The sequence below is a fragment of the Lentzea sp. NPDC036949 genome (genome assembly GCF_055608075.1).
This window is the reverse complement of record NZ_JBVJRA010000005.1, coordinates 504,385-590,144: the sequence shown is the minus strand read 5'-3', so window position 1 is coordinate 590,144 and position 85,760 is coordinate 504,385. Positions and strand designations below refer to the sequence as shown.

Genomic DNA, 85,760 nt, shown 5'->3' with positions numbered 1-85,760 from the left:
GCGATCCTGGCACCGGAGGCTGTGAACCTGTCTGCGACCTCGTCCGGCGTGGTGGTCGGACCCGCGTCGGGGGTGGCGAAACCGCCGGCGTTGAAGAGGTTGGCGGCGAAGATGGCCCTGGCGGTGTGGGCGGCGATCGGGCCGAGGGTGGCGAGGAAGACCACGGGGCGTTCGGGCTGAGCGTCGGCGAGGTCGCGCAGCTCCTCGAAGGCCTGTGCATAACGCACCCGCGGCAACTCACCGTCCGGCAGCGGCGCCGGTTCGCGGACCACGGGCTTCTCGGCCAGGTTCGGGAACTCGCTGACGCCCGTGATCGGGTCGCACCGGTTCGCGAGCCGAGCTGACCGCGCCTCCCACGTGGCGGCGATCCGCGACGCGACCAGTTCCCCCGCCTCACCGATACCGCCGGCGCGTTCGAGCTCCTGGAACCACGTCCACGCCGCCACGGCAAGCGACTCGGTCAGCTGCTCCACGTACCAGGACCCCGCCGCCGGGTCGATCACCGCGCCGAGGTGCGACTCCTCCAGCAGCAGGTTCTGCGTGTTGCGCGCGATCCGGCGCGCGAACTCGTCCGGCAGCCCGATCGCCGCGTCGAACGGCTGCACCGTCACCGCATCGGCACCGCCCAGACCGGCGGCCAGGGTGGCGACGGTGGTGCGCAGCATGTTCACCCACGGATCGCGGCGCGTCATCATCGCCGACGACGTCACCGCGTGCTGCACCTGCGGCACGTCCACGCCCGACACCTCGGCCACCCGCGCCCACAACCGGCGCGCCGCACGCAGCTTCGCGATCGTCGCGAACTGGTCCGCCGTGGCCGCGAAGCGGAACTCCAGCTGCGCGAACGCCGACTCGACCGACAGACCACCGGAAACCAGAGCACGCAGGTACGACACGGCCAAGGCCAGCGACGCACCCAGCTCCTCCGAGTCCGACCCGCCCGCGTCGTGGAACGGCAACGCGTCCACCACGACCGTCCGCAGGCCGGGGAACGTGCGGGAAACCCGCGTGATCAAGTCGAGTGCGTCGCCGGTCGGCCTGAGCGCGAGGTTTCCGCGGACGGACTCCGGAGCGATCCGGCCCCACAGCCGCAGCATGGCGACGGCCACCTCCGGCGAGCCGTCCAGCACGATCGGCGCCAGGTCCAGGTGGACGTCCGCCAGCACGGTCTCGAGGGAATCGGCCGGTACGGACAGCCACAACGACGTGACGCCGCCCTCGAGGTCGTTCAGCACGGCGATCGGGTCCGGCACGGAGTGCCGCTGGCGGATGTCCCAGCCCTGCTTCACCGGTGCCAGGCAGGGAAAGCTCGCCGGTGCGTCGGTGTAGAGAGGCTGAACGTCGATGCCGTCGGGCGTGCGGGTGATCAGTGAGTCGAAGTCCGCTCCCGACTTGCGGAGCACGGCGTCGACCAGATCGCGCCACTGTCCGTACGACGCTGCTGGGAACTCTGCTGCCAGCTCCATCATGTGTCGAGTCTTTCCACGACTACGGGCTTCGACAACCCCTATCCCACAACGCTTAGGGGGTGCCGGGGCCGGTCAGCGCGAGCGGCGTGCGGTGCAGGAGAACCGAGTCCCCACGGCTTTTGCCGAGATCACGTCCGTATGTCCATTGTGGACTCAATGAACGCACGTTCGCCGCGATGCACAAAGCCGCCGCGCCACACCTGCAGGTGAGCGGCGGCGGGGTGGTCACCGCCTCCGGTGCGGGCAGGAGCGCGGGAACCGTGCAACCGGCCGTTCGAGTGGCTGGGGCAACCACTCGAACAGCGCTCGGCCGCCAGACTTCAGACGCTCGCGGTGTTCAGGACGATCGTGCGCGCCGGACACAGGTCCGCCGCCTGGTGGACCGAGTCGTGCAGGTCCTCGGCGGGGTGGTCCTGGAGCACGACGACCAGACCGTTGTCGTCCTGGTCGAACACCTCGGGGCTGACCATGGCGCACTGACCCGCGCCCACGCAGCGGGCACTGTCGGTGGTGACGTGCATCAGGGTGCTCCTCTTGCCGTTCCTCACCAGGTGACGGGAAGTTCGTAGACGCCGTAGACCATCGCGTCGTCCTTGTAGCGCAGCTGGTCGGCGGGTACGGCCAGTTTCAGCCCGGGGATCCGCTGGAGCAGCGTTCCGTAGACGACCTCGAGCTCGACGCGGGCGAGGTTGGCGCCGATGCACTGGTGGATGCCGAAACCGAAGGCCAGGTGGCTGCGGGCCTCCTTGCGGTGGAGGTCGATCACGCCGGGGTCGGGGAACACCGACGCGTCGTGGTTCGCCGCGCCGTTCAGGGCGAGGACGCCGTCGCCGGCCGGGATGGTCACGCCGCCGACCTCGATGTCCTCCAGCGCGACCCTGGCGGTGCCGGAGTCGGAGATCGAGAACGTGCGCAGCAGCTCCTCGATCGCGCCGGGCAGCAGGGACGGGTCGGCGCGCAGCTCCTCGGACAGCCCGGGGTGCTCCAGCAGCGCCAGCACGCCCAGGGAGATCATGTTCGCCGTCGTCTCGTGCCCGCCGACGAGCATCAGCCGGGCCATCGTGACCACGTCGAGGTGGTCGGCGACCTGCTCCACCCGGTTCTTCTCCAGGAACCGGCTGATCAGGTCGTCGCCGGGCTCCTTCTCCTTGGCGGTGACCAGCCCGTCGAGGTAGGCGTCCAGCGCCTGCACGGCCGCGCCGTACTCGGCCGGGCTCAGTTCGTGGTTCATCATGGCCGCCGACCACTCCTCGAACTGCGCGTGGTCGGCGTAGGGCACGCCGAGCAGTTCGCAGATCACCAGTGACGGCACCGGCAGCGCGAGTGCCGTGACCAGGTCCGCGGGACCGCCTGCCGCGAGCATCGCGTCGATCCGCTCGTCCACGATCTGCTGGATGCGCGGGCGCATCTCGCGGACGCGCCGGGCGGTGAACTCGGGGATGAGCATCCGTCGCTGCGCGGTGTGGTCCGGCGGGTCCATCGACAGCATCATCAGCCGCACCTGTGCCAGCAGCTCCGGTGGGATGTGGAACTGGTGCGGGTAGCCGGGCAGCTTGAGGTTCGAGCTGACGCGCGGGTCGCCGAGGACCTGCTTGACGTCGGCGTGCCGGGTGACCAACCACGCGGGTCGTCCGGTGACCTTCACCGTCGCCCGTGAGACGGGTTCACGTTCCCGCAGCTCCGAGTAGGCAGCCGGCTCCTTGAACGGGCATTCGCGGCGCATCGGGAACTGCGGCAGCTCTGGCTCTGCGCCGACGGTGCCGGGGGACTGGAGCGATTCGGTCATGACTGCCTCTCGGAAGGCGTGGGCGGTCTCAGCAGTGGACGGGCAGCTCGTAGACGCCGTAGACGATGGCGTCGTCCTTGAAGCGCAGTTCTTCCAGCGGTGCGGCGAGGCGCAACCCCGGCACGCGGCGCAGCAGCGTCGAGTACACGATCTCCAGCTCCATGCGGGCGAGGTTCTGCCCGACGCACTGGTGCACCCCGTAGCCGAAGGCGACGTGGCTGCGCGCTTCGCGCCGCACGTCCAGCCTGTCGGGGTCCTCGAAGACGTTCACGTCGCGGTTCGCGGCGTGGTTGAGCGGCAGGATGCCCTCACCGGCGCGGATGGTGACCCCGCCGAGCTCGATGTCCTCCATCGCCACGCGCGCGGTACCCGCGTCGGAGATGGAGAAGTACCGCAGCAGCTCTTCCACCGCGGTCGTCATCAGCTCCGGCTCGGCGCGCAGTGCGGCGAGCTGGTCGGGGTGCTCCAGCAGGGCGAGCACGCCGAGGGCGATCATGTTGGCCGTCGTCTCGTGCCCGGTGATCAGCATGACCTTGGCCATGCTGGAGAGCTCGGAGTGCGTGACCGACGGGGTCTCCCGGTTGAACGCGATCAGCCGGCTGATCATGTCGTCGCCCGGCTCCGACTCCTTGAGCGTGACCAGCTCGTCGACGTAGCGGTCCAGCTCGTAGTGCGCGCGGCCGCGTTCCTCCTCGCTCAGCTCGTGGCTCATGATCGCCCACGCCCAGGCCTCGAAGCGACCGTGGTCGGCGTAGGGCACGCCGAGCAGTTCGCAGATCACCAGCGAGGGCACCGGCAGCGCGAGCACGGACACCAGGTCCACCGGGCCGTCGCCCGCCTTGGCCAGCAGCTCGTCCACCCGCTCGTCGACGATCTCCTGCACGCGGGTGCGCAGCTGGCGCATCCTGCGCACGCTGAACTCCGGCGTGAGCATGCGCCGCTGCACGGAGTGCTCCGGCGGGTCCAGCGACAGGAAGGTGTGCGGGACCTGCTGGAGGATCTCGTCGGGCACCGGGACCTGGAGCGGGTAGCCGGGCAGCTTGAGGTTCGAGCTCACCCTCGAGTCCGACAGCAGCTTCTTGTACAGGTCGTGGCGGGTCACCAGCCAGGTGTGCTTGCCGTTGACCTTCAGCTTCGCCTTGGAGACGGGCTCGGTCTCGCGCAGTCGCGCGTACTCGGCGGGCGGGCTGAACGGACAGGCCCTGCGCATCGGGAAGTCCGGGAGATCGGAGTCGCCGACCGGTGCGGAGGGGGAGTCGGGGGTAGCCATGGGCAGTCCTCGTCGCTGGGGTAGACGGACGGGATGGCAGCGGTGCACGCCACTGTCCGCAACCTAGGGAGAGGGGGAGAGCGCTCCCACCCCTAATCGCCCCTAGAAACCGCTGTCCGTAGTGAGACGCTTTCGGTTGTGCCGTGCGGGCTTTCCGTTGTGAGCGTTCTCATTTCTGAAGCGAACCACACAGGGGACGCACCTCACGGAGCACCGGAACCCGGCCCCGCCGCGTAGGGGCTTTTAGGGGTCGGGGTCGGCGATAGCTTTCGGCTGGAAGTTCGGTCCCCAACGGTCAGCGCGCCATTTTGCCGGTGCCGCTGCCGTTCCAGCGAGTGCTGCCCGAGGAGGTGGTCTTCGTGCCGTTCGGAACCCGTGTCCCCTTGGCCAGCACCAAGGGAACGGTGGCCTTCCGCGACTACCGGACCTGGTACCGCGTGACCGGTGAGCTCGGCGGCGACCGGCCGGCCGTGGTCGCGGTCCACGGTGGACCGGGCAGCACGCACGACTACCTGCTGCCGCTGGCGCGGCTCGCGGACGACGGCTGGCCGGTGGTGCACTACGACCAGCTCGGCAACGGCGGGTCGACGCACCTGCCCGACGCCGATCCGGCGTTCTGGACGGTCGAGCTCTTCCTGGAGGAGCTGGACAACCTGCTGACCGGACTCGGGATCGCCGACAACTACGTCCTCTTCGGACAGTCGTGGGGCGGTCCGCTGTGCGCGAAGCACGCCGCGGCCGGCCCGGCAGGGCTGCGCGGGCTGGTGGTGGCCAACGCGCCGGCCTCGTACCCGATCTGGTTGCAGGAGATGGCGCGCCTGCGCGCCGACCTGCCGAGGGAGACCCAGGAAGCGTTGCTCCGCCACGAGGCGGCCGGCACCTACGACGACCGGGAGTACCTCGCCGCGATGCGGGTCTTCTACGACCGGCACGTCTGCCGCGCCCGGCCGTGGCCGCGCGACTTCGTCTCCTCGTACATGGAGATCTACAACGACCCCACCGTCTACTACGCGATGAACGGGCCGAACGAGTTCCACGTGATCGGCTCGCTCAAGGACTTCTCGGTCATCGACGACCTCCCCGCGATCGACACCCCGACGCTGCTGCTCAGCGGCCGCTACGACGAGGCGACGCCGACCGTGATGCGGCCCTACGAGGAGCACGTCAAGGGCGCGCGCTGGGAGATCTTCGAGAACTCCGCGCACCTTCCGCACCTCGAAGAGCCCGAGCTCTTCCACGAGGTGCTCGTCGACTTCCTCAAGGGGCTCTGAACGGTGGGCGCGCCCAGTGGCGGCGGTGGGTTCACCACGGCGATGGTCTTCCCCGGCATGGGACCGGTGCCGTTCCGCGACATCGGCCGGTTCATGGTGGCCAACCCGTTCGCGCGGGAACTGGTCGCCGTGGCCGACGACGTGCTCGGCTACTCGCTGGTGGACTCGCTGCGCGAGGACCCCGGCGACTACACCGAGGCCGCGCAGGTGGCGTTCTTCGTGAACTGCCTCGCCTGCGCGCGGTGGGCAGAGGCGGACCTCGGCGTGACACCGGACGTGGTGACGGGACCCAGCTTCGGCGAGAAGGCGGTGCTCGCCTACACCGGCGTGCTCGAACTGCCTGACGCGGTGCGGCTCACCGCCGACATCGCCCGGTGCCTCGACGAGTACTTCGCCGAGGAGCACACCGATGTCGTCACGCTGTCCTTCGTCCGCGCCCCCATGGCGAAGATCGAGCCGATCTTCGCCGAGCTCACCGAACGCGGCGAGTGGCACGAGATCTCCTGCTACGTCGACGACGGGTTCTTCATGGTGTCGATCGCGGAGAGCGAGGTCGAGTGGCTGGCGGCACGGGTGCGCGGGATCGGCGGGATGCCGCTGTACACGATGCGGCCGCCGATGCACGCCTCACTCTTCCGCGGGCTGCGCGACAAGGCCGAGCGCGAGGTCGTCTCGCGCTACCGGTTCGCCGACCCCTCGCTGCCCGTCGTGGCCGACCAGGACGGCTCGCTGCTGCACACCGGTGAGCAGCTGCGCACGATGCTGCTCGACGGGTTCGACCACCCGATGAACTGGCCGAGCGTGACGGACGCGCTGCGCGACTCCGGCGTGCGGCGGCTGTGCGTCGCCGGGCCGGACAGCCTGTTCGGCCGCGTTCCGTGCGCGGCGGAGCGGTTCGACGTCGTCGCCGCCCAGCCGCGGCTCGCGATGACACCCCGGCGCCGCGTGCTCGCGGCCTGAGCCAGACAGATGGAGGAAACCATGTGGAACGATGACTTCGAGGACCTGGTCCGCGGCTTTCTGCCGTTCCTTCCCGACACCGAGGACCTGGCACCGGAGGCCGACCTCAAGGAGCTCGGCCTCGACTCGCTGAACGCGGTGCACCTGCTCAGCGTTCTGGAGAACGCCTACCGCGTCCGCTTCGACGACAGCGCGCTGAGCATGGAGACCTTCCGCACGGCGGGCATGCTGTGGTCGACCGTGGAGCGCACACTCGACCACGCGGCGCGCTGAGCCATGACGGCGAACCTGGTCCAGATCACCGACAGCACCCTGGCGGGACGGTTCTCCCGCGGCCTCGCCCTGTCACCGGAGCGGCCGGCCGTGCGCGCGGACGGGGGCGTGACGACCTTCCGCGAGCTGCACGAGCGGGCACTGCTGCTCGCCGGCTCCGCACTCGCCGGCCTCGCCGAGGACACCCGGACGCTCGGGGTGCTGGTGGGCAAGGGAACCTCGGCCTACGCGACCCTGCTCGCGGGGTTCTACAGTGGACTGACCGTGGTGCCGCTGCAGCCCGCGTTCCCCGCGGCGCGCACCCGGCAGATGATCGAGGCGGCCGGTGTGCAGGCACTTCTCGCCGACGACGACTCCCTGCCCGCGCTGCGCGCGCTGGCGGACGAGGGGGTCGAGCTGCCGACGTTGTTCGCGCCGGGCGGCCACCCGGCGCCGGGTCTGCGGATCGACCCCGGCAGCGCGTTGACGGCCCCGATGCCGACACGTCCGCACGACGTCGCGTACGTGCTGTTCACCTCGGGGTCCACGGGACGTCCCAAGGGCGTCCCGGTCACGCATGCCAACACGGCGCACTACTTCGCCTTGCAGGACAAGCGCTACGACTTCGGTCCCGAGGACGTCTTCTCGCAGACCTTCGACCTCAACTTCGACTGCGCGATGTTCGACCTGTTCTGCGCCTGGGGTGCGGGCGCGCCGGTGGTTCCGCTGCCGCCCCAAGCCTACGCGCGGCTCCCCGAGTTCTTGAGCGAGCACGGCATCACGGTGTGGTTCTCCACGCCGAGCGCGATCTCCCTGGTGCGCAAGACCGGCGGTCTCCAGGCGGGGTCCCTCAGCACCCTGCGGTGGAGCTTCTTCGCCGGTGAGGCGCTGCACGACGTCGACGCCGCCGACTGGGCGCAGGCCGCGTCCAGGTCCACCGTGGAGAACCTCTACGGGCCCACCGAGCTGACGATCACCGTCAGCGCCTACCGCTGGTGCGACGAGGAACGGCGGCACCACGTCGTGCCCATCGGCGAGCTCCACGAAGGTCACGACCTGGTGCTGCTGGACGACAACGGCAGGCCGAGCCGGACCGGGGAGGGCGAGCTGTGCGTCGCGGGCCCGCAGCTGACCGCGGGCTACCTCGACCCGGCCGACGACGTGAACCGCTTCCTGGTGCACGAGGGAAAGCGCTTCTACCGCACCGGCGACCGCGTGCGGCTCGCCACCGACGGCGCGGGGCTGCTGTACCTGGGCCGCAGGGACTCCCAGGTGCAGGTGCACGGCATCCGCGTCGAACTGGCCGAGGTGGACGCGGCGGTCCGGGACTGCGAAGGCGTCGACCAGGCCGTCACGGTGGCGCTGGAGATGGAGGGCACGGTCGAGCTGGCCGTGTTCCACACCGGGGAACCGCTCTCGCCCGCGCGGCTCGCGCGGCACCTGCGCGACCGGCTGCCCTCCGGCGTCGTGCCGCGGGCCTACTACCACATCGACGCGTTCCCGTTGAACAGCAACCGCAAGATCGACCGCTCGAAGCTCACCTCCGAGGCGAGCGGGGCCGCGGTCAGAGGCCGGCCCCGCCCTCGCGGCGGCCGGTGACCGGGAACCAGCACGAAAGGCCCGAGCCACAAGTGAACTCCACCCAGACCACCGGGGCCCGCACCGGCGCCCTGGTCCACGACCTGCTCGACGAAGCCCTCGCCGGCCACCCCGACTCCTTCGCGATCAGCGACTCCGCCGGCCGGTGGACCTACCGGGAGCTGGCCGGCCACAGCCACGCCGTCGACGCCTGGCTGGCCCTCTCCGGCATCGGCCGCGGCGACCGCGTGCTGGTCCAGCTGCCGAGCAACCGCGAACTGGCGGCCCTGCTGTACGGCACGTCGCGCTGCGGCGCGGTGCTGGTGCCGGTCAACACCGGGATGAAGGACTTCCACCTCCGCGCGGTGGTGCAGAACGCCGAACCGGCGCTCATCATCGTGCCCGACGAGGCGGTGGACCGCGTCGCCGCGTTCTCCGGCGGCGTGGCCGTGCGCGGCTTCTCCGGTGTGTGGGCCGAGATCGAGGACCTGTACCGGATGAAGGCGCGGGGCGCCGGCACCGACGTGCACCCCGACGACGTCGCCGTGCTCGTCTACACCTCGGGCTCGACCGCGGCGCCCAAGGCGGTGATCTGCCCGCACCGGCAGATGGTGTTCGTCACCGGGGCGATCAACGCCGAGCTCGGCTACCGGCCCGACGACGTGGTCTTCTGCCGGTTCCCCATCTCCTGGGACTACGGGCTCTACAAGGTGCTGCTCACCGCAGCCGGCCACAGCGAGCTGGTGCTCGCCGACGGCGAGTCGGACCTGCTGCTGCTGAGCCGGATCGTGGACACCGGCGCGACCGTCGTGCCGATCGTGCCCTCGCTGGCCACCATGATCAGCACGCTCGCGGAGCGCGGTGTCCCGGAGGGTGCGCGGGTGCGGATGTTCACCAACACCGGTGCCGCGCTGCCGAAGCCCACCGCCGACGCGTTGCGCGCGGCCTTCCCCGGCGCCGAGGTGATCATCCAGTTCGGACAGACCGAGTGCAAGCGGGTGTCCGTGCTGCCGCCGGAGCTCGCCGGCAGCAAGCCGGACTCGGTGGGCAGGCCACTGCCCGGCACCCGCGCCTTCGTCGTGGACGAGCACGGTGAGCCGTTGCCGCCGGGAGAGATCGGGGAGATCGTGGTCGAAGGACCGCACGTGATGCCGGGCTACTGGCGCGCCCCCGAGCAGACCGCGCGTTCCTTCCGCGTCGGGTCCGATGGCGGGCTTCGGTTGCACACCGGTGATTTCGGCCGTGTGGACGAGGACGGGTTCCTCTACTACGAGGGCCGCCGCGACGACATGTTCAAGCACAAGGGCGTGCGCATGAGCACGACCGAGCTGGAGGCCGCGGCCGCCGACGTGCCCGGTGTGCGCGCGGCAGCCGCGGTGCCGCCCGAGGACGGCCGTGCGCTCGCCGTGTTCGTGGAGGGCGACATCGAACCGCACGCACTGCTGCGGGAGCTCGCGCGCCGGCTCGAACCCGCGAAGGTGCCCTCGGTGGCGAGGATCGTCGAAGAACTGCCGCTGACCCAGCACGGCAAGTACGACAGGGCCCGCCTCACCAAGCTCCTGGAAGGAGTCGCACCGTGACCGGCTACCGGGAGATCGCGGACCGCTTCGGCACGCCTGCCTTCGTCTACGACCTCGACCGCGTCGTGGCGGCCAGGGACGACCTGCTCGCGGCGTTGCCCGAGCAGGTGGTGCTGTACTACGCGGCGAAGGCCAACCCCCACCCCGAGCTGCTGCGCGAGCTGCGTTCCGGCGAACGCGGCGTCCGCGCGGAGATCAGCTCGACCGGCGAGCTGGACGCGGTGCTGCGCGCCGGTTTCCGCGGTGACGAGGTCCTCTACACCGGCCCCGGCAAGACGGCGGGCGAACTCGCCACGGCGATCGCGCACGGCGTGCGGCTGTTCTCGGTCGAGTCGATCGGGGACCTGCGCCGCGTCGGCGCGGTGGCGCTGGAGGCGGGCACGACCGCGGACTGCCTCCTGCGCGTCAACAACGCCACGGGGGCCGCGGCGACGAGCATCCGGATGACCGGTGTGCCGTCGCAGTTCGGGTTCGACAGCGAGACGCTGGCCGACCTCGCCCCGGCTCTGCGCGAGGTGCCGGGGACGACCATCGCCGGGCTGCACTTCTTCCCGTTGAGCAACACCCAGGACGAGGACAGCCTCATCGCGGAGTTCCAGCACACCATCACCAGCGCCGCACGGCTGCAGGACGTTCTCGGTGTCCGGTTCCGCTTGGTCGACATCGGCGGTGGTTTCGCCGCGCCGTACGCCGTGCAGGGCCACCGCCCTGTCTACGAGTACCTGGGCAAGGCCATGTCGGAGGCGCTCGACGAGCACTTCCCCGGCTGGCGGGACGGCGCGCCGCGGATCGCCTGCGAGTCGGGCCGGTACCTCGTCGCGGACAGCGGCACGCTGCTGACCTCGGTCGTCAACGTCAAGCACAGCAGGGGACAGCGCTACCTGGTCCTCGACGCGGGGATCAACACCTTCGGCGGCATGTCCGGGCTCGGACGGATCATGCCGATCTCCGTCGAGCCGCACGAGGCCGTCGCCGAGGGCGCCGGCGCGCACCTCGCCGGTCCGCTGTGCACCCCCGGCGACCTGCTCGGCAGGGGGGTCCGGCTGCCCGACCTGGAGCCCGGTGAACTGCTGACCGTGCCCAACGCCGGGTCCTACGGCCCGACCGCGAGCCTGCTGATGTTCCTCGGCAGGCCCGCGCCCACCGAAGTCGTCGTCCGCGGTGCCGATGTCGTCTCCGCCTCCCGCATCGAGCACTCACGAGCATATGAACACGGAGAGGCACTCTGATGACCATTTCTTCGCCGCGGCGCGACAACCTCGATCTCCTTCCCGGCGACGCGGGCGACCAGCCCGTGCTCGTGGCGGGCGGTACGTCGGACTCGCACACCTGGAACCTCGTCTACCTGCAGCTGCTGATCGAGGAGCACGGCAGGCGGGTGGTCAACCTCGGCCCGTGCGTGCCGGAGGACCTGCTCGTCGAAGAGGCGGTGGCGGAGCAGCCCGCGCTCGTGGTCGTGAGCAGCGTCAACGGCCACGGCTTCCACGACGGCATCCGGATGGTCACACGACTGCGCGCGCGGCAGGAGCTCGCCGACGTCCCCGCGGTGATCGGGGGCAAGCTCGGCATCACCGGCAGCTCGTCCGCGGAACAGGTCGCCGAGCTGAAGGCGGCGGGCTACGACGCGGTGTTCGCCGACGGCGTGGACAGCGGGGGCATCGACGAGTTCAGCCGCCTGCTGTTCGAACTGCCCCAGCGGCTGCGGGTATGACCCGCGCGAGAACCGGTTTCGGCGCCTTCGTCCGCGAGGCGCACGAGCGCGGCAGGCTCGTCGTGCAACCGCGCATGGGGATGAGCGATCCCGAGCGGATGCGCGCGGGCCTGCGGGCCACCAGGAAGGCCGACGCGACCACGGTCGGCACCCTGACCATCGACAGCTACACGCGCGTCGGTGATCTGGAGTCGGCCCGCCTGGCCCTGCTCGAAGGGGCCGCGCTCAACGGCTACCCGATCGTGAGCCACGAGCGCCGTACCACCGAGGCGGTGCTCGACGGCGTGTGCGGACCGGACTTCCCGGTCCAGGTGCGGCACGGTTCGGCGGCACCGGAGGACATCATCCGCGCTCTGCTCGAGGTCGGGCTGGACGCTTCGGAGGGCGGGCCGATCTCCTACTGCCTGCCCTACGGGCGGGTGTCGCTGCGGGAGTCCGTGGCGCACTGGACGGCGGCGTCCGAGCTGATGGCGGCCGCGCGCGGGCCGGGCGTGGAACCGCACCTCGAGACGTTCGGCGGGTGCATGCTCGGGCAGCTGTGCCCGCCGAGCCTGCTCGTCGCGATCAGCGTGCTGGAAGCGGTGTTCTTCCGGCGGCTGGGCATACGCAGCATCTCGGTCAGCTATGCGCAGCAGACGAACGAGGCGCAGGACGCCGAAGCCGTCGCCGCGTTGCGCGCGCTGTGCTCGATGCTCCTGCCGGACGTCGACTGGCACGTCGTCATCTACGCCTACATGGGAGTGTTCCCGGAGACCGAGGACGGCGCGCGTGCGTTGCTCGGCGCGGCGGCAGGGCTGGCGTCGCGCACGGGGTCGGAGCGGATCATCGTCAAGACGGTCGCGGAGTCGCAACGCATCCCGTCGATCGAGGAGAACGTGGCCGCCCTGGAGCTGGCCTCCGACGTCGCCGCCCGCACGCCGTACGCGCCGGCCCCGCTGGAGGGCAACGCCGTCCACGCCGAAGCCCGCGCACTGGTGGAGGCCGTGCTGGCGTTGAACGACGACCTCGGCCAGGCGTTCCTGACGGCGTTCGCGACGGGCCTGCTCGACGTGCCGTACTGCCTGCACCCGGACAACGCGGGGGAGAGCAGGAGCTACATCGACACCGATGGCAGCCTGCGCTGGTCGCGGATCGGGCGGATGCCGTTGCGCGGTATCGCCGAGAGCCGCGCGGCGCGCGGACTCACGTCGTCGGAACTGCTGCGGTCGCTGTCCTTCGTGCGCCGCAGCTACGACGGCATGGCCGCCGCCGGTGTGTCTTAGGGGCTTTTAAGGGTGGGGTCCCTCCTCCTGCTCTCGTTACGTTCCAAGCAAGGACCAGAGATCGCGCCGGTCAGTCGGGAGATGCGCGGATGAACGGGCTCGTAGCCGAATCAGCACTGGCGACACGGCTGGCGCAGGCCGCGCCGGGCGGACGCCGCCGGGTGGTCACCGAGTTGGTGCGCGCCGCCGTGGCGGAGGCCATCGCGCAGGCGCGGCCGGACGCAGCGGCCGCCGGCGCCGCGCTCGACGCCGAGCAGTCCTTCGCGGCGCAGGGGCTCGACTCGCTGGCCGCCGTCCACCTGCACCACGTCCTCACCGAGCGCACCGGGATTCCCCTGCCGGTGAGCCTCGCCTACGACTGCCCGACGCTGCCGGAGCTGGTGGACCGGCTGCTGCGCGCGGCCGACGGAACCGACGACGCCGCGGACGTGCCCGCCGCACCCACCACCCCCGCCGCCGTCGACGACGAGCCGGTCGCGATCGTGGGCATCGGCTGCCGCTTCCCCGGCGGCATCGACGATCCGGCGGCGTTGTGGCAGCTGCTCGCCGAGGGCGGCACCGTGCTGTCCGACTTCCCCTCCGACCGCGGCTGGGACCTCGGCGCCCTGTTCGACGACGATCCCGAGACGCCGGGCAGCGCCTACGTGCGCAAGGGCGGGTTCCTCGGCACCGCGACCGACTTCGACGCCGAGTTCTTCGGCATCAGCCCGCGCGAGGCGCTGGGCATGGACCCGCAGCAGCGGCTCGTGCTCGAGACCACCTGGCACGCGCTCGAGAACGCCGGGATCGACCCCACCGCGTTGCGCGGCACGGCGACCGGTGTCTTCGTCGGTGCGGAGATGCTGGACTACGGCCCGCACCTGCACGAGGCACCCGACGGCATGGACGCGTACCTGTTGGCGGGCAACGCCTCCAGCGTCGTGTCCGGCCGGGTCGCGTACGTGCTCGGTGTGGAAGGTCCCGCGCTCACCGTGGACACGGCGTGCTCCGCGGGACTCGTCTCGCTGCACCTGGCGTGCCGCTCGTTGCGCGCGGGGGAAACGACGCTCGCGCTCGCCGGTGGTGTGGCCGTGCTCGGTGGACCGGGTGTCTTCACCGCGTTCAGCAGGCAGCGCGGCCTCGCACCGGACGGGGTCTGCAAACCCTTCGCCGCGGCCGCGGACGGCACCGGTTTCGCCGAAGGCGTGGGCGTCCTGGTCCTGGAGCGGCTGTCGGACGCGCGGAAGAACGGCCACCGGGTGCTCGCCGTGGTGCGCGGCTCCGCGGTGAACTCCGACGGCGCGTCCAACGGCCTCACCGCGCCCAACGGCACCGCGCAGCAGCGGGTCATCCGCAGTGCGCTCGCGTCAGCGGGACTCACGCCGGCGGACGTCGACGTCGTCGAGGCGCACGGCACCGGTACCCGGCTCGGCGACCCGATCGAGGCGACGGCGCTGCTGGCCACCTACGGACGCGACCGCGCGAGGCCCCTGCTGCTCGGGTCGGTGAAGTCCAACCTCGGGCACACCCAGGCCGCCGCCGGCGTTGCCGGGGTGATCAAGGCCGTGCTCGCGATGCAGCACGGCGAGGTTCCCGCGACGCTGCACGTCGACGAACCGACGCCGCACGTCGACTGGTCCTCCGGCCAGGTCGAGCTGACCGTCGAGTCCCGTCCGTGGCCGGAGACGGGCCGCCCGCGCCGCGCCGCCGTGTCGTCCTTCGGCGTCAGCGGCACCAACGCGCACGTCATCCTCGAACGCCCCGAGCAGGAACCGGACACCTCCGCGCCGAGCCCGGCCGGCGGGCGCCCGCTGGCGTTCCCGCTGTCCGCGCGCGGCGAGGACGCGCTCCGCGCGCGTGCCCGTGACCTGCTGCCCCTCGTCGACACCGTCGAACCGGTGGAGCTGGCACAGGCGCTCGGCACCACGCGTGCCGCGCTGCGCGACTCGGCGGTGCTCGTCGCGACCGGCCGGGACGAGCTGCGCGCTGCCCTGGAAGGACTCGCGAACGGTGCCACCGCGGTGCCGCAGCGGGTGCCGGGCGAGATCGCGTTCCTGTTCGCCGGGCAGGGCAGCCAGCGCGCGGGGATGGGCCGCGAGCTGGCGGCCGCCTATCCCGTCTTCGCGGACTCGCTCGCCGCGACCTGTGCCCACTTCGACCTCCAGCTGCCGCGCCGGCTCGACGAGCTGATGTTCGCCGAGCCGGGCAGTGCCGACGCCGCCCTGCTGGACACGACGGAGTACGCGCAGCCCGCGCTGTTCGCCGTCGAGGTCGCGCTGTACCGGCTGTTCGAGAGCTGGGGCCTCACGCCGGACCACCTCGCGGGCCACTCCGTCGGCGAGATCGCGGCCGCGCACGTCGCGGGCGTGCTGACGCTGCAGGACGCGACGATCCTCGTCGCCGCGCGCGGCCGGCTCATGCAGCGGCTGCCCGCCGGGGGCGCGATGCTCGCCGTTCGCGCGTCCGAGGCCGAAGTGACCCCTCTGCTGACCGCGGGAACCGGGATCGCCGCCGTCAACGGCCCCGAGTCGGTCGTGGTGTCGGGCGAGCTCGGCGACGTCGAGCGGATCGCCGCGGAGCTGTCGTCACGTGGTCGCGACACCCGGCGTCTGCGCGTGAGCCACGCCTTCCACTCGCCGCTCATGGAGCCGATGCTCGACGAGTTCCGCCGCGTCGTGCGCGTGCTCGACTTCCGCGAGCCGCGCCTGCCGATCGTGTCGACCGTGACCGGGCAGCCGGTGTCGGGCGAAATGTGCGATCCGGAGTACTGGGTCGACCACGTCCGCGCACAGGTGCGTTTCCACGACGCGCTGCGGCTGCTCGCCGACACGGGCGTGCGCACGTTCCTCGAGCTCGGACCGGGCGCCACGCTGTCGGCGATGGGGCCGGAGTGCGTGGACGCCGGCGGAGTGGCCTTCATCGCGGCGCTGCGCCGGGACCGGCCCGAAGCGCACGAGGCCATGTCGGGGCTCGCGGCCGTGCACTCGCGCGGCGTCCCCGTCGACTGGCGGCGGCACTTCGCCGGGTCCGGCGGCACTCCGGTCCAGTTGCCCCAGTACCCGTTCCAGCGGCGGCGCTTCTGGCTCGACCAGGGCACGTCCGCCGGCGCCGGCGCGCTCGGACAGCTGCCCGCCGATCACCCGCTGCTCGCCGCTGTCGCCGGCGTGGGCGCGGACGCCGCGGTGCTGACCGGACGGATCTCCACGCGCACCCAGCCGTGGCTCGCCGATCACGTCATCGGCGGCAGGGTGCTGTTCCCCGGCACGGCGTTCGTGGAGCTCGCTCTGCGCGCCGCCGACCACGTACCCGCCGGCCCGCCGCTGCAGCTGGAGGAACTGACCCTGAGCGCACCGCTCGTCCTCGGTGGCGACGAGGAGGTCTCCGTCCAGGTGGCGGTCGGCGTGGCGGACGAGGACGGTCGTCGCCCGGTCACCGTCCACAGCCGCGCCGACCAGGCGGGCCCGTGGACCGAGCACGCCGCGGGTGTCCTCGCCCCGGCCGACGCCGCCGATCCCGCGCCGTTCGGCGAGTGGCCGCCGCCGGGTGCCGACCCGGTGGACACGAACGACCTCTACGAGCGCCTGGCCGACGAGGGGTACGGCTACGGGCCGGCGTTCCGGGGTCTTCGCGCCGCGTGGCGGCAGGGCGGGACCGTGTACGCCGAGGTCGCGTTGCCGGAGGGGATCGCGGAGAGCGCGGGTGCGTTCGGCCTGCACCCCGCGTTGCTCGACGCGGCGTTGCACGCGGCGGACCTGGACGCGCCTCCGTCGGAGGTGAGCGTGCCGTTCGCCTGGACCGGCGTCACGCTGCACGCCACCGGCGCGACCGCCGTGCGCGTCGCGATCACGCGCGGCGAAGGAGGCGGCATCTCACTCCGGCTCGCCGACGTCACCGGTGCGCCGGTGGCCGACATCGGCGGACTGGTTTCCCGGCTCGTGCAGGACCAGGAGGTCCTGCACGCTGTGCGGTGGGTGCCACACCGTGCCCCGGCACCCACCGCAGTTCCACAGGGCACTGTCGTGCACCGCTTCGGCGGTGCCGCGAGCGCGGACGCGCGGGACGCCCGCGAGCACGCCGGCACGGCACTGCGCCTGGTGCGCACGTGGCTGGAAGACGACAGCACGACCGCACCGCTCGTCGTGGTGACGCCGCCCGCGAGCCCCGCGCACGCCGCGGTCCGCGGGCTCGTCCGCGCGGCGCAGGCCGAGAACCCCGGTCGTTTCGTGCTCGTCGAGCACGATGCCGAGCCTTCCGAGGCCGAACTGGCCCAGGCCCTCGCCAGCGGTGAGCCGGAGCTGTCGCTGACCGGCGGGCAGTTCCTCGTCCCGCGCCTGGTCTCCGCTCCGGTCTCGGTCCCGGCCACCGCAGCCGCCGCCGACGACTGGGGCACCGTGCTGGTGACCGGTGGCACCGGCGGGGTCGGGTCGCTCGTGGCGCGGCACCTGGTCGAGGCGCACGGCGTCCGCCGCCTGGTGCTGGCCGGCAGGCGCGGAGAGGTGCCCGGCTTCGTCGGGGACCTGGACGCCGAGGTGACCGTGGTGGCCTGCGACATCGGCGACCGCGACGCCGTCACGCGGTTGCTGGCGGAGCACCCCGCCGACTCGGTGGTGCACGCGGCGGGAGTCGTCCGCGATGGCCTGCTCGGCTCGCTCACCGACGAGATGGTCGACGAGGTCTTCCACGCCAAGGCCCACGGCGCCTGGCTGTTGCACGAGCTGACGCTCGACCGCCCGCTGAAGCGGTTCGTGCTGTTCTCCTCGCTCGCCGCGGTGCTCGACGCGCCGGGCCAGGCCAACTACGCCGCCGCCAACGCCTACCTGGACGCGCTCGCCGAGCACCGCGCGTCACTCGGCCTGCCCGCCACGGCGCTGTCCTGGAGCCTGTGGGCGACGGGCACCGGCATGGGTGCCGCACTCGACGCCGCCGCGCTGCGCCGCATCGCCGCCGCCGGGCTGCCAGGACTCCCGGCGGAACGGTCGCTGCGGCTGTTCGACCTCGCCGTCCGATCAGGACGGTCCACCGCGGTGCCGGTCGAGGTGGACGCGACCGCCGTGCGACGCCGTCCCGACGGCGTGCCGCACCTGTTGCGCGAGCTCGTGCGTCCCGCCGTGCGCCGTGCTGCCGCGAGCGGTGCGCGGACCACCGAGGAAGGCCGGTTCGCCACCGTTCCGGTCGCCGAGCGCGAACGCGTGGTGCTGGACCTCGTGCGCACCGAGGTGGCCGACGTGCTGCGCCACGACGGAGCCTCCGCCATCGACCCGGCGCGCGCGTTCACCGAGCTCGGGTTCGACTCCCTCGCCGCCGTCGAGCTGCGCAACCGGCTCAACGCGGTGACCGGGCTGCGGCTGACCGCCACCCTCGTGTTCGACCACCCGACGCCGCGCGCGCTCGCCAAGCACGTCGAGGAGGGCCTGTTCGGCAGCGCCGAGCCCGTGGCTCCCGTCGTCGTGCGCGACCCCGGCACCACCACCGATCCGATCGTCATCGTCGGCACGGCCTGCCGCTATCCCGGCGGTGTCACCTCGCCCGAGGACCTGTGGCGGCTGGTCGCCGACGGCGTCGACGCGGTCGGCGGGTTCCCCGCCGACCGCGGCTGGGACGCCGACGCGCTCTACGACCCCGAGCCGGGCACGCCCGGCCGCACGTACACGCGGGAAGGCGCGTTCCTCCACGACGCCGCGCGGTTCGACGCCGGCTTCTTCGGCATCAGCCCGCGGGAGGCCACCGCGATGGACCCGCAGCAGCGGTTGCTGCTGGAGGTGTCCTGGGAGGCGCTGGAACGGGCGTCGATCGACCCCGCCACCGTGCGCGGCAGCCGGACCGGCGTCTACGCGGGCGTGATGTACCACGACTACGGTGCCTGGCTCCCCGAGCTGCCGGAGGACCTCGCGGCCTACGCGGGCAACGGCAACCTGGGCAGTGTCGTCTCCGGCCGCGTCGCGTACGCGCTCGGTCTCGAGGGTCCCGCGGTCACCGTCGACACGGCGTGCTCCTCGTCCCTGGTCACGTTGCACCTCGCCGCTCAGGCGCTGCGGCAGGGCGAATGCGACCTCGCCCTCGCCGGCGGCGTCACGGTGATGTCCACACCGGACACGTTCATCGACTTCTCCCGCCAGCGCGGGCTCGCCGCCGACGGCCGCTGCAAGTCGTTCGCCGACGGCGCGGACGGCACGGGCTGGGGCGAGGGCGTCGGGGTGCTCGTCGTCGAACGGCTCTCCGACGCGCGGCGCAACGGGCACCGGGTGCTGGCCGTGGTGAGCGGTTCCGCGATCAACCAGGACGGCGCGTCGAACGGGCTGACGGCGCCGAACGGCCCGTCGCAGCAACGGGTCATCCGCGCGGCCCTCGCCGCGGCCGGCCTGGCACCGTCCGATGTGGACGCCGTGGAGGCGCACGGCACCGGCACGACCCTCGGTGACCCGATCGAGGCGCAGGCGTTGCTGGCGACCTACGGTCAGGACCGCGGTGAACCGCTGTGGCTCGGTTCGATCAAGTCGAACATCGGGCACACGCAGGCCGCGGCGGGTGTCGCGGGTGTCATCAAGATGGTCGAGGCCCTGCGGCACGGCGTCCTCCCGAAGACGTTGCACGTCGACGCGCCGTCCTCGAAGGTCGACTGGGAGGCGGGCTCCGTCGAGCTGCTCACCGAGGCCCGTCCGTGGGAACCCGGAGCCCGGCCGCGCCGTGCCGCCGTGTCGTCCTTCGGCATCAGCGGCACGAACGCCCACGTCATCATCGAGGAGCCCGGCGCGCAGGAGGCGGTGGCCGGAGGAGAAGCGCCCCCGGTCGTCGCCCTGCCGGTCTCGGCGCGGACGACCGCGGCGCTGCGCGACCAGGCACGCAACCTGGTCATCGCGGCGTCCGCCACCGCCCCCGCCGACCTCGGCTTCGCCCTCGCCACCACGCGCGCGGCGCACGACGAGCGCGCCGTCGTCCTCGCCGGCGCGGACTCCTCCGACGACGTCACGGCGGGCCTCGACGCGCTCGCCCTGGCCGCCGACGCGCCGGGGCTCGTCGTGACCGGTTCGGTCACCGACGGCACGCTGGCGTTCCTGTTCTCCGGTCAGGGTGCCCAGCGACCGGGCATGGGACGCGACTGGTACCGCACCCACCCCGTCTTCGCGGAGCACTTCGACCGCATCGCCGCGCAGTTCGCCGGTCACCTCGGCCACCCGCTCGCCGACGTGCTGTTCGGCGACGGCGAGGCGGCCGCGCTGCTCGACCAGACCGCCTACACGCAGGCCGCGCTGTTCACCACGCAGGTGGCCCTCTACCGGGTGCTCGAGTCGGCGGGGCTGCGTCCGGCGTGGCTCGCGGGGCACTCCATCGGCGAGTTCGCCGCCGCGCACGTGGCGGGTGTCTGGTCGCTGTCCGACGCGGTGACCGCGGTCGCCGCGCGGGGCGAGCTGATGCAGGCCCTGCCCGCCGGCGGGGCCATGATCGCCGTGCAGGCCACCGAGGAGGAGGTCACCCCGCTCCTCGGCGAGCGGTGCGGCATCGCCGCGGTCAACGGGCCCCGCGCGGTCGTGGTGTCCGGTGACGAGGACGCCGTGGAGGCGGTCGCCGCGCGGTTCGCCACGACCCGGCGGCTGCGGGTCTCGCACGCCTTCCACTCGCCGCGCATGGAACCGATGCTGGCCGGCTTCCGCGAGGTCATGGCCGGGCTCACCGCGCACGAGCCCGCGGTGCCGATCATGTCCACGCTCACCGGCGAGCCCGCGACCGCCGCCCAGCTCGGCTCGGCCGGCTACTGGGTGGACCACGTGCGCGGGACCGTGCGCTTCGCCGACGCCGTGCGCGCGCTCGCCGACCGCGGCGTCGACACGTTCCTGGAGCTCGGCGCCGCCCCCGTGCTGACCGCGATGGGACCCGACTGCCTCGTCGAGGCCCAGGGCGATGCCGAACCGGCCTTCGCGTGCACCGCGCGCAAGGACACCGGGGAGGTGCGCGCGCTGCTGACCTCGCTCGCCGAGGTGCACGTGCGGGGCTTCGACGTCGACTGGCGTCAGCTCTACGGCGACTTCACCGGCGCGCACGTGGACCTGCCGACCTACCCGTTCCAGCACCGGCACCACTGGCTGCCGCTGGCCGCGACCGGTGGCGACGTCACCGCGCACGGACTGTCCTCAGTGGACCACCCGCTGGTCAGCGCGGCCGTGGACCTGCCAGGTGACGGCGGCCTGCTGCTCACCGGACGCGTCTCGCTCGCCACGCACCCGCTGCTCGCCGAGCACGCCGTCCTCGGCACCGTGCTGGTACCCGGTGCCGCGCTGGTCGGCCTCGCCCTGCACGCCGGCCGCCTCACCGGCCGCCCCGCGCTCACCGAGCTGACCCTGCAGTCGCCGCTCGTCGTGCCGGGGGAGTCGGCCGTGCGGCTGCACGTCTCGGCCGCCGCCGACGGCACCGTCGAGATCCACTCGCGGCCCGACGACGCGACCGGCGAGTGGACCTGCCACGCCACGGGCGTTCTCGACGTGGTCGGGGACGCGTCCGGTCAGGCGCCGGTCGCCGAGTGGCCCGCGCCGGGCGCGACCGGGCTCGACGTCAGCGGCCTGTACGAGCGGATGCACGCCGAGGGCTACGACTACGGGCCCGTCTTCCGCGCCGTGCGCGCCGCGTGGCGGGCCGGCGAGGACACCGTGCTCGCGGAGCTGGAACTGCCCGCGGAGGCCAGGCACGACGCCGCCCGCTACGGCCTGCACCCGGCGTTGCTCGACGCGGCGCTGCACGTCACCGGTCTGCTCGACCCGCGAGACGAACCCGCCGATGCCGGCGCGGGCGTGGTCGAGCTGCCGTTCGCGTGGACCGGGGTCACCCAGCACGGCTCCGGCGCGCTCGCCGCCAGGGTGCGCGTGACTCGCGCAGGCACCGGCGGCGGCCTGCGGATCGAACTCTCCACAGAGGACGGAGCACCGCTGGCGACCGTGGCGTCGTACGTGACGCGGCCCGTCGCCGCCGACCGGCTGGGTGTCCCGGCCCGGGAGCTGTACGTCGTGGCCGGCGAGCCGGTGCCGAAGCCCGTCGTGCGGGCACACCGGAACTGGGCGGTGCTCGGTGACGACGACCTCGGACTCGGCGTCCCGGTCGCACCGGAGCCCGCCGCGCTGGGCACCGCCGACGCGGTCCTGTACGCCGCACCGGTGCCGGACGGCACCGCTGTGCCGGACGCCGTGCGGTCAGCCCTCGCCGGGACCCTGCGGGTCGTGCAGGCGTGGCTCGCCGACGAACGGCAGGCGGTGCTCGTCGTGCTGACCCGCGACGATCTCGCCGGCGCGGCGGTGCGCGGTCTCGTCCGTGCCGCGTACGCGGAGGAACCCGGACGCGTGGTGCTCGTGGACCTCGGAGACGCCCGGCCGGACCTCGCGTCCCTCGGCGCGGCACTCGACACCGGTGAGCCGGAGGTGCGCCTCAAGGACGGCGAAGTGCACGCACCGCGTCTCGTCCGCGCACCGGACGCGGTGGACCGCACGGCGCAGCGCCCGTGGGGCACCGTGCTCATCACCGGAGGGACGGGCGGGCTCGGCGCGCTCGTCGCGAAGCACCTCGCACGGCGCAACGACGTCGAAAGGCTCGTTCTCACGAGCAGGCGCGGGCCGGACGCGCCGGGTGCCGCCGACCTGCTCGGCGAGCTGAGCGCGCTGGGCGCCAAGGCCGAGGTCGTCGCCTGCGACGTCGCCGACCGCGCGGCCGTCGCCGCGTTGCTCGCGCTCACACCGGTCGACAGCGTCGTGCACACGGCCGGTGTGCTGGACGACGGCGTCATCACGGCGCTGACACCGTCGCGTGTGGACACCGTGCTGCGCCCGAAGGCCGAGGCCGCCTGGCACCTGCACGAGCTGACCCTCGGCCGCGAGCTGGCGCACTTCGTGCTGTTCTCGTCGGCCGCGGGCACCATCGACGCCTCCGGCCAGGGCAACTACGCGGCGGCCAACGCGTTCCTCGACGCGCTCGCCGCGCACCGGGCGGACCTCGGGCTCGCCGCGACGTCGATGGCGTGGGGCCTGTGGGCGGGCGGCGGCATGGGCGCGTCGCTGGACGAGGGCGAGCTCGCCCGGATCGAGCGTTCCGGCGTCGGCGTGCTCGAACCGGACGACGCGCTCGCCCTCTTCGACGCCGCCGTGACGACCGGCCTGCCCGCCGTGCTGCCGGTCCGGCTCGACCTCCGGGCGCTGCGGCGGCGAGGCGAGGAGGTGCCCGCGCCGCTGCGGACGCTCGCCGGCGTCGCCGTGGCACCCGCCCAGCACGCCCGCACCCTCGGCGACCGGCTCGCCGGGCTGCCGAAGGCCGACCACGAGCACGTCGTGCTCACCGCCGTCCGCACCGAGGTGGCCGGGGTGCTCGGCCACGCAGGGCCCGCCGACGTGGAACCACGGCGCGCGTTCACCGAGCTGGGGTTCGACTCGCTCGCCGCGGTGGAGCTGCGCAACCGGCTCAACGCCGTCAGCGGGCTGCGGCTGCCGTCCACGATGATCTTCGACTACGCGACGCCCGCCGCACTCGCCGGCTACCTCCTCGGCCGCCTGGCCCCGGAACCGCCGGCCGAACCGCAGGTGCCGCGGACAGCGGACGGCGAACCCGGCACCGACATCAAGTCCATGGACGTGGCCGACCTCGTGCGCGCCGCGTTGAACCGCAGCGGCACCTGAGCCGCCCGCCCGGCCACCCGGGGAAGCAGGGCCAAGCCGAGCGAGCAGGGGAGCGACACCGAGCATGGAAACATCCGTCGAACAGATCGTCGAAGCGCTGCGCCAGTCGTTGATCGAGAACGAGCGGCTGCGCGCGCAGAACGCCCAAGCGGCCAGGGAACCGGTCGCGATCGTCGGGATGAGCTGCCGGTATCCCGGTGGCGCCGACACCCCGGAGAAGCTCTGGGAGCTGGTCGCCGGAGGCACCGACGCGATCGGGGACTTCCCGGCCGACCGCGACTGGGACGTCGACAACATCTACGACCCCGATCCCGACGCACCGGGCAGGACCCACGTGCGCGAAGGCGGGTTCCTGCACGAGGCCGCGTGGTTCGACCCCGCCTTCTTCGGCATCAGCCCGCGGGAGGCGCTCGCCATGGACCCGCAGCAGCGGTTGCTGCTGGAGGTCTGCTGGGAGGCCCTGGAACGCGCGGGCATCGACCCCCACAGCCTGCGCGGCAGCCGGACCGGCATCTACGCGGGCGTGATGTACCACGACTACGGGACCTGGCTCACCGAGGTGCCCGAGGAGGTCGAGGGCTACCTCGGCAACGGCAACCTGGGCAGCGTCGCGTCCGGGCGGGTGTCGTACACGCTCGGGCTGGAAGGCCCCGCCGTCACGGTGGACACGGCGTGCTCGTCCTCGCTGGTCGCGCTGCACCTCGCGGTGCAGGCGCTCCGGTCAGGCGAGTGCTCGCTGGCGCTCGCGGGCGGGGTGACGGTGATGTCCACCCCGGACACGTTCATCGACTTCTCGAAGCAGCGCGGTCTCGCGCAGGACGGGCGCTGCAAGTCGTTCGCCGAGGGCGCGGACGGCACGGGCTGGGGCGAGGGCACCGGGATGGTGTTGCTCGAACGCCTCTCCGACGCGCGGCGCAACGGGCACCGGGTGCTGGCCGTGGTGAGCGGTTCCGCGATCAACCAGGACGGTGCGTCGAACGGGCTGACGGCGCCGAACGGCCCGTCGCAGCAACGCGTGATCCGGGCGGCGCTGGCCGACGCGGAACTCGAACCGTCCGATGTGGACGTCGTGGAGGCGCACGGCACCGGCACGCCGCTCGGTGACCCGATCGAGGCGCAGGCGTTGCTGGCGACCTACGGCCAGGGCCGCGGTGAACCGCTGTGGCTCGGTTCGATCAAGTCGAACATCGGGCACACCCAGGCCGCGGCGGGTGTCGCCGGGATCATCAAGATGGTCGAGGCCATGCGGCACGGCAGGCTGCCCCGGACCCTCCACGCCGGCGAGCCCACCTCGAAGGTCGACTGGGAGGAGGGCGCGGTCGAGCTGCTCCGCGAGGCGCGCGACTGGCCGGCGCGCGACGGGCGGCGCAGGGCCGCCGTGTCCTCGTTCGGCATCAGCGGCACCAATGCCCACGTCATCCTCGAGTCACCGCCGGCGGAAGAGCCCGTCGTGGAACCGGCCGAGCCGTGGTCGGGCCCGGTGCCCCTGGTGCTGTCGGGAGCGAGCGGACGCGGCCTCGCGGCGCAGGCCCGCCGGATGCTCGACCACCTCGCCGCGACCCCGGACTCCCCGGCCGACATCGCGTACGGCCTCGTGGCGTCGCGTGCGGTGCTCGACGAACGCGCTGTCGTCGTCGGGAACGACCTCGCCGCGCTGACGGCGGGGCTCACCGCGCTGGCCGCGGGCGACACCGCCACCGGTGTCGTGCGCGGTGCCCGCGCCCCCGAGTCGCGGGTCGCGTTCGTCTTCCCGGGCCAGGGCTCGCAGTGGGCCGGCATGGCCGCCGACCTCCTCGACTCCTCACCGGCGTTCTCCGCCGCGCTGGCGGAGTGCGCGGCGGTGCTCGACCCGATCACGGGATGGGACCTGCTCGACACCGTCCGCGCCCGGCGTGAGCTGGGCCGCGTCGACGTCGTGCAGCCGGTGCTGTGGGCGGTCATGGTGTCGCTGGCGGCACTCTGGCGTGCGCACGGGGTCGAACCCGCGGCGGTCATCGGCCACTCGCAGGGCGAGATCGCCGCCGCGTGCGTGGCGGGCGCGCTCAGCCTCGCCGACGGTGCGAAGGTGGTGACCCTGCGCGCGAAGGCCATCGCCGACGAGCTCTCCGGCCGCGGCGGGATGCTGTCGGTCGCGCTCCCGGCCGAGCAGGTGCGCGAACGACTCGCGGCCCACGGCGGCCTCCTCGAGATCGCCGTGGTGAACGGCCCGCTGTCGGTGGTGGTCTCCGGCGACCCCGAGGCGCTCGGCGAACTGCGCGCGGCGGTGATCGCGGACGGGCACCGGGCCAAGCTCGTGCCGGTCGACTACGCGTCGCACTGCGCGCACGTCGAGGCGATCCACGAGCGGCTGCTCACCGACCTCGCCGGCATCCGGCCGCGCACGGCGGACGTGCCGTTCTACTCGACCGTGACCGGCGGCCGGATCGACACGGTGGTCCTCGACGCCCAGTACTGGTACGAGAACCTGCGGCAGACCGTCCTCTTCGAACAGACGACCCGCGAGCTGTTCGACGCCGGGTACGGTGCCTTCATCGAGTGCAGCCCGCATCCGGTGCTGCTGCACAGCATCGCGGAGACGGCCGACGCCGCCGGCGTCGACGTCACCGGGGTCGGGTCGCTGCGCCGGCACGACGGCGGTTCCGAACGGCTGTTCACCTCGCTGGCCGAGGCGTTCGTCGCCGGGGTTCCCGTGGACTGGCGCGCGGTGTTCAGCGCTTCCGGCGCGCGCGTGACCGATCTGCCGACGTACGCGTTCCAGCGGGAACGCTACTGGCTGGGCCGGTCCGGGGCGACGGGCGACGTCACGGCGGCCGGCCTCGACACCGTCGCGCACCCGCTCGTCGGCGCCGCGGTCCCCGTGGCCCAGGACGAGGACGGTGCGGGAGCGGTGGTCTTCACCGCCCGTCTCTCGACGTCGGCGCTGCCGTGGCTCGCCGATCACGCCGTGGCCGGCACGGTGCTGCTCCCCGGCACGGCGCTGGTCGAGCTCGCGCTGTCGCTGGGCCACGACCTCGGGCACGGTCACCTCGCGGAGCTCACCCTCCACGCGCCGGTCGTGCTGGCCGGGCGGGGGAGCGTCCAGCTGCAGGTGCGCGTCGACGCGCCGGACGAGACCGGGCACCGCGCGCTGACCGTCCACTCGCGACCGCACGGCGATCCCGGCGAACCCTGGTCGCGCAACGCCTCCGGCCTGCTCGCTCCCCAGCCCGCGGCCGCGGCCTTCGACCTGGCGGTGTGGCCGCCGAGCGGCGCGGAACCGCTGGTCGTCGACGACGCCTACGACAGGCTCGCCGCGCTCGGCTACGACTACGGTCCCTCCTTCCAGGGGCTGCGCGCGGCCTGGCGGCGGGGTGACGAGCTGTTCGCCGAGGTGGAGCTGCCCGTCGAGGCGGCGGGCTTCGGCCTGCACCCGGCGCTGTTCGACGCCGCCCTGCACGTGGACGGCCTGGCCGCCGACGGTGCCGACGAGACGAGCCTGCCGTTCGCCTGGACCGGTGTCTCCCTGCACGCCACCGGCGCGACCGCCCTGCGAGTGGCGATCCGGCGCGGTGAGACCCTGTCGCTGCGCATGGCCGACCCCACCGGCGCGCCGGTGGCGGAGGTGGAAGCGCTGGTGGCACGCCCGGTCGACCGGGGTGCCGTCGCCACCCGCACCGACGACCTCTACCGCCTGAGCTGGCCGGTGCTGCCGGTACCCAGGACCGAACCCGGCTCGTTCGTCGTGTGGGACGGTGACTCCGCACTGCCCGATGGCGCACACGAGTGGGTGGTCCTGCCGATCGACGGGACCACCGGAGGCGCTCTCGACCCCGCTGCCGCGGCACGCGGCACCACGGGACTCGCGCTCGCCGCGATCCAGCGCTGGATCACCGAGGAGCCCTCCGCGCGGCTGCTCGTGCTCACCGGGGGCGCAGTCACCGAACCCGTCCGCGACGTGGCCGCCGCCGCGGTGTGGGGCCTGGTGCGCGCGGCCCAGGACGAGCACCCCGGCCGGTTCGTGCTGGTCGACTCCGGCGACGGGGTGGAGGCGGCGGTCGCGGCCGCGGGCGCGACCACCGAACCGCAGCTCGCCGTGCACGACGGCACCGTGTCCGTGCCACGCCTCGCGCGAGTGCCGGCCACCGCGCGGACCGTGACCCTCGACCCGGAGGGCACGGTGCTCCTGACGGGGGGCACCGGTGTCCTCGGTTGCCTGGTCGCCCGGCACCTGGTGCAGGAGCACGGTGTGCGGCGGCTCGTCCTCACCGGCCGCCGCGGTGTGGCGGCGGACGACCTGTCGGACCTCGGCGCCGACGTGTCGGTGGTCGCCTGCGACGCCGCAGACCGCGACCAGCTCGCCCGCGTGGTGTCCGCCGTGGACCCCGCACACCCGCTGACCGCCGTGGTGCACCTCGCGGGTGTGCTCGACGACGGCCTGGTGAGCGACCAGACCCCCGAGCGCCTCGACGCGGTGCTGCGGCCCAAGGCGGACGCGGCGTGGCACCTGCACGAGCTGACGAAGGACCTGGACCTCGCGGCGTTCGTGCTGTTCTCCTCGGCCGCCGGCACGGTCGACGGCGGGGGACAGGCCGGCTACGCGGCGGCCAACGCGTTCCTCGACGCGCTCGCCGCGCACCGCCGGTCCCTCGGCCTGCCCGCGCACTCCCTCGCCTGGGGGTTCTGGGACCAGCGCACCGGGCTCACCGAGCACCTGACCGACGCCGACGTCGAGCGCATGGCCCGCGCGGGCGTGCGCCCGATCCAGACCGCCGACGGACTCCGGTTGTTCGACGTGGCGCTGTCCGCGCCGGACGCCCGGCTGGTGCCGATCGCTCTCGACCTCCCGGCTCTGCGCAGGGCGGGAGAGGTGGCACCGCTGCTGCGGGGGCTCGTGCCCACGGGCAAGCGCGCCGCGACCGGTCTCGCCGCCGCCGCGCGGTCGTCGCTCGTCGACCGCCTCACCGCCCTCGGTCCCGCCGAACGCGACACCGAGCTGCGCGAGCTCCTCCGCACGCTCGTCGCCGCCGTGCTCGGCTTCGGTGACGACCTCGTGCTCGACCCGCGCCGCCCGTTCCGGGAGACCGGCTTCGACTCGCTGACCGCCGTGGAACTGCGCAACCGCCTCGGCACGGCGCTGGGCCTGCGACTGCCCGCCACGCTCGTCTTCGACTACCCCGACGCCGACGCGCTGATCGCATACGTCAGCGCGGAGCTGTTCGGCGCCGAGGCGGACGAGCCCGTGCCGGCCGCGCCGGTCACCGTGGACGCGCAGGACGATCCGGTGGTGATCGTCGGCATGGCCTGCCGGTTCCCCGGCGGCATCGCCACGCCGGAGGACCTGTGGCAGCTCGTCACCGACGGCCGCGACGGCATGGGCGGGTTCCCCACCGACCGCGGCTGGGACCTCGCGCACCTCTACGACCCGGAGCCGGGCAAGGCCGGGCACTGCAGCACGGCCGTGGGCGGGTTCCTCCACGACGCCGACCGGTTCGACCCCGACTTCTTCGGCATCGGCCCGCGGGAGGCGCTCGCCATGGACCCGCAGCAGCGGTTGCTGCTGGAGGTCTCCTGGGAGGCGCTGGAGCGCGCGGGCGTCGACCCGCACACCGTGCGCGGCACCCGGACCGGTGTCTACGTGGGCGTGATGTACCACGACTACGGCAGCAGGCTGCGCGCCGTGCCCGAGGAGGTGCGCGACTACCTCGGCAACGGCAGTCTCGGCAGTGTCGCCTCCGGCCGCGTCGCCTACGCGCTGGGACTGGAGGGCCCGACGCTCTCCGTGGACACCGCGTGCTCGTCGTCGCTCGTCGCGCTGCACCTCGCCGCTGAGGCCGTGCGACGGGGCGAATGCGACCGTGCTCTCGCCGGTGGCGTGAGCGTGATGTCGACCGCGGACACGTTCGTGGACTTCAGCAGGCAGCGCAACCTCGCGGCCGACGGCAAGGTCAAGGCCTTCTCCGTCGACGCGGACGGCACGGCGCTGTCCGAAGGCGTCGGCGTCCTCGTGGTGGAACGGCTGTCGCAGGCCCGGCGCCACGGCCACGACGTGCTGGCCGTCGTCCGCGGCTCCGCGGTGAACTCGGACGGGGCGTCGAACGGCCTCACCGCGCCGAACGGCCCGTCGCAGCAGCGCGTGATCAGGGAGGCGTTGCGCGTCTCCGGCCTCGAACCGTCCGATGTGGACGCCGTGGAGGCGCACGGCACCGGCACGACCCTCGGTGACCCGATCGAGGCGCAGGCGCTGCTGGCGACCTACGGCCAGGGCCGCGGTGAACCGCTGTGGCTCGGTTCGATCAAGTCGAACCTCGGGCACACGCAGGCCGCGGCGGGCGTCGCCGGGGTGGTGAAGATGGTGCAGGCGATGCGCCACGGCGTCCTGCCCGCGACGCTGAACGTCACCGCGCCGTCGGCGGAGGTGGACTGGGACGCCGGTGCCGTGCGGCTGGTCACCGAGCAGCGCGCCTGGCCGGAGTCAGGCCACCCGCGTCGTGCGGGCGTGTCGTCGTTCGGGATCAGCGGCACCAACGCCCACCTGATCCTGGAGCAGGCCCCGGCCGCACCTCCCGCGCCGGAACCCGCGGCGGAGGCCCCCCTGCTGCCGTTCGTGGTCTCCGCGACCACACCGGACGCACTCGCCGCGCAGGCCGCGCGACTGCGGCAGGTCGCGGGCGCGTCGCTGCCGGACCTCGCCTACTCGCTGTTCACGACGCGCAGCACGTTCGGCCATCGTGCCGCCGTGGTGGCGCGCGACGCCGGTGAGCTGGACGCGGCGCTCGAGGCGCTCGCCGGGGGACGCACGTCGGAGGCGGTCGTCACCGGGCGTCCGGTGGCGGGCAAGGTCGCGTTCCTGTTCACCGGGCAGGGCGCCCAGCGGCTCGGCATGGGGCGTGCGCTGTACGAGAGCCACCCCGTGTTCCGCGCCGCCTTCGACGAGGCCTGCGAGGCGCTGGACGAGCACCTCGACGTACCGCTGCGCGAGGTCGTGTGGGCCGATGCGGACGACACGAGCGCGTTGCTCGACCGCACCGACTACACCCAGTGCGCGTTGTTCGCCGTCGAGACCGCGCTCTTCCGGCTGCTCGCGTCCTACGGCGTGCGGCCGGACTGGGTGGCGGGCCACTCGATCGGCGAGCTGACCGCGGCCCACGTCGCGGGCGTGTGGTCGCTGCGGGACGCCGCGCGTCTCGTCGCCGCACGCGGACGGCTCATGGCCGCCCTGCCCGCCGGAGGCACGATGCTCGCCGTCGACGCGGCGGAAACCGACGTGCTGCCGTACCTGACGGCCGACGACGTGGCGATCGCCGCGGTCAACGGGCCGAGCGCCGTCGTCGTGTCCGGCTCCGAAGCCGCCGTGGCCGCGGTGGCGGACAAGCTGACCGGCCGCCGCACGAAGCGGTTGCGGGTCAGCCACGCCTTCCACTCGCCGCTGATGGAACCGATGCTCGCGGAGTTCGAGCAGGTCGCAGCCGGACTGGAGTTCGCGGCGCCGTCGATCCCCCTGGTGTCCAACGTGACCGGTGAGCGCGCGACCGACGAGGAGCTGTGCTCACCGGCGTACTGGGTGCGGCACGTGCGCGAGGCCGTGCGCTTCGCCGATGGCGTTCGCACGCTCGCCGACGCCGGGGTGGGCACCTTCATCGAGGTCGGTCCCGATGCGGTTCTCACCGCGATGGGCCGCGAGGTCGTCGGTGACGCGGAGAACGCCACGCCGGCCTTCGCACCGGTGTGCCGACGCGGGCACGACGAGGTGCGCACCTTCGCCACGCTGCTCGGCACCGCCCACGTCCGAGGAGTCGACGTCGACTGGGCGCAGGCGTTCGAGGGCACCGGCGCGCGCACGATCGACCTGCCGACCTACGCCTTCCAGCACCAGCGGCTGTGGCTGCACGACGAGCCCGGCGCGGTGGTGGACGCCCGCGGCCTCGGCCAGACCCCCGCGGCGCACCCGATGCTGGGCGCTGCCGTGACGCTCGCGGGCGACGACACCGTGGCGCTGACCGGGCGGCTGTCGATCGCGACGCACCCGTGGCTCGCCGACCACGTCGTCGCCGGGACCGTGCTCGTGCCCGGCAGCGCGTTCGTGGAGCTCGCTGTGCGCGCGGGCGACCAGGCCGGCTGCCCGCACGTGGCCGAGCTGACGCTCGAACGGCCGCTGACGCTCGCCGCCGGTGAGGCCGTGCAGCTGCAGGTGACCGCTGCCGCATCAGGATCGGACGGCAGTCGCGCACTCGCCGTGCACTCGCGTCCGGAAGGGACGGACGCGGCCTGGACGCGGCACGCCACCGGTGTCCTCGGCACGGCCTCGGCGGAGGAACCGCCCGCGCTGGGCGAGTGGCCGCCCGCGGGTGCGGAGCCGATCGACGTCAGCGGCGTCTACGACCGGCTTTCGGCACAGGGCTACGACTACGGGCCGCTGTTCCGCGGGCTGCGCGCCGCGTGGCGCGACGGTGCCGACGTGTGCGCCGAAGTGCGGCTGCCGGACGGCAAGGGCACCGGTTTCGGCCTGCACCCGGCACTGCTGGACTCGGCACTGCACCTGCTCGACCTCCTCGATGGCCAGGACCCGGACGTCATGGCCCTGCCGTTCTCGTGGGAGGGCGTCGACGTGCACGCCACCGGGGCGACCGCGCTCCGGGTGCGGTTGACGCCGCTGGAGCAGGGCCGGCTCGGCGTGCGCCTGTACGACGGCGTGGGCGCTCCGGTCGCCGACGTCGCCGCGCTGAGCCTGCGCGAGATCGACCCCGGCCAGCTGCGGACGACCGAGCCCGGTGACCTGCTGCGCCTCCACTGGACGCCGAAGCCGGTCGGAACCGCGACCGCCGAACCGCGGGTGCACACCGTGGACCACGCCGGTGGCGAGGTGACGGCCGCGACGCGTGCGACGGTGGCGGCCACCCTCGCGGTGCTGCAACGCGAGGCCGGCGGCACCGCGAGCGGTCCGCTCGTGGTCCGCACCCGGCGTGCGGTGGCGGTCACCGCGGACGAGACCCCCGACCTCGCGCAGGCGGCGGTGTGGGGCATGGTGCGCGCGGCCGCCGTCGAGCACCCCGGCCTGTTCGTGCTGCTCGACTCCGACGGCACGGCCGAGTCGGACGCCGTCCTCGCGGCCGCTGTCGCGACCGGGGCTCCGGAGCTGGCGTTGCGCGCCGGGGTGGCCCACGTCCCCGAGCTGTCCGAAGTGGACGGTCCGGGCACGCCCGTGCCGCTCGACCCGGCGGGCACGGTGCTCGTCCTCGGCGGCACCGGTGGCCTCGGTCTGCTGCTGGCCCGCCACCTGGTGGCGAACCACGGGGTCCGTCACCTGGTGCTGGTGGGGCGCGGTCACCGCGAGCCGGACCTGACGGAGCTCCACGAGCTCGGTGCGCTGGTGGAGGTGGTGGCCTGTGACGTCACCGACCGCGCCGCGCTGGCCGGACTGGTCGCCGCGGTGCCCGCGGACCGCCCGCTGACGGCCGTCGTGCACGCGGCGGGCGTCCTCGACGACGGACTGCTCACCGACCTCACCCCGCACCGGTTCGAGACGGTGCTGCGGCCCAAGGCGGACGCGGCGTGGCACCTGCACGAGCTGACGAAGGACCTGGACCTGGCGGCGTTCGTGCTGTTCTCGTCGGCGGCGGGCACCCTGGGAGCCGCGGGACAGGCCAACTACGCGGCGGGCAACGCCTTCCTCGACGCCCTCGCCGCGTACCGCCGTTCCCTGGGCCTGCCGGCGCACTCGCTCGGGTGGGGCCTGTGGGAGACCGCGGGCGCGGGAGGCATGGGCGCGAGCCTGGACGAGGCGGAGCGGAGCAGGCTCGCCCGCGACGGCATCCTGCCGTTGCCGGTGAGTCGCGCGCTGGAGTTGTTCGACGCCGCGCTCGGTGCCGACCACGCTGCCGTCCTGCCGGTGCGGGTGCGCGTCACCGAGGACGCTCCCGCCCTCGTCCGCGCGCTGTCCGGGCACGCCGCGGCGGCACCGGTTCGCCGGGTGGCGAACGCCGCCGGTGAGGTCGTGGCCGAGCCGCTGTCCGCACGGCTGCCGAAGCTCCCGGCGGCCGAAGGCAGGAAGCTGCTCACCGAACTGGTGTGCGGTCACGTCGCCGGCGTGCTGGGCCACACCTCCGCGGCCGCGGTCGAACCCGACCGCTCCCTGGGTGACCTCGGCGTGGACTCACTGGCCGCGCTCGAGCTCCGCAACCGGCTCGGAGCCGACACCGGCCTGCGGTTGTCGAGCACGCTCACGTTCGACCACCCGACCGCCGACGCACTCGCCGAGCACCTGTTCACCGAGCTGGGCGGGGCGACAGCGGCCGCGGGGGCGGTGGACCTGGAGGCCGAGGTGGTCCGGCTGGAGACGCTGCTGGACACCACCGCGGACCCGGCCTCGGTGGACGACGAGCAGCGCGCCAGGGTGGGCGCCCGGCTGCGCGCACTGAGCGCGCGCTGGGACGGTGCCGCCACCTACGGCGCGGACGTACCGGTCGTGAGCGACGAGCGCGCGCTGGAGACCGCGACCGTGGAGGAACTGCTCGGCATCCTGGACGACGAGCTCGGAAGCCACATCTGACGCGCGAAGCGGCCCGCCATCCTATGGCGGGCCGCTTCGGCACGTCTGGGCTCGTCCCCCGGGCGGTTGTCAGTCCACCGCCGTCTTCTGCCGCTGCGCCTGCTCACCGACGATGATGTCCGACGGGAGCTCGGAGCGCTTGGCGACGTTGAGCTTGCGGTACACGCGGGTCAGGTGTTGTTCGACGGTGCTGATCGTGACGTGCAACCGGTCGCTGATCTCGCGGTTGGTGTAGCCGAGCACGGCGAAGTGCGCGACGCGGCGTTCGGCGTCGCTGAGCAGGACGGTCCCCCTCTGGTCGGAGTCGGAGGCCGTCGGTTCCGCGTCCTCGAGCAGGTGCTGGTCGACGGGGGAGACCATCCGGCACGCCTCCGCCTCGCGCGCGGCGTGCTTGGCGACCAGCCGTGCGCGGGCGAACTCGCCGAACTCGTAGTGCGCGGACGCCAGTTCGGCGTACGCGTGAGCGAGGGACTGCCGGTCGCCGCAAGCCTTGAGCAGGTCGATCGACTGGTGGAGCAGCGGTGCGCGCTGGTAGGGCTTGCTGGTCGCCGCCAGCACCCTCAGCGCGAGGGCCTGGGCGTTCGCGCTGCTGGTCCGCGAACGCCGCAGCTCCTCCTCGGCCAGTGTGCGGGCCGTGCGCGTCTTGCCCAGCCGCAGGTACGCCATGGCGAGGTCGGTGCGCCACGGAATGCCGCGCTGCAGCTGGGAGTTGCCCTCCCGGATCAGCCGTGCGCTGGTCTCGAAGTCGTTCAGTGCGGCGAACGGCTGCGCGGTCTCCAGGTAGTGGTGCCCTCGCGCGCGCAGGTACTGCACGCCGAACACGGTGCGGTACATCGGTTTCGGCACGGGGAGGTTGAGCAGCTGCTCGTTGTGCGCGATCGCGCCCAGCCCGGGGTTGGCGAACAACGCGGTGGACAGCGGCAGGCCGATGAGCACACCCCACCCCTGCGGGGCCAGCAGCTCCACCGCCTCCCTCGCCCCTGTCAGCGCGGCCGGCAGGTCTCCCTGTAATCGTGCGACCTCGGCCTGCACGCTCCCCAGGATCGCCTGCCACGTCTTGGCACGCCGCGCGACGGCGGACTCCAGCAGTCCCTCGCAGGCGGCGCCGGCCAGCGCCGGCTGGCCGGCGTACGCGATCGCCAGCAGCGACATCGCCACGATCTCGAGGTTGAGGTCGTCCAGCCGGTGGCCCTGCAGGCACTGCGCCAGCGCGGTGGTGGACTCCGCCGTGTCCACCCCGTTGAGCAGGGCGCTCAGCGGCGCCATGATGCCGTACATGGTGCGCCGTTTGTCGGGGTGCCCGTTCGAACGGGAGGGGCCGGCGGGTTCGCCCGCGCCGTAGAACCACTGCCGGATCATGTCGACCTCTTGCCGCACCAGCTCGTCGGCCGAGGAGACCGGCGGCGGCAGCGCTTCCGCGATCCGGCCGGCCAGCTCCGTGTCGCCCTGCCACAGCACGTGCCGGAGCACCGTGGTGGCATCACGCAGGTCCAGCTCGCCCTTCTCGGCGGCCTGCCGCAGCGGGTCGAGGCGTCTGCCGGCCGCGGCCGGGTTGGTGAGCCACTCGACCCTGGCGAGCGCCGCGGTGATCTCGTGGCTTTCCGCGGTGCCGGAGCAGCCGCGCAGGGCGAGCTGGAGGCAGGCGGCACAGCGTTCGAGGTCGTCCCGCCCGAGCGCCGCCTCCGCGGCGCTGCGCAGCGTGCTCGTGCCCCAGCCCGCCGGCACGAGCTCGGCGGCGAGCAGGTGTGAGGCGACCACCTCGGCCGGCGCGCCGGAGTTGTAGAGCGCTTCGGCGATCCTGCAGTGCAGGGTCGTGCGCAGGTCCGGTCTCATGTCCTCGCGCACCGCGGCCGCGGCGGCCGGGTCGAGGAAACGGCGACCGGTGAGCAGGCCGGTCGAGTTGCCCCGGTCGACGGCGTTGCTGACCGTTTCGTCGCTCACACCCATGGTCTCGGACAGGTTGACGCTGTCGATGGTGTCGCTGAGGTGTTGGACGGACTCGCCGAACAACGCCAGCAGCCGCAGCACGTGGATCTTCTCGGACGAGTTGCGGTGCAGCAGTTGCAGGACCGCGTTGCGGTACGCGGCTCCCGCGACCGGCCGCTCGACCAGGGCGCCGCGCGTCTTGCAGTCGTCCAGGAGCGCGTGCGCGAGCAGCGGGACACCCGCGGTCATCCGGGAGAACCCGGTCGTCAGTTCCTCGGAAGGCGGTCCTCCGGCGTCCGCGGCGAGCAGCTCGGCGAGCTCCGCGGCGGACAGCGGCGCCAGCCGGATGCGCCGGTGCGGATGGCGGTTCAGCTGCCGGGAGGAGACGGTGCGCGAGGCGTCGTCCTCGATCCCGAGCGTGCACACGACGAGCAGCTTGCGGAACCGGCCGCGCTGCAGCAGGTGCACGATGCTCGTGGTGGACCAGGCGTCCATCAGGTGGGCGTCGTCCACCGCGAGCACCAGCGGGCAGTCCTCGTCCGCGCGGCCGAGCAGAGCCTCCGCAGAGGCTTCCAGCTCGGCCGTGGGGAAATCGACTTCTTCACTTTTTTCTCGCGGAGGGTGAACGCGGTCGGAAACGATGTGGTCTTGCTTTTCGCTCCACAGCTCCGGGCAGGCGGTTCCGCTGTTCTTCAGCAAATTCCGGGCGAGGCTCAGCGGTCTGTCCCGGGAGGCGGGGTCTGCCGTGGCGTGCAGTATCCGCGCACCCGATTCCCGGACGCTGATCAGAAACTCGTCGAGAACCTGGGTCTTTCCGGAACCGGGTGTGCCGCTCACCAGTACGAGCAGGCCGTTTCCTCTGGTGCTCTCGACGAATGCTTCGTGCAGACTGGCCAGTTCTCTCGTTCGACCGAATATGCGCGCCATCGCCTCGTATTCCGTCCCAGTACCCGCAGGGAGCCGGGGAACTCGCACTCGCCGTTGTGTGCGGCCGCGCCCTGGTGCGAAGCCACCGCCGGTGAGAAGGGTGATGACCGTTCGTCCGCGGTCACTCCGACCTCACGGGGAACGACTCCGCAATGACTGCTTCCGGAGTCGCTCATGTCATGCAGCGGTGTTGCCCGGCATGGGTCCAAGCTAGCACGATTCGGGATACTTTCGCCGGTGTACGAAGGGCACATGTCTCAATTCGCGCCCGGCCGTTCAAGATCCTTTCCGGACGGTGAACCTGCCGGTAACACCGTTGTTAACTGACTCGCGGATCAACGCGGAACCGTCCTGGGAATTCTCCTAAACCACTTGGTCGCGCGTGTGTGCCGGTCTCATCCGGCCCTCTCCGGCAAGCGACCTGCGCCAGGATGTGCCGGCCCGTCCCCACGTCTGACCCCTGCACTGCAGGACGCCCTCCTGGGGGCATTAGGGGTACCTGACGTGAATGCCGTCTCCCTAGCCTCCGATGCAGAGCGGCCAAGGGGGTCCGCGGGCGGAAGCCAACGGCCGAACAGGCACGGCGATCGTGATCGGATGGCGCGCTGGTGAACAACGAAGATCAGCTTCTCGACTACCTCAAGCGGACCACGGCGGAGCTGCGGGAGGCGCGGAAGCGGTTGCGCGAGCAGGAAGAGCGGGAACGCGGCCCGGTCGCGATCATCGGGATCGGCTGCCGGTTCCCCGGTGGCGTCACGGCGCCGGAACACCTGTGGGACCTGGTCTCCTCCGGTGTCGACGCGATCTCGGAGTTCCCGTCGAACCGGAACTGGGACATCTCGGCGCTGTACGACCCCGATCCGTCGCGCCGCGGGCACACCTACGCCCGCACGGGCGGATTCCTGCACGACGCCGCCGAGTTCGACCACGACTTCTTCGGCATCAGCCCGCGTGAAGCGCTCGCCATGGACCCGCAGCAGCGGCTGTTGCTCGAAACGTCCTTCGAGGCGTTCGAGCGCGCCGGCATCGCCCCGTCGTCCCTGCGGGGCAGCCGCACCGGAGTCTTCGCGGGCGTCATGTACAACGACTACGCCACCAGGATCACCTCGGTCCCGGAAGACCTCGACGGCTACCTCTCCAACGGCAGCGCCGCGAGCATCGCCTCCGGTCGCGTCGCCTACACCTTCGGGCTCGAAGGCCCGGTCGTCACCGTCGACACCGCCTGTTCCTCCTCCCTGGTCGGGCTGCACTGGGCGGTGCGCGCGCTGCAGTCCGGCGAGTGCTCACTCGCGCTGGCCGGCGGCGTGACGGTGATGTCGACTCCCGAGACGTTCGTGGACTTCTCACGGCAGCGCGGACTTGCTCCCGACGGCCGGTGCAAGGCGTTCTCGGCCGACGCGGACGGCACGGGCTGGGGCGAAGGCGCCGGGATGGTCCTGCTGGAACGCCTGTCCGACGCTCAGCGCAACGGTCACCCCGTGCTCGCGGTGATCCGCGGTTCCGCGATCAACTCCGACGGTGCGAGCAGCAGGCTGACCGCGCCGAACGGGCCGTCGCAGCAGCGCGTCATCCGGCAGGCGCTGGCGAGTGCCGGTCTGAAGCCGTCGGACGTGGACGTCGTGGAGGCGCACGGCACCGGTACGGCGCTGGGCGACCCGATCGAGGCGCAGGCGCTGCTGGCCACCTACGGTCAGGACCGCGCGCACCCGCTGCTGCTCGGTTCGGTGAAGTCGAACATCGGTCACGCCCAGGCCGCGGCCGGGATCGCGGGCGTGATCAAGGTGGTGCTGGCCATGAAGCACGGCGAGGTTCCGCCGACGCTGCACGCCGACACCGCCACCGACCAGGTGGACTGGACCGCGGGCGCCGTCGAGCTGGCGGTGAAGCGGCAGCCGTGGCCGGAGACCGGCCGGCCGCGCAGGGCCGCCGTGTCCTCGTTCGGGCTCAGCGGGACCAACGCGCACGTGGTGCTGGAGCAGCCTCCCGCGCCGGCACCGCCCCCGGAGGCCGGGACACCGGCGAGTTCCGCGGTGCCGTGGATCGTCACCGCGCGCACGCCGCGCGCGCTCGAGGACCAGCGTGCCCGCCTGCGAGCACACCTCGCCGAACACCCCGAACTGCGCAGTGCGGACGTCGCGCTGTCCCTTGCCGTCACGCGGTCCAGGTTCGAGCACGGCGTCATCGCCGTCGGCAGGGACGAGGGGGAGCTGCTCGACCGGCTCGCCCTCGCGTCCCCGTTGGCCGGCAAGAGGGGTTCGACGGCGTTCTTGTTCACCGGCCAGGGTTCGCAGCGGATCGGCATGGGCCGCGCGCTGCGTGCGGCGTTCCCCGTGTACGCCGAAACCTTCGACGCCGTGTGCGTGCTCGCGGACCGGTACCTGGACGAGCCGCTGGCCGCCGTGATCGACGGCGACGCCGAGCTGCTGAACCGCACCGACTACGCGCAGCTCGCCATCTTCGCCGTGGAAGTCGCGCTGTACCGGTTGTTCGAGTCCTGGGGGATCGTGCCCGGCCACCTGGTCGGCCACTCGGTCGGTGAGCTGGCCGCCGCTCACGTCGCCGGTGTGTTCTCGCTGGAGGACGCGGTCGCGCTGACCGGTGCGCGGGGTCGCCTGATGGCGGCACTGCCGTCCGGGGGCGCGATGGCCGCGGTGCGGGCCTCCGAGGCCGAGGTCGCGCCGTTCCTCACCGGCCAGGTGGCACTCGCGGCCGTCAACGGCGAGCGGTCGGTCGTCGTCTCCGGCACGGCCGAAGCCGTCGACGAGCTCGCCGCGCGGTTCGGGAAGGTCAAGCGGCTCACCGTGTCCCACGCCTTCCACTCGCCGCTGATGCGTCCGATGCTCGCGGAGTTCGCGCAGGTGGCGGAACGGTGCTCCTACGCGGAGCCGCGGGTGCCGATCGTCTCGACGATGACGGGTGAGCTCGCGACCACCGCGCTGACCACACCGGAGTACTGGGTCGAGCACGTGGTGAAACCGGTCCGCTTCGCCCCCGCGCTGGCGGCTGCGCACGCGCTCGGCGCGCGCCGGTTCGTCGAGCTGGGACCGGACGCCGCGCTCACCGCGCTCGCCGCCGACGCACTCGGCGGTGACAGCGTGGCGATCGCCGGGCTCCGCCGCGACGGTGACGAGGAACTGGACGTCGTCAGCGCCGCCGCGACCCTGCACGCCGCGGGGGGCACAGTCGACTGGGAGCGCTTCTTCGCCGCCCACAACGCCCAGCGGGTGGAGCTGCCGACCTATGCGTTCCAGCGCGAACGGTTGTGGCTGGAGGAGAGCACGACGCCGGCGGGCGACCCGGAGGGGCTCGGCCAGCACTCGACCGGGCACCCGCTGGTGCCCGCGGCGACCGACGTGCCCGAGAACGGGGCCGCCGTGCTCACCGGACGGCTCTCGCCGACGGCGCAGACCTGGCTGGCCGACCACTCGGTGCACGGCGCGGTGCTGTTGCCCGGTACGGCGTTCGTCGAGCTGGCCCTGCGAGCGGGTGAGCACGTCGGGTGCGACACCGTCGAGGAGCTGACCCTCGACGCACCGCTGCTCCTCCCCGGCGAAGGCGCGGTGGCCGTCCGGGTGGTCGTCGGCGGTGCGCGCGACGACGCGCCGGACCGCCGTGAACTGACCATCTGGTCCCGCCGGGGTGACGCCGCAGACGAAGGTGGCTCCTGGACGCGCCACGCGAGCGGCACCCTGGCCGCGGGTGCGGGGGAAGCGGCCGCGGCGCCGGAGGTCTGGCCGCCGGAGGGAGCGGAGCCGGTCGAGCTGGCCGACCTGTACCCGCGGCTGGCGCGCACCGGCTACGGCTACGGCGAGGTGTTCCAGGGCCTGCGGGCCATGTGGCGCCGCGGCGACGAGCTGTTCGGCGAAGCCGCGCTGCCCGACTCCGCCCGGGGCACCGCCGCCGGGTTCGGCCTGCACCCCGCGCTGCTCGACGCCGTGTTGCACGTCAACCTGCTCGACCTGCCCGACGGACGTGCCGTGCTGCCGTTCGCGTGGGGCGGGGTGCGGTTGCACCGCGCCGGTGCCGACGTGCTGCGGCTGCGGCTCTCGCCGGACGGGACGGGTGCGGTGTCGCTCGAGCTGTCCGATCAGCACGGGCACCCGGTGGCCAGTGTGCGCAGCCTCGTCGCGCGCCCGGTGTCCCCGGAGGCGCTCGCGGGCTCCGCGGACCTGCCGCTGTACCGGATCGAACTGGTCGCGGCGTCCGGTGCGGCCGACCGCTCCGACACCGACCCCGTGTTCGTCCCGCCGGTGCCCGACGCCGGTGACGAGGTGCCGGGAATGGTGCGGGAACGCGTGCACACGACGCTCGACCGGGTGCGGGGGTGGCTGGACGACCCGCTGTCCGCCGGACGCCGCCTGGCCGTGGTGCTGCGCACGGGCGACCTCGCCCACGCGGCCGTGCGCGGGCTGATCCGCGCCGCGGAGGCGGAGAACCCCGGCCGGTTCCTCGTCGTGAGCACCGATCTGGCCGCGACCGACGAGCAGGTCGCCGCCGACGACGCGGTCCGCGCGGCGCTGACCGTCGGCGAGCCGGAGGTCGTCGTCGCCGGCGGTGAGCTGTGGGTGCCGCGCCTCGCACGGGCCGAGTCGGCCGAACCGCTGTCCTGGGATTCCGACGGACTTGTGCTCATCACCGGCGGCACAGGTGGCCTCGGCGCGCAGCTCGCGCGGCACCTCGTCGCGGAACGCGGTGTGCGGCGGCTGCTCCTGGCCGGGCGCAGGGGAGCGGCCGCGCCCGGCGCCGAGGAGCTGCGCGCGGAGCTGGAGGCGGCCGGCGCGTCGGTGACGCTCGCCCGCTGCGACGTGACGGACCGCGCGGCGCTCGCCGCGTTGCTCGCCGAGCACGACGTGCGCGCCGTGGTGCACGCGGCCGGCGTGGTGGACAACGGTGTGCTGGCCGGGCTCGACCCCGAGCGCGTCGACCGGGTGCTGCGGCCGAAGGTGGACGCCGCGTGGCACCTGCACGAGCTCACGAGCGAACGGAACCTGTCGGCCTTCGTGCTGCTGTCGTCGGCCGCGGGCACGCTGGTACCGGGCGGCCAGGGCAACTACGCCGCGGCGAACACCTTCCTCGACGGGCTCGCCGAGCACCGCCGCGCGCTGGGACTTCCCGCCGTCTCACTCGCCTACGGCCTGTGGACGGGCACCGGTGGCATGAGCGACGACATGGACGAGGCGGACACCGAACGCCTGCGGCGCCTCGGGTTCCCGCCGCTGACCGCCGAGCAGGGCCTGCGCCTCTTCGACGCCGCGGTCGGTGGCGAGGAGGCGGTGCTCGTCCCCACTCGGCTCGACGCGGCCGCCGTGCGGCACCGCGCGGGCGGTGTGCCGCCGTTGCTGCGCGGTCTCGTGCGCGCACCGCGGCGGGCAGCCGAGCCGGGTGCCGGCGCCGCGAACGGCGCGGGCTGGCGCGAGCGACTCGCGTCGCTCACCGAAGCGCAGCGGGACAAGGCGTTGCTGGACCTCGTGCGCACTCACGTGGCCGGTGTGCTCGGCCACCCGTCGGCCGAGTCGATCGACCCGGGCCGCGCGTTCCAGGAGCTGGGGTTCGACTCGCTCGCCGCCGTGGAGCTGCGCAACCTGCTCGCCGCGGCGACGGGACTGACCCTCCCGGCGACGCTGGTGTTCGACCAGCCGAACCCGATCGCGCTCGCCGCGCACCTCAAGGCCGCACTCGTGCCCGGCCCCGAGGACCTCGCCCAGGCGGTGCTGACCGAGATCGACGGCCTGGAAGCGGCCCTGCGCGCGCTGCACGGCGACGGTGACGGGCAGGCCCGCGTGACGGCACGGCTGGAGGCGTTGCTGCACGCCTGGCGCGACGGCCGCACGGACGGCTCCGAACCCGCCTCGCCCGATGCCGGCGAGGCGAGCGACGACGAGCTCTTCGCGAGGATCGACAACGAACTGGGAGCCCTCTGATGGATGCCACGGCAGATTCGGCGACTGCGGACAAGCTCCGCGACTACCTCAAGCGGGCGACGACGGAGCTGGAGCGCAGCCGCCGCCGCGTCCGCGAGCTGGAGGACCGCCACCGCGAGCCCATCGCGATCATCGGCATGGGCTGCCGGTACCCCGGCGGGGTGCGCACGCCGGAGGACCTGTGGGAGGTCGTCGCCGACGGCGTCGACGTGGTGAGCGAGTTCCCGTCCGACCGGGGCTGGGACGCCGAGTCGTTCTACGTTCCCGAGCCCGGCCCGCCCGGCACCTCCTACGTCCGCGAGGGCGGCTTCCTGCACGACGCCGCCGAGTGCGACCCCGCGTTCTTCGGCATCAGTCCCAAGGACGCTCCGGGCACCGACCCGCAGCAGCGGCTGCTGCTGGAGGTCACGTGGGAGGCGTTCGAGCGCGCGGGAATCGACCCCGGGGCCTGCAAGGGCACCCCGACCGGGGTCTTCGTCGGACTGATGCACCACGACTACGTCGGCGGCACGATCTCCGGCAGCATCGTCTCCGGCCGCATCGCCTACACGCTCGGACTGGAGGGGCCCGCGGTCACGATGGACACCGCGTGCTCGTCCTCGCTGGTCGCACTGCACTCGGCGATCGGGTCGCTGCGCCGCGGGGAGTGCACGCTCGCCCTCGCCGGCGGCGCCGCGGTCATGGCGAGCCCGGAGATGTTCCTCGAGTTCAGCGAGCGCCGCGCGCTGTCCCCGGACGGGCGCTGCCACTCCTTCTCCGACGACGCGGCCGGTGCCGCCTGGTCGGAGGGAGCGGGGATGCTGCTGCTCGAACGCCTCTCGGACGCCGTGCGCAACGGGCACGAGGTGCTGGCCGTCGTGCGCGGCAGCGCGGTCAACCAGGACGGCGCCTCCAACGGCCTCACCGCGCCCAGCGGTCCGGCGCAGGTGCGCGTGATCGAGCAGGCGCTCGCCGACGCGCGGCTCGCACCGCACCACGTCGACGCGGTCGAGGCGCACGGCACCGGCACCACGCTCGGGGACCCGATCGAGGCGCAGTCCGTGATCACCGCCTACGGCCAGAACCGCCAGGCGCCGCTGTGGCTGGGCTCGATCAAGTCGAACATGGGTCACCCGCAGGCGGCGGCGGGCGTGGCCTCGATCATCAAGGCGGTCCAGGCGATCCGGCACGGCGTGCTCCCGAAGACGCTGCACGTCACCGAGCCGAGCAAGGCCGTGGACTGGTCCGCGGGCAACGTCCGGCTGCTCACCGAGACCCGCGACTGGCCGGAGCAGGACCACCCGCGCCGCATCGGTGTCTCGTCGTTCGGCATCTCCGGCACCAACTCGCACGTGATCGTCGAGCAGGCACCCGAGCCCGCCGCCGGGCAGGAGCGGGAGCGCGCCGCGCTGCCGGTGGTGCCGTGGGTGCTGTCGGGCAAGGGGTCCGACGCCGTGCGGCGTCAGGCCGACCGGCTGCGCGCGAGGTTCGGCGACGACGCCGACGCCGATCCGTTCGACATCGGGTTCTCGCTCGCCACCACGCGCGCGGCGTTCTCCCACCGCGCCGCCGTGACCGGCAGGAACCGCGCCGAACTGCTGGAGGCGCTGCGCGCGGTCGCGTCCGGGGACACCCCCGCCGTCGTCGCCGGGGCGCCCGGCGGGCTCGCGGTCCTCTTCTCGGGCCAGGGTTCCCAGCGACCCGGCATGGGCCGCACGTTGCACGCCGGGTTCGACGTGTTCGCGCAGACCTTCGACGAGCTCTGCCTGGCGTTCGGCAAGCACCTCGACGAACCGCTGCGCGACCTGATGTTCGCCGACCCCGAGGACCCGGCCGCCGTGACGGCGCTCGCGCGCACGGCCTACACGCAGGCGGCGTTGTTCACCTTCGAGACCGCGCTCTACCGCCAGCTGGAGCACTGGGGCGTGCGTCCCGACCACGTCGGCGGTCACTCGATCGGCGAGGTGGTGGCCGCGCACGTCGCGGGCGTGCTGAGCGTCGAGGACGCCGTCGCGCTGGTTGCCGCGCGCGGCAGGCTGATGCAGGCCTTGCCGTCCGGTGGTGCGATGGTGTCGCTGCTGGCCGCCGAAGCCGACGTCGTCCCGCTGCTGACCGAGGGCGTCGACATCGCGGCGGTCAACGGACCGCGCTCGGTCGTGATCTCCGGTGACGAGGACGCCGTGACCGCGGTGGCCGCGCACTTCGAGAAGACCACCCGCCTGACCGTCTCGCACGCCTTCCACTCGCACCGCATGGACCCGATGCTCGGACAGTTCCGGGAAGTCCTGTCCGGACTGACGTTCCACGAGCCCTCGCTGCCGGTGGTCTCCAACGTCACCGGCGTGCTCGCCACGGCGGAGGAGCTGACCTCACCGGAGTACTGGGTGCGGCACGTGCGCCAGGCCGTGCGCTTCGGCGACGGTGTCTCCACGCTGGTCGAGGAAGGCGCGACGCGGCTGCTCGAGGTGGGGCCGGACTCGGTGCTGACCACCATGGCACTGGCCGTGGTGGGCGAGACGGTCGCGGTCCTCCGCACGCAGCGGCGCGACCGGGCCGAGGACGAGACCCTCGTGGAAGCGCTGTGCGCACTGCACACCACCGGCGGAGGTCCTGAGTGGAGGGCCGTGTTCGCCGGCGGCCGCAAGGTGGACCTGCCGACGTACCCGTTCCGGCGCGACCGCTACTGGGAGGACGCGCCGATCCTGCAGGCCGAACGGTCCGCAGGCACCCGCGGCGACGTGACCGCGGCCTTCTGGGATCTGGTGTCCGAAGGGGACCTGGCCTCTCTCACCGCGACGCTGGGCGTCGGCGAGGACTCGGTCGCGCCGGTGCTCCCCGCACTCGCCTCGTGGTACGACCGGCAGCGCGCCGACGCGGCCGCCGACGCCTGGCGCCACCGGGTCACGTGGGCTCCGCTGGCACCGCCCGCGACGCCCGGTGGAGCGGCCTCCTGGCTCGTCCTGGCACCGCGGGACCCCGACGACTGGACGCGCGCGGTGCTCGACGGTCTCGCGGCGGCCGGGTTGCGGACCGAGGTGCTCGCCGTGCCCGGTGGCGCCGGCCGCACCGCGCTCGCCGAGCTGCTCGCCTCGGCCGGCCCCGGCGCCGACGGAGTGCTGTCGCTGCTCGCACCGGCCGCCGGCACCGCGGTGGAGGCGGCCGCGGTGACCGCGGCCCTCGTCCAGGCCCTCGGCGACGCCGGCCACGGCGCACCGCTCTGGTGTGTCACACGGGATGCGATGGCCCACGGCGCCTCATCCGCGGTGACCGGGGTCGACCAGGCGGCGGTCTGGGGCCTCGCCAGGGTCGCCGCGCTGGAGCACCCCGACCGGTGGGGCGGCGTCGTGGACCTGCCCGCCGAGCTGGGAACCGCCGCCGTGGCGCGGTTCGCGGCCGTGCTCGCCGACCCGGGAGACGAGGACCAGCTGCTCGTCCGCGAGTCCGTCGCCTACGGCAGGCGGCTCGAACCCGCGCCCGCGCGGATCGCGTCCCGCTGGGAGCCGGAGGGAACGGTGCTGGTCACCGGCGCCACCGGTGCGGTCGGCGCCGCCGTCACCGGCTGGCTCGTCGACCAGGGTGCGAAGCACCTGCTGCTGATCTCGCGGCGCGGCGCGGAGGCACCCGGTGCGGACGAGCTCGTCGCCGAACTGGCCGCGGCGGGTGTCGAGGCGCGCCTGGTCGCCTGCGACGTGGCCGACCGCGACGCGGTGGCCGCACTGCTCGACGGCATCCCCGCAGACCGTCCACTCTCGACGGTCGTGCACCTCGCGGGCGTGCTGGACGACGGCGTGCTCGACTCGCTCACGCCCGAGCGGTTCAGCGGCGTCTTCGCGCCGAAGGCCGACGCCGCGAGGCATCTGCACGAGCTGACGAAGGACAAGGGCCTCTCGGCGTTCGTGCTCTTCTCCTCGCTGACCGCGACGGTCGGCGGCGCGGGCCAGGCCAACTACGCGGCGGCCAACGCCTACCTCGACGCGCTCGCCGAGCACCGCCGTGGCATGGGACTCGCGGCGACGTCGGTGGCCTGGGGACCGTGGGGCGGCGAGGGCATGGCGGCACACGGCGCGGTGCGCTCCGCGACGGCCGCCATGGGCATCACGGCGCTCGACCCCGGCAAAGCGCTGGTGGCGTTGCGCCGTGCGCTCGACGGAGGCGACAGCGCGGTGACCGTCGCGGACGTCGAGTGGTCCACCTTCGCCCCAGCGTTCACCGCGACGCGGCCGAGCCCGCTGCTGGCGGAGCTTCCCGGGGCCACCGTCAGCGCGGGCGGCGGTGCCGGCACCGCCGAGCTCGCGGGCTTCGCCGACAGCCTCGCCGGCCTGACCGCCGGTGAGCGCGACCGGGCGTTGCAGGACCTCGTGTGCACCCAGGCCGCGTCGGTGCTCGGCTACGAGAGCGGTACCGCGATCGAGCCGGGCACCGCGTTCCGCGACCTCGGCTTCGACTCGCTGACCTCGGTGGACCTGCGCAACCGGATCAGCAGCGCGGCCGGCGTCCCGTTGCCCGCGACGCTGATCTTCGACTACGCCACGCCACTGGCCCTCGCCCGGCACCTGGACGAGCAGATCGGCGGCGGCGCGGCCGCGGACGCGGCGGGCACCGTGGACGGCGTGGTGGCCGAACTGGAGGGCATGGCCGCCCGGCTGACCGCGATGAGCCCGTCCGACCTGGAGCAGGGCCGGATCACCATGCGGCTGCAGGCGCTGCTCACCGACCTGAACGAGGCCCTCGTCGGTGACGGGGCGGCTGTGCTGGCCGGACGGCTGGAGGAGGCGTCGGCGGACGACGTCTTCGCCTTCATCGACAAAGAACTCGGCTCGGCCTGATCCGGCCGCGGCCCTCGGCTTCGCACAGGAGTGGCGACACACCGATGACCAACGACGAGAAGCTGCTCGCCTACCTCAAGCGCGTCTCGGGCGAGCTGCACGCGACGCGGCAGCGGCTGCGCGAGGTCGAGACGCAGGACGCCGAACCGATCGCGATCGTCGGCATGGGCTGCCGGTTCCCCGGCGGTGTCACCACGCCGGAACAGCTGTGGCAGCTGGTGACCGGTGGGGTCGACGCGGTGGACGAGTTCCCGTCCGACCGCGGCTGGGACATCGGGCAGCTCTTCGACCCGGACCCCGACGCCGAGGGGAAGACCTACCTCACCCGCGGCGCCTTCCTCGACGACGCCGCGGGGTTCGAGCCGGACTTCTTCGGCATCAGCCCGCGCGAGGCGCTCGCGATGGACCCCCAGCAGAGGTTGCTGCTCGAAACCTCCTGGGAGGCGCTGGAGCGGTCCGGGGTGGCGCCGGGCACCCTGCGGGGCGCGCGCGTCGGCGTCTTCGCGGGCACGAACGGGCAGGACTACAAGGACCTGCTCGCCCGGATGCCGAGCGACCGGGAGGCGGCGCTCGGGACCGGTGTGCTCGCCGCGGTGCTCTCCGGCCGCATCTCCTACACCCTCGGGCTCGAAGGCCCGGCGGTCACGGTCGACACCGCGTGCTCGTCCGCGCTCGTCGCGGTGCACCTCGCCATCCAGGCGCTGCGGGCCAAGGAGTGCACGCTCGCGCTCGCGGGCGGCGCGACGGTCATGGCCACGCCGAACGCCTTCATCGCGTTCAGCCGCCAGCGCGGGCTGTCGGCGGACGGCCGGTGCAAGGCCTTCTCCGACTCCGCGGACGGCACGGGCTGGGGCGAGGGCGCCGGGATGCTCGTGCTCGAACGGCTCTCCGACGCGCGCCGCAACGGCCACGAGGTGCTGGCCGTCGTGCGCGGCAGCGCGGTGAACCAGGACGGCGCCTCGAACGGCCTCACCGCCCCGAACGGACCGTCGCAGCAGCGCGTCATCCGCGCGGCGCTGGACTCGGCCAGGCTCACCCCGGCCGATGTGGACCTGGTCGAGGCGCACGGCACCGGCACCACGCTCGGCGACCCGATCGAAGCCCAGTCCCTGCAGGCGACGTACGGCGCGGAGCACACCCGTGAGGCCCCGCTGTTCCTCGGTTCGGTCAAGACCAACATCGGGCACACCCAGGCCGCCGCGGGCGTCGCCGGGATCATCAAGGTCGTCATGGCGTTGCGGCACCGCACCCTGCCGAAGACGCTGCACGGAGAAGAGCCGACGTCCAAGGTGGACTGGAGCGGCGGCGAGATCCGGCTGCTGACCGAGAACCGGCCGTGGCCGGAGGCGGACCGTCCCCGGCGGGCCGCCGTGTCGTCGTTCGGCGCCAGCGGCACCAACGCGCACACCATCATCGAGGAAGCCCCGGTCGTGGAGCCCGCGGGCGACGGGGAAACGCCGGCGGACCGCCTCGTGCCGGCGGTCGTGCCGTGGGTGCTGTCCGGTCGCACGCCGGCGGCGGTCCGCGCACAGGCAGCGGGACTGGCCGAGCACGCTCGCGACCTGGACCCGCTGGACGTCGCCTGGTCGCTCGCCGGGACGCGCACCGCCCAGCAGTACCGCGCGGTGGTGCTGGGCGCGGACCGCGACGCGCTGCTGGCCGCCGTCGCGCGCGTCGCCGAAGGCGGACCCGCCGCCGTGGCCGGTCGTGTCCGGAAAGGACAGACCGCGTACCTGTTCACCGGACAGGGCTCGCAGCGGCCCGGCATGGGCAGGGAGCTGCACGCCGGCTTCCCGGTCTTCGCGGCGGCGTTCGACGAGCTGTGCGCGCGTTTCGCACAGGAGGACGCGGCGCTGTCCGGCTTGCGCGACATCATGTTCGGCACCGACGCCGAACCGCTGAACCGCACCGCGGTGACGCAGGCCGCGTTGTTCACCTTCGAGGTCGCGCTGTACCGGTTGATCGAGTCCTGGGGCATGGCACCGGACCACGTCGGCGGCCACTCGATCGGCGAGCTGGCCGCGGCGCACGTCGCCGGGGTGCTCGACCTGGACAACGCCGTCCGGCTGGTGGCCGCGCGCGGCAGGCTCATGCAGGCGCTGCCGGAGGGCGGCGCCATGGTGTCGCTGCGCGCCACCGAGAGCGAGGTCCTGCCGCTGCTCGACAGGACCGGCGGACGGGTGGGCATCGCGGCCGTCAACGGACCGCGGTCCGTGGTCATCTCGGGTGACACCGACGCCGTGCAGTCGGTTGCCGCGCAGTTCGAGAAGACCCGGCAGCTGCGCGTGTCCCACGCCTTCCACTCGCCGCTCATGGAGCCGATGCTGGCCGAGTTCCGCGCGGTCGCCGCCGCGCTGACCTACCGGCGCGCGACGATTCCCGTCGTCTCCAACGTCAGCGGCGCGCTCGCCGGGCACGAAGAGCTCGCCGCACCGGAGTACTGGGTGCGTCACGTGCGTGAGGCGGTGCGCTTCCACGACGGCGTGCGCGCCCTCCACAACGCGGGCGTCACCCGTTTCCTGGAGATCGGCCCGGACGCGGTGCTCACCGCGATGGCGCGCGAGTGCCTGGTCGCCGAGGACGGCACCGAGGCGGACGTGGTGCTGGTCGCGACGGCGCGCCGTGAGCGCGACGAGGCCGAGACGCTCCTGACCGCCGCGGCCGGGCTGCACGTCTCCGGCGCCGGTCCCGAGTGGACGGAGCTGGTGCGCGGCGCACGTCCGGTCGACCTGCCGCCGACGGCGTTCCAGCGCGACCGGTTCTGGCCGGAGACGGTCGGGGACACGGGCTCGACGGGTTCGGTCGCCGCGTTCGGTGTCGACGCGGCCGAGCACCCGCTGCTGGGCGCGGTGACGGTGGTCGCCGGTTCGGGCGGGGTGGTGCTCACGGGCAGGCTCTCCACCCGCACGCACCCGTGGCTCGCCGATCACGTCGTGGGCGGCGCGGTGGTGCTGCCCGGTACCGCGATGGTGGAGCTCGCCGTCCGCGCGGGAGACCAGGTCGGTGCGCGGAGCATCGACGAGCTGACGCTCCAGGTGCCCCTCGTGCTCCCACCCGACGGGGCCGTGCGCATCCAGGTCGTCGTCGGCGGGGGACAGGACGACCTCCGGGAGGTCGCGGTGTACGCGCGTCCCGAGCAGGCGGCGCCGGACGAGCCCTGGACGCTGCACGCGTCGGGCCTGCTCGGCTCCGGGCGGACTGAGCGGCCGGCCGGGCTGGACGTCTGGCCGCCCGAGGACGCCGAACCGCTCGACGTCACCGGCCTCTACGAGCGGCTGGCCGAGTCCGGGCTGGACTACGGCCCCGCGTTCCGCGCGCTCACGGCGGCGTGGCGCGGTGCGACCGGTGAGGTGTACGCCGAGGTCCGCCTCCCGGACGGCCCGGCGGCCGACGCCGGCCGGTTCGGTCTGCACCCGGCCGCGTTCGACGCCGCACTGCACTCCCTCGCGCTGCTCGGCGGCGACACCCCGGGAGGTGACGGCGCGCGGCTGCCGTTCCTGTTCACCGGAGTCGCGCTGCACGCCACGGGTGCGGCGGTGCTGCGCGCGCGGCTGCTGCCGCTGTCCGACGGCGAGTTCGCGGTGGAGCTCGCCGACAGCGAGGGCGCACCGGTCGCCACCGCGGCCTCGCTCGTCTCGCGGCCACTGGCGAACCTGCGCCGGGAGCACGACGCGACCGCCGACGCGCTGTACGCCCTCGGCTGGCAGCCGGTGACGCTCGGCGAGACCGGCGGCGACTCCGGCTACCGGGTGCTGATGACGACACCCGGTACCACGCCCGAGGCGGTCCGCATGGCGACGCACGCCGCGCTGGCCGCGCTCCAGGAGGACGACGCGCGGCCGCTCGCGGTCGTGACGCGCGGCGCGGTCGACCACACCGGCGCCGGAGGTGTCACCGACCTGGCCGGTGCCGCGGTGTGGGGCCTGGTGCGGTCCGCCCAGTCCGAGCAGCCGGACCGGTTCCTGCTGGTCGACCTTGAACCCGGCGCCGCCGACAACCTCGCCGAGCTCGTCCCGGCGGCTCTCGCCTCCGGCGAACCGCAGCTCGCCGTCCGCGACGGCCGGACCTACGCGGCCCGCCTCCTGCGCGCGAACCGCGCCGCGGACGACGACCGGCCCGCGTTCGACCCCGAAGGCACGGTGCTGCTCACCGGTGCCACCGGCGGTCTCGGCCCGGTGCTCGCCCGGCACCTCGTCACCGAGCACGGCGTGCGGCACCTGCTGCTGGTCAGCCGGAGCGGCGCGGGTGCGGAGCTGGTGGCGGAGCTGACCGATCTCGGCGCGGCGGTGACGAGCGCCGCCTGCGACGTGGCCGACCGCGCCGCGCTCGCCGCCGTGCTCGCCGCCATCCCGGCCGGGCACCCGCTCACCGCCGTCGTGCACGCGGCCGGCGTGCTCGACGACGGCGTCGTGGACTCCCTGACACCGCAACGGCTCGACACCGTGCTGGGGCCGAAGGCGCTCGGCGCGCTGCACCTGCACGAACTGGCCGGCGAGGTCTCGGCGTTCGTGCTGTTCTCCTCGATCGCCGGCACCGCCGGCGCACCGGGCCAGGGCAACTACGCCGCGGCGAACGCCCTCCTCGACGCCCTCGCCGCGCACCGCGCCGCGAGCGGTCTGCCCGCGCTGTCGCTCGCATGGGGACCCTGGGTGCCCACCGGTGGGATGACGAGCACGATCGAGGCGGCCGACCACGCGCGGATCGCGCGCGGCGGCATGACGCCGCTGACGGAAGAAGAAGGCACGGCGCTGTTCGACCGCGCCCTGCGCACCGCCGTGCCGGCGCTCGCACCGGTGCGGCTCGACCTCACCGCGTTGCGCGCGCAGGGTGAGTCGCTCGCCCCCGTGTTCCGCGCGCTCGCCGGACGGACCGAGCGCCGCAGGGCCGCCGCGGGCGAGACGGGGACGGCCTTCGCCGACCGCATCGCCGCCCTCGGGGACGAAGAACGCGCCGAGGCGCTGCTGCAGCTCGTGCGCACGCACGTCGCCGCGGTGCTGGGGCACGCCTCACCCGAGGGGATCGAGGCCGACCGCGCGTTCAACGACCTCGGCTTCGACTCGCTCGCCGCGATCGAGCTGCGCAACGCGCTCATCCAGGAGACGGGGCTGCGCCTGCCGGCGACGCTCGTGTTCGACCACCCGTCGTCCGAGGTGCTCAGCAGCTACCTCGGCACCCTCGTCACCGGCGGAGGGCGCAAGCGTCGCGGCCGCACCTCCACCGCCCCCGCGGACGAGCCGCTCGCGATCGTCGGCATGGCCTGCCGGTACCCCGGTGGTGTCACCTCGCCCGACGAGCTGTGGCGGCTGGTGCACGACGCCTCCGACGCGATCACCCCGTTCCCGCGCAACCGCGGCTGGGACGTCGACCGCGTCCTCGACCCGACCGGCGGGCGTCCCGGCACCAGCTACGTCGGCGAAGGCGGTTTCCTGCACGAGGCAGGCGAGTTCGACGCGGCGTTCTTCGGCATCAGCCCCAACGAGGCCGCGGTGATGGACCCGCAGCAGCGGTTGCTGCTCGAAGCCTCCTGGGAGGCGCTGGAAGCGGCGGGCATCGACCCGCAGTCCCTCAAGGGCAGCCGCACGGGCGTGTTCGCCGGTGTGCAGTACCACGACTACCTCGGCAGCTTCGGCACCGGCAGCATCATCTCCGGCCGGATCTCCTACACCCTCGGACTGGAGGGCCCGAGCCTGTCCGTGGACACCGCGTGCTCCTCCTCGCTGGTGGCGCTGCACCTCGCGGGGCAGGCGCTGCGGCAGGGCGAGTGCGGGCTGGCGCTCGTCGGCGGTGTCGCGGTGATGGCGACGCCGGACACGTTCGTGGAGTTCAGCCGGCAGGGCGCGCTCGCCGCCGATGCCCGCACCCACGCCTTCGCCGACTCGGCGTCCGGCACGGTGTGGGGAGAGGGCGTCGGCGTGCTGGTCGTGGAACGGCTCTCCGAAGCACGCCGCAACGGCCACGAGGTCCTCGCCCTGGTCCGCGGGACCGCGGTGAACTCGGACGGCGCCTCCAACGGCCTGACCGCGCCGAACGGACCGTCGCAGGAGCGCGTCATCCTGGACGCGCTGGCGAACGCGCGCCTCTCACCGTCCGATGTGGACGTCGTGGAGGCGCACGGCACGGGCACCACCCTGGGCGACCCCATCGAGGCGCAGGCGCTGCTCGCCACCTACGGGCAGGAACGCGGCGAGCACGGCGAACCGCTGTGGCTCGGCTCGATCAAGTCGAACATCGGTCACACCCAGGCGGCCGCCGGTGTCGCCGGCGTCATCAAGATGGTCCAGGCGCTGCGCCACGGCATCATGCCGAAGACCCTGCACGTCGACGCCCCTTCGTCCAAGGTGGACTGGGAGGCGGGCGAGGTGCGGCTGCTGACCGAGGCGAGGGAGTGGCCCGCGCTGTCCCGTCCGCGCCGCGCAGGGATCTCCTCGTTCGGGATCAGCGGCACCAACACGCACGTGATCGTCGAGCAGGCGCCCGCCGTGCCCGCCGCGAGCGCCGCCGGGGAAGGAGCGCGGCTGCCCTGGCTGCTCTCCGCGAAGACGCCGGACGCGCTCGCGGGCCAGGCGGCCGCCCTGCGCGACCACCTGAACGCGCATCCCGGGCTCGGCACGCCGGAAGTCGGCTGGTCGCTCGCCCACGGCAGGGCACGCTTCGCGCAGCGCGCGTCCATCACCGGTACCGACGCGGAACGGCGCGAGGCCCTGGCCGCGCTCGCGGCCGGCGGCACCCACGCCGCGCTCACCTCCGCCACCGCGGCGGGCAGGGCCAAGCCGGTGTTCGTCTTCCCCGGCCAGGGGTCGCAGTGGCGGGGCATGGCCACCGAGCTGATCGACTCCTCACCGGTGTTCGCCGCGCGCATGGCCGACTGCGCGGCCGCGCTGAAGCCGTACACCGACTGGGACTTCGACTCCGAGCTCTCCGGCGCGCTGGACCGCGTGGACGTGGTGCAACCGCTGCTGTGGGCGGTGATGGTGTCGCTGGCGCACACCTGGCAGGCGGCCGGTGTCACCCCCGCGGCCTTCATCGGCCACTCGCAGGGGGAGATCGCCGCCGCGTGCGCCGCGGGCGCGCTGTCGCTGGCCGATGGCGCCCGTGTCGTGGCGTTGCGGTCGCGCGCCATCGCGGAGGTGCTCGCGGGCACCGGCGGCATGATGTCGGTCGGTGCCGGGGTGGACGACGTCCGGGAACGCCTCGGCGCGTGGGAGGGGAGGCTGTCGGTCGCCGCCGTCAACGGTGCCGCCTCGACCGTGGTCTCCGGTGACGGTGACGCGCTCGACGAGCTGTACGAGCAGCTGGTGGCCGGCGGCGTCCGGGCGAAACGGCTCCCGGTGGACTACGCCTCGCACAGCGCGCACGTCGAGTCGTTGCGCGAACGCCTCGCCGAGGTGCTCGACGGCCTGCGGCCGAGCTCGACCGGCGTGCCGTTCTACTCGACGGTGACCGGTGAGCCGATCGACACCGCCACGATGGGCGCCGGCTACTGGTACACGAACCTGCGCGGCACCGTCCTGTTCGAACAGGCCGTGCGCGCGGCGGTCGACGCCGGGCACACGCTCTTCGTGGAGGCGAGCCCGCACCCGGTTCTCACCGTGGGAATCCAGGAGACCGACGCCGCGGTGGCCGCTGTCGGCTCGCTGCGCCGCGACGACGGAGGCCTCGACCGGGTCCTCGCCTCGTTCGGTGAGGCGTTCGCGCACGGTGCCGCCGTGGACTGGGCCGCCGTCGCCGACGGTCACGGCGGGCGTCCGAAGCGGGTGGCGCTGCCCGGCTACGCGTTCCAGCGCGAGTGGTACTGGCTCGACAGCACCGCGGCCGGCGCCGACGTGACCTCGCTCGGCCTCGCGCCCACGGAGCACGCCGTGCTCGGTGCGGCGGTCCTGCGCGCGGACGAGGACAGCGCCGTGTTCACGGGACGGCTCTCGCCCGCGCTGCAGCCGTGGCTGAACGACCACCGCGTGGCCGGCCGGCTGCTGTTCCCCGGCACCGGGCACCTGGAGATCGCCCTGCGCGCGGGAGAGCAGGTCGGCACCGGTGACGTCGCCGAGCTGACCCTCGGCGCCCCGCTGGTGGTACCCGACGAGGGCGCTGTCCAACTGCAGGTGGTGGTCGGCGCCGCAGATCCGGGCAACGGCACTCGCGAGGTCGGTGTCTACTCGCGGCCGGCCGACCGCGACGACGAGGTGAGCTGGACCCGGCACGCCGAAGGTGTCCTCGCCCCGACCGGCACGCTGCCCGCCGTCGCCGGTGCGGACCTGGCCGCCTGGCCACCGGCGAACGCGGAACCGCTGCCGCTCGAAGGGTTCTACGACGAGCTCGCCGAGATCGGGCTGGGTTACGGACCGCTGTTCCGCGGCCTGCGCGCCGCGTGGCGCACGGCGGACGGCCTCTGCGCGGACCTGGTGCTCGACGGTCGCGGCGCCACCGCCGACGGGTTCGGCCTGCACCCCGCGCTGTCCGACGCGGCACTGCACACCGTGGCGCTCGCCGGCGAGGTGCTCGGCGGCTCCGGGTCCGGCCCGATGCTGCCGTTCGCGTGGTCCGGTGTGCGCCTGCACGCCACCGGTGCGACGGCCCTGCGCGCGCTGATCCGCCCGCTGGGCGAAGGCGCGGTCTCACTGGTGCTCGCCGATCCCGCGGGCGGCGTCGTGGCGACGGCCGAGTCGCTGACGCTGCGGCCGTTGCGCACCGACGCACTCGCCGCCGCCGAGCAGGCCGGTGCGAACGGCGCCCTGTACGGCGTCGGCTGGACACCCGTTGCCGTGCCGGACGCCACCGGCGAACCCGTCGCGGCGGTCCTGCGGGCGGCGGAAGGCAGCAGTGCGGGCGAAGCGCGCGCCGCGGTGAACCAGGTGTGCGCCCAGCTGCGGGACGCCCTCGCCGCGGACGGTCTGCTGGCGGTCGTGACCGGGTCCGATCCCGTGGGCGCCGCGGTCGCCGGGTTCGTGCGCTCGGCGCAGTCGGAGAACCCCGGCCGCGTGCTGCTCGTGGAGAGCGACGGCGCGGACGTGACGGAAGACCGGATCAGCCAGGCCGTCGCGATCGGTGAACCGCACGTGCTGCTGCGGGACGGCGCGTGGTTCGTGCCGCGGCTCACCAGGAGCACGATCGAGGACACCGAACCGGCGTCCCTCGCGGAAGGGACCGTGCTGCTCACCGGCGCCACCGGTGCACTCGGCACGGCGATCGCGCGCCACCTGGTCACCGCGCGGGGCGTCCGCAACCTCCTGCTGCTCAGCCGGCGCGGCGCCGCGCCGGAGTTCGTCGACGAGCTGACCGCGCTCGGCGCCGAGGTGACGTCGGTCGCCTGCGACGTCGCCGACCGCGCCGCGCTCGCCGCCGTGCTGGCGGGCCTGCCCCCGGAGCGCCCGCTGGCCGCGGTGATCCACGCCGCGGGCGTGCTCGCGGACGGCGTGCTGGAGTCGATGACGCCGGAGCGCGTGGACGCGGTGTTCCGGCCCAAGGTCGACGCCGCGTGGAACCTCCACGAGTTGACGGCGGGCAGTGCGCTGGCGGAGTTCGTCGTGTTCTCCTCGTCGGCCGCCACCCTCGGATCGCCGGGACAGGCCAACTACGCGGCGGCGAACAGCTACCTCGACGCGCTTGCGCGGCACCGGCACGGACTCGGACTGCCCGCGCGCTCCCTCGCGTGGGGCCTGTGGGACCAGTCGGGCGGCATGACCGGCACGCTCGACGAGACCGACCGCTCGCGCATCGCGCGCGGGGGTGTCGCGCCTCTGTCCACGGCGGACGGTCTGGCGCTGTTCGACGCCGCGCTGCGCGGCAGCGAGCCCGTCGTGCTCCCCGTCCGGTTGGAGCTGGCGGCGTTGCGCGCTCAGGGCGAGGACCTGGCGCCGTTGTTCCGCGGCCTCGTGCCGGTCCGCCGCGTCGCGGCGGGCAGGGCGAGCACGGCCGGCGCCGGCGGGCTGCGCGAACGGCTCGCCGCCGTGGCCGAGCCGGACCGCGAACCACTGCTGGTCGACCTGGTCCGCGAGCACGTGGCGGCCATCCTCGGCTACCGGTCGGCGCAGGAGGTCGACCGCACGCTGGCGTTCCGCGAACTCGGGTTCGACTCCCTGGCCGCGGTGGAACTGCGCAACGGCCTGTCCAGGGCGACGGGCCTGCGGCTGCCCGCGACGCTCGTGTTCGACCACCCGACGTCCGCCGCGCTCGGGCGGCACCTGCTGGACGAGTTCGCGGGCACGATCGCCACGGCGGTCAGCGCGCCGCGCCCGAAGGCGGGCGGGGCCTCGGACGAGCCGATCGCCGTCATCGGCATCGGCTGCCGGCTTCCCGGTGGGATCGGCTCTCCCGAGGACCTGTGGCGGGTCGTCGCCGAAGGCCGTGACGTGGTGGGCGAGTTCCCGCAGGACCGCGGCTGGGACGTCGCGAACCTGTACGACCCCACCCTCGACCGGCCGGGCACGAGCTACACGAAGCACGGCTCGTTCCTCGACGGCGCCGCCGACTTCGACCCCGGCTTCTTCGGCATGGACGACGAGGAGGCGCTCACCACCGACCCCCAGCAGCGGTTGCTGCTGGAGACCTCGTGGGAGGCGCTCGAACGCGCGTCGATCGACCCCGTGACCCTGCGCGGCTCCGACACCGGTGTGTTCGCGGGCGTGATGTACCACGACTACGTCGGCAGTGCCGGTTCCGGCAGCGTGGTGTCCGGCCGCGTGGCGTACGAGCTGGGACTCGAAGGGCCGACGCTGTCGATCGACACCGCGTGCTCGTCGTCGCTCGTCGCGCTGCACCTCGCCGTGCAGTCGCTGCGGCAGGGCGACTGCGCGCTGGCGCTGGCCGGTGGCGTGACCGTCATGGCGACGCCGGGAACCTTCGTGGAGTTCAGCAAGCACCGCGGGCTCTCGCGGGACGGCCGGTGCAGGCCGTTCGCCGACGGTGCCGACGGCACCGGTTTCGGCGAGGGCTCCGGCGTGCTCGTCCTCGAACGGCTCTCCGACGCCCGGCGCAACGGCAGGCGCGTGCTGGCCGTCGTGCGGGGCAGCGCCGTGAACTCCGACGGCGCGTCCAACGGCATCACCGCTCCGAACGGGCCCGCGCAGCAGCGCGTGATCCGCAGGGCGCTCGAAGCCGCAGGACTCGCACCGTCCGATGTGGACGTGGTGGAGGCGCACGGCACGGGCACGACGCTGGGCGACCCGATCGAGGCGCAGGCCCTGCAGGCCACCTACGGCGCCGGCCGGTCCGCGGACACGCCGCTGTGGCTGGGATCGGTGAAGTCCAACCTCGGTCACACGCAGGCCGCGGCGGGCGTCGCCGGGGTGATCAAGATGATCGAGGCGATGCGTGCCGGGACGATGCCGGCGAGCCTCGGCGTCGACGCCCCCTCCCGGCACGTGGAGTGGGAGGGCGGCAACGTCCAGCTGCTCACCGAGTCGCGCCCGTGGCCCGCGTCCGGCCGTCCCCGCCGCGCCGGTGTGTCCTCGTTCGGCATCTCGGGCACCAACGCGCACGTGATCATCGAAGCCGCGCCGGAAGACGAGGTACCGGCGATCGAACCGGCCGCGCCGGACACCGGTGTCGTCCCGTGGCTGCTGTCCGGCCACACACCGGAGGCGTTGCGCGCGCAGGCCGCCCGGCTGCTGGACCACGTCACCGGGGGTACCGGGGAACCGATCGCGGTGCTCGCGGGTGGACTGGCGAGCGCCCGCACCCGGCTGCGGCACCGTGCCGCCGTGCTCGGCGGCACCGTCGAGGAACTGACCGGCGGGCTGCGCGAGGTCGCCGAAGGCCGGTCGCCGCGCACCGGCGCGTCGGGCGCCGCCACCGAGGGCAAGCTCGCCTTCCTGTTCTCCGGACAGGGGTCGCAGCGAGCGGGCATGGGCAAGCGGCTCCGCGAGGTGTTCCCCGTCTACGCCGAGGCCTTCGCCGAGGTCCGCGCGCACCTCGACCCGCTGCTCGAACGGCCGCTGGACGACGTGCTCGACGACGCCGCCGCGCTGGACCGCACCGGGTACACGCAGCCCGCGCTCTTCGCGCACCAGGTGGCGTTGTTCCGGCTGCTCACCGCGCTCGGCGTCCGGCCGGACGCCGTCGCGGGGCACTCGGTCGGGGAGTTCGCGGCCGCGCACGTCGCGGGTGTGCTCGACCTGCCCGACGCGTGCCGCCTCGTCGCCGCGCGCGGCAGGCTCATGCAGGAGCTGCCCGCGGGCGGCGTGATGATCGCGATCAAGGCCACCGAGGCCGAGGTGGCGCCACTGCTGACCCGGGACGTGAGCATCGCCGCGGTCAACGGCCCGTCGTCGGTGGTCGTGGCGGGCCCCGCGGAACCGGTGCGGGCGATCGCGGCGCGGTTCGGCCGCACACGGGAGCTGAAGGTCAGCCACGCCTTCCACTCGTCCCTGATGGACCCGATGCTCGCCGAGTTCCGCGAGATCGCCGAGTCGGTGAGCTTCGGAACGCCGCGCATCGCGTTCGTCTCCAGCCTGACCGGGACGGCGGTCACCGGCGCCGACCTGGCCTCACCCGGGTACTGGGTGCGCCACGCGCGCGAAGCGGTGCGGTTCGCCGACGCGGTCGGCGCGCTGCACGACGCGGGGGTGCGCCGGTTCGCCGAGGTCGGCACCGGCAACGCCCTCACCGCGGCCGCGGTCGAATGCCTGCCGGAGGACGGCAGCGCGGTCGTTCCCCTGCTGCGCAAGGACTCCGACGAGGCCGCGTCGCTGGTGTCCGCGCTCGCCGCTCTGCACGTGCACGGTGCCGCTGTCGACTGGACGGCGCTGCTGCCGCACCGCGACGGCGCGAGCCTGCCGACGTACGCCTTCCAGCACCGGCGGTTCTGGCTCACCAGCGGCGCCGCGGCCTCGTCCGGGGGCGGGCACCCGCTGCTGGGCACCGCCGTCGACCTCGCGGGCAGCGAGGGCGTGGTCCACACGGCACGGCTGTCGCTGGTCGAGCAGCCGTGGCTCGCCGAGCACGCCGTGGGCGGCGTGCCGCTGCTCGCGGGCGCGGCGTTCGTGGAGCTGGCGCTGGCCGCCGGTGCCGGGCTCGGCTGTGCGCGGATCGACGAGCTGCTGGTCACCGAGCCGCTGGTCCTGCCGGACCACGCGGCGGTGCGGGTGCAGTGCACCGTGGGGGAGCCCGACGACGCCGGACGTCGTGAGTTCCGCTGCTACGCGGCGGTCGGGAGCGAGCCGTGGACGCTGCACGCGTCCGGCCTGCTGCGGCCCGCGCACGGGCAGACGGCCGACCTCGGTGTGTGGCCTCCGCCGGCCGCGGAACCCGTCGCGCTCGACGGCGTGTACGAACGCTTCGCCGAGCTGGGCGCGGACTACGGTCCCCGCTTCCAGGGCCTGCGCTCGGCCTGGCGGCGCGGCGAGGACGTCTACGCCGAGGTGGAGGTGCCGCGCGAACCGGTCGCCCCGGAGCCGTTCCTGCTGTACCCGGCGTTGCTGGACGCGGTGCTGCACGGCATCGGCCTGCGCTCCGGCGAGGAACCGGAGCGGATCCGGCTGCCGTTCGCGTGGAACGGCGTGGAGCTGGCGACGCGGGGAGCGACCGCGCTGCGCGTCAGGATCAGCCCGAGCGGTGGCGACGCCGTGCGGGTCGTGGCCACCGACGCGACCGGCCGCCTGGTGTTCACCGTGGACTCCCTCGCCCTGCGCGAGATCCGGCCCGAACAGCTCTCCGCGGCCGCGTCCGGCGGGCACGAGCACCTGTTCCAGCTCGCGTGGACGCCGCTCGCCGTGCCGTCCGCTCCGAGCGCGGGACGGTGGACCGTGCTCGGCCAGGGCGACGTGCCGGACTCGCGGTGCAAGGAGGTCGCGAGCGTGCTCGAAGAGGCCGTCGCCGAGGTGGTCCTCGCCAGGGACCTCCGCGAGCTGGACAGCACGACCGACACGCTCGTCGTGCTCGCCGAGCCCGGCGGCGACGGTCCTGACTCCGCGCGTGCCGCCCTCGAACGGCTGCTCGCCCTGGTGCGGGACTGGCTCACGGACGACCGGTTCGCCGACATGACGCTCGTGGTGGTCACGCACGGCGCGGCGGGGCCGGACCCGACCCGTCCCGGTCAGGCGGCCGCGTGGGGGCTGCTCCGCTCGGCACAGACGGAGAACCCCGGCCGCGTGGTGCTCGCGGACCTCGAAGCCCCCGACACCGCGGGGAGCTCCTGGCGAGCGCTGCCCGGTGCCGTGGCGTCCGGCGAACCGCAGTTCGTCGTGCGCGAGGGCCACGTCGCCATCCCCCGGCTCGTGCGTGCCCCGAAGCGGGCCGCGGACCCGGCCGACTGGTCCGGGGGTGTGCTGGTGACCGGTGGCACGGGTGCGCTCGGCGCCGCCGTCGCACGGCACCTGGTCACCGCGCACGGTGCCGACCGGCTCGTGCTGGTGAGCCGCAGTGGTCCCGACGCCCCCGGAGCGCTGGCGCTGCGGGACGAGCTGGCCGGGGCAGGTGCCGAGGTGACCGTCGTCGCCTGCGACACCGCGGACCGCGCGGAGCTGGCCAGGGTGCTCGACGAACACCCGGTGTCCTCCGTCGTGCACACCGCGGGTGTGCTGGCCGACGCCGTGCTGACCTCCCTGACCGCCGAACGGCTGAGCGAGGTCCTGCGCCCGAAGCTGGACGCGGCCTGGCACCTGCACGAGCTGACCCGTGACCGGGGCCTGAGGCGGTTCGTGCTGTTCTCCTCGGCGGCGGGTCTGCTCGGCAGCCCGGGACAGGCCGGGTACGCGGCGGGCAACGCCTTCCTCGACGCGCTCGCCGAACACCGCCGTGCGCTCGGACTCCCCGCCGTGTCGCTCGCCTGGGGACCGTGGGAGGGGGCCGGCATGGCCGCCTCGCTGGACGACGGCGACGCCGGCCGGATGAGCAGGGGTGGTGTGCTCCCGCTCGCCCGGGAGGCCGCGCTCGCGTTGTTCGACACCGCGACGGCCGGGGAGGCGGGGGAGTCCGCGCTGCTGCTCGCCGCCGTGCTCGACACCTCGGCTCCGCGCGATGCCGCTCACGTGGCCCCGTTGCTGCGCGGGCTCGTCAGGGTGCCGAAGCAGCAGGCGGCGGCGTCCGGCTCCGGTGCGGCGGCGGCGTTGCGGCGCGAGCTGGCGGCGCTGGACGAGGAGGGCCGCGCGGAACGGCTGGTGCGGCTCGTCGAGGAGGAGGTGCGGTACGCGCTCGGCGTCGAGCGGATCGAGGAGGGCCTGTCGTTCAAGGATCTCGGTTTCGACTCGCTCAGCGCCGTCGAGTTCCGCAACCGCCTCAACGAGGCCACCGGTCTGCGGCTGCCGGCGACGCTCGTCTTCGACTACCCGAACCCGGACGCGTTGACCGCGCACCTCGCGGCACAGCTCGAGCCCGTGACGCCCGCTCCGCGTGGCGGCGACGGCGCCGAAGCGGACGTCCGGGCGGTGCTCGCGTCGATCCCGGTGGGCAGGCTCCGCGAGGCCGGTCTGCTCGACACCCTGCTCGCGCTCGCCGAGCCCCGTCCCGCCGCCACCGGGACGAACGCCCCGGTGGCCGACGCGCTGGACGATCTCGACACCGAAGCCCTCATCAGTCTCGCCCTCGGCGAGACCGGCGACGAGTTCGCCGGCGAAGGGCTGTGACATGGAGGCACGGATGGCTGACAACGCCGGCAAACCGGACGCCAGACTCGTCGAGGCCCTGCGTGCCTCGCTGAAGGAGAACGAGCGGCTGCGCGAGCTCAACCGCTCCCTCACCGAGGTGGCCGACGACCCGGTGGTGCTCGTCGGCATGGCGTGCCGGTACCCCGGCGGGGTCACGACACCGGACGAGCTGTGGCAGCTGGTCGTGGAGGGCCGGGAGGGCATCACCGCCTTCCCCTCCGACCGCGACTGGGACCCCGCGCTGTACGACCCTGAACCGGGGAAGGCAGGACACACCTACACCTGGGAAGGCGGTTTCCTGCACGACGCGGGGGAGTTCGACGCCGCGTTCTTCGGCATCAGCCCGAACGAGGCCGCGGTGCTCGACCCCCAGCAACGGCTGCTGCTGGAGGCCTCCTGGGAGGCCCTGGAGGACGCGGGAATCGACCCGCACACGCTCAAGGGCAGCCGCACCGGCGTCTACGCGGGCGTGATGTACCACGACTACTTCGGCAGCTTCGGCACCGGCAACATGGTCTCCGGCCGCGTGTCGTACGTGCTGGGCCTGGAAGGCCCGACGATGTCGGTGGACACCGCCTGCTCCTCGTCGCTCGTCGCGCTGCACCTCGCCGCCGAGGCCATCCGCGGCGGCCAGTGCGACCGGGCGCTGGCAGGCGGTGTGACGGTGATGGGCACCCCCGGCACCTTCGTGGAGTTCAGCAGGCAGGGAGGACTGTCCCCGGACGGCCGCTGCCGGTCGTTCTCCGACGACGCCAACGGAACCGGCTTCGCCGAGGGCGTCGGGGTCGTCGTGCTGGAGCGGCTGTCGGAAGCGCGGCGGTGCGGTCACGAGGTGCTCGCCGTCTTGCGCGGCTCCGCCGTGAACTCCGACGGCGCGTCGAACGGCATCACCGCGCCCAACGGGCCGTCACAGCAGCGCGTCATCGCGCAGGCCCTCGCCGCGGCGGAGCTGGCACCGTCCGATGTGGACGTGGTGGAGGCGCACGGCACCGGAACGACCCTCGGTGACCCGATCGAGGCGCAGGCGCTGCTGGCCACCTACGGCCAGGGCCGTGAGGGCGGCGAACCGCTGTGGCTCGGCTCGGTCAAGTCGAACATCGGGCACACCCAGGCCGCCGCCGGTGCGGCGGCCGTGATCAAGATGGTGCTCGCCATGCGGCACGGGGTCCTGCCGCGGACGCTGCACGTCGGCACCCCGTCCACCAGGGTGGACTGGTCGGCGGGAGCCGTGCGGCCGCTGACCCGGCAACGGGCGTGGCCGGAGACCGGCCGTCCGCGCCGCGCGGGGATCTCCTCGTTCGGCATCAGCGGCACGAACGCCCACGTGGTGCTCGAAGCACCTCCCGCGGCACCCGAGCCGGGAGACGAGCCCCCGGCACCCGTCGTGGTGTGGCCGTTGTCCGCACGGTCGCCCTGCGCGCTCGCCGCGCAGGCCGGCAAGCTGCACGCCTTCCTGGCGGAGCGGGAGGCGGAGCCGATCACCGCCGTCGCGCGGACGCTCGGCACGGCGCGGTCGGCGTTCGAGCACCGCGCGGCCGTCTTCGGCTCCACCGGGGAACAGCTGCTCGACGCGTTGCGCGCGTTCGAGGCGGGCGAACCGAGCGCGGCAGCCGTCAGCGGCCGTGCGCAGAACCGCGGCCGCACGGCGTTCCTCTTCACCGGCCAGGGCGCCCAGCGCCCCGGCATGGGGCTGGCCCTGCGCGCGCACCACCCGGTGTTCGCGGAAGCGTTCGACGAGATCGACGCCGTGTCCGGCCTCGGCCTCGCGGAGGTGCTGGCCTCGGAGGACCCCGAGCTGGTGCGCAGGACCGAGTACGCGCAACCGGCGTTGTTCGCCTTCGAGGTCGCGATGTTCCGGCTGGTCACCTCGCTCGGGGTGAAACCGGCCGCCCTGACGGGACATTCGATCGGCGAGCTCGCCGCCGCGCACGTGGCGGGGGTGCTCGACCTGCCCGACGCGTGCGCGCTCGTCGTGGCGCGCGGCAAGCTGATGCAGGCGCTGCCGGAAGGCGGCGTGATGGTCGCGGTGGCCGCGAGCGAGGACGACGTCCTCCCGCTGCTGGCGGACGCTCCCGGCCGCGTGGCGGTCGCGGCGGTCAACGGACCCGGTTCGGTGGTGCTCTCCGGCGACGAGGCGGCCGTGCTGGCGGTCGCGGGACGGTTCGCGAAGACCCGCCGGCTCACCGTCTCGCACGCCTTCCACTCCCCGCTGATGGACGACATGCTCGCCGACTTCCGCGTGGTGGCGGAAAAGCTCACGTACCACGAGCCGCGCATCCCGATCGTCTCGGCGCTCACCGGCCGCGCGGCCGCGGCCGAGCTGACCGACCCCGGCTACTGGGTGCGCCACGTGCGCGAGACCGTGCGGTTCGCGGACGCGGTGGCGACCCTGCGCGCCTCCGGTGTCACCCGCTACGTCGAGCTCGGCCCCGATGCCGTGCTGACCGGCATGACCGGCGAGTGTCTAGACGAGGACGGCAAGACCGGGCTCATCGCCCTCGGACGTCGCCAGGTCGAGGAACCCCTGGCACTGGCCGCCGGTCTCGCGCGGCTGCACGTCAGCGGAGTGGCGCTCGACTGGCGGAAGCTGTTCCCCGGCACGCGCCGCGCGGCGCTGCCCACGTACGCCTTCCAGCGCGAGCGCTACTGGCTGGCCTCGCAGGCGCAGCTCACCTTCGACACGTTGCCCGGTCACGTCGACGACGCCCCGCCCGAGAAGGCGTTGTGGGCGAGGATCTCCGGACTGCCCCGCGAGGAGCAGCTGGCGCGGCTGACCGACGCGGTGCGCGCGCACACCGCCGCCGTGCTCGGTCACGCGGGTCCCGGCGACGTCGACGAGGACGCGGTGTTCCTGGAGATCGGCATGGACTCGGTCTCGGCCGCCGAGCTCCGCAACTCCCTCGCCGGCGCTCTCGGCACGACGCTGCCCGCCGGCACCGTGTTCGACCACGGCACCCCGTACGCGCTCGCCGCGCACCTGCAGGAGCAGCTGGTCGCGGGGGAGCAGCCTGCTTCCGGCGGTCTCACCGAGGACGAGTCGGTCGCCGGGTTGGTGCGCAGGGCCGCGGCGGACGGCCGGATGTCCGCGGCGATCGACCTGCTGCGCTGCGTCGCGGACGTCCTGCCCGCGTTCGACGGCGTCGAGGAGTTCGGCGTGGTGCCGCCGCCGGTCCGGCTCTCCACCGGGGACGCCCCCGTCCGGCTGGTGTGCGTGCCCTCGCCGATGGCCCTCGGCGGCGCGCACCAGTACGCGCGGTTCGCCCGGCACTTCCACGGCGTGCGCGACGTCCTCGTGCCCGCCGTGCCCGGTTTCGGTGCCGGTGAGCCGCTGCCGGCTTCGGTGGCCGCGGTGGTGGACGTGGTGGTCGAGGGCGTTCGCGCCGCCTGTGAGGACGGCCGGCCCTACGTGCTCGTGGGCTACTCCTCCGGCGGGCAGTTCGCGCACGCCGCCGCCGAAGCCCTGGAGAGGGCCGGTCTGCCTGCCGGCGGTGTGGTGCTGGTGGACACGTACCTGCCCGGCGGCGAGGGCAGGGACGACCTGTGGCGGCAGATGTTCGGCGGGATGCTGGACCGCGAGTCGGCGTTCGGCGGGTTCGGCACCTCCCGGCTCGCGGCGATGAGCCGCTACAGCGACCTGATCCAGCACTGCCCCCCTGGCGCGCTGACCGCGCCCGTCCTGTTCGTGCGGCCTTCCGAGTCCTTCGCCGAGGGGGATTCCGAGTGGCGGGCGACCTGGCCCGGCGACCACGAGCTGACCGAGGTTCCCGGAACGCATTTCACTGTGCTGGAGGATTTCGCCACGTCGACGGCCGAAGCCGTCGACCGCTGGGTGCGCACGTCCCGTGAAGTCAGCCGGTGAGAGCAGCGGCCGGAAGTGACGGGAAACGGCGACGGGGTTGCTCAGTTCGTCTTCATGCGAAAATGTGCCAGCCAGGCTTCCGCGTCACACCGCACGGAGTCGGCGTCCACATTCAACTGCCACGCAATTTCGTGTGCTGCCAGATCCGGCCGCCAGTCGCTGCGCCGCAGTGCGATCCACATCGCGGTACCGCGCCGGCTGCACTTGTGCCAGGTCTGCTCGCTCTGGCAGAAGAGTTCGAGACATCCGTCGGGCAGCACACGTGCGATGAATTCCTCATCATGCGCCGTCATGGCGTGAACCTCCGAGTCCGCGGCCGTCGCCGCGGATTCCGCACTGATCTTGACATCTGGAGGTTACCGGACCTGAAGTGCGAATGCATTGGTGCTGAGGTCAATTCATGCGGTGGTACGAACCGGAGCGGAAACAGTGGAGAAAACTGGAGGTTCGACGGGGGAGGTTCCTCCCCGCGCGGCTACTGAGCGTGTCGAGGTGGAGAAAAGTCTACCTTCAATCGGCGGGTTAGAGCCAATGTGGCCTCCCGGCCCGATCACTAATCTCGAATCCAGACGCCGTGCTAGGAGCGCGGGAATCCAGTCAGGAGACCGCAGTGACCACAACTGCCATCCGCGGCCGCACGAAGGCGGTCCGGCTCGAGTCCGTGTCGAAGACCTATGGCAAGGGCAACAGCCAGGTCGCCGCGTTGCGCGGTCTGAGCCTCGACTTCGGCGACGGCACCTTCACCGCCGTGATGGGACCCTCCGGTTCCGGCAAGAGCACCTTCCTGCACTGCGCGGCGGGGCTCGTGACGCCGACCTCGGGCCGGGTGACCGTCGGCGGCATCGACCTGTCCGGTCTGGACAGCACCCAGCTCACCGAGCTGCGGCGCGACCGGATCGGCTTCATCTTCCAGTCCTTCAACCTGATGCCCGCGCTGACGGTGATGGAGAACATCACCCTGCCGCTGCAGCTGGCGGGCAAGCGCGCGGACAAGGCGCTCATCAGCGAGGTCGTCCACCGCGTCGGTCTGGCCGACCGGCTCAAGCACCGGCCGTCGGAGCTCTCCGGCGGTCAGCAGCAGCGCGTCGCCATCGCGCGGGCGCTGGTGACCCGGCCCGCCGTGGTGTTCGCCGACGAGCCGACCGGCGCCCTCGACACCCGCACCGCCTCCTCGGTGCTCGCCCTGCTGCGCCAGTCGGTCAACCAGGCCGGCCAGACGCTCGTCATGGTCACCCACGACCCGGTCGCCGCGTCCTACGCGGACCGCGTGGTGTTCCTGGCCGACGGCGCCATCGCGGGTGAGCTGGTGTCGCCGACGGCCGACGCGGTCGCGGCGCGGATGACCCGGCTCGGCGCCTGGCAGGACGACACGGCGGCCGCGCCCATGAGGGGTGGGTTCTGATGTTCCGGCTGGCACTGAGCACGCTCAAGTTCCGCAGGGCGAGCTTCGTCGCGACGTTCCTCGCGATGTTCCTCGGCGCCGCGATCGTGATCGCCTGCGGCGCGCTGATGGAGACCGGCATCCGGATGTCCGCCGAGCCCCAGCGGCTCGGCGGTGCGCCGATCGTCGTCACCGGGCAGCAGTCCGGCGACGCGGGGGCGCTCACCGAGCGCCGCCACCTCGATCCGAAGCTGGCCGCCACCGTGGCGTCGGTGCCCGGTGTCGAAGGCGTGGTTCCCGACGTCTCGGTCCAGTCGGCCGTGCTGCGCGACGGCAAGGCCGTGGGCGGCACCTCCTACGGCCACGGCTGGGGGAGTGCGGGCCTGACGCCCTACTCCCTCTCCGACGGCAAGGCGCCCGCCGGTCGTGACGACGTCGTGCTCGACTCCGGCCTGGCAGCGGCCGCGGGGGTCAAGCCGGGTGCGTCGGTGCGGGTCGCCGTCCGCGGCGTCACCCAGACCTTCCGCGTCACCGGTGTCGCCGGGCAGAACGGCGACGCGAACCCCGCGGGCGCACTGTTCTTCACCGACGACACCGCACGCCGGCTCGCGGGCGGCAGCATCGACTCCGTGGCCGTCGTGCTCGCTCCAGGCGCCGACGTGACCGCGGTCGCCGCCGCGATCAGCGCCAAGGTCGGCACCGGCGCCGAAGTCCTCACCGGGGACACCCGCGGGCTCGCCGAGCTGCCGGGCACGCTCGCGAGCCGGGAGACGATCGTCATCCTCGCCGCGGTCTTCGGCACGGCGGTCGTGCTCATCGTGATGTTCGGTGTCGCCTCGACGTTCGGGCTGTCCCTGCAGCAGCGGGTGCGCGAGATGGCACTGCTGCGCGGCGTCGGCGCCACGCCGGGGCAGCTGCGGCGGATGATCGGGTCCGAGACGGCCGTGCTGTCGGTGCTGGCCGCGCTCCTGGCGCTCTTCCCCGGGTACTGGCTCGGCAACGCGCTCTTCGCCGTGCTGTCCTCGAGCGGCGTGGTGTCCTCCTCGGTGGTCTACCACGCGGGCTGGGCGCCCATGGCCGTCGGCGCGCTGGTCACCGTCCTGGCCGCGGCGCTCGCGACCCGCTTCGCCGGGCGGAAGTCCGCGCGCACCGAACCGGTGGTGGCCGCAGCGGAGAGCGCGTCGGAAGCCAAGTGGTTCAGCAAGTGGCGGCTGATCTTCGCGTTGTTCTTCCTCGCCAACGGCATCGGGCTCGCCGTGGCCACCGCGACGCTGATGGAGAACGGTCCCACGCTGGCCAGCACGGCGGGACCCGCCTCGGTGCTGTTCTGCATCGGCATCGCGCTGCTCGCCCCCGGCATCACCAAGGCGCTGATCGCCGTGCTGTGGTGGCCGGTCCGGCTGCTCAGCGGGCTGTCGGGCAGGCTCGCGGTGCGGAACGCGATGACCTCGTCGGTGCGGACGGCCGGTGCCATCGCGCCGATCATCCTGCTCGTCGGCATCGCCACGGGCACGCTGTACATGCAGGCCACCGAGGACACCGTGTCGCAGGCCTCGTACGACCGGAACGTGCTCGCGGACCACCTGCTCGTCTCCTCCTCCGGCGGCTTCGCCCCCGAGGTGCTCGACCGGGTGCGGACCACACCGGGTGTGGCGGCGGCCACGGACTTCGTCACCAGCACGGGCTACCTGGGGGGCGGCGGCGACTCGGTCGAGCTGCGCGGTGTCTCCGCGGACGGCGTGGCGCGGAACCTCGACCTGCCGCTGGTCGCGGGTTCGCTGGACAGGCTGACCGGTGACGCGGTGGCGCTGTCGGACAAGACCGCGGAGAAGCAGGGCGTCAAGGTCGGCGACCGGCTGCCGCTGCAGCTCGGCGACGGCACCGGCGTCCGGCCCACCGTGGTCGCCCTGTACGCCGACAACCCCGACCAGAACTACCTGACGCTGCCCGCGGACACCCTCGCGCGGCACACCACCGAAGGCGTGGTCAGCCAGATCCTGGTTCGCTCCAACGAGGGCCAGGTGGGCGCGGTGCGCGACCGGCTTTCGACCCTCGCCGCCGGCGTGCCCGGCACCGAGCTGGTCGACAGCTCCGCGCTGGCCGCTCGCAACAACCAGATCCAGCAGATCCTCGCCTCGGCCAACTACACGATCGTCGCGATGATCGTGAGCTACGCGGCGATCACCGTGCTCAACACGCTGATCGCGGTGACCCGCAAGCGGAAGGCCGAGTTCGGGCTGCAGCAGCTGGTCGGCGCGACCAAGCGGCAGGTGCTCGGGATGCTGACGGCCGAGGGCGTGCTGGTCGGTGTGGTGGCGATCCTGCTCGGCACGATCGCGTCGGCCACCACGATCGTGCCCTACAGCCTGGTGAAGACCGGCGACTGGCTGCCGTCCGGCTCCATCGGCATCTACCTGGCGATCGTCGCCGGCTCGCTGCTGCTGGTGTTCGGCGCGACGCTGACGTCCTCCTGGCGGGGCATGCGCTCGCCGGCGGTGGAGGCGGTCAAGGAAGGATGACCGCGACCACCGGTCACGGATCGCCCCCGTTCCAGAACTGGGGCGATCCGCCTGCCGCACTCGGGGAATGGGATCATGTTCGGGTGCACACGATCGCGGCCTCCTGGCGCCCCTGGCTCCGCCGTGCCGTCCTGCACACCGCGATCGGTGCGGCCGCCGGAGCCGGCGCGCTGCTCTCGATCGTCCTGTTCATCTCGACGACGTACTTCACCATCCTGTGCCTGATCGGCATCGGCTTCGTCGTGCTGCCGCACCTGACCGCGGCCGTGCGGTGGTTGTGCGACCTCAACCGCCGCGCGGCCACCCGGCTCGGAGTGCCGGTCGAGCGCCCGTACCGGCCGCAGCCGGAGCAGGTGGAGCGCGACATCGTCGGCTGGACGCGCCGCTGCAAGTGGATCCTCGCCGACCCGGCGACCTGGCGCGACCTGCTGTGGCTGCTGCTGAACTGCGTGGCCGGCCTCGTGGCCGTGCTGCCCGCGGCGCTGCTCTACTACGTCGGTCACGGGCTCGTGCTCGCGAGCGGCCTCTGGATTCCCTTGGCCGAGGACGGTTCTCCGACCTGGTACGCCTTCTTCCAGGTCGGCAGCTGGGGCTCCGCGGCGGCCGTGGCGGGCCTCGCGGTCGTGGGGTTCGTGGTGTGGCTGACGCTGTCGCCGTGGATCGTCACGGGCTATGCGCACTTCGTCCGCTTGCTGCTCGGCCCCACCGAGCGGAGCCGGCTCGCCTCCCGCGTGCGGCACCTCGCCGAGACGCGTTCCGGCGCGCTGGACACCCAGGCGGCGGAGCTGCGGCGGATCGAGCGCGATCTGCACGACGGCGTGCAGGCCCGGCTGGTGAGCCTCGGCCTGCAGCTCGGCGTGGCCGACCGCCACGTCGGCAACAACGACGCCGAGAAAGCGCGGCAGGTGCTGCGCGAGGCCCGTGCGTCGTCCGTGCAGGCGCTGCGGGAGCTCCGCGACCTGGTGCGCGGTATCCACCCCCCGGTGCTCGCCGAACGTGGCCTCGCCGACGCCGTGCGCGCGCTCGGGCTGGCCAGTCCGCTGGCCGTCGAGGTGACGTTCGACCTGCCGGGGAAGCTGCCCGACCCGGTGGAGTCGGCGGTGTACTTCTCGATCTCGGAGCTGCTGGCGAACGTGCTCAAGCACTCCGATGCGCGCCACGTGGACATCATCGGCGGGTACGACGAGGGCACGTTCCACGTCACGGTCACCGATGACGGCCGTGGCGGCGCGGTCCTCACCGAGGAGGGCGGACTCGGTGGGATCCGGCGCAGACTTGCCGCGTTCGACGGAAGTTTCGACCTGGACAGCCCGCCCGGCGGTCCCACGAGAACAAAGATGGAGGTGCCGTGCGCGTTGTTCTCGCCGAGGACCTCTTCCTCCTGAGACAAGGCATTGTTCAACTGCTGGAGGTGCACGGGTGCACGGTGCTGGAGGCGGTCGACAACGGCGCCGACTTCGTGACCGCCGTCGCCCGGCACCGGCCGGACGTGGCGATCGTGGACGTGCGCCTGCCCCCCACCTTCACCACCGAGGGCCTGCAAGCCGCGCTGCGGGTGCGGCGTGAACACTCCGGGCTGCCGATCCTCGTGCTGTCGCAGCACGTGGAGCAGATGTACGCACGGGAGCTGCTCAGCGACGGCAAGGGAGGGATCGGCTATCTGCTCAAGGACAGTGTCCTCGACGACGTGCAGTTCATCGACGCGGTGCGCAGGGTCGCCGGCGGCGGAACCGCCATGGACCCCACAGTGGTGGCACAGCTGATGGTCAGCCACTCCAAGGACGAACCGCTGGCCGCGCTCACCGCCCGCGAGCGCGAGATCCTCGAGCTGATGGCGGAGGGCCGTTCGAACACCTCGATCGCCCAGCACCTCGCGGTCACCGAAGGCGCCGTGGCGAAGCACATCTCCAGCATCTTCACGAAGCTGGTGCTCCCGGCGACCGGGGACACCAATCGCCGGGTGCTCGCGGTGCTGGCCTACCTCAACACCTGAGCTCGTTCAGCCGAGCAGCCGCCGCTTGATCATGCCGATCACCGCGGTGGCGTGCTCGTCGAGGAAGAAGTGCCCGCCGGGGTACACGTGGAAGTCGAACTCCCCGCTCGTGTGCCGATCCCACGCGCGCGCCTCGTCCACGGTCACCTTGGAGTCGGCGTCTCCGACCAGGCTGACGACGGGTGCCCGCAGAGGTTCTCCCGGCTCGTACCGGTAGGTCTCCGCCGCCTCGTAGTCGGCGCGCAGCGCGGGCAGCACCATCCGCATGATCTCCTCGTCGCCGAAGAGCCGTGCGTCGGTGCCGCTGAGCGCGCGCACATCGGCCAGCAGCTGCTCGTCGTCCTCCTGGTGGACGCGCTCGTCGCGGAAGCACGAGGGCGCCCGCCTGCCCGAGACGAACAACGCCACCGGAACCGTGCCCGCTCGCTCCAGCCTGCGCGCGACCTCGAAGCCGAGCGTCGCGCCCATGCTGTGCCCGAACAACGCCAGCGGGCGGTCCGTCCAGCCGCTCAACTGCTCGGTGACGAGCTCGGCGAGCTCGTCGATGGTGCGCACGAACGGCTCGGTACGCCGGTCCTGGCGGCCGGGGTACTGGACCGCCAGGACGTCCACCGAGGGATCCAGCGCCGCTGCCACGGGCAGGAAGTAGGTCGCCGAACCTCCGGCGTGCGGAAGGCAGACCAGGCGCACGGGGGCGCTGTCCCGCGGCCGGAACCGCCGCAACCAAGCATTTGAGGTGATAGCTGAGCTCATGCCACGAATCTCGCAACGTGTCTCGGCAGGGGCTACCCCTGGCACCCCCTGCCGAGTGCACGCTTCAGTCCGCGGGCTGAAGCCGGTGACTTCTCCAATCGCCCGTCGACATCGGCGATGACCAAGCGACCGTCCACGGCTTGTGGACCGCTCCCCACCACCGCGAAACGGGTGTGGGGTTGCCGGGCTGATGTTCCAGCGCCGGCAACCGCACCACGCGTCAGCTGAGCGTGACCGCCGTGTCGTCGATGACGAACGAGGTCTGCTGGGAGGCGTCTTCAGTGCCGTTGAACTTCACCGACACGGTCTGACCCGCGAACGAGGACAGGTTGAACGTCTTCAGCACGTAGCCGGAGGCCGCGTTGGCGTTCGAGAACGTGCCGAGGGTGGTGCTCCCGGCCGTGACCGTCAGCTTGTCGTACACGGTGCTGCCGGTCTCGTTGGTGTCGATGTGCAGGTAGAACGTGAGGGTCGCCTTGCAGCCGGCCGGGATCGTCACCGACTGGGTCAGCGAGTCGGTGTGCGACGAGCCGTAGCCGTTCAGCCACGACGACCAGGTGCCGGACCGCGCGGGCTCACCGTTGCTGCCGTGCTGGCCGATGACACCGGAGGTCGCCGTCCAGGAGGTGTTGCCGGACTCGAAGCCAGGGTTGGCGAGCTTCTGGCCGGAGCAGTTGCCGCCGCCCGTGCCGACGGTCCAGCTGAACGACGCGGTGCCGCTCTTGTTCGCGCTGTCCGTGGCGGTCACCGTGACGTTCGACGTGGCCGCGGTGGTCGGCGTGCCGGAGATGGTGCCGGTGCTGGAGTTGATGGACAGGCCGGCGGGCAGGCCGGTGGCCGACCACGTGTACGGCGCGGTGCCGCCGCTCGCCGACAGCGGCAGGCTCACCGCGGTGCCGACGGTGCTGGACTGGTTGCCGGGGTTGCTGATGGTGACCGTGCCGGTCGCGCTGCACGTCGGGTCGGCCGTCTGCGCGGGCACGCTGATCGCGTCCCAGGCGGCCTTGACGGTGTTGAACTCCGCGCAGCTGCCGGGGTAGAGGTTCTTCGCCGCGGTCAGCGTCCACGTGCGGTACCTGGGGTACGAGCTGCCGGAGGTCTTGAGCAGCATGGCGTTGTAGAAGATCTTGACGGCCTTCTCGACGCCGAGACCCGTGATCGAGGTGTTGTTGCACGTCGAGCTGGTCGGCTGGCCGTTGGTCGGGTTCGTGCCCTGCGACAGCAGGTAGAACCAGTGGTTGCCGGGCCCGGCCGCCGCGTGCACCTCGGTGTTCGGGATCGAGCTGCTGTAGCAGTTCGCGTGGCCGATGGCGCTCGGGTTGTACATGTTGCGGATCGGGCCGCTGCCGACGAGGTTGATCGTCTCGCCGACCAGGAAGTCAGGCGTGTCGTAGGGCGACGGCTCGTTGGCGAACCACTCGGTGGTGGCGCCGAAGACGTCCGCGACGAACTCCTGCGTGCCCGCACCGGAGATGCCACCCGGCGTGTGGTCGTCGATGCCGTGACCGAGCTCGTGCGCCACGACGTCGAGCGAGCCGATCCACTGCCCGTTGGTGTTCTTGCCGATCTGGACCTGGCTGCCGTCGTAGTAGGCGTTCTGGTCGTTCAGGCCGACGCGCATCGGCCAGCCACCGCCGTTGCCGTCGAAACCGTTGCGGCCCAGCCACTGCGTGAGCATCTTCGACTCGGTCTGCGCTGCGAACAGCACGTCGGTGCAGCCGGTCTCGCGGTTGGTCGCGTTGCCGTTGCCCCACGAGTCGGAGGACTTCGTGAACGTGGTGTTGTTCGCCGCGTCCTGGCAGCTGACGTTGGTGAGGTTCGGGTCCTTCAGGGAGTACGTCGACCCGGACTGCGTGGTGGCGAGGGGGACGGAGGGACCGTTCCACCCGCTGTTGCCGGTGCCGTGCAGGACGTGCTCCTGCGTGTGCAGCACCTGGCCGGTCGTCGCGTCCACGACCACGTCGAGCTTGCTCGGGCCCTCGGAGCCCCGGCCGGTGACCGAGACCTTCCAAGCGAGCTTCGGCGTGGAGTCGAGCGCGTAGACGACCTGCTCGGGCGCGCCGACACCATCCACAGTGGACAGGGCGGTCCGCGCGGTCTTCTCGGCCTGCGCCTTGGTGACGGACGGCGTCGTGTTCGCCAGGTCGATCGTGGAGCTCTGGCCGACCGAGGTGTGCAGCACCTGCCCGGTCGAGTTGGTGACGACGACGAAGTCACCGCCGACCACCGGCATGCCCTTGTAAGTCCGGTCGTAGGGGACGTACTTGAGGCCGTTGGTGGACGAGATGACGTTGTGCCGCACGAACTGGTCGCTCGCGCTGGCGTGCAGCTGGCTGGGCCGGCTGTCGACGAGGCTCGCGGCCGCGTCCACCGCCAGCGCCTCAGCGGTCTGGCCCGGTTGGGGCTGCGGGGCCGCGTGCGCACCTGTCTGGGTGAGCACGGCGACGGCCAGTGATCCGGCCGCGGCCAGCACAAAACTACGTCTCGCTTGCATCGTTCTCCTCGTTGCAGGGCGAACGGCCCGGCTCTGCGGTTGCAGGGAGAGCCGGATGTTCGTCGAGGTGAATGTGTTTACGGAGCACGGCAAGGATCTGTTGAGAACCGACCGTTAACAAGGACTAACTTATTCACACCCACTTGTTTGTGCGCATTTGCAGGGCTTGCTGCCGAACATTCCTTTGTCGTCGTGCTTGTTCGGTTTGCCCCAGCTTGTGCCGCATGTCGGGCGTGCGTGTCCGCTGTTTTTGCCGGTCGGCGCAGATCGTCCTGAGGGCGAGGGGCCGCAGGTTCAAATCCTGGCGTCCGACGGTCTGAGCCAGCCCGCTGGTTCCTTTTTTGGCCCACGTCGAGCGAGATCGTCCGCGAATGGGCGATTTTGCTTCGTCAGGTCGGCAACGACCGCAGGTTGGAGTCGACCGCGATGATCACCCGGTCCAGCGTCTGCTGGGCGGGGGAGTTCGGCGGGTGCTCCTGCCTGGACCTGTGGGCCGCCTTCCGGATCGAGATCAGCTCGCTCCGGACGTTCTGGAGCTCGTAGCGGCTCGTGATGCTCTGATGTTCATAGCGCGACATCAGGTCGTTGAACCGGGACACGCAGGTGATGAACCTCTTGAGCCGGGCCACTTCGGCGAGCTCGCTGTCGATCCTGGCCGTCAGTTTGTCGCGCTGGGCGGTCAGCTCGGGGTCGAAGGCCATCTTCGGCGCGATCCGCGCGGCTGCGGACAGGTGTCGTTCGGCGATCGTCAGCGTGCGCGGGTTGATCGTCCTGAGTGCCTTGTCGGCCGCGAGGGCCTCGGCGGTGGCGTGCAGGTAGGCGATGGTGCCGTAGCGCCCGTCGATGGCCTCGGCGCGTTCGCAGTGTTCGCCGGCGGCCTCGAAGTCGCCGCGCTCGAAGGCCTTCATCACCTCGGTGAACTCCTCGGTCAGCAGCCGCCCGAGCACCTCCTGGAGGCTGTCCGCGTCCAGCGGCACGACGTTCGCGCGGCGTGCGCGGCGCCAGCCGATGATCGGCACCTTCTTCGCGTACCGCTCGTGCGCGTAGGACCACAGCCACTCGTGCATGGGCTCGCTGTGCAGTGCGTCGCCGCAGACTTCGAGGTGTTCGATGGCGGCCTTGGGCTGACCGGCCCGCAACGACCGGCAGGCGCGGTCCACCTGGGGTTTGCACAGCCTGGACAGGATCACCCGGTGCAGCTCGGCGAACATCTCGCTGTCCGGTGCGGTGGCCAGCGCCGCCTCGACCACCTCGCGTGCCTGTGCGGGCCGGTCGGCGATGAGCAGCACCGAACCGTGGACGTAGTGCAGTCCGAGCACGTCCGGGTGCTTGGCCCGTCGCTGCCCGGTGTACTCGACCGCCTCCGGCGTGCGGCCCTCGCGCAGGAGCTCGTCCGCGCGGACGGTGACGTGTTTGGTCAGCCTGAGCCGGCAGCCGTCCCGCAGGCGCAGCAGGACGGTCACCTCGTCGGCGTCGGTGGCGTGCTGCCGTGCCGTCGCCAGCAGGTCGAGCGCGCTGTCGAACGCTTCGAGCGCGTCGTGGCAGCGGGCACCGAGCAGGAGTGCGGCCACGTTGGCGGGCGCGATCCGCAACGCCGCCTGGACGTGCTCCCACGCCTCGCCGGCACGGCCGGCCCGCAGCGCGCGGTCCGCGTTGGTCAGCAGGGCGCGCAGCCTCAGGTCGGCCTGGTGCTCCTCGAGCTTTGCCAGGTCGTCGCGCAACCGGTCGTCGTCCGCGTCGATCCACAGGCCGTCGCCGGCCGGCTCGAACCGGTCGCCGATCTCACCGAGACGGGTCTTCCGGCCGATCTCGGGCTCCGGTGCGAACGCGCCTCGGCGGCCGAGATCGAGTGGCTCGAACGCTTCGGCCGTCTTCCTGACGAAGGTCAGGTCCGAGTCCTCGCCTGGCTGGAAGGCGAGACCGGCGTCTTCACCGTGGTCCACGCCGTTGTCATCCACGTCGCTTCGCCTTGCCTTCCTTGCGGTTCTTCGCCACCGCGGTCACGAGCGCCGTCTCCGCGGGGTGGTCCAGCTCGGCGATCGCGAGGATCGAGCGGCGCAGCTCGATCCGCCGCATCGAGTCGCCCATGGCCTCGTCGGTGAACTCCAGCTCCGGCTCCGGCAGCTCGTCCAGGCAGTCGGCGGGGGAGATGTGCTTTCTCGCCATCAGGTCACCTCTCGTCGTCGCCGAGCAGCCAGTCCCCGATGAGCACCAGCAGGTCCGCTTCCTTCGCCTCCACGGAATGCGCCTGCTCCGCCAGCACCCGGCTGTCGTCCTCCAGGTTGTGCACCAGCTGCTGGGCAGCGGTCAGGTTCTCGTTGCCGCTCTGGGCGCTCATCAGCTGGCTCACCCGTTCCCGCAGCAGCTCGGTGCGGCTGTTCATCTCGTCCACCGTCGGCGCCACGGTGCGCGCCTTGGCCAGTTCCGGCCGGCGGTCCAGCGAACGCACCTTGCTGAACCGCGACAACCGTTCGAGCAGGCTGACCCGGACCTCGTGGCGGACCGACGGGTCCTCGATGAACTGGTCGAGCACCTGCAGGTACCGGTCGGCCGCGTCCCTGCGGGCCTGGCCCCGGCGGGCCTCCTCGTTGAGGATGCGCACGACCTCCGGTTCCCGCACGCCCAGTCGCTGGGCGTGCCGCAGCAGGGCGACCCCGTCGTCGCGTTCCCGCGCCGTCGTCGCCAGGTAGCACTTGAGCAGACCGGCGACCAGGTACGGGTCACCGAGCTCCGGGTCGTACTCGCGGGCGCACGCCAGCCGGCCGAGCACCTCGGTCAGCCGCTTGGCGTCCCCCTCGCGCGTGCGTTTGCCCGCCGCCCAGAGGCGCAGCACGGCAGCGGCGCGCAGCAGGTGGACGGCGCGCAACGTGATGTCGCGTTCGGTGATCTCGGCCGCCCTGCCCTGGCGGGCGACCAGTGCGGCCAGTCGCTCCGTGACGCTCTCGTCGTCGGGAACGCAACTCCACTCCCGCTCGGTCTCCGCGTCCGGGTCGAGGTGCTTCGCCGCGCTCTCCAGCAACTCGTCCACTTGGCCCGTCGACGCCACCGTGTGCTCCAGCCACGCCGCCAGCGCCAGGCCGATCTTCGCCGAGGCCAGCATCGACTCCCGCCGGTCGGGGTCCGCGTCCGCTGCCGCCCGCGCCAGGTCCTCGAACTGGCCGCGAGCCACGACCAGGTCCCGGTCGAACAACGCCTGCGCGCCCAGCACGGCGTGCTGGTTGCGCAGGTCGGCAGGCACCCGGTCGGCGAAGTCGCCGAGCCTCTCCACCTTCTGGAACAACATGGCCGCGGCGTCGACCCGGCCGTCGCGCAACGCCGCCAGCGCACGGTGGAACTCCACGATGCCGTAGAGCCGGCGCGCCCGCGGTTCGCCCATCCCGCCCGCCGCCTCGATCGCCTCCAGCAACGGCTCCGCGCCGTCGTGATCTTGGCGTTGCACCCGCAGGTAGGCCAGCAGGTACGCGACGTCGACGTCACGGGGGTTCTCCCGGTGCAGCGCGGCCAGCCGGTACTCCGCCTCCTCCGGAAGGCCGGCCTTGACCAGTGCGAAGGCGGCGAAGAACCCGGCCTCGGCCCGGTGCTTCTCCGGCAGCCGGTGTTCGAGCCGTTCGAGCGCGGGCAACGCCTTCACGTGGTCGCCGCGCTTGACCATGCCCACCGCGTCGCGGTACTCGCGGACCTGGCGGCGCGGCGCGACCAGCCTGCGGTAGCCGACCAGGACACCGATCAGCAGCAGGACGACGGCGAGAACCGCGAGCAGTGTCGTCCAGAACCCCGATGACGATTCGGACGACGACGACCCGGATGACGACGCGGCCGGTTGGCCGGTGGTGGCCGACGAAGGCGCGGCCGAACCGTTCGTCGTCGGCTGTCCACTGGGGACAGCGGGCTGGGTCGTGCCGGCCGCGGGAGCACCGGGCACGACGACCTCGGCCGTCACGACCCCTGACCCCGTGTCGATCCTGGCCTGGTGGCGGCCGGGCGGCAGCACGGTGCCGCTGGGCAGGACGATCACGGGGTCCTGTGGAGCGCCGTGGGCCGGTGCCGCGACCAGCACGGCCACGACCGCGATGATCAGGACAACAGCCGGGCGAACCGCTCGTACCACTGCTGTGCCTCCCCTGACGTGAGCAGCTGTGTGTCGACCATGCGCTCGATGCGCCGCCGTGCCTCGGCCCCGGTCCGCCTGGCGTTCTGGACATCGTCCAGTTCGAGCCAGCAGCGGCAGTACGCCACCAGCGCGTCGAGGTCACCCGGGTCACGGGCGAGCACGGTGAAGAGCTCCCGTGCGGCCGCGCCCGGATCGCCGAGCAGCAGGTGCACCTCGGCGGCCCGCTGGTGCAGCGCGGAGTCGTCGTCCTCGGGGTTCGTCTGCTTGAGCAGGGCGATGTCGTCCAGGAGCACCTCGCCCAGCGCGCGATCCGCCGGTCGTGCCGCGAACACCCGCCACGCGGCCTCGTACCGGCGGCGGCGCAGGTCGAACCGGTACGGCGCGGACCGGACCACCCCGTTCAGGTGGCGCAGGGCCGTCTCGTCGTCACCGCGGCCGGCGGCGATCTCCGCCCCGAGCAGGCCCGCGCGGACGTGCGCGGCTCCGCCGTCCTCCCGCACCCACCGCAGGACGTCCAGCGCGAGCAGCGGATCGGTGTCGCGGAGCCGGGTCGCGATCGACACCGGATCCGCCAGCGCCGCCAGCGCCGACCGCAGCTCCTCCGCGTCCGCGGGCCGGGCGCTCGGCACGGCGTGGCGGTAGTGCTCGACCGCGCGGAACAGGTCCTCGCCCTCCTGAACGGCGGCCAGCGCGCTCGGTATCCGCGTCCGGGACCGCAGCGCGGGCCACAGCATGCCGCGCGCCTGTGCCTCGACCTGGTCCTCGGCGGCGACGGACGACGGCACGTCGTCGTCGCACAAAGCCTGCGCCACCACCGTGCCGAGGGCGTAGCAGTCCACCGCCCGGTGGTCCGGCCGCAGCCCGCGCACGATCTCCGGGGCCAGCGCCGCGACCGCCGGGGTGTCCACTCCGAACAGGTCGCACGGCGTGGCCGGGGTGATCTCCGGGCAGGGCAACAACCACGGCAGCCAGCGGTCGTCCTCCGCCACCACCACGATGTCGTGCAGGCTCAGCCCGAGCGGGTGCACCGGGCTGCGCTGCCAGCGGGAGAACAGCGAGCAGACCCGTTCCAGCAGCACCACCCGGTCCTGCCAGTCCGCGAGCCCGGCCAGCCGCTCGGCCAGCGTCAGCCAGGCGTCACCGGTGGCGTACTCGAGGTAGTAGCAGCCGTCGGGGGTCCAGTCGTGCCCGATGATCGCGACCATCCCGGCCGGCTGCCGCCTGGCGAGCGCGGCGACGGCCTGCCGGAAGACGCCGTCGGCGAACCGCGGCTCGACGATGCGCACGATCCGGTCGTCCGGCTGCCGCCTGCTCGCGCGCCACAGGGTGCCGCGGCCGGTGCTGCCGACCGCGGCCACCATCTCGACCCCCGGTGGTCCCTGCACGGTTACCTGTACCGGTAGAAGACGTCGCTGAGCTGGTCGCCGAGGTCCTCCAGCTCAGCGGAGCCGTTGCGCACGGCGATCACGAACGCCAGGTACGCCGACGTGAGCTCCGCCCGCCGCGCCTCCGGCAGCTGCGGGATCAGCTTGTACGACCGCCTCACCACGCTCTTGAACTCGGCCGGGGTGTCGTCCGGCGGCGGGGGCAGCGCCGCGGCGTCGCTCTGGTCCCCTGGTGCCCCAGGGGGTTTCGGCAGCCCGTCCGGCACGACCTCGGTGCCACCGGGCGGTTCCGGCAGCCCGGCGCCCTGATGACCGGCCATCGCTTCCTTCAGGTGCGCCGCGCTCTTCTCGATCTGCTCGCGGGTGGCCCGCACGTCGCACTGCAGCTTGGTTTCCCACAACCGGTTGTCGTTCAGGTTCCGCACGCCGACGGCCAGCAGCCCGCTCTCGTCGATCGAGAACGTCACGGCGAACCTGTAGTAGCCCTGTTCCCGCGACTCGGGCAGTTCGATGGGCAGCTTGCCGATCAGGTCGTTCTCGTAGGCGACCGGGTTCTCGCCCTGGAAGATGCGGACCATCAGCAGCTTGCCGGGACCGGAGTTGGTGAAGTGGTCCTTCGTCTCGCTGCCGGGAATCCGGCTGTCCTTGGGCAGGATCGGCACGAAGTCCGTCTTGTTCGCCAGGATGCCCAGGGTGTGGCTGGTGACGTCCTGCAGGACGATCATCCCGCCCTCCGGCGAGGCCCCGCCGATCACCAGGCCGTTCTCGTCCTCCACCGGGGCCATCTCGATGTCGGCGCCCTCGTAACCGTCGGCGGCGGGGTAGTCCCGCGCGACCATGCCCGCGCCGCGGGCGACCACCTCGTCAGGGCTGATGTCGGATCGGATGTCCTTGAGCTCCAGGCCCAGGTGCTCGGCGAGCATCCCGCGGATGCACGCGATCCTGGTGGACCCGCCGACCAGCAGCACCTGCTCGATCTCGTCGCGCTCGATGCCGTTGCTCTCCCGCGCCGACTCGATCGCCTCGTCGAGGCAGGTGAGCGAGCGGTCGAGCAGGTCCTTGATCAGCGACTCGAACACGGTCCTGGTCAGCGGCACGTTCACCGACAGGTCCTTGGTGAGGAACGGCAGGTTGAGCGTCGCGGCGTTGGCGACCGACAGCTCGCGCTTGCGCATCTCCGCCTCCCGCTTCACCCGCTGCCAGATCGCGCGGTCGCCGGAGAGGTCGGTGCCGTGCTTCTCCTTGATGTGGTTGAGCACGTAGCCGGTGATGAGGTCGTCGAAGTCGCCGCCGCCCAGCCGGGGGTCGCCGCCGGTGCCGACGACGCTGATGTTGCCGGGGCTGACCTGGATGATCGACACGTCGAACGTGCCGCCGCCGAGGTCGTACACCGCGTAGGTGTGGGTCTGGTCGTCCTCGATCTTGTCCGCGCCGAAGCACACCGCGGCGGAGGTCGGCTCGTTCACCAGCCGGCGCACGTTCAGCCTGGCCATCCTGGCCGCGTCCTCGGTCGCGCCGCGCTGGGGTTCGCGGAAGTACGCGGGCACCGTGATCACGGCGTCGTGGATCGGCTCGCCGACGAACTCCTCGGCCTGCCGCTTGAGCTCCATCAGGATGAACGCGGAGATCTCCTGCGGCAGGTAGTCCCTGCCGCGGAACCGGACCCGCTTGGGCTCGCCGGAGTCCTCCGGCCCGGTCGGCTCCCTGAGGTACGCGCCCATGTCGCGCTTGACCTCGATGACGGTGTTCTCCGGGTCGCTGGCCAGGTTGTTCTGCGCGGGCGCCCCGACGATCACCTGACCCTCCGGGTCGAGCCCCACGACGCTCGGCACCGTCTTCGTGCCGAGCGCGCTCTCGATGACGACGGTGTCCTTGCCGTCGTAGATGGACACCGCGGAGTAGGTGGTGCCCAGGTCGATCCCGATGACCTTGTGGAATGGCATGACTCTCCTATGCCTCTGCGGTGTCGGTGTCCGTGGTCGTGCCGGTTTCCGGCTCGGTACCGGCGGCGGGACGGTCGGCCTGCACCTCCACCGCGACGGGCGTGAGCAGGCGTTGATCGAGCAGGTAGCCGTCTTCGAGCACGCGCACGACGGTGCGGGGCGGGGCGTCCGGGAACGGCGACTCGTCCGGCGCCACCAGGCTGACGCAGCGGTGCCGGTTGGGGTTGAACGCCTCCTCGCCGAGCGAGACGGCGATGCGCTCCGCACCCATCCGGCTCAGCACCCCGTGCAGCGTGATCACGAGACTGCGCACGTGCCCGGACACGGCCTCGGGGTCGGTGAAGTCGGCCTTGTCCAGCATGGCCTCCATCGCGCCCAGCGGGCCGATCAGCTCGACGCACAGGTCCTTGAGGGTGCGGTAGGCGAGGCCGGCCGCAAGGTCCCGGCGCAGCTCGCCGAGCTCCCGCCGCACGTCGGCGCCCAGCGCGCGCTGGGCGTGGCCGAGCTGGTTCATCGACGTCGTGACGGCGGTGTTGTCGTCGACGACCTCCTCCAGCAACGCCCCGATCCGGTCCAGCCGCTCGACAGCGGGGTCGGTGCCGGCCGGCGGGTCAGCGGTGTGGTCCGTCGTGAGCTCTGGGGCCGTCGTGGGTTCCGGGTCGGTCTTGAGCTCCGGTTCGGTCGTGCGGTCGGTGTCCGGCGCCGTGTCCATCAGCACTGTCCGATCAGGTCGTCGAGGAGGGTGTTCGGGGTCACGTCGGCCGCGAAGTCGCTGCGGTCCACATCGGACAGCGGACGGAGCTCGACTCCGGCCGCTCGCAGATGAGCGCTGATCACCCGGTGCAGCACGTCGATCCGGTCCGCCTGGCTGGTGAACACCGGCGCGGCCGCGGAGCGGATCGTGAAGAACCGCAGGTGCTCGTGCCCCCTGTCGTACTGCTGCCGCTTCGCCGGACGGACCAGCACGTCCGCGACACCGTTGATCTGCTGCTGCCGTTCGGTGAGCTCGTCCTTGCGCCCCGGTTCGCGGCGCACCCGTTCCCGCAGCTCGCGGATCAACCGGTCCCTGGCCTGCCGGATCTCTTCTGCGGAGGCGTCCGGTGACACCCCCAGCCGCGAGTAGTGGGAGTCACCCCCGAGGTCGATCATGAACATCGTCATCTCCCAGCGTCTTCCGGCTCGCCTGCCAGCCGGGCCGCCATCTCCCGCAGCCTGGCGAGGGCCTTGTCCAGTGACGCGCGTTCCGCGTCGAGCCCCGCCTGCTCCGCGATCCGCAGCCCTTCGGTCACCTTGTCGACGGCCACGCGCACGGCCGTCAGCGCCGACTTCCTCGTCTTGTCGCCGGTGTCGCGCACGTACTCGGCGATCGCGGCACTGGCCGCCTCCTGGGCGGGCTCCACCAGCTGCCGGAGCGACGCGCGGACCGGCGCGGCCGCCGCCACCGGCTCCAGCGCCACGAGCCGCTCGGTGAAGTCGGCCCGTTGCCCCGCGCTCAGCGCCAGCTCGATGCCCTCGCTCAGCAGGGCGATCGCCTCGTTCGTCTCCGCCACGCGGCCCGTCGCCGACAGCTGCTTCACCAGCTCCCGCCGCAGCTGCCCGCAGCGCGGGAACCGTTCCAGCTCCCGCCGGGCCGCCGCGATCGCCGCCTCCCGGCTCGGCAGGCTCCGCGGGATGCCCTCCATGCCGATGAGGTCGACCAGGGCGACCAGCTCGTCGACCGTCGCCTGCCGGTTGTCGTCCTCGTCCTGCGGTGGCGGGAGCTCCAGTGCTGCCACCGCGGCCGCGTACGCGTCGTCATGCCGGTTCACGGCGCGCAGCGCCAGGCACCGCATCAACCGCAGCGTCAGGTCGTGCGGCACCACCTCGACGCAACCGT

33 protein-coding genes and 1 pseudogene (1 of these 34 running past the window's edge) are annotated in these 85,760 nt (G+C 73.0%); 18 read left to right on the top strand and 16 right to left on the bottom strand.

The features are described 5' to 3' along the window. From ACZ7CD_RS18045 to ACZ7CD_RS18030, 4 genes are all read right to left on the bottom strand, one after another. On the bottom strand, positions 1-1,469 hold a 1,469-nt coding region (locus tag ACZ7CD_RS18045), incomplete at its 3' end, for a methylmalonyl-CoA mutase family protein (protein WP_470379283.1). A gap of 320 nt (positions 1,470-1,789) precedes the next feature. Then, on the bottom strand, positions 1,790-1,990 hold the full coding sequence (locus ACZ7CD_RS18040; RefSeq protein WP_360398867.1) for a ferredoxin: 201 nt from the start codon (positions 1,988-1,990) through the stop codon (positions 1,790-1,792). A gap of 23 nt (positions 1,991-2,013) precedes the next feature. Next, a complete protein-coding gene (locus ACZ7CD_RS18035) occupies positions 2,014-3,255 on the bottom strand; it encodes a cytochrome P450 (RefSeq protein ID WP_470368750.1) in 1,242 nt (413 codons plus the stop codon). A gap of 28 nt (positions 3,256-3,283) precedes the next feature. Further along, on the bottom strand, positions 3,284-4,525 hold the full coding sequence (locus ACZ7CD_RS18030; RefSeq protein WP_360398861.1) for a cytochrome P450: 1,242 nt from the start codon (positions 4,523-4,525) through the stop codon (positions 3,284-3,286). A gap of 314 nt (positions 4,526-4,839) precedes the next feature. Between ACZ7CD_RS18030 and ACZ7CD_RS18025 the strand changes: the two genes are divergently transcribed. The 10 genes from ACZ7CD_RS18025 to ACZ7CD_RS17980 all read left to right on the top strand — a co-directional run bounded on the left by ACZ7CD_RS18025 (position 4,840) and on the right by ACZ7CD_RS17980 (position 34,289). After that, positions 4,840-5,796, top strand: a complete 957-nt coding sequence (locus ACZ7CD_RS18025; RefSeq protein WP_470379282.1) for a proline iminopeptidase-family hydrolase — start codon at positions 4,840-4,842, stop codon at positions 5,794-5,796. A 3-nt stretch (positions 5,797-5,799) separates the two neighbouring features. Then, complete coding sequence (locus ACZ7CD_RS18020) at positions 5,800-6,756, top strand: ACP S-malonyltransferase (protein ID WP_360398855.1); 957 nt, start codon at positions 5,800-5,802, stop codon at positions 6,754-6,756. Positions 6,757-6,777: 21 nt separating this feature from the next. After that, entirely contained in the window at positions 6,778-7,029 is a 252-nt protein-coding gene (locus ACZ7CD_RS18015) for a phosphopantetheine-binding protein (RefSeq protein ID WP_360398852.1), read from the top strand. Positions 7,030-7,032: 3 nt separating this feature from the next. Then, complete coding sequence (locus ACZ7CD_RS18010; protein WP_470379281.1) at positions 7,033-8,607, top strand: AMP-binding protein; 1,575 nt, start codon at positions 7,033-7,035, stop codon at positions 8,605-8,607. Positions 8,608-8,639: 32 nt separating this feature from the next. Further along, positions 8,640-10,166, top strand: coding sequence for an AMP-binding protein (locus ACZ7CD_RS18005; protein WP_470368745.1), 1,527 nt, complete (start codon positions 8,640-8,642; stop codon positions 10,164-10,166). Continuing rightward, on the top strand, positions 10,163-11,395 hold the full coding sequence (locus ACZ7CD_RS18000) for a type III PLP-dependent enzyme domain-containing protein (protein ID WP_360398843.1): 1,233 nt from the start codon (positions 10,163-10,165) through the stop codon (positions 11,393-11,395). Before ACZ7CD_RS18005 ends, ACZ7CD_RS18000 begins: the two co-directional genes overlap by 4 nt. After that, positions 11,395-11,877 (top strand): cobalamin B12-binding domain-containing protein, encoded by a 483-nt coding sequence (locus tag ACZ7CD_RS17995; RefSeq protein WP_470379280.1) that lies wholly within the window; start codon positions 11,395-11,397, stop codon positions 11,875-11,877. Before ACZ7CD_RS18000 ends, ACZ7CD_RS17995 begins: the two co-directional genes overlap by 1 nt. After that, the gene (locus tag ACZ7CD_RS17990) at positions 11,874-13,139 is read left to right on the top strand and encodes a methylaspartate mutase (RefSeq protein WP_360398837.1); all 1,266 of its coding nucleotides are present in this window, start codon (positions 11,874-11,876) and stop codon (positions 13,137-13,139) included. The genes ACZ7CD_RS17995 and ACZ7CD_RS17990 overlap by 4 nt, the downstream gene beginning before the upstream one ends. A gap of 89 nt (positions 13,140-13,228) precedes the next feature. Next, positions 13,229-23,764, top strand: a complete 10,536-nt coding sequence (locus ACZ7CD_RS17985) for an SDR family NAD(P)-dependent oxidoreductase (RefSeq protein WP_470379279.1) — start codon at positions 13,229-13,231, stop codon at positions 23,762-23,764. A 64-nt stretch (positions 23,765-23,828) separates the two neighbouring features. Continuing rightward, positions 23,829-34,289 (top strand): SDR family NAD(P)-dependent oxidoreductase, encoded by a 10,461-nt coding sequence (locus ACZ7CD_RS17980; protein WP_470379278.1) that lies wholly within the window; start codon positions 23,829-23,831, stop codon positions 34,287-34,289. A gap of 69 nt (positions 34,290-34,358) precedes the next feature. Here ACZ7CD_RS17980 and ACZ7CD_RS17975 read toward each other — a convergent pair whose 3' ends face one another. Then, on the bottom strand, positions 34,359-37,142 hold the full coding sequence (locus ACZ7CD_RS17975) for an AAA family ATPase (protein WP_470368743.1): 2,784 nt from the start codon (positions 37,140-37,142) through the stop codon (positions 34,359-34,361). Between the two features lie 608 nt (positions 37,143-37,750). Here ACZ7CD_RS17975 and ACZ7CD_RS17970 point away from each other — a divergent pair. The 4 genes and pseudogenes from ACZ7CD_RS17970 to ACZ7CD_RS17955 all read left to right on the top strand — a co-directional run. Further along, complete coding sequence (locus ACZ7CD_RS17970; protein ID WP_470379277.1) at positions 37,751-43,063, top strand: type I polyketide synthase; 5,313 nt, start codon at positions 37,751-37,753, stop codon at positions 43,061-43,063. Next, positions 43,063-47,868 carry a type I polyketide synthase gene (locus ACZ7CD_RS17965; protein WP_470379276.1) on the top strand — a complete coding sequence of 1,602 codons (4,806 nt, stop codon included), beginning with the start codon at positions 43,063-43,065 and terminating at the stop codon, positions 47,866-47,868. The genes ACZ7CD_RS17970 and ACZ7CD_RS17965 overlap by 1 nt, the downstream gene beginning before the upstream one ends. A 44-nt stretch (positions 47,869-47,912) precedes the next feature. Continuing rightward, positions 47,913-63,425 carry an SDR family NAD(P)-dependent oxidoreductase gene (locus ACZ7CD_RS17960; RefSeq protein WP_470379275.1) on the top strand — a complete coding sequence of 5,171 codons (15,513 nt, stop codon included), beginning with the start codon at positions 47,913-47,915 and terminating at the stop codon, positions 63,423-63,425. A 46-nt stretch (positions 63,426-63,471) separates the two neighbouring features. Next, positions 63,472-67,305 (top strand): annotated as a pseudogene (locus ACZ7CD_RS17955) (type I polyketide synthase); the annotation flags it as partial. 41 nt (positions 67,306-67,346) lie between these two features. Here ACZ7CD_RS17955 and ACZ7CD_RS17950 read toward each other — a convergent pair. Beyond that, positions 67,347-67,598, bottom strand: a complete 252-nt coding sequence (locus tag ACZ7CD_RS17950) for a hypothetical protein (RefSeq protein ID WP_360398816.1) — start codon at positions 67,596-67,598, stop codon at positions 67,347-67,349. A gap of 317 nt (positions 67,599-67,915) precedes the next feature. Here ACZ7CD_RS17950 and ACZ7CD_RS17945 point away from each other — a divergent pair, with 317 nt between their 5' ends. From ACZ7CD_RS17945 to ACZ7CD_RS17930, 4 genes are all read left to right on the top strand, one after another. Continuing rightward, entirely contained in the window at positions 67,916-68,707 is a 792-nt protein-coding gene (locus ACZ7CD_RS17945) for an ABC transporter ATP-binding protein (protein ID WP_360398813.1), read from the top strand. Then, a complete protein-coding gene (locus ACZ7CD_RS17940) occupies positions 68,707-71,205 on the top strand; it encodes an ABC transporter permease (RefSeq protein ID WP_470379274.1) in 2,499 nt (832 codons plus the stop codon). Before ACZ7CD_RS17945 ends, ACZ7CD_RS17940 begins: the two co-directional genes overlap by 1 nt. An 83-nt stretch (positions 71,206-71,288) precedes the next feature. Then, positions 71,289-72,590, top strand: a complete 1,302-nt coding sequence (locus tag ACZ7CD_RS17935; protein ID WP_470379273.1) for a sensor histidine kinase — start codon at positions 71,289-71,291, stop codon at positions 72,588-72,590. After that, entirely contained in the window at positions 72,554-73,198 is a 645-nt protein-coding gene (locus ACZ7CD_RS17930) for a response regulator transcription factor (protein WP_360398804.1), read from the top strand. Before ACZ7CD_RS17935 ends, ACZ7CD_RS17930 begins: the two co-directional genes overlap by 37 nt. Positions 73,199-73,204: 6 nt before the next feature. Here ACZ7CD_RS17930 and ACZ7CD_RS17925 read toward each other — a convergent pair whose 3' ends face one another. From ACZ7CD_RS17925 to ACZ7CD_RS17880, 10 genes are all read right to left on the bottom strand, one after another. Next, on the bottom strand, positions 73,205-73,951 hold the full coding sequence (locus ACZ7CD_RS17925) for a thioesterase II family protein (RefSeq protein WP_360398801.1): 747 nt from the start codon (positions 73,949-73,951) through the stop codon (positions 73,205-73,207). Between the two features lie 220 nt (positions 73,952-74,171). Next, positions 74,172-76,445: a M4 family metallopeptidase gene (locus tag ACZ7CD_RS17920; RefSeq protein WP_470379272.1), complete on the bottom strand. Its 2,274-nt coding sequence runs from the start codon at positions 76,443-76,445 to the stop codon at positions 74,172-74,174. A gap of 389 nt (positions 76,446-76,834) precedes the next feature. Then, the gene (locus ACZ7CD_RS17915) at positions 76,835-78,388 is read right to left on the bottom strand and encodes a tetratricopeptide repeat protein (protein WP_470379271.1); all 1,554 of its coding nucleotides are present in this window, start codon (positions 78,386-78,388) and stop codon (positions 76,835-76,837) included. Positions 78,389-78,395: 7 nt separating this feature from the next. Further along, positions 78,396-78,611, bottom strand: a complete 216-nt coding sequence (locus ACZ7CD_RS17910; RefSeq protein ID WP_360398793.1) for a hypothetical protein — start codon at positions 78,609-78,611, stop codon at positions 78,396-78,398. Between the two features lie 4 nt (positions 78,612-78,615). Then, positions 78,616-80,508 (bottom strand): tetratricopeptide repeat protein, encoded by a 1,893-nt coding sequence (locus tag ACZ7CD_RS17905; RefSeq protein WP_470379270.1) that lies wholly within the window; start codon positions 80,506-80,508, stop codon positions 78,616-78,618. Positions 80,509-80,519: 11 nt separating this feature from the next. Continuing rightward, positions 80,520-81,941, bottom strand: coding sequence for a serine/threonine-protein kinase (locus tag ACZ7CD_RS17900; RefSeq protein ID WP_470373200.1), 1,422 nt, complete (start codon positions 81,939-81,941; stop codon positions 80,520-80,522). A 2-nt stretch (positions 81,942-81,943) separates the two neighbouring features. Continuing rightward, positions 81,944-83,884 (bottom strand): Hsp70 family protein, encoded by a 1,941-nt coding sequence (locus ACZ7CD_RS17895; protein WP_360398784.1) that lies wholly within the window; start codon positions 83,882-83,884, stop codon positions 81,944-81,946. Positions 83,885-83,891: 7 nt separating this feature from the next. After that, positions 83,892-84,596 (bottom strand): nucleotide exchange factor GrpE, encoded by a 705-nt coding sequence (locus ACZ7CD_RS17890; RefSeq protein ID WP_470379269.1) that lies wholly within the window; start codon positions 84,594-84,596, stop codon positions 83,892-83,894. Then, positions 84,596-85,039, bottom strand: coding sequence for a J domain-containing protein (locus ACZ7CD_RS17885; RefSeq protein ID WP_470373203.1), 444 nt, complete (start codon positions 85,037-85,039; stop codon positions 84,596-84,598). Before ACZ7CD_RS17885 ends, ACZ7CD_RS17890 begins: the two co-directional genes overlap by 1 nt. Before the next feature lie 2 nt (positions 85,040-85,041). Continuing rightward, positions 85,042-85,760, bottom strand: partial view of a hypothetical protein gene (locus ACZ7CD_RS17880; RefSeq protein ID WP_470379268.1) — the 3' portion only. 1,906 nt of this gene lie beyond the right edge of the window; the window shows 719 of its 2,625 coding nt (coding positions 1,907-2,625); its start codon lies beyond the right edge, outside the window; it ends in the stop codon at positions 85,042-85,044.

Bases quoted from the DNA above. Each gene is read 5' to 3' on its own strand.
- ACZ7CD_RS18040 (WP_360398867.1), bottom strand. From the start codon at position 1,990: ATGCACGTCACCACCGACAGTGCCCGCTGCGTGGGCGCGGGTCAGTGC.
- ACZ7CD_RS18035 (WP_470368750.1), bottom strand. From the start codon at position 3,255: ATGACCGAATCGCTCCAGTCCCCCGGCACCGTCGGCGCAGAGCCAGAG.
- ACZ7CD_RS18030 (WP_360398861.1), bottom strand. From the start codon at position 4,525: ATGGCTACCCCCGACTCCCCCTCCGCACCGGTCGGCGACTCCGATCTC.
- ACZ7CD_RS18015 (WP_360398852.1), top strand. From the start codon at position 6,778: ATGTGGAACGATGACTTCGAGGACCTGGTCCGCGGCTTTCTGCCGTTC.
- ACZ7CD_RS18010 (WP_470379281.1), top strand. From the start codon at position 7,033: ATGACGGCGAACCTGGTCCAGATCACCGACAGCACCCTGGCGGGACGG.
- ACZ7CD_RS17995 (WP_470379280.1), top strand. From the start codon at position 11,395: ATGACCATTTCTTCGCCGCGGCGCGACAACCTCGATCTCCTTCCCGGC.
- ACZ7CD_RS17990 (WP_360398837.1), top strand. From the start codon at position 11,874: ATGACCCGCGCGAGAACCGGTTTCGGCGCCTTCGTCCGCGAGGCGCAC.
- ACZ7CD_RS17985 (WP_470379279.1), top strand. From the start codon at position 13,229: ATGAACGGGCTCGTAGCCGAATCAGCACTGGCGACACGGCTGGCGCAG.
- ACZ7CD_RS17980 (WP_470379278.1), top strand. From the start codon at position 23,829: ATGGAAACATCCGTCGAACAGATCGTCGAAGCGCTGCGCCAGTCGTTG.
- ACZ7CD_RS17975 (WP_470368743.1), bottom strand. From the start codon at position 37,142: ATGGCGCGCATATTCGGTCGAACGAGAGAACTGGCCAGTCTGCACGAA.
- ACZ7CD_RS17965 (WP_470379276.1), top strand. From the start codon at position 43,063: ATGGATGCCACGGCAGATTCGGCGACTGCGGACAAGCTCCGCGACTAC.
- ACZ7CD_RS17960 (WP_470379275.1), top strand. From the start codon at position 47,913: ATGACCAACGACGAGAAGCTGCTCGCCTACCTCAAGCGCGTCTCGGGC.
- ACZ7CD_RS17950 (WP_360398816.1), bottom strand. From the start codon at position 67,598: ATGACGGCGCATGATGAGGAATTCATCGCACGTGTGCTGCCCGACGGA.
- ACZ7CD_RS17940 (WP_470379274.1), top strand. From the start codon at position 68,707: ATGTTCCGGCTGGCACTGAGCACGCTCAAGTTCCGCAGGGCGAGCTTC.
- ACZ7CD_RS17925 (WP_360398801.1), bottom strand. From the start codon at position 73,951: ATGAGCTCAGCTATCACCTCAAATGCTTGGTTGCGGCGGTTCCGGCCG.
- ACZ7CD_RS17920 (WP_470379272.1), bottom strand. From the start codon at position 76,445: ATGCAAGCGAGACGTAGTTTTGTGCTGGCCGCGGCCGGATCACTGGCC.
- ACZ7CD_RS17910 (WP_360398793.1), bottom strand. From the start codon at position 78,611: ATGGCGAGAAAGCACATCTCCCCCGCCGACTGCCTGGACGAGCTGCCG.
- ACZ7CD_RS17895 (WP_360398784.1), bottom strand. From the start codon at position 83,884: ATGCCATTCCACAAGGTCATCGGGATCGACCTGGGCACCACCTACTCC.
- ACZ7CD_RS17890 (WP_470379269.1), bottom strand. From the start codon at position 84,596: ATGGACACGGCGCCGGACACCGACCGCACGACCGAACCGGAGCTCAAG.
- ACZ7CD_RS17885 (WP_470373203.1), bottom strand. From the start codon at position 85,039: ATGTTCATGATCGACCTCGGGGGTGACTCCCACTACTCGCGGCTGGGG.